At 39.5% G+C, this 115343-nt stretch carries 101 protein-coding genes, 1 tRNA gene and 1 riboswitch (1 of these 103 running past the window's edge); of the genes, 58 read left to right on the top strand and 44 right to left on the bottom strand.

The genetic code is table 11. The annotated features are described in order from the left end of the window. The 7 genes from SK086_RS00510 to SK086_RS00480 form a co-directional block, all read right to left on the bottom strand. Nucleotides 1-407, bottom strand: the 5' end (the start) of a protein-coding gene (locus SK086_RS00510; protein WP_324688911.1) for a peptidylprolyl isomerase. 1690 nt of this gene lie to the left of the window's left edge; 407 of the gene's 2097 nt are visible here — the first part of the coding sequence; it begins with the start codon at nt 405-407; its stop codon lies beyond the left edge, outside the window. A 108-nt stretch (nt 408-515) separates the two neighbouring features. Beyond that, complete coding sequence (locus SK086_RS00505) at nt 516-1775, bottom strand: hemolysin family protein (RefSeq protein WP_324688909.1); 1260 nt, start codon at nt 1773-1775, stop codon at nt 516-518. Nucleotides 1776-1778: 3 nt separating this feature from the next. Further along, nucleotides 1779-1976: a hypothetical protein gene (locus tag SK086_RS00500; RefSeq protein WP_290872661.1), complete on the bottom strand. Its 198-nt coding sequence runs from the start codon at nt 1974-1976 to the stop codon at nt 1779-1781. Between the two features lie 2 nt (nt 1977-1978). Then, on the bottom strand, nt 1979-2527 hold the full coding sequence (lptC, locus tag SK086_RS00495) for an LPS export ABC transporter periplasmic protein LptC (RefSeq protein WP_324688908.1): 549 nt from the start codon (nt 2525-2527) through the stop codon (nt 1979-1981). Next, complete coding sequence (locus SK086_RS00490; protein ID WP_324688907.1) at nt 2527-3801, bottom strand: tetratricopeptide repeat protein; 1275 nt, start codon at nt 3799-3801, stop codon at nt 2527-2529. Before SK086_RS00490 ends, lptC begins: the two co-directional genes overlap by 1 nt. Nucleotides 3802-3812: 11 nt before the next feature. Beyond that, a complete protein-coding gene (locus SK086_RS00485; RefSeq protein ID WP_324688906.1) occupies nt 3813-5063 on the bottom strand; it encodes a hypothetical protein in 1251 nt (416 codons plus the stop codon). After that, nucleotides 5056-5787, bottom strand: a complete 732-nt coding sequence (locus SK086_RS00480; RefSeq protein WP_324688904.1) for a type III pantothenate kinase — start codon at nt 5785-5787, stop codon at nt 5056-5058. Before SK086_RS00480 ends, SK086_RS00485 begins: the two co-directional genes overlap by 8 nt. 127 nt (nt 5788-5914) lie before the next feature. On the opposite strand from SK086_RS00480, the gene SK086_RS00475 reads away from it, so the two are divergent. The 6 genes from SK086_RS00475 to SK086_RS00450 all read left to right on the top strand — a co-directional run bounded on the left by SK086_RS00475 (nt 5915) and on the right by SK086_RS00450 (nt 13611). Beyond that, nucleotides 5915-5990: transfer RNA gene (locus SK086_RS00475), tRNA-Phe, on the top strand. Between the two features lie 146 nt (nt 5991-6136). Then, nucleotides 6137-8305: a S9 family peptidase gene (locus SK086_RS00470; RefSeq protein ID WP_324688901.1), complete on the top strand. Its 2169-nt coding sequence runs from the start codon at nt 6137-6139 to the stop codon at nt 8303-8305. A 27-nt stretch (nt 8306-8332) separates the two neighbouring features. Then, nucleotides 8333-9841: a peptide MFS transporter gene (locus SK086_RS00465; RefSeq protein WP_324688899.1), complete on the top strand. Its 1509-nt coding sequence runs from the start codon at nt 8333-8335 to the stop codon at nt 9839-9841. Between the two features lie 86 nt (nt 9842-9927). Continuing rightward, nucleotides 9928-11586 carry a peptide MFS transporter gene (locus SK086_RS00460; protein ID WP_324688897.1) on the top strand — a complete coding sequence of 553 codons (1659 nt, stop codon included), beginning with the start codon at nt 9928-9930 and terminating at the stop codon, nt 11584-11586. A gap of 1 nt (nt 11587) precedes the next feature. Then, nucleotides 11588-13090, top strand: a complete 1503-nt coding sequence (locus SK086_RS00455) for a peptide MFS transporter (RefSeq protein WP_324688895.1) — start codon at nt 11588-11590, stop codon at nt 13088-13090. Between the two features lie 53 nt (nt 13091-13143). After that, a complete protein-coding gene (locus tag SK086_RS00450) occupies nt 13144-13611 on the top strand; it encodes a thioredoxin family protein (RefSeq protein ID WP_290872690.1) in 468 nt (155 codons plus the stop codon). Nucleotides 13612-13622: 11 nt separating this feature from the next. Here the strand turns inward: SK086_RS00450 and SK086_RS00445 are convergent, their stop codons facing one another. The 4 genes from SK086_RS00445 to surE all read right to left on the bottom strand — a co-directional run bounded on the left by SK086_RS00445 (nt 13623) and on the right by surE (nt 18316). After that, nucleotides 13623-15650, bottom strand: a complete 2028-nt coding sequence (locus tag SK086_RS00445) for a ComEC/Rec2 family competence protein (protein ID WP_324688892.1) — start codon at nt 15648-15650, stop codon at nt 13623-13625. 43 nt (nt 15651-15693) lie between these two features. Further along, nucleotides 15694-16323, bottom strand: coding sequence for a C40 family peptidase (locus tag SK086_RS00440; RefSeq protein ID WP_324688890.1), 630 nt, complete (start codon nt 16321-16323; stop codon nt 15694-15696). Between the two features lie 80 nt (nt 16324-16403). After that, nucleotides 16404-17516 carry a lipid-A-disaccharide synthase gene (gene lpxB, locus SK086_RS00435; RefSeq protein WP_324688888.1) on the bottom strand — a complete coding sequence of 371 codons (1113 nt, stop codon included), beginning with the start codon at nt 17514-17516 and terminating at the stop codon, nt 16404-16406. A 29-nt stretch (nt 17517-17545) separates the two neighbouring features. Then, entirely contained in the window at nt 17546-18316 is a 771-nt protein-coding gene (gene surE, locus SK086_RS00430) for a 5'/3'-nucleotidase SurE (protein WP_324688886.1), read from the bottom strand. A 208-nt stretch (nt 18317-18524) separates the two neighbouring features. Here surE and SK086_RS00425 point away from each other — a divergent pair, with 208 nt between their 5' ends. After that, on the top strand, nt 18525-20711 hold the full coding sequence (locus tag SK086_RS00425; RefSeq protein ID WP_324688884.1) for a carboxy terminal-processing peptidase: 2187 nt from the start codon (nt 18525-18527) through the stop codon (nt 20709-20711). Nucleotides 20712-20760: 49 nt separating this feature from the next. Here SK086_RS00425 and SK086_RS00420 read toward each other — a convergent pair whose 3' ends face one another. The 7 genes from SK086_RS00420 to purH are packed head-to-tail and all read right to left on the bottom strand — an operon-like array spanning nt 20761 to nt 28563. Next, on the bottom strand, nt 20761-21300 hold the full coding sequence (locus SK086_RS00420; RefSeq protein WP_324688882.1) for a hypothetical protein: 540 nt from the start codon (nt 21298-21300) through the stop codon (nt 20761-20763). Nucleotides 21301-21348: 48 nt separating this feature from the next. Further along, a complete protein-coding gene (gene rodA / locus SK086_RS00415; RefSeq protein ID WP_324688880.1) occupies nt 21349-22611 on the bottom strand; it encodes a rod shape-determining protein RodA in 1263 nt (420 codons plus the stop codon). A 9-nt stretch (nt 22612-22620) separates the two neighbouring features. Then, a complete protein-coding gene (gene mrdA / locus SK086_RS00410; protein ID WP_290872715.1) occupies nt 22621-24561 on the bottom strand; it encodes a penicillin-binding protein 2 in 1941 nt (646 codons plus the stop codon). After that, on the bottom strand, nt 24558-25064 hold the full coding sequence (locus SK086_RS00405) for a rod shape-determining protein MreD (RefSeq protein ID WP_324688877.1): 507 nt from the start codon (nt 25062-25064) through the stop codon (nt 24558-24560). Before SK086_RS00405 ends, mrdA begins: the two co-directional genes overlap by 4 nt. Next, nucleotides 25057-25884 (bottom strand): rod shape-determining protein MreC, encoded by an 828-nt coding sequence (mreC, locus tag SK086_RS00400; protein WP_324688875.1) that lies wholly within the window; start codon nt 25882-25884, stop codon nt 25057-25059. Before mreC ends, SK086_RS00405 begins: the two co-directional genes overlap by 8 nt. A 60-nt stretch (nt 25885-25944) precedes the next feature. After that, complete coding sequence (locus SK086_RS00395; protein WP_290872724.1) at nt 25945-26973, bottom strand: rod shape-determining protein; 1029 nt, start codon at nt 26971-26973, stop codon at nt 25945-25947. Nucleotides 26974-27030: 57 nt separating this feature from the next. Then, nucleotides 27031-28563: a bifunctional phosphoribosylaminoimidazolecarboxamide formyltransferase/IMP cyclohydrolase gene (purH, locus tag SK086_RS00390; RefSeq protein WP_324688870.1), complete on the bottom strand. Its 1533-nt coding sequence runs from the start codon at nt 28561-28563 to the stop codon at nt 27031-27033. A 184-nt stretch (nt 28564-28747) separates the two neighbouring features. On the opposite strand from purH, the gene SK086_RS00385 reads away from it, so the two are divergent. Further along, the gene (locus SK086_RS00385; protein WP_324688868.1) at nt 28748-30004 is read left to right on the top strand and encodes an ABC transporter permease; all 1257 of its coding nucleotides are present in this window, start codon (nt 28748-28750) and stop codon (nt 30002-30004) included. Between the two features lie 80 nt (nt 30005-30084). Here SK086_RS00385 and accD read toward each other — a convergent pair whose 3' ends face one another. From accD to tamL, 3 genes are all read right to left on the bottom strand, one after another. After that, nucleotides 30085-30939, bottom strand: coding sequence for an acetyl-CoA carboxylase, carboxyltransferase subunit beta (gene accD, locus SK086_RS00380; protein ID WP_290875199.1), 855 nt, complete (start codon nt 30937-30939; stop codon nt 30085-30087). A 115-nt stretch (nt 30940-31054) separates the two neighbouring features. Next, complete coding sequence (fbaA, locus tag SK086_RS00375) at nt 31055-32122, bottom strand: class II fructose-bisphosphate aldolase (RefSeq protein ID WP_290875197.1); 1068 nt, start codon at nt 32120-32122, stop codon at nt 31055-31057. Between the two features lie 50 nt (nt 32123-32172). Next, nucleotides 32173-34722: a translocation and assembly module lipoprotein TamL gene (tamL, locus tag SK086_RS00370; protein WP_324688863.1), complete on the bottom strand. Its 2550-nt coding sequence runs from the start codon at nt 34720-34722 to the stop codon at nt 32173-32175. A 36-nt stretch (nt 34723-34758) separates the two neighbouring features. Here tamL and SK086_RS00365 point away from each other — a divergent pair, with 36 nt between their 5' ends. After that, the gene (locus SK086_RS00365) at nt 34759-35487 is read left to right on the top strand and encodes a TrmH family RNA methyltransferase (RefSeq protein WP_324688861.1); all 729 of its coding nucleotides are present in this window, start codon (nt 34759-34761) and stop codon (nt 35485-35487) included. Here the strand turns inward: SK086_RS00365 and porT are convergent. From porT to SK086_RS00345, 4 genes are all read right to left on the bottom strand, one after another. Next, complete coding sequence (porT, locus tag SK086_RS00360) at nt 35484-36185, bottom strand: type IX secretion/gliding motility protein PorT/SprT (protein ID WP_290875192.1); 702 nt, start codon at nt 36183-36185, stop codon at nt 35484-35486. The genes SK086_RS00365 and porT overlap by 4 nt on opposite strands. Nucleotides 36186-36206: 21 nt before the next feature. Then, nucleotides 36207-36941: a bifunctional demethylmenaquinone methyltransferase/2-methoxy-6-polyprenyl-1,4-benzoquinol methylase UbiE gene (gene ubiE / locus SK086_RS00355; protein ID WP_324688858.1), complete on the bottom strand. Its 735-nt coding sequence runs from the start codon at nt 36939-36941 to the stop codon at nt 36207-36209. A gap of 103 nt (nt 36942-37044) precedes the next feature. Continuing rightward, nucleotides 37045-37527, bottom strand: a complete 483-nt coding sequence (locus SK086_RS00350) for a dihydrofolate reductase (protein WP_324688856.1) — start codon at nt 37525-37527, stop codon at nt 37045-37047. Then, complete coding sequence (locus SK086_RS00345; RefSeq protein WP_324688854.1) at nt 37527-37862, bottom strand: 2TM domain-containing protein; 336 nt, start codon at nt 37860-37862, stop codon at nt 37527-37529. Before SK086_RS00345 ends, SK086_RS00350 begins: the two co-directional genes overlap by 1 nt. Before the next feature lie 238 nt (nt 37863-38100). Here SK086_RS00345 and SK086_RS00340 point away from each other — a divergent pair, with 238 nt between their 5' ends. Beyond that, a complete protein-coding gene (locus SK086_RS00340) occupies nt 38101-38397 on the top strand; it encodes an isoamylase early set domain-containing protein (RefSeq protein ID WP_290875184.1) in 297 nt (98 codons plus the stop codon). A 55-nt stretch (nt 38398-38452) separates the two neighbouring features. Here SK086_RS00340 and SK086_RS00335 read toward each other — a convergent pair whose 3' ends face one another. From SK086_RS00335 to SK086_RS00320, 4 genes are all read right to left on the bottom strand, one after another. After that, on the bottom strand, nt 38453-39277 hold the full coding sequence (locus tag SK086_RS00335) for a thymidylate synthase (protein ID WP_324688851.1): 825 nt from the start codon (nt 39275-39277) through the stop codon (nt 38453-38455). A gap of 72 nt (nt 39278-39349) precedes the next feature. Further along, nucleotides 39350-39976, bottom strand: coding sequence for a bifunctional nuclease family protein (locus SK086_RS00330; RefSeq protein ID WP_290875179.1), 627 nt, complete (start codon nt 39974-39976; stop codon nt 39350-39352). Nucleotides 39977-40273: 297 nt separating this feature from the next. Beyond that, nucleotides 40274-41242, bottom strand: a complete 969-nt coding sequence (locus SK086_RS00325) for an electron transfer flavoprotein subunit alpha/FixB family protein (protein WP_290875177.1) — start codon at nt 41240-41242, stop codon at nt 40274-40276. A 72-nt stretch (nt 41243-41314) separates the two neighbouring features. Further along, nucleotides 41315-42061: an electron transfer flavoprotein subunit beta/FixA family protein gene (locus SK086_RS00320; RefSeq protein ID WP_290875175.1), complete on the bottom strand. Its 747-nt coding sequence runs from the start codon at nt 42059-42061 to the stop codon at nt 41315-41317. Between the two features lie 237 nt (nt 42062-42298). Between SK086_RS00320 and SK086_RS00315 the strand changes: the two genes are divergently transcribed. The 3 genes from SK086_RS00315 (at nt 42299) to SK086_RS00305 (ending at nt 46493) form a co-directional block, all read left to right on the top strand. Further along, the gene (locus SK086_RS00315) at nt 42299-43276 is read left to right on the top strand and encodes a pyruvate dehydrogenase complex E1 component subunit beta (RefSeq protein WP_324688845.1); all 978 of its coding nucleotides are present in this window, start codon (nt 42299-42301) and stop codon (nt 43274-43276) included. A gap of 128 nt (nt 43277-43404) precedes the next feature. Next, nucleotides 43405-45888 (top strand): DUF5686 and carboxypeptidase-like regulatory domain-containing protein, encoded by a 2484-nt coding sequence (locus SK086_RS00310; protein WP_324688843.1) that lies wholly within the window; start codon nt 43405-43407, stop codon nt 45886-45888. Nucleotides 45889-45890: 2 nt separating this feature from the next. Next, a complete protein-coding gene (locus SK086_RS00305; RefSeq protein ID WP_324688841.1) occupies nt 45891-46493 on the top strand; it encodes a DNA-3-methyladenine glycosylase family protein in 603 nt (200 codons plus the stop codon). Here the strand turns inward: SK086_RS00305 and SK086_RS00300 are convergent. Further along, complete coding sequence (locus SK086_RS00300) at nt 46483-47772, bottom strand: glycosyltransferase family protein (protein ID WP_324688839.1); 1290 nt, start codon at nt 47770-47772, stop codon at nt 46483-46485. The genes SK086_RS00305 and SK086_RS00300 overlap by 11 nt on opposite strands. A gap of 387 nt (nt 47773-48159) precedes the next feature. On the opposite strand from SK086_RS00300, the gene SK086_RS00295 reads away from it, so the two are divergent. From SK086_RS00295 to SK086_RS00275, 5 genes are all read left to right on the top strand, one after another. Next, nucleotides 48160-50727: a sodium-translocating pyrophosphatase gene (locus tag SK086_RS00295; RefSeq protein WP_324688837.1), complete on the top strand. Its 2568-nt coding sequence runs from the start codon at nt 48160-48162 to the stop codon at nt 50725-50727. A gap of 92 nt (nt 50728-50819) precedes the next feature. Further along, nucleotides 50820-53090, top strand: a complete 2271-nt coding sequence (locus SK086_RS00290; protein WP_324688835.1) for a glycoside hydrolase family 20 protein — start codon at nt 50820-50822, stop codon at nt 53088-53090. A 2-nt stretch (nt 53091-53092) separates the two neighbouring features. Beyond that, nucleotides 53093-54085 (top strand): isoaspartyl peptidase/L-asparaginase family protein, encoded by a 993-nt coding sequence (locus SK086_RS00285; protein WP_324688833.1) that lies wholly within the window; start codon nt 53093-53095, stop codon nt 54083-54085. A 53-nt stretch (nt 54086-54138) separates the two neighbouring features. Beyond that, a complete protein-coding gene (locus tag SK086_RS00280) occupies nt 54139-54804 on the top strand; it encodes a copper homeostasis protein CutC (protein ID WP_324688831.1) in 666 nt (221 codons plus the stop codon). Next, the gene (locus SK086_RS00275; RefSeq protein ID WP_324688829.1) at nt 54801-57308 is read left to right on the top strand and encodes a beta-mannosidase; all 2508 of its coding nucleotides are present in this window, start codon (nt 54801-54803) and stop codon (nt 57306-57308) included. Before SK086_RS00280 ends, SK086_RS00275 begins: the two co-directional genes overlap by 4 nt. A gap of 137 nt (nt 57309-57445) precedes the next feature. Here the strand turns inward: SK086_RS00275 and SK086_RS00270 are convergent, their stop codons facing one another. Together SK086_RS00270 and SK086_RS00265 are read right to left on the bottom strand one after the other, a co-directional pair. Beyond that, a complete protein-coding gene (locus tag SK086_RS00270; protein ID WP_187659548.1) occupies nt 57446-58060 on the bottom strand; it encodes a deoxynucleoside kinase in 615 nt (204 codons plus the stop codon). Beyond that, nucleotides 58060-58854: a hypothetical protein gene (locus SK086_RS00265; protein ID WP_324688825.1), complete on the bottom strand. Its 795-nt coding sequence runs from the start codon at nt 58852-58854 to the stop codon at nt 58060-58062. Before SK086_RS00265 ends, SK086_RS00270 begins: the two co-directional genes overlap by 1 nt. Before the next feature lie 116 nt (nt 58855-58970). Here SK086_RS00265 and SK086_RS00260 point away from each other — a divergent pair, with 116 nt between their 5' ends. The 3 genes from SK086_RS00260 to SK086_RS00250 are packed head-to-tail and all read left to right on the top strand — an operon-like array spanning nt 58971 to nt 63469. Further along, on the top strand, nt 58971-59861 hold the full coding sequence (locus tag SK086_RS00260; protein WP_324688822.1) for a GLPGLI family protein: 891 nt from the start codon (nt 58971-58973) through the stop codon (nt 59859-59861). A gap of 17 nt (nt 59862-59878) precedes the next feature. Beyond that, nucleotides 59879-60718, top strand: coding sequence for a GLPGLI family protein (locus SK086_RS00255; RefSeq protein ID WP_324688820.1), 840 nt, complete (start codon nt 59879-59881; stop codon nt 60716-60718). A 21-nt stretch (nt 60719-60739) separates the two neighbouring features. Then, nucleotides 60740-63469, top strand: a complete 2730-nt coding sequence (locus SK086_RS00250; RefSeq protein WP_324688818.1) for a carboxypeptidase-like regulatory domain-containing protein — start codon at nt 60740-60742, stop codon at nt 63467-63469. Nucleotides 63470-63791: 322 nt separating this feature from the next. On the opposite strand, the gene metK is transcribed toward SK086_RS00250, so the two are convergent. Then, nucleotides 63792-65042, bottom strand: coding sequence for a methionine adenosyltransferase (gene metK, locus SK086_RS00245; RefSeq protein ID WP_324688816.1), 1251 nt, complete (start codon nt 65040-65042; stop codon nt 63792-63794). Between the two features lie 757 nt (nt 65043-65799). Here metK and SK086_RS00240 point away from each other — a divergent pair. The 9 genes from SK086_RS00240 (at nt 65800) to SK086_RS00200 (ending at nt 77839) form a co-directional block, all read left to right on the top strand. Continuing rightward, the gene (locus SK086_RS00240) at nt 65800-67095 is read left to right on the top strand and encodes an O-acetylhomoserine aminocarboxypropyltransferase/cysteine synthase family protein (protein ID WP_324688814.1); all 1296 of its coding nucleotides are present in this window, start codon (nt 65800-65802) and stop codon (nt 67093-67095) included. A 94-nt stretch (nt 67096-67189) separates the two neighbouring features. After that, a complete protein-coding gene (locus tag SK086_RS00235) occupies nt 67190-68191 on the top strand; it encodes an alpha/beta fold hydrolase (protein WP_324688812.1) in 1002 nt (333 codons plus the stop codon). After that, nucleotides 68178-69281, top strand: a complete 1104-nt coding sequence (locus tag SK086_RS00230) for a homoserine dehydrogenase family protein (protein WP_324688810.1) — start codon at nt 68178-68180, stop codon at nt 69279-69281. Before SK086_RS00235 ends, SK086_RS00230 begins: the two co-directional genes overlap by 14 nt. Nucleotides 69282-69322: 41 nt before the next feature. After that, a complete protein-coding gene (locus tag SK086_RS00225; RefSeq protein ID WP_324688808.1) occupies nt 69323-70531 on the top strand; it encodes a sterol desaturase family protein in 1209 nt (402 codons plus the stop codon). Nucleotides 70532-70664: 133 nt separating this feature from the next. Beyond that, nucleotides 70665-70766, top strand: a riboswitch (SAM riboswitch). A gap of 263 nt (nt 70767-71029) precedes the next feature. Further along, nucleotides 71030-72019, top strand: a complete 990-nt coding sequence (locus tag SK086_RS00220) for a homocysteine S-methyltransferase family protein (protein ID WP_324688806.1) — start codon at nt 71030-71032, stop codon at nt 72017-72019. Beyond that, on the top strand, nt 72019-74691 hold the full coding sequence (metH, locus tag SK086_RS00215) for a methionine synthase (RefSeq protein WP_324688803.1): 2673 nt from the start codon (nt 72019-72021) through the stop codon (nt 74689-74691). Before SK086_RS00220 ends, metH begins: the two co-directional genes overlap by 1 nt. Before the next feature lie 82 nt (nt 74692-74773). Next, entirely contained in the window at nt 74774-75730 is a 957-nt protein-coding gene (metF, locus tag SK086_RS00210) for a methylenetetrahydrofolate reductase [NAD(P)H] (RefSeq protein ID WP_324688801.1), read from the top strand. 261 nt (nt 75731-75991) lie between these two features. Then, a complete protein-coding gene (locus SK086_RS00205) occupies nt 75992-77080 on the top strand; it encodes an acyloxyacyl hydrolase (RefSeq protein ID WP_324688799.1) in 1089 nt (362 codons plus the stop codon). Between the two features lie 9 nt (nt 77081-77089). Next, nucleotides 77090-77839, top strand: coding sequence for a head GIN domain-containing protein (locus SK086_RS00200; RefSeq protein ID WP_324688797.1), 750 nt, complete (start codon nt 77090-77092; stop codon nt 77837-77839). A 12-nt stretch (nt 77840-77851) separates the two neighbouring features. Here SK086_RS00200 and gldA read toward each other — a convergent pair whose 3' ends face one another. Further along, nucleotides 77852-78754, bottom strand: a complete 903-nt coding sequence (gldA, locus tag SK086_RS00195; protein WP_324688795.1) for a gliding motility-associated ABC transporter ATP-binding subunit GldA — start codon at nt 78752-78754, stop codon at nt 77852-77854. Nucleotides 78755-79056: 302 nt separating this feature from the next. On the opposite strand from gldA, the gene SK086_RS00190 reads away from it, so the two are divergent. The 13 genes from SK086_RS00190 to SK086_RS00130 all read left to right on the top strand — a co-directional run bounded on the left by SK086_RS00190 (nt 79057) and on the right by SK086_RS00130 (nt 93776). Further along, nucleotides 79057-79884, top strand: coding sequence for a prephenate dehydratase (locus SK086_RS00190; protein WP_324688793.1), 828 nt, complete (start codon nt 79057-79059; stop codon nt 79882-79884). A 68-nt stretch (nt 79885-79952) separates the two neighbouring features. Continuing rightward, complete coding sequence (locus SK086_RS00185; protein WP_324688791.1) at nt 79953-81095, top strand: pyridoxal phosphate-dependent aminotransferase; 1143 nt, start codon at nt 79953-79955, stop codon at nt 81093-81095. A 36-nt stretch (nt 81096-81131) separates the two neighbouring features. Then, nucleotides 81132-82214: a bifunctional 3-deoxy-7-phosphoheptulonate synthase/chorismate mutase type II gene (locus SK086_RS00180; protein ID WP_324688789.1), complete on the top strand. Its 1083-nt coding sequence runs from the start codon at nt 81132-81134 to the stop codon at nt 82212-82214. 103 nt (nt 82215-82317) lie between these two features. Further along, nucleotides 82318-83973, top strand: a complete 1656-nt coding sequence (locus SK086_RS00175; protein WP_324688787.1) for a hypothetical protein — start codon at nt 82318-82320, stop codon at nt 83971-83973. An 89-nt stretch (nt 83974-84062) separates the two neighbouring features. Continuing rightward, nucleotides 84063-85043, top strand: coding sequence for a ribosome small subunit-dependent GTPase A (gene rsgA / locus SK086_RS00170; RefSeq protein ID WP_324688785.1), 981 nt, complete (start codon nt 84063-84065; stop codon nt 85041-85043). 3 nt (nt 85044-85046) lie between these two features. Further along, entirely contained in the window at nt 85047-85499 is a 453-nt protein-coding gene (dtd, locus tag SK086_RS00165) for a D-aminoacyl-tRNA deacylase (protein ID WP_324688783.1), read from the top strand. A 1-nt stretch (nt 85500) separates the two neighbouring features. Next, nucleotides 85501-85827 carry a nucleotide pyrophosphohydrolase gene (locus SK086_RS00160; protein WP_324688781.1) on the top strand — a complete coding sequence of 109 codons (327 nt, stop codon included), beginning with the start codon at nt 85501-85503 and terminating at the stop codon, nt 85825-85827. A 1-nt stretch (nt 85828) separates the two neighbouring features. Continuing rightward, a complete protein-coding gene (locus SK086_RS00155) occupies nt 85829-86155 on the top strand; it encodes a DMT family transporter (protein WP_324688779.1) in 327 nt (108 codons plus the stop codon). Then, nucleotides 86155-87405: a 3-phosphoshikimate 1-carboxyvinyltransferase gene (gene aroA, locus SK086_RS00150; RefSeq protein ID WP_324688777.1), complete on the top strand. Its 1251-nt coding sequence runs from the start codon at nt 86155-86157 to the stop codon at nt 87403-87405. The genes SK086_RS00155 and aroA overlap by 1 nt, the downstream gene beginning before the upstream one ends. 158 nt (nt 87406-87563) lie before the next feature. Next, nucleotides 87564-88613 (top strand): tRNA preQ1(34) S-adenosylmethionine ribosyltransferase-isomerase QueA, encoded by a 1050-nt coding sequence (gene queA / locus SK086_RS00145; protein ID WP_324688775.1) that lies wholly within the window; start codon nt 87564-87566, stop codon nt 88611-88613. A gap of 240 nt (nt 88614-88853) precedes the next feature. Continuing rightward, nucleotides 88854-90137: a kynureninase gene (gene kynU / locus SK086_RS00140; protein WP_324688773.1), complete on the top strand. Its 1284-nt coding sequence runs from the start codon at nt 88854-88856 to the stop codon at nt 90135-90137. Between the two features lie 37 nt (nt 90138-90174). Further along, nucleotides 90175-91263, top strand: coding sequence for an agmatinase family protein (locus tag SK086_RS00135; protein ID WP_324688771.1), 1089 nt, complete (start codon nt 90175-90177; stop codon nt 91261-91263). Between the two features lie 125 nt (nt 91264-91388). Next, nucleotides 91389-93776 carry a penicillin acylase family protein gene (locus tag SK086_RS00130; protein ID WP_324688769.1) on the top strand — a complete coding sequence of 796 codons (2388 nt, stop codon included), beginning with the start codon at nt 91389-91391 and terminating at the stop codon, nt 93774-93776. Here SK086_RS00130 and SK086_RS00125 read toward each other — a convergent pair. The 4 genes from SK086_RS00125 to SK086_RS00110 are packed head-to-tail and all read right to left on the bottom strand — an operon-like array spanning nt 93773 to nt 97366. After that, on the bottom strand, nt 93773-95305 hold the full coding sequence (locus tag SK086_RS00125) for a cryptochrome/photolyase family protein (protein WP_324688767.1): 1533 nt from the start codon (nt 95303-95305) through the stop codon (nt 93773-93775). The two genes, SK086_RS00130 and SK086_RS00125, sit on opposite strands and share 4 nt — an antisense overlap. Further along, nucleotides 95306-96613 (bottom strand): DASH family cryptochrome, encoded by a 1308-nt coding sequence (locus tag SK086_RS00120; RefSeq protein ID WP_324688765.1) that lies wholly within the window; start codon nt 96611-96613, stop codon nt 95306-95308. Next, entirely contained in the window at nt 96586-96729 is a 144-nt protein-coding gene (locus SK086_RS00115; RefSeq protein ID WP_290874942.1) for a DUF2256 domain-containing protein, read from the bottom strand. Before SK086_RS00115 ends, SK086_RS00120 begins: the two co-directional genes overlap by 28 nt. Then, nucleotides 96719-97366, bottom strand: a complete 648-nt coding sequence (locus SK086_RS00110) for a flavin reductase family protein (RefSeq protein WP_324688762.1) — start codon at nt 97364-97366, stop codon at nt 96719-96721. Before SK086_RS00110 ends, SK086_RS00115 begins: the two co-directional genes overlap by 11 nt. Nucleotides 97367-97511: 145 nt before the next feature. Here SK086_RS00110 and SK086_RS00105 point away from each other — a divergent pair, with 145 nt between their 5' ends. Further along, on the top strand, nt 97512-98852 hold the full coding sequence (locus SK086_RS00105) for an FAD-dependent oxidoreductase (protein ID WP_290874947.1): 1341 nt from the start codon (nt 97512-97514) through the stop codon (nt 98850-98852). 142 nt (nt 98853-98994) lie between these two features. On the opposite strand, the gene SK086_RS00100 is transcribed toward SK086_RS00105, so the two are convergent. From SK086_RS00100 to SK086_RS00085, 4 genes are read right to left on the bottom strand one after another with little or no spacing between them, the layout of a single operon-like run. Further along, nucleotides 98995-99360: a cupin domain-containing protein gene (locus SK086_RS00100; RefSeq protein WP_324688759.1), complete on the bottom strand. Its 366-nt coding sequence runs from the start codon at nt 99358-99360 to the stop codon at nt 98995-98997. Nucleotides 99361-99374: 14 nt separating this feature from the next. Beyond that, nucleotides 99375-99824, bottom strand: coding sequence for a YybH family protein (locus SK086_RS00095; RefSeq protein WP_324688757.1), 450 nt, complete (start codon nt 99822-99824; stop codon nt 99375-99377). Nucleotides 99825-99831: 7 nt separating this feature from the next. Next, on the bottom strand, nt 99832-100200 hold the full coding sequence (locus tag SK086_RS00090; RefSeq protein ID WP_290874954.1) for a DMT family protein: 369 nt from the start codon (nt 100198-100200) through the stop codon (nt 99832-99834). Beyond that, nucleotides 100200-101723: a helicase HerA-like domain-containing protein gene (locus tag SK086_RS00085; RefSeq protein WP_324688754.1), complete on the bottom strand. Its 1524-nt coding sequence runs from the start codon at nt 101721-101723 to the stop codon at nt 100200-100202. Before SK086_RS00085 ends, SK086_RS00090 begins: the two co-directional genes overlap by 1 nt. A gap of 381 nt (nt 101724-102104) precedes the next feature. On the opposite strand from SK086_RS00085, the gene SK086_RS00080 reads away from it, so the two are divergent. The 10 genes from SK086_RS00080 to SK086_RS00035 all read left to right on the top strand — a co-directional run bounded on the left by SK086_RS00080 (nt 102105) and on the right by SK086_RS00035 (nt 110613). Next, nucleotides 102105-102926 (top strand): MotA/TolQ/ExbB proton channel family protein, encoded by an 822-nt coding sequence (locus tag SK086_RS00080; protein WP_324688752.1) that lies wholly within the window; start codon nt 102105-102107, stop codon nt 102924-102926. Between the two features lie 42 nt (nt 102927-102968). After that, nucleotides 102969-103598, top strand: coding sequence for an ExbD/TolR family protein (locus tag SK086_RS00075; RefSeq protein ID WP_290875988.1), 630 nt, complete (start codon nt 102969-102971; stop codon nt 103596-103598). An 18-nt stretch (nt 103599-103616) separates the two neighbouring features. Next, a complete protein-coding gene (locus tag SK086_RS00070; protein WP_324688749.1) occupies nt 103617-104183 on the top strand; it encodes an ExbD/TolR family protein in 567 nt (188 codons plus the stop codon). Between the two features lie 31 nt (nt 104184-104214). Further along, nucleotides 104215-105006 (top strand): energy transducer TonB, encoded by a 792-nt coding sequence (locus SK086_RS00065; RefSeq protein ID WP_324688746.1) that lies wholly within the window; start codon nt 104215-104217, stop codon nt 105004-105006. A gap of 235 nt (nt 105007-105241) precedes the next feature. Further along, the gene (locus SK086_RS00060; RefSeq protein WP_324688744.1) at nt 105242-106162 is read left to right on the top strand and encodes a PstS family phosphate ABC transporter substrate-binding protein; all 921 of its coding nucleotides are present in this window, start codon (nt 105242-105244) and stop codon (nt 106160-106162) included. Nucleotides 106163-106172: 10 nt separating this feature from the next. Continuing rightward, the gene (locus SK086_RS00055) at nt 106173-107834 is read left to right on the top strand and encodes a tetratricopeptide repeat protein (protein WP_324688742.1); all 1662 of its coding nucleotides are present in this window, start codon (nt 106173-106175) and stop codon (nt 107832-107834) included. A gap of 121 nt (nt 107835-107955) precedes the next feature. Continuing rightward, on the top strand, nt 107956-108588 hold the full coding sequence (locus tag SK086_RS00050; RefSeq protein ID WP_290875993.1) for a 7-carboxy-7-deazaguanine synthase QueE: 633 nt from the start codon (nt 107956-107958) through the stop codon (nt 108586-108588). A gap of 2 nt (nt 108589-108590) precedes the next feature. Next, on the top strand, nt 108591-108977 hold the full coding sequence (locus SK086_RS00045; RefSeq protein ID WP_324688737.1) for an energy transducer TonB: 387 nt from the start codon (nt 108591-108593) through the stop codon (nt 108975-108977). Between the two features lie 10 nt (nt 108978-108987). Beyond that, nucleotides 108988-109389 carry an energy transducer TonB gene (locus SK086_RS00040; protein WP_324688735.1) on the top strand — a complete coding sequence of 134 codons (402 nt, stop codon included), beginning with the start codon at nt 108988-108990 and terminating at the stop codon, nt 109387-109389. 63 nt (nt 109390-109452) lie between these two features. Further along, a complete protein-coding gene (locus SK086_RS00035) occupies nt 109453-110613 on the top strand; it encodes an aminotransferase class V-fold PLP-dependent enzyme (RefSeq protein WP_324688733.1) in 1161 nt (386 codons plus the stop codon). Between the two features lie 84 nt (nt 110614-110697). On the opposite strand, the gene SK086_RS00030 is transcribed toward SK086_RS00035, so the two are convergent. Beyond that, a complete protein-coding gene (locus SK086_RS00030) occupies nt 110698-111396 on the bottom strand; it encodes a class I SAM-dependent methyltransferase (protein ID WP_324688731.1) in 699 nt (232 codons plus the stop codon). 143 nt (nt 111397-111539) lie between these two features. Here SK086_RS00030 and SK086_RS00025 point away from each other — a divergent pair, with 143 nt between their 5' ends. From SK086_RS00025 to SK086_RS00015, 3 genes are read left to right on the top strand one after another with little or no spacing between them, the layout of a single operon-like run. Continuing rightward, entirely contained in the window at nt 111540-112040 is a 501-nt protein-coding gene (locus SK086_RS00025) for a YkgJ family cysteine cluster protein (RefSeq protein WP_407652308.1), read from the top strand. Beyond that, on the top strand, nt 112037-112426 hold the full coding sequence (locus tag SK086_RS00020; RefSeq protein ID WP_324688729.1) for a PH domain-containing protein: 390 nt from the start codon (nt 112037-112039) through the stop codon (nt 112424-112426). Before SK086_RS00025 ends, SK086_RS00020 begins: the two co-directional genes overlap by 4 nt. Nucleotides 112427-112468: 42 nt before the next feature. Beyond that, nucleotides 112469-112705: a hypothetical protein gene (locus SK086_RS00015; protein WP_324688727.1), complete on the top strand. Its 237-nt coding sequence runs from the start codon at nt 112469-112471 to the stop codon at nt 112703-112705. Here SK086_RS00015 and SK086_RS00010 read toward each other — a convergent pair. Then, on the bottom strand, nt 112690-113955 hold the full coding sequence (locus tag SK086_RS00010) for an exo-beta-N-acetylmuramidase NamZ family protein (protein ID WP_324688725.1): 1266 nt from the start codon (nt 113953-113955) through the stop codon (nt 112690-112692). The genes SK086_RS00015 and SK086_RS00010 overlap by 16 nt on opposite strands. A 4-nt stretch (nt 113956-113959) precedes the next feature. Between SK086_RS00010 and SK086_RS00005 the strand changes: the two genes are divergently transcribed. Continuing rightward, a complete protein-coding gene (locus SK086_RS00005; protein WP_324690429.1) occupies nt 113960-115192 on the top strand; it encodes an ABC transporter permease in 1233 nt (410 codons plus the stop codon). Nucleotides 115193-115343 lie beyond the last annotated feature (151 nt).

Raw genomic sequence — 115343 nt, 5'->3', positions numbered from 1 at the left:
AATTTTTTCTCGTCAAATTTACCAGCTGCATTCATGAACGCAGGGTTTTGACCGATATTAGGATCTGCTTTGAAAATTTCGACGATGTGTTTTTTACCTACACGTAATCCTAATTTTTCAAATTCTGCAGCAATTAAAGCAATGCTAACTTCTTGGTTCCAAATTTGGTTAGAAGCTTGAATAGCACTCATAGGTTGACCGTTTTGATTGTTTTTTTCAAGTTCGGCTACTTTGAGTCTGAATTCTTCATAAGCAATATCCTTTCCATTAACGCTACCTACTTCTCTTGGTTGTCTGTTAAATCCGCCGCTTTGAATGGCTTCACCTATAATAAATGCGAATAACGCAAATCCAATTGCCAATAAAAGTAAACCTGAGCGATTTCTAATTTTTGATAAAACTGCCATTTTTATTCTTGTTAATTTTTATTTCAGTTTGCGAAAATACAATTATCTGTGAAATAATAATACTTAGCCAGTTATAATTTCAACTATTTTTTATTTTTTTTACAGAAATCAATCCAATACTGCCAATTTCACCAATTCGATTTTCTTGTTTGTCGCAGCTTCAATGGTAAATTGGTAATTTTCAATGGTGATTTGCTCTCCTTTTTGCGGAATTTCTTTGGAGAAATCTACAATAAATCCGCCTAGCGTACTGTATGAATCGCTTTCAGGTATGGAAAGTTTGTAAGTTTCGTTCAGATAGGCAACTTCCAGTCTGGTAGAGAATAAGTAGTTTTTGGCATCGAGTTGTGTTTCGGTTAAGGTTTCATCTAAATCGTGTTCGTCTTCAATTTCGCCAAACAATTCTTCTACGATGTCTTCCATAGTAATGATGCCCGAAGTGCCGCCGTATTCGTCTAAAACCACCGCCACACTTTTTCGTTTTTTGGTGAGCAAATTCATGACATCTTTGATAAAGATGGTCTCCGGCACAAATTCAACCGGTATCATAATTGATTTAACCGTTCTGGGTTTTTTGAACAGCTCGAATGAATGCACATAGCCAACGATATCGTCTAAAGTATTCAGATATACCAAAATTTTAGAATAACCGGTTTCGATAAAAAGCTGACGCAAATCGGCTACTGAGCTGTACAAATCTACAGCCACTAATTCAGTGCGAGGTGTCATAATGTCGCGGGCTTTCACTCCCGAAAATTCTAAAGCATTTTGAAAGATTTGAATTTCCGAATCGACAGTTTCCGGATCTTGTAGGGCATTCATTTGTTCCGAGATGTAATTGCCCAATTCCACTTTGCTGAAGGAGAGTGTAATTTGATCACCGTCGGTTTTAAAAAAGAGTCTTAACAAGTGATCGGAAATCCAAATGATAAACGATGAAATGTAGTAGAATAGCCAATAGAAACAGTAAGCTGGAACGGCAAAAAACTTTAAAAAACTATTGGCGTAGATTTGAAAGAAAACTTTTGGTAGGAATTCCGAGGTCATCAAAACGACAACAGTGGAAAGCAGTGTTTGCAACAGTAAATTGGATAAATCGGTGAGTTCCAATCCCGAGTTTTCAAACCAGCGCATCAACAAATCTCCGGTAAAGAAACCGTAAATTACCAAGGCAATATTGTTGCCTATCAGCATGGAAGCGATAAACTTCGAGGGTTTTTCGGTAAGTTTAGTCAGGATTTTCGAAATAAAGTCGTCTTGCTTCTTTTCGATTTCCAAGTAAATTTTATTGGCGGAAACAAAAGCGATTTCCATACCGGAAAAAAAGGCGGAAAAAATCAAGCATAGAATGATAACTCCAACCTCCATAGGCTAGGGTTTTTTGTTGCGCTCGGCAAATTTCTTGGCGTAACTTCTACGGAAGAAGAACATAAAAATCCCCACAAAAGTAAAGATGCCCATAATGAGCGCTTTGTTGGTTTCTCCGGCTTGGTATTGGGTAAAAGCTTCAAAAGCGAATAAAGCCGCAGCGATTAAGTAAGCGTATTGCGTAAATTTTAAGTAGTTCATAGTTATTCTGATTGGACTTGTCCGGATATTTTTTGTGAGTTTACTTTTTTGAAGTCTTTACTAAAGTCGATACCTTCGCCATAAGAAACTCCTTTTGGTGAAGTAAATTTAAACTTTTTTTCGGTAAAAAACCATTCGTTTTTTTGATCGTAATACAATTGCTCAGTTTCTAAAAGTTCCCCGTTTTGATTGGAGATTTTGACATTGCCTTGCAAATCGATAATGTTGGTAGTTTTGTGAGAAATGGCGTATTTGGCATCGATATAAGTTTGCTTGCCGTTTTTGTCAAATAACGTCAAGTGCATGCCATTGGGAAATTCCGTAAAAGGATAAGCCACGGTGGCATAGTCCAGCATTTTCGGACTGATTAGATTAGCGGTTATTCGACCGGAATCGGTGTATTTTAAATTGATAGAATCCGCATCGCCGCTGGGTGTGAATTCGGATAGTCCCATTTTTTGAACTTCCTTAAAATTGCTTTCGCAAGAAGCAACGGCAAGACCGAAAAGGACCGCGAAAAGCGGAATGGTATTTCTGAATAAACGACTCATTATTTAGCGGGAAAGGTAATGGTTTCGTTAATTAAACAACCAAGAGTAAGGGTTTTGCCTTTCATTTTTTCTTTGGCAATATCTGTTGAAGTTACGCCTTTTGCATCAAATTCTGCCGCCATTTTGTCTACGGTTGCTTTTAATTTGGGTTCAATGGCCACAGCTTTTCTTACGGTTTGAGCCGCGAGTGTGTAAATTGCCTTTTTTTCAAATGCTGTTTTGCCGCATTTGTTGGCATTGTTGGCGTATTGTTGGGCTAAAAACAAATAGACTCTTCCCATATTTGGGTCGGCGAGTAAGGCTTTGTTTAAAGCTTCTTTAGATTTTGTCAGGTCATTGGCCAGTAAACCGGTGCCTAAGCTATAATAGATTTCGGCTTTTTTTACATTGTCGGTTTCCAGTTCGGCTGCTTGGTTGTAAAATTTGATGGATTCTTCAAACTTCTTTTGTTTTAAAGTGGCTATGGCCATAAAATAGGCTGATTGCGATGACACTTGCAAAGAATATACTCTTTCAGCCATTTTGAAAAAAACAGGTTTCGCGCCACATTTGTTAGTCATATTGGTCAAAGCAGAGGTTAGCCAGGCTACCGAATCAATGTTAGCGCTGTAGTTTTTTTCGAAGTAAGCTTCTAAATTATCGCAAGTGGCCAAGTCTTTTGACATAGCGTCGATAGCTCTTTGGGCAGTTTTGTAATCATTGCTGTTTGCCGAAGCGAAGCTTTGCAGGTTTGTGAGCAATGCATTCACTAATGCATATCGGTCTAAAGTGGCATTGGCATTGTATTGCGCATCGCCAGCTTTATACTTTTCATGACACAAACGAAAGTAAGTGAAAATAGCATTGGCATCTTTAACTTCACTTCCTGCTTTAGAGAATCCGCTTTCCAAAAGACTTAGTATTTCCGACTCAGCTTCGATGTGATTGTTGTAAAGCGCCATGGCTTTTTTTACTTCATAATCGGGAACTGATTTGGGGAAATTTTTGTAAAATTGCTCGTAAAGGCTGAGCAAGTTTCTGACCAACTTTTCTTTGTCTTCGGGATTGGCAGCATTGTCAATTTTGTATTGCAAAATGCTTAAACCATCGGTGTAAATGATTTCACTTTCTTTCGGACATTTTTTGCTGACTTCCAGCCAAGTTTGGTAGGAACCGTTAAAATCTTGCGTTTTTAAAAATTCTTGGTATTCTCTTGTTTTTGAAGCACAATCATATTTTTGGGAGTGACTTAAAGAAAAAGCCATCAAGGTTAAGGTGAAGAATAGTGCTTTCATAACGTTTTAATTTAGTCAAATTTACGTTTTATAAACCATTTATCGCTTAATGAAAGTCCTATACTAATGTTAAAATAGTTTTCTTCAACCAAGTTATAGTATGTAGTCCCTCTTTTTCCATATTCAAAATTGATGTTGATGTTAGAAAAAGTACCACTCAAAGGTAATCCGAAACCAACATTCATGGCGGCATCTGTAATCGATTTATTTTGTAAAACCAAACCGGTGTTTTCGTATCTCAAACCGGCGCGATACACGATTCTTTTGAAATAGCCGGAGTAAGAGTTGTAGTTAGGAATGAAATAACCACCCAATACATAACGGGTAGAGTTTTCAAAAACAGCATCGTCTATATCATTAAAACGATTGCTCATTACGCTATTGTTGATGAGCGTAACTTCACCGCCGAACATCCATTTTTTCATTTCTCCGATTCCGGTACCAAACGACCATTTGGAAGGAATTTTGATTTCGGTATTGGCTACATCAATATCTTCTCTTTGGATAACACTTGTTGTTCCGGTGCTTAAAAACTGAATCAAATCGATAGTTCTGGAATTGTCTAATTTGAGTTTCGACTCAGGACTGTAAGTTACGCTGCTGAAAAGGGATAGTTTTTCGGTTAACTTTCTTTGGTAACTCAAACCGAAATCTAAGTTAAATCCTTGTAAGTCGGAGAAGTTATTTTCGCGTGTTCCGTATTGAACACTTTCCAGATATCGAAGGTTATTTGTTTCAATAGTTCCGAAATTATACTGAATACTGGCTCCTATATTTAAGTGATTGGTGATTTTGTATCCCGCTCCGGCAAAAACTTTGTTAACGCCGCCAACGCCGCTGTATCTTGAAAAAGTTGGATTGTCCTCTTCTGTTAAAGTTTGGATTTTGTAGCCGATTGATGAGTATGGGATAAGGCCGAATCCTATTCCTAATTTGCCCACAGGAATACCAACCGCTAAATAATCTAAGGTAGTTCTTCTGGCTTTCCCATCGGCAGTTTCCGATTGGAATTTGGTATTGGCATAAGTGCCGCCAACAGCAAAGGAAGTCAATTTTAAACTGGCTAAGTGGGCCGGATTTTGTAGATTTAAGTGGATGCTGTCAGGAAAAACAGTTAAGCCACCCATAGAGCGACTGTCAACTGAACCTTTGAATTTTATATCGCCTATACCATAAAATGAATAGGGTGAAGAAGTTCCTTCTTGAGCAAGAGATGTCAATGAAAAAAGCAAGCTCAGGCTTACTACAATTTTTTTAATCATTTTGATTGTATTGAAATGTTTGGTTCAAACTTTCCAACAGAAAATTTGAATTGGCAAATATGGTATTTTTTAATTGTTTAGCCAAAAAATCTGCATCGCCTCCCGTTAAAATTATGATAAATTTAGCGTATTGCGATTGATACGCTTCGATAAAGCCATCAATTTCGTGAGCAATCCCGTTTATTACACCGGAATGTATGGATTCGTTGGTGGAATTTCCAATCGTGTTTTCCGGTTGCTTTTTGGTGAGTAACGGTAATTTGGCTGTAAAGTGATGTAGTGATTCATATCGTAGCCTGATTCCCGGTGAAATGGCACCACCTAAATATTGGTCTTGTTCATTGATAAAGTCGTAAGTAATGCAAGTCCCAACGTCGATTACCAACCTATTTTGTTGAGGAAATTGTAATACCGCACCTGCAGCGAGCACCATCCGATCTAATCCCAAAGTCTCGGGAGTGCTGTATAAGTTTTGAAAAGGGAAGCGGTGTTGTCGTGAAATTTCATAAATCTTCACTTTATCTTTAAAAGACTTAAAGGCATTTTTGTCTAGGCTTCCTACTGATGAGAGAGCCAAAACATCAATTTTGGGGTATGATGCTAAAATAAAATTTATTTTTTCAACGATGTCTTTAGGTTCTGTATGGAACAGCTCCAAAATAGTATTGTGTTCAAAGACAGCGCTTTTAATTAAGGTATTTCCAACATCAACGGCTAAAAGCATGGCGGTGTATTTTAGTAGGCTAAGGTAAGAATAGTTTTTTTTTATTATTTGTTTTGGATAAATTAAAAATCGTTCTATATTTGCACCCGCAACACAGAAGGCATGGCCCTCGATGTAAAGCAAAAATGGTATCTTAGCTCAGTTGGTAGAGCAATGGACTGAAAATCCATGTGTCCCTGGTTCGATTCCTGGAGATACCACCACAAAACCTCGATAAGCAATTATCGGGGTTTTTTGTTTTACTAATTTTACAAGTAAAAAATGCCTGTAAAACGCATTTAACACAAAAATAAGAGGTCAATTGTAAAATTTTCACTAAAATTGACGTCTTTAACCAGTCATCTTTACAATGAAATCGAATTCAATTTTAGTCCTTTTGCTCTTATCCGCTTGGGTTACAGTGGCACAACAAAAAATAAGTGTAGAAGAAATTTACGGGGGTGCCTTCAGAGCTGAAAACATGGAGGAACTCTTCGCCATGAAAAACACCAATCAATATGCGGTTTTGAACTTTGACAGAAGTACCCGCAGCATGCAAATTGATTTACATGATTTTGCCACACTTCAAAAAGTAGCCACGATTATCGATACCAAAAAATTCCCAGAATTGGCCAACGGTATCGATAGTTTTGTTTTTAGTGCCGACGAAAAGCAGTTGCTTTTGGCCAATAATACCAATCCGATTTTTCGTCATTCCTTTACAGCCGATTATTTCTTGTATAACTTAAACACTCAAAAGTTAACCAAGGTATTAGAGCAAGTTCAAGAGCCAACATTTTCGCCTGACGGATCTAAAATCGGTTTTGCCAAAGCCAACAATTTGTACATTTTCGATATTGCTTCAGGAAAAACAACGCAAGTCACTTCGGACGGTAAGAAAAACAGCATCATTAACGGGATTACCGACTGGGTTTACGAGGAAGAGTTTGCCTTTGTAAGAGCTTACGATTGGAGTGCCGACAGCAAAAAGTTAGCTTACATCCGTTTCGACGAAACAGCAGTACCTGAGTTTTCGATGAATATTTTCAAAAAAGACTTGTATCCTACGGTAGAGACTTTCAAATACCCGAAAGCCGGAGAGAAAAACGCTTTGGTTTCTTTGCACATTTATGAAGTGGCTTCGAATGCTGCCAAAACGGTTAATTTGAGTAATTACAATGATTTCTACATTGCCCGTTTAAAATGGACTAACGACGCTAATATCCTTTCAGCACAAGTGTTAAATCGTCATCAAGACAATTTGGATTTGTTGTTTGTTGACGGCAATACCGCTGCTGCTAAAGTGGTTTTGAACGAAAAAGACAAAGCTTATGTAGATGTTACCGATAATTTGACATTCCTGAAAGACAACAGTTTTATTTGGACTTCTGAAAAAGACGGTTACAACCATATTTATTTATATGACAAAACCGGAAAACTAAAAACCCAAATTACCAAAGGACCTTGGGAAGTTACCGCTTACTATGGTTTTGACGAAAAAACAAAAACGGTTTTCTATCAATCGGTGGAAAAAGGTTCTATTGTTCGTGATGTGTACCGTATCGGATTAGACGGCAAAAACAAAGTGAAGCTGTCCAATCAAATAGGAACTAATAATGCGACTTTCAGTCCGAATTTCCAATATTTTATCAACTCGTATTCCAGCGTGAGTCAACCAACTATTCACACTTTGAACAACGCTAAAGACGGAAAAGTAATTCAAACTATTATCGACAACAAAGCCTTGGCTGAAAAAGTTAAGAAATACGATTTGCCTACGAAGGAGTTCTTTGAGTTAACCACAGAAAAAGGGCACAAACTAAATGCTTGGATGATCAAACCGAAAGACTTTGATGCGTCTAAGAAGTATCCTGTTTTTATGTTCCAATATTCAGGGCCCGGTTCACAGCAAGTGGCCAATCAATGGTTGAATGCGAACGATTACTGGTTCATGATGTTGTCACAACAAGGCTATATCGTGGCTTGTGTGGACGGAAGAGGAACTGGTTTCAAAGGTGCCGAATTTAAAAAATGCACTCAAAAAGAGTTAGGAAAATTCGAAGTCGAAGACCAAATTGATGCGGCTAAAGTCATTGGGAATTATGCTTATGTTGATAAAACCAGAATAGGTATCTTTGGCTGGTCTTATGGCGGATTCATGAGTAGCAATTGTTTGCTTAAAGGTGCTGATGTTTTCAAAATGGCTATTGCAGTAGCTCCGGTTACGAACTGGCGTTTTTACGATAGCATTTACACCGAACGATACATGCAAACGCCGCAAGAAAATGCCAGTGGCTACGATGATAATTCGCCGATCAATCACGTGAATAAATTGAAAGGCAAATTCCTTTTAATCCACGGTACAGCTGATGACAACGTTCATGTGCAAAACACTATGCAAATGGTAGAAGCCTTGGTACAAGCCAACAAACAATTCGATTGGGCGATTTATCCCGACAAAAACCACGGAATTTACGGTGGCAAAACCCGAATTCAGTTGTATAACAAAATGACTAATTTTATCAAAGAAAATTTATAATCAACCTAATAAACTAAAACCAATTTTATGAGTGAAACAAAAGTAAAAACAGGACATCCAAAAGGACTCTATTTCCTATTCTTTACAGAGATGTGGGAAAGGTTCAGTTACTATGGAATGAGAGCAATCTTCATTCTATTTATGACAAAGGTTTTATTAATGAAAGATGCTGATGCTTCTGAAATCTATGGTAGTTATACCGGTTTAGTTTATTTGACACCGCTTTTAGGAGGCTATCTTTGTGATAAATTTTTAGGCAACAGAAGAAGTATTGTCATCGGAGGATTATTAATGGCTATAGGACAGTTCTTCATGTTTTTCAGTGCTTCGGCTGGAACCAATGGCGGAGTAACATTAATGTGGTTAGGATTGACAGCTATCATTATCGGAAACGGGTTCTTTAAACCGAATATTTCTACGATGGTTGGTCAGTTATATCCCGCCAACGACAGACGTATTGATAGTGCCTTTACTATTTTTTATATGGGAATCAACTTAGGAGCTTTCTTTTCTCCGTTAGTATGTGGCTCAATGGATTTTAAATGGGGCTTTTTAGCGGCAGGTGTCGGAATGTTAATCGGTCTTGTAGCTTTTGTTTTAGGTCAAAAAAAATACCTTATTTCTGAAGAAGGGAAACATATAGGTTTACCGGTAAAGAAATTAGACGCCAAAAGTATCGGAATGATTATCGGTTCAATTGCCATCATATTCTTCATGCTGAATTTCAAGCAAATGTTCAAAAGTGATTTAGATATCATCAGTTATTTTATCTACGGAGCAATGGTCGCCATGCCGGTATTGATTTTTAGCGATAAGAGTTTGAGTAAAATTGAAACACAAAGAATTACAGTAATTTTTATCCTTGCCTTTTTTGTGATTTTCTTCTGGGGTGCTTTCGAACAAGCCGGTGCTTCATTAACGCTTTTTGCCGACAGACAAACTGAAAGAACTTTGTTTGGTTGGGAAATGCCTGCATCTTATTTCCAGTCGGTCAACCCGTTGGCGGTTATCTCTCTTGCTCCAATAATGACAATTGTTTGGGGTTTTCTGTACGCAAGAAAACTGGAACCGTCTTCGCCGAAAAAGATGGCCATCGGATTAGGATTGGTAGCTTTAGGTTATGTAGTAATTGCCATTGCCGTTAAAGGTTTAGGATTAGGAGAAAAAGTATCGATGTGGTGGTTAATTGGATTATATGTAATTCACACTATCGGTGAATTGTGTTTGTCACCAATTGGTTTATCCATGGTTTCTAAACTTGCACCTTTACGTTTGTCTTCTTTAATGATGGGAACTTGGTTTTTAGCCAACGCGGCAGCCAATAAATTTGCAGGAACGTTAAGTGCTTTGATTCCGGGTGGAGAAGACGGTACTGGTGGAGCGACTAGTTTCTTAGGCTTCCAAATTACAAACTTATATGAGTTTTTTGTATTATTTATAATCATGTCAGGTGCTGCTGCAGCCATTTTATTTGTATTGAGCTCTTGGTTAGAAAAACGAATGCACAATGACCATGTAGAAGGAGTCACTGAGTAATATAGATAATACATATTAAAATATTTTTATATCTTTCAAACCTACAAGAGTTACTTGTAGGTTTGTTTTTTTAAATCAAAAAAATTATGTGGAAAAGTCATCCTAAAGCACTGCCTTATTTGTTTTTATCCGAAATGTGGGAGCGATTCGGTTACTATTTAATGATTGGTATTTTTACGCTATACCTCAAAGATGTCGAGGCCGGATTTGCCATGACCGAGAAAGAAGCCTCCGATTTGTACGGGACTTTTATCGCCTTGGTTTTCTTAACACCGTTTATTGGCGGTTTGATAGCCGACCGTTATTTTGGATATAAAAAATCCATAGTCATAGGTGGATTAATGATGGGTGCGGGCTATATGTTGATGGGTATACACGATAAAACCATGTTGTATTTAGCCATGACCTTGGTGATTTTGGGGAACGGATTTTTCAAGCCTAACATTTCCACATTATTGGGGAACTTTTACAACGACGACCAATACAAAGACAAAAAAGACGAAGGCTATAACATCTTCTATATGGGGATTAATGTCGGCGCCTTTATTTGTAACTTCTTCGGCGCAGCACTGCAAATCCTGTTGGGATGGCAATATGCTTTTATGGCAGCCGGAATCGGGATGTTTATCGGAGTAGTAGTTTTCTTGATGGGAACCAAACACTATGGTGATAAAACAGAGAAAAAAGGAGTTCAGGAAGGGGATATGCCTTTCTATAAAATTGTATTATTTATCCTTTTGCCTTCAGTAATCTTTGGCGTTATCGGTTGGTTAATCAAAGGAATTCAGTCTGATACTAATTTAGACAGCTACATCTTCGGTTCCGACAGTACCGATGCTTTTATCTTTGCTTGTATCCCGGTCATTTTCTTCTACGGCAGTTTGTACTTTAAAGCCAAAAGCGAAGACAAACGACCAATAGGAGCATTGTTAGCCATTTTTGCAGTAGTAATCTTGTTCTGGGCTGTATTCAAGTTGAACGGTTCTGCTTTAAATACTTGGGCAGATCGGTATACGGACAGAGAAATTACCGGAACAACACAAACGGTTTTCAATAGTTTAAAATTGGCTAAAGAAATCGAATACAAAAAGGATTCAACCGAATTGTACGATGCCGGTTTCCGTTTGCAAAAAGAAAATGGAGCGGTTAAGAAAGTAGTCGATTATCCGATTTATTTCAGAAATGTAAAAGAAGATAAAAAGCCTGAGGAAGGCAGTAAAATAAGTATTTGGGCAACCAATTTGAGTCAGTCCATCAATCCGGGTTGGGTTATCATTTTGACTCCTTTAGTAGTGGCCTTTTTTACTTTTTTGCGCAGCAGAAAAAAAGAACCTTCTACGCCAACCAAAATAGCGTTTGGACTATTAATATCAGCGTTATCCGTATTGGTTATGGTAGCGGCGGTGCAAATTGGTAATAACGGCACTGAAAAAGTTTCGGTTTGGTGGTTGGTGGCTAACTACGGCGTGATTACTATCGGAGAATTATTTTTGAGTCCGATGGGATTGTCTGTGGTGTCCAAACTTTCTCCAAAAAATATCACGTCTTTAATGATGGGCGGTTGGTTTTTGTCAACCTCCATTGGGAATAAAATGTCGGGAGTATTGGCCAGTTTATGGGATACCTACGACAACAAAGCCAACTTCTTTTGGGTTAATTTCGCCTTGTTGATGTTCGCCACCTTATTGATGTTTGCTTTACTGAAACAACTGAATAAAGTCATGAAAGAAAAAGGAATCAATTAAGATGACAACAATAGCAGAAATTCAAAATTTTAAAGGGAAATACCCAAAACAACTTTGGTATTTGTTTTTTAGTGAAATGTGGGAACGATTTAGTTTCTATGGTATGCGCGGAATGTTAGCCGTTTTTATGGTAAGCCATCTCGGTATGAACGAAAAAGTAGCCAACTTGCAATATGGAGCAACCCAAGCTTGGGTGTATGCCTTTACATTTATAGGAGGCTTATTCGCCGATAAAATACTGGGTTTAAGAAAATCGCTTTTTTGGGGCGGTATTTTAATGATAGTCGGGAGTGTGATTTTAGCAGTCGATCCTAAAAATTTCTTCTTTACCGGAATAGGCTTTACCATAGTGGGGACAGGATTTTTTAAACCAAACATTTCCTCAATGGTGGGTCAATTGTACAAAGATGGTGATGCCCGTCGAGATGCAGGATTTTCACTTTTTTATGCCGGTGTAAATTTGGGCGCTTTGTTGGGCGGTTATGTTTGTATAGCCGTGGCTAACGGCACACTTTGGACGAATTTTGTTCCTGAAAACCTACGCTGGAACTATGCTTTTGGTTTTGCAGCCATAGTGATGATTATAAGTTTGTTGACTTTCACACAAACCCAAAAAAGTTTAGGTGAAATCGGGTTATCACCCATAGCGCATCTCCAAGAATCTAAAAGAAAACTTTATGAAGTTATAACTTATATAGGTTCTTTGATTTTGATTCCGATTATTATTTTAATGGTAGCGAATACGGTTTACACCGATTACTTTATGATGATAATAGGTCCGGCTTCCATTATTTACTTGTTTTACGAAATGCGTAATTTGTCTTCAATAGAGAATAAGAAACTTTTGGCAGCCTTGGTGTTTATTATTTTTTCTATTTTCTTTTGGGCTTTTTATGAGCAAAGCGGAGGATCATTGAGTTTGTTTGCTGCCAATAATCTAAACAACAAATTGCTTGGAATGGAGCTAGACCCGAATGGTGTCAATAATGCTTCGGGAGCGTTATTTGTTATATTTTTTGCAGCTTTACTTGGGGTTTTATGGATCTGGATGGCTAAAAGAAAAATTGAGCCCAATACAGTTGTAAAGTTCGGATTAGGATTTTTGTTTCTTGCCGGAGGTTTCTGGGTATTTTATTATACAAAATTCCTGGCCGGTCCCGACGGAAAAACTTCTTTGAATCTTTTTACTTTCGGTTGGTTTATCATCACTTTTGGGGAACTCTGTTTGTCGCCAATTGGGATGAGTGCCATGACTAAATTGTCTCCTCAAAAACTGCAAGCCGTAATTATGGGGATGTGGTTTTTAGCCAGTGCTTACGGCCAATATTTTGCCGGATTGCTTGGGGCAAACATCGCTGAAGCTTCTGAAAATGCTTCCAATTTGGAGAAATTAAATACCTATGCTGATGGCTATCAACAATTGGCCATTTATGCCTTAGTTGCCGGAATTGTGCTTATAGTGATTTCTCCTTTGGTTAAAAAATTAATGCAAGACGTAAAATAGCCCGTCGTAGTTGGTATTGTTTTTGTATATATTTGTAAATAAAATTAGTTAATATGAAAAAAGTAATCCTTACGTTATTCCTGGTTTTAGGATCATTAACGATAAACGCTCAAGAACTGACATGGCAAACTGATATGAATAAAGCCGTGGAAATCTCCAAAAAAACAAAAAAACCTTTACTGTTATTCTTCACCGGAAGTGATTGGTGCGGTTGGTGTATCCGTTTGCAAAAAGAAGTTTTAAAAACACCTGAGTTTGCCAAATGGGCCAAAGACAATGTCATTTTGGTGGAATTAGACTTCCCGAGAAGAGCACAACAAAGTCCTGAATTGGTTAAGCAAAATATGGAATTACAACAAGCTTTAGGTGTGCGTGGTTATCCTACCGTTTGGTTTGTAAATGCCTCTAAGAAAGATGGTAAAACCAACTTAGAGCAAATTGGCAGTACAGGCTATGTAGCCGGCGGACCGGCAGTTTGGTTGGATGGTGCCAATAAAATTTTAGCCAACAAAAAATCATAATTCAAGACGAATTAAATCTTATAAAATCCCTTTTCATTAGTAATATGAAAAGGGATTTTGGCTTTATGGCAGGTAGCTTTCCAAAGCCGAATGTAACTTTTGTAGTTAGAACCATCGGCTACAATTTGTTTTGGCGTGTATGCTGAAAGATATCTTTCCAAGTTGATTTTAGGGGAGTTTACTAAGATGACAATATCGGGTTTTATATTTAGCGGAACTGTCGCACTACTGTCTATTAAAAGTATCTTTTTGGTGTTGAAATAGTACAAATTCTGTAGGTTTTCTCGTTGAGTGAGTTTTGCAAAATTGGCTGTTAAATACGATTGTAAAATCTGATTTTTAGCTATTGTATTTTGAATGCTATCGTTCCCAAACAAAATTACTTTATTGTTTTTTCGCTCAGTAATCATTGTACTTTTCTTTTGATGGTACACAATCATTTCCTGTGTATTTGTTGATTGCCATTTGTTGTGCAAACAAACAATTTGCAACAGTAGTACACTAACCATAGCCAGCACTACTTTTTTGTAAATCGGTTTCTGAAGCCAAAGTCCCAAAGCAATAATCACCAAGTAGGAAGTCCAAAGCATAGCAGCAGTAAATCCAATGTTTTTAAAAACTAAAGCATCCCAAGAAGCTACCCAGCCAATGCACTTATTCTGAATTGCAATCATCATTGTTAGCGGAACAATAACAAACTTCGGAACTGTTCCAAAACAACCGATAATAACCGCAACCAAGCCAACTACCATAATGATTCCGAGTAACGGCAAAACCAGCACATTGGTTACAAAAAACAAACCCGGAAATTGGTGGAAATAGTAAATACTTAAAGGCAATGTGCCCAATTGTGCTGCCAAAGAAACGGTAAGGATGTCCCAAATGTATCGTGTAATTTTGTTTTTGGGTTGCCAAAAATCGGCTATTAAAGGTTGTAACCAAAGGATAAAAAACAGCGCCAAATAACTCAATTGAAAACCTACATCGAATAGAAAGGACGGTTTCCACAACAAAATGAGCAATACCGAAACCAAAAGCGAATGGTAAACATTGACACTCCGACGCAAATGTTGGCCTACCGCAACAAAGGAAAACATCGTAACCGATCGAACCACCGATGGTGCCAAACCGGCTAAAATACCATAACTCCATAGTGCTAAAACAATAATCAACAATTTTATGTAGGTATTTCTGCTTGTATTCGGGATCGGTTTTAAAAGAAAGTTAATGAATAGCATGATAAAACCCACATGCAAACCGGAAACTGACAAAATATGAACGGCACCGGCCAATTGGTATTCTTGTAAAGTTTCAGGATCAATATCTTGCTGTTGCCCCAATAACAGCGCAATCATCACAGCCAATTCCGTTTCGTTGAAATTAGACTTTTTTAAATTATCGATAATCTTTGTCCTGAAATTGGAGAACTTCGACCAAATAGTATTTTCGGTTGTAATGATTTTTAGCTTAGGCCATAAAGTGTAAATTTGGGCGTAAATCTGTTGGTTTTCCAAATAACCGCTATAGTCAAACTGATTCGGATTAAAAGGCGCTTTGTTATGGTAGAGTAGGCCGTCCACTGCTAGATGACTTCCGATAGGAATGTTTGTGTTTTGTGACGAATGCCGAATGTTCAACAGTATTTTGCCTAGGCTTTTACGATGGTTTATACTTTTGATAATGGCGACATATCTCTGGTTTTTCTTGGTGCTTTTTAATTTCTCGTGTAGGGTTAGTTGGAAATGATAAGGAACTTGGTCTTCGGTAAGATGACTGTAATGAAGCCGACTTCTGGTGTCTTGATCAAAAGCGGCCGTTGATAAGCCAAGGACGACAGAAAGTAAGGCAACAAGCCAACCAAAGCTTTTAAAAGCATTCCTTTTATTTGCATACCGATGCATAGTAACCAAGCCAACCAAACCAACGAAAAGGAAAATGAAAACAACAAATCCATTTGGTTGAAAGCCTTTTTGGTACAAAAGCAAACCCAAAATAAAAAACAAACCGATACGGGCTAATGGAAATTGTAAGATTATCATGCAACTAAATTACATAATAAATCTTTTTCTTACAATAAAAATACTACAAAATTCTGTTTAATTGTACGAATGTTCGATTGTAATAAGGTTCTTTGGTGGAAGAAATAATAACGCCGCTTTGGGTAGAGGAATGGATAAATTTCACTTCTTCATCGGTAACTTCAACCACCATACCCACATGATTGATGCGTCTTTGCCCGCGATTGATAAAGAAAATCAAATCGCCTTTTTGAGCACTTTTCAAATCAATTTTTGTTCCAACGGTTGCCATTTCATGAGAAGAACGCGGTAAAGTAATGTCAAATTTCTTGAAGGTAGAATAAATTAAACCCGAACAATCAAAGCCGTCTTTAGTAGTTCCGCCGCCACGATAGCCAACACCTAAATTCTCGGAAGCACTGTTAATCAGTTGACGAATCAAATAGCTGGTATTTTCATCATCAATAATAATATCCGATTCATTTTGGTTATCGACTATAGCTCTTTTGGCTGATTTGGTTTCGGCTGTAACCGATTTTGAGGTTACCACCGTGTTGGTGTTTTTTTTCTTCTTTTCTAAGCTTTTAGTTTCTGTAACTGTAAGCGGTTTGGGTTCCGAATACAAGCCTTTTTTTACAGCAACTTCTTTGGAAGTAACTATAGTAGCCGCCGGTTTACATGCGAAAAACAGCACGGAAAGAAGAAATATGTAGCCTGTTTTTTTGATAACTGTAACTTTTTGGCAAAGTTAAAAATTCGATTTTGGAATCAAAACTACTTTAGATCATTTATAATAAATTTAGCAGTTTTGGTGCTCGCACCAATGCCTCCTAATTTGGTTTCCAATAGGTCGTATTTTGCTAAAAGTGCCTTTTTATGGTTTTCGTCTAAGAGTTTTTCCAATTCTTTTTTGAGATTAGCGGTGTTGAATTCGTCCTGAATTAATTCGGTTACCACCGCTTCATCCATAATCAAATTCACCAACGAAATGTACTTTAATGTAATGATTCGCTTGGCAATTTGGTACGAAATCCAACTGCCTTTGTAGCAAACAACCTCAGGCACTTTGAACAATGCGGTTTCCAAAGTGGCCGTACCCGAAGTAACCAAGGCAGCTTTGGCAATACTCAACAAATCATAGGTTTTATTGGAGATGAATTTCACATTCTGATGCGATAAAAATTGCTCATAGAAACTATATTCCTGACTCGGCGCACCGGCAATCACAAATTGATAAGCCGGGAAATCAGCCACTACACTCAGCATCACACTTAGCATTTTGGCAATTTCTTGTTTGCGGCTGCCCGGAAGCAAAGCAATAATCGGCCTGTCGTCCAGTTGGTTTTCTTTCCTGAAAACACTTTCGTCGGTTGGTTTTCGGTTGTGTATCGCATCAATTAACGGATGACCCACAAAGTCTACGGGAAAATGATGTTTCTTTTCAAAAAAGTCTTTTTCAAACGGCAGTATCACAAAAAGTTTGTCGAAATCTCTTTTAACGGCTTTGATGCGGTTTTCTTTCCATGCCCAAATTTGCGGGGCAATATAATAATGTGTTTTGATCCCTTTTTGTTTCGCCCATTTGGCAATGCGCATATTGAATCCAGGATAGTCAATAAAGATAATCACATCGGGTTGGAACTTTTCGATATCGCTTTTGCAAAACTTGATGTTATTCAGAATGGTTTTCAAGTTCATCACCACTTCGGCAAATCCCATAAAAGCCAAATCGCGGTAGTGCTTGACCAAGGTTCCGCCTACACTTTGCATTAAATCGCCACCCCAAAAACGAATCTCAGCCTCAGCATCTTCTTGATACAGTGCTTTCATTAAATTGGAACCGTGTAAGTCGCCCGAAGCTTCGCCGGCTATGATGTAATATTTCATAAGCTTTTGTTATGGAGTTTCATTAAATGCTATAAATTCCAACTGTTCAATTGTTGGATGGCGTGGTGTGCCGTTAAATCAAATTGTACGGGCACAATTGAAACATAACCGTGAGCCAAAGCCCATTCGTCGGTGTCTTCGCCTTTATCCTGATTGACAAATTCTCCCGTTAACCAATAATAATCTTTGCCGTACGGTGTTTGTCGTTTGTCAAATTTCTCCATCCAAATCGCTTTCGCTTGACGGCAAACCTTAATACCTTTGATGTCATCGTATTTAAGTTTGGGAAAATTAACATTCAAAACGGTGCCTTCCGGTAGTTTTTGAGACAAAACTTCTAAAGCAATTTTTTTGATAAACGGTTTGATGGTTTCAAAATCGGCATTCCAACTGTAATCCAATAACGAAAAGCCTATCGCGGGAATGCCTTCAATTCCGGCTTCTACCGCAGCACTCATCGTTCCGGAATAAATCACATTGATCGACGAGTTCGATCCGTGATTCACGCCTGACACACATAAATCGGGTTTTTTCTTCAAGATTTCATTCACCGCCAATTTGACACAATCTACCGGAGTACCTGAACAAGCATATTCTGTAACAAGGGCATTTTCGGCGGAAACTTTATTCAAATACAAGGTATTGTTGATGGTGATGGCATGTCCCATAGCGCTTTGCGGACTGTCGGGCGCCACTACAATTACATTGCCGATTTCGGCCATAACCGCTATTAAAGCCCTGATTCCGGGCGCGTTAATACCGTCGTCATTGGTTACTAAAATGGTAGGTTTCTGAATCATGTTTTGGTGTTAATTGTAACAAATTTGTGAGGTTGATCGACAAACAACCTAAGGCAAAATTAACCATTTTAAGGCTTTACAACGCTACATTTTTTTATAACTTTGATCCAATCGACGAAGTGTCAACAAGGAAAAGTGTTTTTTAACAAAAAATTAGTCCGCCCTGAAACTCTTGGCATGGTTTTTTGTTTAATTTAGAAGAAAATTAATGAATGTTATAATGCAGTTTATGAAAAAGAATTATAAAATACTATTGGTAGTGTTAACCTTATCAATAGCGTTGTTGGGATTTAGTTTGTTCCCAAGCAAAAAAGAATCCGATCCGGAGAAAGATAAGTTGTTGATAGAGTTGCTAACGTTTGTTATCGAAAAAGGACACTACAATCCGGCGGCTATTGATGATAATTTCTCTAAAGGCGTTTACAAAGATTACTTAAATGCTTTAGATCCGTCGAAACGTTTCTTTTTACAATCGGATATCGACGAGTTTGCCAAATACGAAACACAAATCGACGATCAAATTCTGAATAAAGAATTGTCGTTTTTCGAATTGACCTACACGCGTTTGATGCAACGCATGGAAGAAAGCAAAAGCTACTACAAAGATGTTTTAGCCAATCCTTTCGATTATAAAGTAGACGAAACTTTCAATGCTGATTACGAAAAGTTGCCATATTGCAAATCGACCAAAGAGTTAAAAGAAAGATGGCGTTTGCAAGTCAAGCTTTCCGCCTTGTCCACCTTAGTGGAAAAACAAAAGGTAGAAGAAGACAAAAAGAAAAATCCCGAAGCCGGAAAGAATGAAACGCCTAAGTCTTTCGAGCAAATGGAAAAAGAATCGAGAGAATCTACTTTGAATTCATTGAATGATAACTTTAGTTTTATAAAAGATTTAGATCGTGAAGATTGGTTCTCTATTTATATCAATGCTATTTCCTCCCGATTTGATCCACATACTTCATACTTCGCGCCGAACGAAAAAGAGCGTTTCGACCTAAGTATGAGCGGTAAATTTGATGGTATCGGAGCGCGTTTGCAAAAGAAAAATGATTTTACTGAAGTGTCTGAGTTAATTTCCGGCGGTCCTGCTTGGAGAGGCAAACAATTAGAATCAGGGGATATTATTTTGAAAGTAGCGCAAGGTGATGGTGAACCTGTTGATGTAGTAGGCATGCGTTTGGACGACGTGGTTAAAAAAATCAAAGGGCCTAGAGGAACCGAAGTTCGATTGACCGTGAGAAAACAAGACGGAACCATCAAAGTGATTACCATTATCAGAGATCAGGTTGAAGTTGAAGAAACATACGTAAAATCGAGTGTAGTTGAAAAAGACGGTTACAAATACGGTATCATTTATTTGCCGAAATTTTACATCGATTTTGAAGACCAAAACAGCCGTGATGCCGGAAAAGATGTGGCTATCGAAGTGGAACGCCTGAAAAAAGAAGGTGTTCAGGGAATTGTAATGGATGTTAGAGATAATGGTGGTGGTTCTTTGAAAACCGTAGTGGATATCGCAGGCTTATTTATCGAACAAGGTCCGATTGTTCAAATCAAATCGGCTGCCGGTAAGAAAGAAGTCTTGTACGATCGTGATGCAAAAGTACAATGGGATGGTCCATTGGTAGTAATGATTAACGAGTTTTCGGCTTCTGCTTCTGAGATTTTAGCCGCTGCAATTCAGGATTACAAAAGAGGCGTTGTTATCGGAAGTAAACAATCGTACGGAAAAGGAACGGTTCAAAATGTAATCGATTTGAATCAGTTTGTACGCGGTAGTACTTATGGTGATTTGGGTGCTTTAAAAACAACAACTCAAAAATTCTACCGCATCAACGGTGGTTCTACCCAGTTAGAAGGCGTGAAGAGTGATATTGCCATTCCGGACAAATACGCTTACTTAAAAATGGGAGAACGTGATATTGACAATGCTATGCCTTGGGATAAAATTGATCCTGCCAACTACAAAATTTGGGACAAACAAAACAATTTTGATTTGGCCATTAAAAAGAGTAGAGCGCGTATGCAAGCCAATCCGCAATTGCAATTAATAGACGACAATGCTAAATGGTTGGATGAACGTAACAAGGAAAATGTGTACAGCTTAAACATTGATAAGTTTAAAGCGGAACAAAAAGCCTTAGAAGAGAAAAACAAAAAATACAAACCCATTGCAGATTATAAAAATGAGTTTGTTTTCAATTCGTTGCCATACGAGTTAGAAGCCATGGATAAGGATAACGTACTGAAAGAAAAACGCGAAAGATGGCACGAAAGCTTGTCTAAAGATATTTATATCGAAGAAGCCATCCACATCTTGAACGATTTGCAAATGGAAAACAATAAAGGACTTTCTAATAAAGTAAAGAAAGAAAAGGTTGCGGTTAAGTCTTAATTAGCCAAACAATTTTAAAGCAAAAAGCCACCCAATCGGGTGGCTTTTTTTAGTTTCTGAGTTTGTTGACTTTCTTTTCGGTTTTGTCAATGTCTTCCTGAATTTCTTTTATTTTAATTTGTTGTTTGCTGATTTTGATGTTTTCTTTCTCTATGTCAATTTCAGAAATCTTGCCTTTTCGTTTGTTCTTTTCGAGTTTGCTTTGCATTTTCTCGAGACGTTTTCGTTCCTTAACCAGCTTTTCTTTCGATTTGATTAGCGATTTTTCGGCTGAAGCTATTCTTTTTTGCTCTTTTTCAAAACGCTTTTGTTCTTTTTCCAGTTTGCGTTGTTCCTTTTCGAGTTTTTTAGCTTCCTTCTCCGCAGCGGCTTTCATTTTCTCGGCTTCTTTTTGTTTTTGATCAGCCGCTTTTTTAATAGCCGCCGCTTCTACAGGCGTAAGCGTTTTTTCTTTGGCAACTTTTTGTAGTTCAATTTCTTTTAAATCAACAGAGTCTACAGGTTTTGAAACCGTGTCTTTGACTACTTGAGCCGATAAAAGACAGCCGCTCAAAAGCAGTACAAGAGTTAAGGGCAATTTAGTGTTCATAGTGAGATTTTTTAGTGTAATCCCAAATTTACAAAAACTGTTCCGCTTTTACCACTCGTTAACTTTATTGGCGTCCATTTTTAAGAAAATAAAAAGCAAAATGGTAAAACCCCATAAACCTGAACCTCCATAAGAGAAGAAAGGTAATGGTACACCAATAGTTGGAAAAACCCCAACAACCATGGCAATATTCACAAAGAAATGAATGAATAAAATTCCGGCAACACAATACCCGTAAACCCTACTGAATTTGGTTTTCTGTCGCTCAGCCAAGTAAATAATCCGAATAATCAGGACAACAAATAGGGCAATGACAAATAGTGAACCCAAAAATCCCCATTCTTCGCCTACGGTAGTAAAGATGTAATCGGTATGTTGTTCGGGTACAAAACCACCTTTGGTTTGCGTACCTTCTAAATAGCCTTTTCCAAACCAGCCGCCCGAGCCAATGGCAATTTCCGATTGGTTGGTGTTGTATCCAACGCCTTTCATATCGACTTCTTTTCCTAAAAGAATGTTGAAACGATCGCGGTGGTGTTGTTTAAAAACATTTTCAAAAACATAATCTACTGAAAACACAAAACCTGATATGCCGGCAAAAATAATCGCACTTAAAATCCAGTTCCGGTTAATAATTCGGCTTCGGTAATAAATAAATATAATGATTGCCAACGCAATACCGATAATTACTAACGGTTTCAGCATTAAAGCCATCACAAACAAAACGATAGCGATAAATCCCGTCCACAAATACCATGACGGTAAACCTTCGCGGTACAAAACTAAAATGAAAGCACTGTAAATTAAAGCACTACCGGGATCGGGTTGCGGTAGAATAAGCAATACCGGTAAGGCCAGTATGAGTAAGGCTTGTACTTGTCGATTAAAGTCTTTTAAATTGACCTGTACATCGCTTAAATATTTGGCCAAAGCTAAGGATGTGGCCGCTTTAGCAAACTCGGACGGTTGTAGCGTAAAACTGCCTATGCCGTACCAACAACGCTGACCGGCTATGGTTTTTCCAAAGGCAAAAAGGCCGACCAAGGATAAAAGTGAAACCGCAAATATAATACTCGAATATTTTTCGTAGAACTTAGCATCTACCGATAAAACAATAAAGATGATAGGAATGGAAAACAGGATGAACAAGAATTGTTTTCCGTAAATCTGACTGAAATCAAAAATAGACGTTTCCCCTTCAATCGATGATAAGGAAGAAGAATAAATATTCAGCCAGCCCAATATGACCAATATCAGGTAAATCACCACACTAATCCAATCTAAATTATTGGTAACACTTTGGTTTCTCATAAACTGAATTTATCCTTGTGAGGCTGCGCTTTTGTTGGCTGCACTACTGTCTTTTGCTGCCGGTTTTAAAAGCGTATTGGTTTTAGTAACATTAATTAACGTGTCATTAACCGGATTTTTGATAAAACGGTTGTACTCCGGTCGTAAATCTCGGGCTAAAATACGGGTTTCTAAATCTTTGCGAGTGATTTTACCACGAATGTATTTTTCAAGCATCAAACTGGCAATCGGTCCGGCGATAGTCGCCCCATAACCTCCGTTTTCTACCAAAATAGCAATCGCAATTTTCGGATTGTCTTTAGGTGCGAATGCCACAAAAATGGAGTGGTCTTTCAGCTGTACCCTCTTTCCGTCTATGATGGTAAAGTTTTCCGCAGTACCGGTTTTACCGCAAATGTCGATACCTTCCACTCTTAAACCGCTGGCAGTACCAAAGTTGTAAACATCGAACAAACCGCTGACCATAGTTTCAAAATGCTCTTTGTTTATGGTCGTTACGTGTTTGGTTCTGAATTTTTTATCGATGACTTCGCCTTTGATTTTTTTGATGATATGCGGTGTGTAATAGTAACCGCGATTGGCTACAGTAGCCATCATATTGGCCAATTGAATAGGCGTCATCAATACTTCTCCTTGTCCAATGGCATTCGATACTATGGTTTTACTGCTCCAACGCCAACCCGGATAAATCTTTTTATAAGTCTTTGAATTCGGTATGTTTCCTCTTCTTCCGGTTGGTAAATCGTAACCCATAAACTCGCCCAAACCAAAAGTTTTCAAGTGTTTACTCCAAACGTCAACGCCAACAGAAGCATTGCCGAACTTGTCGAGTGTTCGCATATAAGACGTGGAAAAGAAAGTATTACAAGATTCGTAAATACCACGATGCAATTGAACCACGCCGCCGTGACAGTGACATCGCATGAATCTTCCCGGTGCAAAGCTAAAACCGTGGTTACACACTACAGAAGTATTCAAATCGATAGCGCCTTCTTGTAAAGCCACTAAACCGGTTAAGATTTTAAAAGGTGAGCCCGGTGGGTATTGTGCCAATAATCCACGATCGTATAAAGGTTTAGCAATAGAGTCGTGGTACAACATCGTGTAATTTTTAGAACGTTGTCTGCCCACTAAAATAGAAGGATCGTATGACGGTGCTGTGACTAAAGCCAGTATTTCTCCGGTTTTAGGTTCGATGGCCACTATACCACCGCGTTTGTTGACCATCAATTCTTCTCCGTATTGTTGTAAAACTGCATCAATGGTTAAATTAATGTCTTTTCCTTGTTCGGCAATTGTATCAAAGCGGCCTTCTTTGTAAGAGCCGATTTCGCGGTTGTATTTGTCGCGTTGGATGTATTTCACCCCTTTGATGCCTCGAAGGATTTCTTCATAACTTTCTTCTACACCTTGTTTGCCAATCAAATCACCGGATTTATAGTATTTATTTTTTTCGATGATGCTTTCATTCACTTGAGTGATGAAACCGAAAATGTTGGCTCCAACAGAAACTTGGTAATCACGAAGGGAACGTTTCTGAATGTAAAAACCACTGAAATTGCGCTGTACTTCTTGGAAAGCGGCGTATTCTTTTTTGTTCAATTGGGCTAAAAACAACGAAGGCAATCTCGGACTGTACACTTTGGCTTTGGCAATTTTTTTCAGAAAATCTTCTTTGGTGATGTTCAGTAGCTGACAAAACTCCATAGTGTCAATATCCTTTACATCTTTTGGGATTACCATAATGTCGTAAGACGGTTGGTTAGCCACTAAAAGTTTACCGTTTCGGTCGTAAATATAACCTCTTTCAGGATATTCGTATTTAATCTTGATGGCGTTATTATCTGACTTTAGTTTTAAAGTGTCATCGATAACCTGCAAATAAAACAACCGCAGCACCAATAAAGCAGTAGCCACAAAAATGATGGTTGGCAATAAAACTTTTCTCATCGTTTACTTGGCTTTATAATGTAAATTATAATAATACAAGTGATAAGGGTAAAGATAGTACTTAAAAAAGTACGCCATAAAATTTCCCACAGGAAGCTCAATTTAAATACTTCCAGTAAAAACATAATAGAGTGATGTAACACTACGGCAATCAATAGAAATGAAAAGCGTTCCGGTGTAATAACATCGTTGAGTTTTACCGTTTGGTATTCATAGCTCAATCCAAAAGAGAATTTAAAAATCGCCGGTCTGAAATAGGCCAAAGTTATACATGCTGTAGCATGAACGCCACCCGAATTGCAAAACATATCCATCAATAAACCCAAGAAGAAACTGGCTGCTAAGAGTCCGGTTTTGTTTCCGTTTACCGGGAAAAGGATAACGAAAAGGATATACGGAAACGGATTGATAAAGCCAAACAAATCAATGCGGTTAAAAATCAAAACCTGTGCAAACAGCAACAAGATGAAGCGGGCGATATTTCCCAGTAAAGCGCTATTCATCTTTTTTATTTTGATTTTCTAACTTAGTAATTTCGTCGGCATCTTTATTTTTAATGATGTAAACATGGCCGAGATTCGTCATGTCGTTGAACAACTTGATGTTAAGGGTATAATAATTGGTTTCCTCGTCTATGTAAACATTTTCAATAGTTCCGATGCCAATATTTTCAGGGAAAATGATAGATTGTCCACCGGTAACTATAGTATCGCCTTTTCGCACGCCGGCCAACCTTGGTACGTCAATCAATTGCACAAAACCTGTGCTTTTTCCGTTCCAAACCAAAGAACCAAAGTGATTGGACTTCTTTATCTTGGCGTTAATTTGTGACTTTACATTCAAAATACTAATGATGGTAGCATAATTGGGAGAGGTGTTGTCCACTATACCCACAATACCCGCGCTATTGATAACACCCATATTACGTTTGATGCCAGACGAAGAACCGTTATTGATGGTAAGGTAGTTCTCGAAAACACTATAAGAGTTGTGAATGACTTTCGATACTATGATGTCCGTTTTTTTAACGCCTTTGATGGAATCAATCTCCGGTAATTTGGTCGTGTCTTTTTGATTGAAGAGCAACGATTTTAAACGGGCATTTTCCAAAGCCAATTCTTCGTTTTGCGATTTCAAGTTGAAATACTCGTTGATGTTGTTCACCCTTTCATAAATCCCGCCGGTAAAGAAATTAGCCGAGCTGATGACTTTGCTTTTGTGATAAGAATGCGACTGAATAGTAAGCGAAAGCGATATGACCAAAAGCAGCAAAAACAGTAAGCGATTACTGTTTTTTAAAATAAAATTAACTATTTGCTGCATCTTTTTCTAGTCTTCAGTGTTCAGTATTGAGTCGAAAGTATTCGGTGTGGTGACCCAATACTATTTAATAAGTATGCTTCTGAATTTCGGGATGTTTTTAAGCGCCATTCCGGTACCGCGAACTACCGCTCTCAAAGGATCTTCGGCAATATAAACCGGTAAATCTGTTTTTTGAGAAATACGCTTGTCCAAACCTCTTAACATCGAACCTCCACCGGCTAAGTAAATACCGGTATTGTAAATATCGGCTGCTAATTCAGGCGGTGTTTGCGATAGGGTTTCCATGATCGCATCTTCAATACGTTGAATGGATTTGTCTAAAGCTTTGGCAATTTCTCTGAACGATACTTCTACTTGTTTTGGTTTTCCGGTTAACAAGTCACGACCTTGTACGGACATATCATCCGGCGGCGTTTCTAAATCGTCAGTGGCAGCACCGATAGTGATTTTGATTTTCTCGGCAGTGCTTTCTCCCACAAATAAATTGTGCTGCGTTCTCATATAGTACACGATATCGTTGGTGAAAACGTCACCGGCAATTTTAACCGATTTGTCACAAACAATTCCACCTAAAGCAATTACTGCAATTTCTGTAGTTCCGCCTCCAATATCTACAATCATGTTTCCTTTTGGCTGCATAATGTCGATACCGATACCGATAGCTGCTGCCATAGGTTCGTGAATCAAGTATACTTCTTTACCGTTAACGCGTTCACACGATTCTTTTACCGCGCGCATTTCTACTTCTGTAATACCGGAAGGAATACAAACTACCATGCGCAAAGCCGGTGTAAACATTTTTTTCTTCAAGGCCGGTATGCTTTTGATAAACATACTGATCATTTTTTCCGAAGCGTCGAAATCAGCGATAACACCATCTTTCAACGGACGTATGGTTTTGATGTTTTCATGGGTTTTACCTTGCATCATATTGGCTTCTTTTCCAACCGCAATGATTTTACCTGATATTCGATCACGGGCTACAATTGACGGACTATCAATTACAACTTTGTCGTTGTGAATTATCAGCGTATTGGCTGTACCAAGGTCAATAGCGATATCCTCGGTCATGAAATCAAAAAATCCCATAAGTCTTTTAAGGGTTTAAATGTTTATATAAAATTTTAACGCACAAAGTTAAACAAATTAATGTTTAAAATGACGTGTTCCTGTAAATACCATTGCAACTTTATTTTCGTTGCAAAAATGAATGCTCAATTCATCTTTTATTGAACCACCGGGCTGAATAACAGCCGTGATTCCTGCGTTGTGAGCAATTTCTACACAATCCGGAAACGGGAAAAAAGCATCACTGGCCATTACCGCTCCGTTCAAATCAAATCCGAAAGTATTGGCTTTTTCAATGGCTTGTTTTAAAGCATCAACTCTGGAAGTTTGTCCTGTGCCCGATGCTACTAATGTACTGTTTTTTGCTAACACTATTGTATTCGACTTGGTATTTTTGCAAATTTTTGAAGCAAAAAGCAAATCTTCAATTTCTTGTTCGGTTGGCTTACTGTTAGTAACGTAAGTCAAGTGCGATTTATTGTCTGTGATGTTATTTCTTTCTTGCACCAAAACACCGTTCAAACAAGTTCTAACGTTGGTTTGAGGCAGCGCGGTTTCTTTTAAAATTAAAATAATTCTGTTTTTCTTTTCAGATAAGATAGCGATGGCTTTCTCGTCAAAACTTGGTGCAATCACAACTTCACAGAATAAACTGTTGATTTCACCGGCTGTAGCTTCGTCTATGTTACCATTGGCAATCAATACACCACCAAATGCCGAAGTCGGATCTCCTGCCAAAGCGGCTAAATACGCTTCTTTCATCGTGTTTCGAGAGGCTAAACCGCAAGCATTGTTGTGTTTTAATATGGCAAAAGTCGGTTCGTTTTCCTTGAATTCTAAAATCAGATTCACCGCAGCATCCACATCCAACAAATTGTTATATGATAATTCTTTGCCGTGTAATTTGGTAAACATCGCGTCGAAATCACCGAAGAAAAATCCTTTTTGATGTGGATTTTCTCCGTAACGTAACACTTGACCTTTTTGCTCACTGATTTTTAAAACGGTTTCTTCTTGATTTTGGTTGAAATAATTAAAGATAGCCGAATCGTAGTGCGAAGACACATTGAATGCTTTAGTCGCTAACGTTCGTCTTTGCTCCAAAGTTGTGGCGCCGTTTTGTGTGGTCAATAAATCGAACAAAAATCCATACTCATTTACCGAAGCAATGATAACGGTGTCTTTAAAGTTTTTGGCTGCTGCGCGAATTAGTGAAATTCCACCGATATCAATTTTCTCAATAATATCGGCTTCACTCGCTCCGGAAGCAACTGTTTTTTCAAACGGATATAAGTCGACAATCACCAAATCAATTTGCGGAATTTGGTATTCAACCATTTGTTGGGCATCACTTTCGTTGTCCTGACGGTTCAAAATACCACCAAATACTTTAGGATGCAAGGTTTTAACGCGGCCGCCTAAGATAGATGGATAGGAGGTGACGTCTTCCACCGGAACTACGGGAATGCCGAGTTGCTTGATAAATTCTTCGGTTCCGCCGGTAGAGTAAATTGTTACGTTTTGTTCGTGTAGTTTGCGAACAATCGGTTCTAAACCATCTTTGTAAAAGACCGAAATTAGGGCCGATTGGATTGTTTTTGTTGTGTTCATAGTTGTTGTGTTGTGAGTGTAAAAAAGTTGTTTCTAATAAGACCGCAAAAGTAGTTTTTTTAAAAGCAATATTCAAGTTTGATATGTAACAATCTGTTGTTTTTTGACACAAATAAAACGAAACAAAAAATAATAGGGATTTCCATTAATTTTATGGAAATTTACCCATAGATAAATTAGCCATATGTTACTCTATTTAAGACTGCTCAAAGAAAGTTTTGCTTTTGCTATGAATGCGTTGCGAAACAATAAACTCCGAACCATGCTTTCTTTGTTGGGAGTAACCATTGGTATATTTTCCATCATTGCCGTTTTGGCTGCTGTAGACTCCTTAGATCAAAAAATCCAAAGCGATTTGAGTACTTTGGACAAAAACACCATTTATTTAACCAGTCAGTCTTTCGGACCAACGGATGTACCAAGATGGAAAAGGGAACAGTTTCCTAACGTGACTTTCGAGGAATACCAATACATGAAAACGGCTATGAAAGATGTCGAAAACTCTTGTTTTCAGTATTTCACGGTTAGTCAAAACATTACTTATGAATCCAGAACTTCCGAGGCTGTAAATATGGTGGCGGTTACCGCAGAATTTGTAGACATTCAGCGATTGGAGTTTTCCGAAGGGCGATTTTTCAACGAATCCGAATCGTATTCCGGTAAACAAGTGGTTGTGTTAGGATATGATATTGCTCAAAATTTATTTGATGGTTTTAATCCGATTGGTAAAACGGTTAGAATGTACGGACAGAAGTTTACCGTTATCGGCGTTACTAAAAAGAAAGGAAGTTCCGGGATTGACATAGGTGGTGGCGATGATACTTCTGCATTTTTTCCGGCTACTTTTTTGAGAAGAATTTACGGCGATAACAATCCGCAGGTTTTGCCGGTTATTGTAGTTAAACCCGAAAAAGGAACCGATATTGAGGCTTTAAAAAGTGACATCGCTCAAAAATTGCGCAATTTCCGTGGTGTGAAACAAGGTGATATAGATAACTTTTTCATCAATATTTTATCAGGACTAACCGATATGATTGACGGCCTTTTAGGAAGTCTAAGAGTTGGTGGTATCATCATCAGTTTCTTTTCGTTTTTAGTTGGTGGTTTTGGCATTGCCAATATTATGTTTGTTTCGGTAAAAGAAAGAACCAATCTCATCGGTATTCAAAAATCATTGGGAGCTAAAAATAAATTTATCTTGTTTCAGTTTTTGTTTGAAGCGATTATCCTTTGTTTGATTGGAGGCGTCATTGGCTTGTTGATTGTTTGGTTGCTGGCGATGTTGCTCACCAATATACTCGACTTCGAGTTTGTGTTGAGCTTCTCTAATGTGTTAATCGGAACAAGTTTGTCGGTCATAGTCGGACTCATCTCCGGAATTTTACCGGCCATTTCCGCTTCTAAATTAGATCCTGTAGAAGCGATTCGAAGCGGAATGTAAATCGGAATACATTTTTATTTACAACATAAAAAAAGGCACAAACTAGAATTTGTGCCTTTTTTACTTTTAACGAAAATGACTTATCGAATATCTTGATTTAAAATCAAATCGATGTACAAATTGATTTTGTTTTTCAATTCTTTTCGGTGAGCGATGAAATCCAGGAAGCCGTGGTCTAAAACGAATTCGGCAGTTTGGAATCCTTCCGGTAAATCTTTTCCGGTAGTATCACGCACTACACGCGGACCGGCAAAACCAATCAAAGCGCCCGGTTCTGAAATATTGATATCGCCCAACATGGCATAAGAAGCTGTTGTTCCTCCGGTAGTCGGATCTGTACATAAAGAGATGTACGGAATTTTAGCTTCGGCCAATTGCGCTAATTTAGCCGACGTTTTGGCCAACTGCATCAACGAGTAAGCAGCTTCCATCATACGAGCACCACCTGATTTGGAAATCATGACAAAAGGTGTGTTGTGTTTGATGGCATAGTCAATACCACGTGCAATTTTTTCACCTACTACAGCACCCATTGAACCACCAATAAAGGCAAAGTCCATACAACAAACCACTAAATCTTTTCCTTTGGATTTACCAACACCAGTGCGTACCGCATCTTTCAATCCGGTTTTGTCAATAGCGTCTTTTAAACGGTCTGAATACTTTTTGGTGTCAACAAAGTTCAAAGGATCTTTGGAAGTCATTTTGGCATCCAACTCTTTGAATTCGTTGTTGTCAAACAAAATCTCAAAGTATTCTTTACTGCCGATTCTCACGTGAAAATCATCTTCCGGACTTACCCATAAGTTACGGGCCAATTCGTCTTGATCGATAATTTTTCCGGTAGGCGATTTATACCAAAGTCCTTTCGGCACGTCTTTTTTATTTTCCGTAGGTGTTTGAATTCCTTTTTCTGTTCTTTTAAACCAAGCCATAATTAAGTTAGAAGTTAGAAGTTGGAAGTTGGAAGTATTCAACCTTCCGTTCCAACACTATATTATTAATATTAAACTTTATCCACTTCGTACTTCGTACTTTGTACTTTGTACTTTATAAGGTGTTTACGTTATTCAAGTCGGCAAAAGCTTGCTCTAATCGGTTGTTGAAAGTTACTTCTCCTTCGCGAATCCATTTTCTTGGGTCGTAGTGTTTTTTGTTTGGAGAATCAGCGCCTTCAGGACTTCCGATTTGGGTTCTTAAATAATCAATTTTTGAGGTCATATAATCTCTGATACCTTCGGTGAAAGCGAATTGTAAGTCGGTATCGATATTCATTTTAATTACTCCGTAAGAAATCGCTTCTCTGATTTCCTCCAAAGTAGAACCTGAACCGCCGTGGAATACAAAATCAACAGGGTTGTTTCCGGTGTTGAATTTATTTTGAACGTAATCCTGAGAGTTTTTCAAGATTTTTGGTGTCAGTTTTACGTTACCCGGTTTGTACACGCCGTGAACGTTTCCGAAAGCCGCTGCAATCGTAAATTTAGGCGATACTTTCATCAGTTCCTCGTAGGCGTAAGCTACTTCTTCCGGTTGGGTGTATAATTTTGAGCTGTCTACATCGGAATTGTCAACACCATCTTCTTCTCCGCCGGTGATACCTAATTCGATTTCTAAAGTCATGCCCATTTTGCTCATACGAGCCAAGTATTCCTTACAAATTTCGATGTTTTCGTGTAAAGGTTCTTCCGACAAGTCAATCATGTGAGAAGAGTATAACGGTTTTCCGGTTTCGGCAAAGTGTTTTTCAGAAGCGTCTAACAAACCGTCAATCCAAGGCAAAAGTTTTTTAGCACAGTGGTCTGTGTGTAAAATGACAGTAGCGCCATAAGCTTCGGCTAAAGTATGAATGTGTTTGGCTCCGGCAACTGCTCCGGCAATGGCAGCCTTTTCTCCTGCATTTGAAAGTCCTTTTCCGGCATTGAATTGCGCTCCACCGTTGGAAAACTGAATGATAACGGGTGCGTTTAACTTAGCAGCTGTTTCCAAAACACCATTAATAGTACTGGAACCGATTACGTTAACAGCCGGTAAAGCAAATCCTTTTTCTTTAGCGTAGTTGAAAATTGCTTGAACTTCGTCTCCGGTAGCTACTCCGGGTTTGATATTGTGAGCCATTGTTTTGTGTCGTTTTTAAGTTAAGGTTACAAAAATAATAATTTCTGATTTTAGAAAGGGTAATTTATTCCAATATTTAAAACCGATTTATCGAAGCGCATCTCTTTCATCCATTTGTCGTTAACAAACTCCGAAGGGTTGTAGGTTTTGAACCCTAAATCCAAACGGACGATAAAGAAATTAAAGTCGTAACGGAACCCGAAACCGCTACCAACGGCTATGTTTTCTAACGACTTAAAGCCTTCAAAAATTGCCGCTTCATTTTTAGAGTTGTCCAATACGTTCCAAATGTTTCCGATATCGGTGAAAAGGGCTCCATTAAGTTGCTGGAAAATGTTGAAACGGAATTCGGCACTAAAAGCCAATTTCATGTTCGCTTCGTTAAAATCTAAAAAGCTTCCGCTGGCGCCCGGCCCTAAACTATAAGATTGCCAAGCGCGGTTGTCGTTGGTTCCTCCGGCAAAGTAACTTCGGGAAAAAGGTACGTCATCGGAGTTGCCGTAAGGTACAGCAATACCGGCAAAAACTTTGGTAGCAAAGACCTTTTTGCGACTTAAATCCCAATGCTTGATGTATTCAAATTCGCCTTTTAAGTATTGCGAAAATTCCACATCTAAAAAGGTGTTGGCGCCGTTTTGGTTTTGTAATTGTTTGGAGGCACGCGCTAAAATAGACAATAAGTTTCCGGCCGATTCTACTTTGGCTTTAACCGCAAAAAATTCGTTGTCCAATAAGTCTTTTTTGGAGGTTTTGGTAAAGGAAATGTTGGTCGCAAAAATCAAGTTGTTTTCAATCAAACGTTGTCTTCTTTCCACTATGCTCAATACCGATTTGGCATCAGATACGGAAAGCGGTATGTTGCCTGCAGCTACGTCATTGATAAAGCCGTTCGTTCCGTCTTCTATGAGCAATCTACCGGTATCCTGATTGAAGTAAGGCGAAGTGGCCGGCAGATAATCTTGGGCAATTTCGTTTAGAGTATTGTAGGATGATTGGTAAATGTTGAAATAGTTGGACGGATTTAGGTTTTTAACAAACTGTATGTTGATCAAATCCAACTTAAAATTGGTGTTTCGTTTCGGTGTCCAATTGTACGTTAATGAACTGGTAAAGTTTTGTTTATCGAGACCGATGTTGGTTTGTTTGGCATAACCCACGCTCAAGGTAGTGAACGGAATCATGGTTTTCGGGATGATTTTATCGGTTTTGAACGGCAAGAAAATTCGAGGAAAATTCAATTTCGCATCTACCCCGATTTCTGAAATATTAAAGAAAGTATTGTTTGGATTCGCCAAATCTTTGGAGGAACCGATGTTGCCTCTGAAACCAATTTCAAAAGTTTCGGCACCGTTAAATACATTTCGAATGCCTAAAAAAGTGTTTCCCGTAATCCCGAAATCCTGTATGTTGGAATGGGTAAAATCGGTCGAAAAACCGAAAGTATATTTCTTTCTCGGTGTCAGATAAACATTCGCAATCAAACTGTTTTTTTGCGTCTTATCTTCTACATATTGAATCAGCGGATAGTTGAATACTTTTAGATTACTTAAATAACGAGAAGTAATAGATGATCTGAAATCGGAAAAATAATTGCCTTTGGTCACAAAAATCCCGTCGGTAATGGCTTTCGGGCGGTATTTTAATTTGGTAGTGCTGTAAAGGGTAAAATCGTTATAGACCACACTGTCTTTAATGGGCGCTGAAGCGTTCGTCGGATTATGGTCGGTAAAAATGTTCACCTTGCTGATTTTGTACAACTCGAAAGGCTTGGTTTTCACACTGTCTTCCAGGCGAATAGACTCGTTTTCAATAACCAAATCAACATTAGCAATATGCGTCTTTTTCAAGGTGTCGATATCAAAAGTAACATAATTTTGTTGGAATCGGAACGCACCGTTGTTACGGAAATCTTCGGTAATTCTTTTTCGTTCTTCATCAAAAGTCACCGTCTCAAATTTTTGTTTCGATTTGAGTACAGCGTTGCGTTTTCTGGATTGGTAGATAGAATCTAAGGCCGGACTCGCAATAAAAGTTTTGATACTGTCGATAATGTACGGTTTGCCGGTTTTTATGTCGTAACGCAGCTTGACTTTTTTCTTGTCAACGGTGTCAATTTTGTATTGTGTTGTTACGTCGAAATAGCCTCTGTTGTAGAAATAGGAACGCAATCGCTTCAACGATCTTCGCGTACTGCTGGTGTCCAATACAACCGGTGCTTCACCTGTTTTTCTCAAAAAATTATCCACACCCGAATACAAGAAAGATTCTCCCAATCGCTTCACTTGCTTTTTCGATAACCATCTGGCTTTGCGGTAATAGCGTTTCGGGTTTTGAATCATTTTGGCTTTAAAAAGCGAGTCCGATTTGGGCTTAGCCAAATTGTAAATGTTCAAACGAAGCGGAAATCCGAAAATAGCACTGTTCTGTTTTTGGTACAACTGATTGAAGACTTCCTCGGCATTGTCTTTCTTGTCGTCAATGTAGATGTTGTTTTTGGTGAGTAAACTTTTACCGTCGGGAACTCTTTTGGTCGAGTTACAACCAAAGATAATTAGTCCAATTAGAATAAATAGTGATATTTTTGTGAGACTCTTTTTCAAGCGGTGTAAATATTTAATTCAAAAATACAGTATTTTATGGTTAGTAAAAACCAAATAAAATTAATTACCGGTTTGCAACAAAAAAAATACCGAAACGAGCATCAGCTGTTTTTGGCTGAAGGCGTAAAAGTAATACAGGAATTGTTGCAATCAAATATCGTGCTCGACCATTTATTTGAGACCGAAAGTGTTTTTGAAACAGTGCCTACAGCGCAAAAAACTTTGATTAAAGAAGCTGATATGAAACGCATGTCTGCGCTTAGCACACCAAGTTCTTGTTTGGCAGTTTTTCATATTCCTGCTCCTAAGCCTATAGTTTCAGAGGGTTTGATTGTAGCTTTGGATGATATCAGGGATCCGGGCAATTTGGGAACCATCATTCGTTTGTGCGATTGGTTTGGCGTTACCCAATTGTTGTGCTCGAAGGAAACGGTCGACTTATACAATCCGAAAGTGATTCAGGCGACTATGGGTTCTGTGAGTCGCGTTCAGGTAAATTATGTTGACTTAGCCACTTTCATCTCGGAAACAACTTTACCTGTTTTCGGAACTTTTATGGATGGGAAAAACATCTACAAAGAGTCTTTGCCTTCGGAAGGGATTTTGATTTTCGGAAACGAAGCCAACGGTATTTCTCCGGCTTTGGAACAAAAGATAAAAAATCGAATCGCCATCCCAAGATTCGGCAATCTGCAACAAACGGAAAGCTTGAATGTAGCCACTGCTACAGCAATTTTTTTAAGCGAGTTCAGAAGAAATTCTTAGTGGAACGTAAAGTTGATTAATACCGCTCGGGTTTTCAGCGATTCGATATTGCCCGTCCACGGACTGTTCGGGTCGTCATCGCGAATCAATTCATCGCCAAATCCGAATACACCACGAATCGAAGGAGAGAATTTGAAGTATTCAAAATACAAATCGATACCAAATCCAAACGTATAATTATTGGTCCAAGGTTGTACTCTGAATTTTTGTTCGGAGTTGTCGTCTTTCGATTTAGAATTGCTGGATAAGTTTAAAGTCGCGCCTACACCGCCTAATAAATAAGGTCTAACATTACCGGTGCGCAACGAGGAAAATTTCAGCATCAACGGAAAATCAATATACGTGGCTTTTACTTCACGAATGGCATCTCGGTCATTGGTAAATCCGGGATAGGTTAGGGTACGACTGGCGTAATACAATCCGGGTTCAAAGCGCAATTCAACGTATTCATGAAGGCGTAAGGCACCAACCAAACCTACGTTAAATCCGCTGTTGCCTTTTACATTAATGTCTTGTCCAGGAACTTTATAATCGGTTTTAAAATCGAAAGTACTAAAGCCTAAAAAGTAACCCCAATACACGCGCTGCTTGTCAAAGTTCTCCAAATTGATGATAGGATCTTTTGAAAAAGTACTTTTCCCAAATTGCGCTTGGGAAACGGAGGAGATAAGTAAAAATAGGACAATTAACTTCTTCATGCTTTGGCTAAAGTACATATTTTATTTTTTGGTCGCGGTATAAATGGTGGCCACGCCAAAAGTTTGCGGCATGGCTTTACAGTCTATAAACGAAACTTTTCTTAAAATATTGTTTAGTGCTTCGCCAAACGGGAAATGGCTTGCCGATTCCGACAAATAACCATAAGCGTTATTGTCTTTAGAAAACAACTTGCCCACTAAAGGCAAAATTACTTTAGTGTGGAAAGCATAGCCTTGTTTGAAAGGGAATTTTGTCGGTACCGAAGTTTCTAAAATCACAAAAAGACCACCCGGTTTTAACACGCGGTAAATTTCTGCCAAACCTTTCTCTAAAGTTTCAAAATTACGAATACCGAAAGAAACGGTAATGGCATCGAAATGATTGTCGGGATACGGAATGTTTTCGCTGTCGCCCACGACCATTTCTATTTTATCGGCTAAATTTTTGTCGAGTATTTTTTTCTTGCCAATATTTAACATACCCACCGATAAATCCAACCCTATAATTTTTTCAGCAGCTGTAGCCTCAGCCATCATAATGGCTAAATCTCCGGTTCCGGTGGCAATGTCAAGGGCAATTTTTGGATTATGAGCTTTGACTAAGGCAATGACTTTTTTACGCCATTTCATATCAATTCCTAAAGAAATTACACGGTTCAAACCATCGTATTCTCCTGAAATGTTGTCAAACATTTGGGTTACCTGTTCTTTTTTCCCTAAAGTAGATTCTTTGTAAGGAGTGATTTGCTTTGACATGGTTGCAATTTTCTGCAAATATACGCTATTAAAGTGCAGAGTTGCAAAGTTCCTTAGGGTCAAAGTTTTGAAAAAAGTTTTCGCCGGCTACGGTTGTTAGAGGTTACTTTCTCAAGTAGGTTTGAAAAGTAAAGGCGAAGTCGTGTCGTTCGTCTTTAGGATGGTATTCTTCGAAAACCAATTGCCATTCAGAAAGGTCAACCTCCGGGAAATATGTGTCCGCTTCGAAAGTGGCGTGGACTTTAGTCAAGTCGAGTTTGTCCGCCACCGCAATGGATTGACGGTAAATTTCTCCACCACCAATAATGAAAACTTCTTCTGTTTTCGGACAAGCTTCTATGGCTTGCTCGAGTGAGTTTACCACTATACAACCTTCCGGGTGGTAGTTGGCTTGGCGCGAAATGATAACGTGGGTACGGTTGGGTAAGGGTTTCGGAAAACTTTCAAATGTTTTTCGTCCCATAATAATGTAATGTCCCGAAGTTAGGGTTTTGAATCTCTTAAAATCATCGGGTAAATGCCAAAGCAGTTGGTTTTCTTTTCCCAGTGCATTGTTTTCCGCCACCGCGGCTATTACTGTAATCATTATAGGTTGGATTTGGCGTTTTCTAAGTCGTTTTTAAGTTGTTCTATTTTTTTGGTTTGTTTGAGCATGAGTTTGTCTATTTGGGCGCGTTCCCAATTTTTATTCATAAAACTGTCGGTAATCAACACTTTGATAACGTGAAAAACAAACAAACAACACCACAAACTAGCTACCCAAATCCACCAATTGGTTTCATCGTGATAGGAAAGGATATGGTTTGCCGCAAACAAAAACACACAGCCAATTACAAAAACTATAAAATGCTGGAACAATCGCTTTTTTTGTTGGATACGATTGCGTGCATATTCGTATAATTCGTGTTGGTTGGGCTCCATAAGACGAAATTTATGGTTTAAAGGTAAAATTTATTTTCAAAACAGTGAAATCTGTTTTTAAGATAATGTATTACGAAACCGATTTCTTAACAGCAGATGTAAAATTAAAGGCTATGGAAATTGTAAATCTTCTTTTAAACAGGCGCTCTTTTTGGTAATGTCGTAAAAATAAAAAGGCTTGTAAAAGCTACTCTAAAATCGCTTTACTTTGCTACAGTAATCTATAAATGAAATAGTTATGGCTATTAAAAAGCAAGTTATTAAGACGAAACCGGTTGTAAAAGTTACATTTTCAATCGAAGCTAAAGAAGCCAATGCGGCTGCAGTGGTTGGTGATTTCAATAATTGGAATCCGGCTGAAGGAGAGTTGTCTAAATTGAAAAACGGCACTTTCAAAGCAACTTTTGATTTACCCAAAGACAACACTTTTGAGTTTAAATATTTAGTGGATGGTTCCTATGTGAATGATCCTGAGGCTGACCGTTATGCATACAACGAGTTTGCCGGTTCAGAAAATAGTGTTTTGGCACTATAGGTTTTAGTTTTGGTTAGAAAAAAATCCGTCTCGAAACCGAGACGGATTTTTTGTTTTATACCGCTACTTGTCCTTTGATATGCGGATGCGGATCATAGTCGACTAAGGTGAAATCCTCAAAAGTAAAATCGAAGATATTTTTTATTTCCGGATTTAAAATCATTTTCGGTAAAGGTCTTGGTTCACGTGACAATTGCAATTCGACTTGTTCGAAATGGTTGTTGTAAATGTGTGCGTCGCCAAACGTATGAATGAAGTCGCCCACCTGTAAATCACAAACTTGAGCAATCATCATGGTAAACAAGGCATAGGAAGCAATATTGAACGGAACGCCTAAGAAAATATCAGCGCTTCTTTGGTAGAGTTGACAAGACAATTTGCCGTTGGCTACATAAAACTGAAAAAAGGCGTGGCATGGCGGTAAAGCCGCCTTTCCGTTGGCTACGTTTTCGGCAAACGATTTGGATGTATCCGGTAACACCGATGGATTCCAAGCCGAAACCAACATGCGTCGGCTGTTTGGATTGGTTTTTAAAGTTTCGATTAATTCTGTGATTTGGTCGATTTCTTCACTGTTCCAATTGCGCCATTGGTGGCCGTAAACCGGACCTAAATCGCCGTTTTCATCAGCCCATTCATCCCAAATTTTAACGCCGTTTTCTTTTAAATAACCTATGTTAGTATCGCCTTTTAAAAACCAAAGCAATTCGTAAATAATCGATTTTAAATGCAGTTTTTTGGTAGTTACCATAGGGAAGCCTTCGCTCAAATCAAATCGCATTTGATAGCCGAATACACTTTTGGTTCCGGTTCCGGTTCGGTCTCCTTTTTGACAACCGTTTTCTAAAACGTGTCGCATTAAATCGTGGTACTGCTTCATTGGGTTGTAAGTTTTATGTTGTAAGTTCTAGGGTTTAAATTGTGTAGCATACAAATTATAACCTACAACTTTTTACGATTCTCTTTTTGAAATTTCGTCTCTTATTTTGGCCGCTTTTTCGTAATCTTCGTCTTGAACGGCTTTCTCTAAAGCTTCGTGCAATTCGGTCAGACTCATGCTGACATAAGCGTCACCTGCATTGCCATCGCTGTCTAGTCCGAAAGTTTCCGGAGTAGACAATACACCATCATCATCTGCATTTTGATTGTCGATGTCGGCCGGATTGGTGTTGAGGTAAATGCCGGCTTTGTCCAAAATGTTTTTGTAGGTAAAAATCGGAGCGTTGAATCGCAGTGCCAAGGCAATGGCATCTGATGTTCTGGCGTCGATAATTTCCTCTATTTTATCGCGTTCGCAAATGATACTCGAGTAGAAAACACCATCAACCAATTTGTGGATGATGACTTGTTTCACGACAATGTCAAAGCGGTCAGCAAAACTTTTGAACAAGTCGTGCGTTAACGGACGTGGTGGTTTGATTTCTTTTTCTAAGGCGATGGCAATAGATTGTGCTTCGAAAGCACCTATGACAATAGGGAGTTTTCTTTCGCCGTCTACTTCATTAAGAATTAGGGCGTAAGCACCGTTTTGTGTTTGGCTGTATGATATTCCTTTGATAGTTAGTTTTACTAAACTCATTTAGATTTTAGATTGCTGATTTTAGATTTTAGATTTCAGATTGAATATTTAGGAAATCAAGTTTCCCGACATTCAATACAAATCCTTCATAGCCCTGACAGGAGTGAAAATCCTTTTTTTGTGTACTCGGTACTTGACGAAAAATCAAAACGTGAACGAACAAAAAAAGATTGAAACGTATGGCAGGAATACGGACTGCAAAGTAACAAAAACTTTTCGCTTCTTAAAATCAGAAGCATAAAAAAAGAGCCGCTGAAATTTGTTTTCAACGACTCTTTGTTAAGTATCTGTAAAAGCTTATGCGTTTTGTGCTTTGAAGGCTGCCAGCTTTTCTGTTAAGCGAGGTAAAATATCGAAAGCATCACCTACAATTCCGTAGTCCGCTACTTTAAAGAACGGCGCTTCGGCATCGCTGTTGATGACTACTTTTACTTTGGAAGAGTTGATTCCGGCGATGTGCTGGATCGCTCCTGAGATACCCACGGCGATATACAAATTGGTAGCTACCGGTTTTCCGGTTTGGCCTACGTGCTCACTGTGAGGTCTCCAACCCAAATCGGATACCGGTTTAGAACAAGCGGTGGCAGCGCCTAAAACTGAGGCTAAATCTTCCAATATACCCCAATTTTCAGGACCTTTTAATCCACGACCTCCCGAAACTACTACATCAGCATCGGCGATGGTTACTTTTCCGGTTGCTTTTTCTACTGAAGCTACTTTTACGTTGAAATCGGCTTCGTTTAAGCTTGGTGCGAAATCTTCTTCCGTAGTTGAAGCAGCACTTTCAAAAACCCCGTAAGAGTTTTTGGCCAAGCTCAATACTTTGACATCGGTAGCAATTTCTGTGATGTTGAAGGCTTTGTTAGAAAAAGCTGTTCTCTTTACTTGGAAAGGTGAAGTACTTATTGGTAATCCAACAACGTTAGAAGCAAATCCGGCTTCTAAGCCAACGGCTACCAATGGTGCCATGTACAAACTGTCGGTAGTAGATGATAATAAAATTACTTTGGCGCCTTCTTTTTGAGCGGCTTGTTTCACAACATCTGCGTAGGCTTTGGCGTTAAAGTTGCCCAATTTATCATTGGTTACTTTTAATACTTTGTCAACACCGTATTTGGATAAATCCGATACGTTTCCGGCGTTTACCGTTACAGCTGTAACAGTGGTGCCTAATGATTCGGCTACTTTTTTGGCATACGACGCTAATTCAAAAGCTACTTTTTTGAATTTTCCGTCGGCCGATTCTGCATATATTAATAATGACATGATTTTTTTGTTTTAAGTTGTACGTTCTAAGTTGTAGGTTAAAAACTGCCTACTGAGACTGAACACTGAATACTAAATTACCTTTGCTTCGTTGTGTAAGGCGTTGATTAAGCCGTCTAAATCGTCCGCAGCAAATAATTTTACAGCCGATTTCGGAGCCGGTTTTTCAAATTTTACCGCTTTGGTATTGTTGTTAGCGCTTACCGGTTCTAATACAGTTAACACTTTGGTTCTGGCGGTCATGATTCCGCGCATGTTTGGAATGCGTAAGTCTTTCTCTTCAACCAATCCTTTTTGACCTCCGATTACTAATGGCAATGAAGCTGAAATAGTTTCTTTTCCGCCGTCGATTTCACGAGCCGCTTTGGCTGCACTGCCGTCGATAGTTAATTCGGTACAAGAGTTCACAAAGTTGTAGTCCAACAAACCGGCTAACATCCCCGGAACCATTCCGCCATTGTAATCCAACGATTCTTTACCGCAGATTACCAAGTCGTATTGGCCTTGTTTTACCACTTCGGCTAATTGCTTGGCTACAAAAAATCCGTCGGTAGGGTTAGCGTTTACGCGAATTGCTTCGTTGGCGCCGATGGCTAAAGCTTTTCTCAGAGTTGGCTCTGTATCCGGTCCGCCTACATTAACCACTGTTACATTGGCACCTTGTTGCTCTTGGAACCAAATGGCTCTGGTTAATCCGAACTCGTCGTTAGGGTTGATTACGAATTGTACGCCATTGGTGTCAAATTCCGCATCACCGTTCACAAAGTTAATTTTTGAAGTAGTATCAGGCACGTGACTGATGCAAACTAATATTTTCATTGTTACGTTTATTAAGTGAATTTTTTTTTTGACCGTAAAAGTATAAAATATATTTCTAATTTTTATATGCGCGCATAATATTTTTTCAAATTTCAATCGATTTCGTAGCAGGTTCAAATTGGCTGAGCGAACGATGTATCATTTTAAGCCGTTATTTAACCTACAGAAATGTTTTTTAATCGTATTTAATTTTTATTTTTGCCTTTCAAAATTATAGACAGTAACACAATCCGAAATATGAGAACGATACAATTTAGAGAAGCAGTTGCCGAGGCGATGAGCGAAGAAATGCGTCGCGACGAGTCAGTTTATTTAATGGGTGAGGAAGTAGCCGAATACAACGGTGCTTACAAAGCTTCAAAAGGAATGTTGGATGAGTTCGGTCCGAAAAGAGTGATTGATACCCCGATTGCAGAACTTGGTTTTGCAGGAATTGCCGTGGGTTCAGCGATGAACGGTTGCCGACCGATAGTGGAATTCATGACATTCAATTTCTCTTTGGTTGGGATTGATCAAATTATTAATAACGCGGCCAAAATGCGCCAAATGTCGGCCGGACAGTTTCCAATGCCGATGGTTTTCCGTGGTCCAACAGCTTCTGCGGGACAATTGGGTGCTACACACTCGCAAGCCTTTGAAAATTGGTATGCCAATACGCCTGGATTGAAAGTGGTAGTGCCATCAACACCTTACGATGCTAAAGGTTTATTGAAGTCAGCTATCCGTGATAACGACCCGGTAATCTTTATGGAATCAGAGCAAATGTATGGCGACAAAGGTGAAGTGCCTGAAGAAGAATACACTATTCCGTTAGGCGTTGCCGATGTGAAAAGAGAAGGTACCGATGTCACAATCGTATCGTTTGGTAAAATCATTAAAGAGGCTTTTATTGCTGCTGATGAATTAGCTAAAGATGGTATTTCTTGTGAAATTATCGATTTGAGAACAGTTCGTCCAATGGATTATGATACCATCATCAACTCAGTTAAGAAAACCAATCGTTTGGTAGTTTTGGAAGAAGCTTGGCCTTTTGCCAGCGTTGCTTCTGAAGTGACTTACATGGTTCAGGAAAGAGCTTTTGATTATTTAGATGCGCCTATCCAAAGAATTACAACAGCAGATACACCGGCGCCTTATTCTCCAACTTTGTTGAAAGAATGGTTGCCTAATGCTGATGATGTAATTAAAGCGGTAAAAAAAGTAACGTACAAATAATTTTACAGACTACTAGACCGGCGGAATGTTAGAAAAACTCTAAAATTCCATGAAGTCTGAAATCTAGTAACCTAAATAACTATATTTGAAACTTCATCTGATCAAAGAGATGAAGTTTTTTTTTGCCCATGAAAAAAATATTTACACTAGTTGTTTTGTTGATGGTTTGTAGTCTGTCTGCTCAAACCAAGGTAAGTGGAATTGTTCTCGACAATACCAACCAACCAATACCTTATGCTAATATTGTGTTTAAAGGTTCGCAAGTAGGCGTGGTATCGAATGAAGACGGAAGATTTTATATCGAATCACCTAACAATTACACCGCTATTATCGTTTCGTTTGTAGGTTTTCCAGATAAAGAAGTCAAGTTGCCTAAGTTGGTAAATTACGACTTTAAAGTTGTGTTAACAGAAGGTAACGCCTTGAAAGAAGTTAAGATTTACGCCGGAAAAACATCCAAAAAAGACAATCCTGCGTTAGACATCTTGCGCAAGATTTGGGAACGCCGTCGCAAAAACGGCTTGAAAATGTTCAAGCAATATCAATACGAAAAATACGAGAAAGTAGAGTTTGATATGAATACCATTGACAGTGCTTTCATGAAAAACAAGCTATTCAAAGGCATGGAGTTCGTCTTTAAAAATATCGATACATCCAGCGTTACCGGTAAAACCTATTTACCCATCTTTATCAACGAATCGCTTTCAGATTATTATGGCGATAACGAAGCCAAAAAAACCAAAGAAATTCTCAAAGCCAACAAAAATTCAGGTTTAGGCAACGGCGATGGCGTGAATATGTTTATCAAAGATTTGTACAACGATTTTGATATTTATGATAACTATCTGAATTTCTTCGACAAGAGTTTTGTCAGTCCGTTATCGCGCACCGGAATTGATGTGTATAATTATGTGTTGACCGATACGGCTTACATTGACAACAAATGGTGTTACAACATCGTGTTCTATCCGCGTCGTAAAAATGAGCTGACTTTTAAAGGCGATTTTTGGGTAAACGATTCCACTTTCGCTATCAAAACCATTAACATGGCGGTGACCAAAAGCGCCAACATCAACTGGGTAAAAGACATTTACATCGAACAAGAATTTGAAGTGTTGAACGATTCGGTGTTCTTGCCAACGCGTGATTATATGATGTCGGATTTTGCCCTTCGCAAAAAAGAAGAATCGAAAGGAGTTTACGGAAAAAGGACCACTTTATATCGCAATTTTAAGTTCGATGAAAAGAAACCGGAGAAATTCTACAAAGAAGAAGTCAACTACATAGACAATTCCGTGTATGCCAAGTCCGATGCCTATTGGGAAGAAAATCGTTTTGAGCGACTCAACAAAGATGAGGTTGGAATTTACAAAATGATTGACACCTTAAAAACCGTGAAGCGATTCAAACAAATGTACAGTTTGGTGTCGATTTTAGGTAGCGGTTACATCGAAATTCCGAAATGGAAACTTGATTACGGGCCTATTTTTTCTACCGTAGGTTTCAATGATGTGGAAGGTTGGCGCTTGCGAGCCGGTGGAAGAACTTATTTCGGGCCGAACGATTTATGGCGTATTCAAGCTTATACGGCTTATGGTTTCGATGACAATAAATTCAAATACGGCGTTTCCGGAAAATGGATGGTCGACAAAAAGAACCGAGTAATTATCTCCGGTGGAAACCGAAGAGACGTGGAGCAAATAGGCGCCAGTTTAACTACGACTAATGATGTTTTGGGTAGAAGTTATGCTTCGTCCGGATTGTTTACCACGGCGGCCAACGGCAAGCTGACCAACATCAACTTGAGCACTTTGGCAGTAGAAATGGAACCGGTGAAGAATTTAACCTTCCAATTAGGTTTTTCTTATCGTACACTCGAATCCGCTTCGGATACGTTTAGTCTGAATTATTTTACCGATAACACTTTTACCACTACTGCCAGCGAAGTGAAACAATCGGAGCTGAACTTGCAAGTAGAATATACGCCAAAGCGAAAAACCATTGGTTACGGTGTAGAAAGAAGAGAAGTCGACAGTCCGTACAGCCGTTTCTTTATCAACTATAGTCAAGGTTTTAAAGGTTTAATCGACAGCGATTTCGATTATCAAAAAATCCAATTGTATTATAAACAGCCTGTTGTTATCGGGCCTTTAGGGCGTTCCAATTTCACTATGGAATTAGGAAAAACGTTCGGTCAGGTGCCGCTGGGGTTGATGAGTGTGGTGCCGGGGAATCAAACCTATTTCATTATACAAAATACTTTTAGTAACCTTAATTTCTACGAATTTGTGGCCGATGAATATGCTACTTTGCAATGGGAACATAATTTTAACGGAAAAATTTTCGCTCGAATTCCGGGTATCCGAAAATTAAACCTGAGAGAAATCATTGGCGTAAGAGGTGTTTACGGAACCGTGTCTGATGAAAACAGAGCCATCAATGCCTCGGGCTTAGTGTACCAAGCGCCGGAAAAACCATACTGGGAATACAGTGCGGGAATCGGAAATATTTTCAAAGTATTCCGTTTGGATTTCGCTTGGCGCGCCAATTATCGTGACATTCCGGATACCAACAATTTTACCATCAAAGGATCCTTTGGGTTTTATTTCTAATCATGCAGGAAGCCATTGCTTTTTTGGTTGAGAAGGATGCAGTTTTTAAAGCGCTGCATGTCCAATACGGCAATCCGCTTGTGCCCACCAGACCTGAAGGTTTTCAAACGCTGGTTAAACTGATTTTAGAGCAACAAGTTTCCTTGGAATCTGCCAGGGCTTGTTATGTAAAAATCGAAAATGCTTTGGGCGAAGTCACTCCGCAATTGATTTTGTTAGCTTCTGATGAGGTTTTGCGAGCCTGTGGTGTGAGTCGCCAAAAAAGCAGTTACCTCAAAGCTTTAGCGGAAGCCATTCTGAATAAAGAGTTGGTCTTAGAAACACTTTCAGAAAAACATCCCGACGATGTGAGAACCGAGTTAATCCAAGTCAAAGGCATCGGACATTGGACTATCGATGTGTATTTGATGTTTTGCTTGCAATCGCCCGATATATTTCCGATTGGAGATATTGCTTTAGTGAATACACTAAAAGAATTATTTGGGTGTAAAGACAAAACCGAGATGTTGTCGTTGGCCGAAAGCTGGAAACCGTATCGCAGTATGGCCACTTATTTTTTATGGCATCATTACCTTCAAAAAAGAAACAGGAAGTTTATTTATTAGTGAGGCGATTGATTTTGTCTGTCACCCACCGTTGATTGATCAGTAAGAAACAAAATAATAACGTCAATGAATAAACGGAGTTGAATCGGAGACCGGTATAGATGTAAATTGACATTAAAGTCTGACCCAATAGCACAGCCAAAACTACCAAAAAGGCTTTGTCTCGTTGTGAGTTAAAATCAATCTTCTTCCAATTCAACAAGTGAATCAACAGTTGTACAAAAACTAACAAATAAATTATTCTGAACAGAACTGAAAGACTTTCAAAAAAACCTGTCTTGGGTTTTTCCGGAAAAGGATTAAAATTAGATTTTAATTTACGTAATGCGGTTTTTACTTGTTGGGAAAAGCTTAAGCTTTTAATATAGTTCCATGTCCCTTTTTGATACAGTTTACTATATTCTAAAACACCATTATTTGGTTTTTTTAATTCTTTTGCCTCAATGTATTTGAGGTTTAAATTTTCATCGGCCAAATCGCCGTCAACATTAGTGAAGTCGGTCAAAACTTTTTCATTCCAACTCTTTGAAAAAGCGGAGCCTTGCGATGCGGTAAAATAAAACCCTTTGTTAAAAAGAAGAGCGTTGCGCATTGGCCACGACAATACGATTAAACTAAAGAGTAAACCATGTAATAAGGTTCTCTTAATGTGGTTTTTAAGATGAAATAATAGATAAATGCCTAAAAGAGTAACAACAAAAAATACTGAAACCGGATGACACATTACGGTAATTGCTGCGACTATCGGTACTAAAACATTAGGTGCTTTGTTTTTTTGTAGCTGCATAAACAGTATACTAAGCAGTAAAATCAAAACGGCGGTAAAACTCTCAGAAAGAAAAGTGACGGAATATTTTAGATATTGAGGCTCAATCAGCAACAACAATAAAGCGCCAAAAAAAATCAAAGAGTAATTGTTTTTTCTGTAGAAATAAACAATGGCTGTCACCAGCAAGAAAGTTTCAAACAGTACTTTAAGGATTAATAAGGCTAGAGGATGGGTTGATATGTAGAAAAACAAGGATAAGGTAAATGGCCAAACCGGTGGTCGCCAAGTGGCGGATTCATTGGCAATTGAAGTGCCGTTGTCGGCATAACTCTTAAATTCACTCAGGTTTTTGGCGATTTTAAAATAGTGTCCGGCATCACCGCTTTTTAATATTTTGGTTTCGCTAAAATCACCATTATGAAAAGTATTCCAAAGAAAGTAGCTTTTTATCAGTAGGATAAATCCAATAGTAAGTACAAAAACTAATTTATTTCGACGAATTGCTATCATTAAAAAAGAGTTTTAATTTCCAAAGAGGTTCATCAACCATCTTTGCTATTTGTTTTTTTGCCACCTCAAACGTTTGTTTATCCTCGCAATTTTTTAATATTAGTTAGGTAATGAGCTTGTCTTTGATTTCTTTATGACATACAAATCATAGTTCTTTGTTGTCAAGGATACTATAATCCAGAGCACTTTATTTGTGGGTAAGGCATTAATGTTTTTCAAAAATAGTTTTTTTAAATTACCGTGCAATAATTTGAAATGTCAAACAAAGTTTTAGACCACAAAAAACATGTATACCAATTGAACTAATATTCGTTAGCGATATTGTTTTTATTTGTTAAAGTTTTGTTACTTTTGCGACCGATAAAATTTATAACGAAAATTATATTTATGGAATCAATGATGATTTATGTGCCAATAGTTATGGCGATAATTGGTCTGCTTTTTATGGCAGCAAAAAGAGCTTGGGTTTTGAAGCAAGATGCCGGAGATGGTAAAATGAAAGAGATTTCAGATTACATCTACGAAGGAGCTTTGGCTTTCTTGAAAGCAGAATACAGATTGTTAGCTGTATTTGTATTAATCGCAAGTGCTGTATTGGCAGGAATTTCTTTTGTAGTTCCTACAACGCACATTCTAATTGTAGTTGCTTTTATTTTCGGTGCCTTTTTTTCTGCTTTAGCCGGAAATATGGGGATGAAAATCGCTACTAAAACAAATGTAAGAACAACGCAAGCTGCTCGCTCTAGCTTACCACAAGCATTAAAAGTATCTTTTGGTGGTGGAACCGTAATGGGATTAGGAGTTGCCGGTTTGGCCGTACTTGGTTTGACAGGTTTCTTTATCATTTTCTTCCGTTATTTCATGAATGGTGCATGGACATCTACTGATGATATGACAATCGTTTTAGAAACTTTAGCCGGATTCTCTTTAGGAGCGGAATCAATCGCTTTGTTTGCTCGTGTTGGTGGTGGTATTTATACCAAAGCTGCTGACGTTGGTGCCGACTTAGTAGGTAAAGTTGAAGCAGGAATTCCTGAAGATGATCCTCGTAACCCTGCTACTATCGCTGATAACGTTGGAGATAACGTAGGTGACGTTGCCGGTATGGGTGCCGACTTGTTCGGTTCTTATGTGGCTACAGTATTAGCTGCGATGGTTTTAGGTAACTACGTAATCAAAGATATGGGAGGTAAAATCGAAGACGCTTTCGGTGGTATCGGTCCAATTTTATTGCCAATGGCAATCGCCGGTTTCGGAATCTTATTCTCTATCATCGGAACGATGTTAGTAAAAATATCAAGTGATGACGCTAAAGAAAAACAAGTACAAGGTGCTTTGAATGTTGGAAACTGGGTTTCTATCATTTTAACAGCAGTATCTTGTTTCTTCTTGGTAAAATATTTATTGCCTGAAGTAATGACCATGGAATTCTATGGCGAAGGGGCTCAACAAATTTCTTCAATGAGAGTATTCTATGCAACTATCGTTGGATTGGTTGTTGGTGGTGTAATCTCATCGGTAACAGAATATTATACAGGTTTAGGTACAAAACCGGTTTTGGCTATTGTACAAAAATCTTCAACAGGCGCAGGAACTAACGTAATTGCCGGTTTAGCAACCGGGATGATTTCTACTTTCCCAACCGTATTATTATTTGCTGGTGCAATCTGGGCTTCTTATGCTTTCGCCGGTTTCTACGGTGTGGCTTTAGCAGCTTCTGCTATGATGGCTACAACCGCTATGCAGTTGGCTATCGACGCTTTCGGACCAATTTCTGACAACGCAGGAGGTATCGCTGAAATGAGTGAATTGCCAAAAGAAGTTCGTACTCGTACAGACATCTTGGATTCAGTAGGTAACACTACTGCCGCTACAGGTAAAGGTTTCGCTATTGCTTCTGCAGCATTGACTTCATTGGCTTTATTCGCTGCTTACGTAACATTCACCGGAATTGATGGTATCAACATCTTCAAAGCACCGGTATTAGCAATGTTATTCGTTGGAGGTATGATTCCGGTAGTGTTCTCTGCCTTAGCCATGAACTCTGTGGGTAAAGCGGCTATGGACATGGTGTACGAAGTACGTCGTCAGTTCAAAGAAATTCCGGGTATCATGGAAGGGAAAAACAAACCTGAATATGGTAAATGTGTTGAGATTTCTACTAAAGCAGCTTTAAGAGAAATGATGTTACCGGGAGTATTAACTATTGGTTTCCCTATTGCCATTGTTTTGGTGGGTAAATTAGTTTACGGTGATAACAACCAATTAATTGCTGAAATGTTAGGTGGTTACATGGCCGGAGTAACGGTGTCAGGTGTGCTTTGGGCAGTGTTCCAAAACAACGCCGGAGGTGCTTGGGATAACGCTAAAAAATCTTTCGAAGCGGGTGTTGAAATCAACGGAGAAATGACTTATAAAGGTTCTGATGCGCACAAAGCAGCGGTAACCGGAGATACTGTTGGTGATCCATTCAAAGATACTTCAGGTCCGTCAATGAACATCTTAATCAAATTAACTTGTTTGATCGGATTGGTAATTGCTCCAATCTTAGGAGGTCATGAAGCCGGTGCTGAAACCAAGAAAATGGAATGCACTATGGAGATGAAGAAAGAGTGTAAAGACGGGATGATCGGCAAATGTGATATGAGCAAATGCAAAGACATGACTAAAGAAGAGTGTGCTAAAATGTGCGATTCTTTAGGTTGTACACCTGACCAAAAAGAAGCTTGTTTATCACACTACGGTGCAGACGGTAAATTTATTGCTGATAAAAAGGCTGATTGTTGTGCTAAACCTGGAACTTCAACTACTACAAAAGATGTAAGAGTAGAAATCACCAACAATAACGGGAAAGCTACTGCAACGGTTACTACTACAGTAGGCGGAACAGCAACTACTCAAAAATTTGAAGGAACTGAAGCTGAAGTTAAAGCCAAAGTAGACGCTTTGAAATAATCTTAAGCTATAAGAAATAAAAAAGCCCCGCATTTGCGGGGCTTTTTTATTGGCTTTTTTTGTTTATTTTTAGCTCAACAAACTACATTTTCATGACATCCAAACTAACTGCCTTTTTACTTCTTTTTGTGACGATAGTGTTTTCACAAAGTTCTTTGCCTTTAATTCCACAGCCAAGTCAAGTTAAAATAGGCAAAGGAAATTTTTTGTTAACTGATAGAACGGTAATTCAGGCCGATGTCAATATGTTTGAAGCACAGTATCTTCAAACTGCTATCAAACAACAAACAGGATTAAATTTGAAAATCGTTCCTGTGTCGAATGGTCCTAAAATTAGTTTTAGTTTTGATTTGGATGCTCCTGCCGCTAGTGGTATTAAAGAACCCTATAATTTATCGGTTTCCGAGAATGCAATAGCTATCAAAGCCGAATATAATACCGGTTTTTTCTACGGCATCCAAACGCTGTTACAACTGATTCCTTCCGAAAATAAGAGTGAAATCAAAATACCGTGTTTACAAATCAATGATTATCCTAAATTCAAATGGCGCGGCATGCACCTCGATTGCGCTCGACATTTCTTTTCCATAGATTTTGTAAAAAAGTATATCGATTATTTGGCGATGTATAAGTTCAATACTTTTCATTGGCATTTAACCGATGATCAAGGTTGGCGTATCGAAATCAAACAATATCCTAAACTTACTGAAGTCGGCGCATGGCGCAACGGTTCGATGGTAGGCCATTACAACCAGCAAAAATACGATACCATTCGCTACGGCGGATTTTACACCCAAGACCAAATCAAAGAAGTAGTGGCTTACGCCCAACAACGCCACATTACCGTGGTGCCCGAAATCGAAATGCCGGGTCATGCCGTAGCGGCTTTGGCAGCCTATCCTCAATATTCTTGTACCGGCGGTCCGTTTGAAGTAGAGAAACAATGGGGTGTTTTAGACGATGTGTTTTGTCCGAAGGAGGAGACCTTCACGTTTCTTGAAAATATTTTATCCGAAGTTATCTCACTTTTTCCTTCTCAATACATCCATATCGGTGGCGATGAATGCCCGAAAACCCGATGGAAAAGTTGCGCTCATTGTCAAGGACTGATAAAAACCAAAGGACTCAAAGATGAACACGAACTGCAAAGTTATTTCATCCAAAGAATGGAAAAGTTTGTCAACAGCAAAGGCCGAAAAATCATCGGTTGGGATGAAATTCTCGAAGGTGGTTTGGCGCCAAATGCTGCAGTAATGAGTTGGCGTGGTACCGAAGGCGGCATCGCAGCGGCCAAAGAAAAACACTACGTGGTCATGACACCCGGATCGCATTGTTATTTCGACCATTACCAAGGCAATCCGCAAAACGAACCTTTAGCCATTGGCGGCTATACTCCGGTGGAAAAGGTGTATGCTTTTAATCCGATTCCGAAAGAACTATCTCCGGAAGAATCCAAATACATTTTAGGGGCACAAGCCAATTTGTGGACGGAATACATTACGTCGCCTGAACAAGTCGAATACATGATTTTCCCTCGCATGATGGCGCTATCTGAAGTTGTTTGGGGCACTTCCAAATCGGAACAATACCCCGATTTTGTGAAACGAATGATACAACATTTCAAAAGACTGGATCAAAAAGGCATCAACTACAGTAAGGCACTTTTCGAAATTACGACTGAGGTCATGCCGAGACCGGGCGGAAATGGTGTACTGTATCTGTTAAAAACCAATCAGTCCACTAACGGAATTCGCTATACTATTGATGGAACGCAGCCTACAGCACAATCAAAACCCTATGACCAACCGTTAGAAATTACAAAATCGCAAACCATTAAAGCGACTTATTTCGAAAATGGTGTGGCCAAGAGTAATATCGCCGAACAATCATTTCATATTCATAAAGCGGTGAGCCAATTGGTGTCACTTCAAAACCAACCTAGCGGAAATTATGCCAAAGGCGGTGGATTTACCTTAGTAGACGGCATCAAAGGAGATAAAGCCAAGTTCGGTCAGCATTGGCTGGGTTTCTCAGGAACTGATTTAATAGCTACTATCGATTTGGGCAGTAAACAAAAAATCAATCACTTAAGTATCGGATTGTTGAGCAGTCCTTCGTCGTGGATTTATTTTCCCAAAAAAGTGACGTTCCAAGTTTCGGAAGATATGCTGCAATTTGAAACCGTCGGCACTTTTTCCTTCGAAGAAATTCAGCAATCCAATGGTCAAGTCGAAATTAAATGCAATCATAAAAACATTCAATTTGTAAAAGTCACAGTCGAAAACTTCGGTATTATACCCGACGGCCAACCCGGTGCCGGAAATAAAGCGTGGCTTTTTGCAGATGAAATAACCGTCGAATAAACATGAGCAATCGCAGAAATTTTCTCAAAACAGCTGCCGCAGGTTCCGTAGCCTTGGCCCTGCAATCGTTTACTTCGAAAGAAGATAATTCGGTAAAACCCAACGGTAAAATCAATAAGCCAATCGTGATTTCCACATGGAACTTCGGCGTGCAAGCCAATGGTGCCGCGTGGGAAATTTTAAAGAATAACGGTCGCGCTCTCGATGCCGTAGAAGCTGGGGTTAAAATTCCCGAAGGCGATCCAACGGAGAGAAGTGTCGGTTACGGCGGACGTCCTGACAGAGATGGTAAAGTGACACTGGATGCTTGTATCATGGATGAGTTTTCAAATATCGGTTCGGTAGCCGCTTTGGAACACATCAAACATCCCATTTCTGTGGCGCGCGCTGTTATGGAAAAAACACCGCATGTAATGTTGGTCGGCGATGGCGCACTGCAATTTGCTCTTTCTCAAGGGTTCAAAAAAGAAAATCTCTTAGTAGAAGCTTCCGAAAAAGAGTGGAAGGAATGGCTCAAAACCAGTCAGTACAAACCTATTGCCAATATCGAAAATCATGATACGATTGGGATGATTGCTTTGGATGTTCATGGCAACCTTTCCGGGGCTTGTACTACCAGCGGCATGGCGTTTAAAATGCACGGTCGAGTAGGTGATTCACCCATTATAGGAGCGGGTTTGTATGTTGATAACGAAATCGGAGCCGCAACAGCCACTGGTCACGGAGAAGAAGTCATCCGAATTGCGGGCTGTCATTTGGTAGTCGAGTTGATGAGACAGGGAAAATCCCCGCAACAAGCTTGTGAAGAAGCCATTTCGCGTATTGTAAAACTCACCCAAAATCGTAACAAAAACCTCAAAGATATTCAGGTTGGGTTCATCGCCTTAGACAAAGAAGGTAACTACGGCGCTTATTGTATTCAAGGCGGATTCAACTATGCAGTAAACGATAATTCTGGGAATAAGTTAGTTGACGCAGACTATTTCTTAAAATAAATCGGTGTTAATCTGTGTAATCTGTGGCTAAAAATGCTAATCAAAGTTCCAATATGAAATTAGAAATCGCCTGTTTCAACTTAGATTCAGCTCTAATCGCCCAAGAAAATGGTGCCGATAGAGTAGAGCTTTGTGCCGGAATTGACATAGGAGGTGTCACACCCAATTTTGGAACCGTAAAGCAAGCCCGAAAAAATTTAAGCATCGATTTGTACGTTATGATTCGCCCACGAGGCGGGAATTTCGTTTATACTGATGAAGAATTTCAGCAAATACAAGCCGATATTGTTGCTTTAAAACAGTTGAATGTTGACGGTTTTGTATTCGGAATTTTGAAAGAAGACCAAACCATTAATTATGAGCAAAATAAAGTATTAGTCGAGTTGGCCAAACCTTTTCCTTGTACGTTTCACCGCGCTTTTGATGAGGTAGAAAATGCTTTTGAAGCTTTGGAAGACATTATTACTTGTGGATTCAAAACTATTTTAACGTCCGGTCAAAAAACCAATGTGAGTGAAGGAATGCATCGCCTGGAAGAATTAGTTTCCAAAGCTGATAACCGAATCACCATCATGCCCGGCGGTGGTTTACGTTCGACTAATATCAAAACGATTCAGCAAAATACTAAAGCGATTTTTTATCATTCTTCGGCTATAACCGATGGAAGTGAAACCGCTAACGCCATCGAAATTCAGACTTTAAAATCAAATCTTCAATGAACTTAAATGTCTTATATGGTTCAAATTATAAGCTGCGTTTGTTGCTTTTGTTATTGTGGTTTTCAACAGTAACTTTGGCGCAAAACAGCGCGCGCAATTTAGGTAAGGAACCATGGAATTTCAGAAAAGGAAATGACAATCAATGGTTTCCGGCCAAAGTTCCCGGAACGGTGCACACCGATTTGTTGGCTAACAAACTCATTCCGGATCCGTTTATCGGTGCCAATGAAAAACAATTGCAATGGATTGAAAACGAAGATTGGCAGTACCAAACAACTTTTACTATTTCTAAAGCAGAACTGAAACATCAAAATGCAATTTTACATTTCGATGGCTTAGATACTTTTGCCGAAGTTTATCTGAACGGCACCAAAATCCTCTCTGCCGACAACATGTTCCGCACTTGGAAAGGCGACGTTAAAAGAGTGCTGAAAGTGGGGCAGAATAAACTTCAAATCACTTTTGCTTCTGCAGTTAAAAAAGGAAAGGAAGAAGCCAAAAAGCTACCGTATACTTTACCGGGGGATGAAAAAGTGTTTACCCGAAAAGCGCAATATCATTTCGGTTGGGATTGGGGACCGCGATTTGTTACAGCCGGAATTTATAAGAAAGTTGTGCTTCGTTTTTGGGACAATGCTATTCTATCGCAAGTCAAGACTAATCAGGATTTGACGGATAAAACATTGGCGAAAGTGGTGTTTTCTGTCGATATCAACACCAACAAAGTTGGGCAATACCAATTAAAAATCAACGATAAAACGGAGGAAATCCAACTTCAAAAAGGCCAAAATACTTTGTCATTCTTCTACGAAATCAAAAACCCAAAATTGTGGTGGCCGAATGGTTTGGGCGAAGCCCATTTGTATCCGTTCGATATTCATTTAATCAAAGACATGCAAGTAATCGATTCCCAAAAAGTGACTCTCGGTTTGCGAACGATTGAACTGGTTCAGGAAAAGGATGATATTGGAAAAAGTTTTTATTTTAAAGTGAATGGCCAACCGGTGTATATGAAAGGCGCTAATGTCATACCGCCCGATAGTTTTTTGCCTCGTGTAAGCGATTCGGTGTACCAATCCATCGTCAAAAATGCGGTCGATGCGAATATGAATATGTTGCGGGTTTGGGGCGGCGGAGTCTATGCGGATGACGCTTTTTACGAAGCCTGTGATAAAAACGGCATTTTAGTGTGGCAGGATTTTATGTTTGCTTGCGCCATGTATCCCGGTGATGAAGCCTTTTTAGAGAATGTCAAACAAGAAGTCGTCGACAATGTCACCCGTTTGCAAAACCATCCGAGTATTGCGCTTTGGTGTGGTAATAACGAAAATGACGAAGGCTGGCACAATTGGGGTTGGCAGAAGCAATATAAATATTCCGAAGCCGATTCGACTAAAATCTGGAACGATTATCAAAAGCTGTTTCACGACTTAATCCCAAAAACTTTAGACAGTTTATTGCCCAAGAATGAAAACCGCTATTGGCCGTCTTCTCCATCCATTGGTTGGGGCAGAAAAGAAAGCTTGTTGAGTGGTGATGCGCATTATTGGGGTGTTTGGTGGGGTTTGGAACCGTTTGAAATGTATGAAATGAAAGTCGGACGATTTATGAGCGAATACGGTTTTCAAGGCCTGCCGGAGAAGAAAACGTTTTTGGCTTTTGCCAAAAGTGACGAACTTAACTTTGACTCAGAAGCGGTTAAAAATCACCAAAAGCATCCAACGGGTTACCAAACCATCAACGAGTACATGGCGAGAGATTATCAAGTACCAACCAATTTTGAAGACTTCATTTATGTGTCGCAATTGCTGCAAGCCGAAGGCATGAAAACGGCTATTGAAGCGCATCGCCGGGCAAAGCCCAATTGTATGGGAACGCTTTTTTGGCAACTCAACGATTGTTGGCCGGTGACTTCCTGGAGTTCGGTAGATTATTACGGTAGATGGAAAGCATTTCAATACGAGGCGAAGCGGAGTTTTAATCCTATACTGGTTGATATTACTGCAAATGAAGTGAATTATGAAGTCAGAGTAATCAACGACGAGCCGATACCGCATCACATTACTTTAGTGGAAGAAGTAATGGATTTTAACGGGAATCCTATTGACGGATACGAAGTAGAGTTTGATATTGAAGCCAATTCGAATGAAGTACTTTCAGCTACTCCTAAAGAGAATTATAGGGCTAAAAATCTTCGTCAAATGTTGATTTCCGTGACTTGTACAACAGCTACGGGTAAAACGTCAAAAGGCTTATATTATTTTGTCAAACCCAAAGATTTGCAATTGACCAAGCCGAATATTCAAATCAGTAAAATTGACGACTTCACTTATGAGATTACTTCGGATGTATTAGCCAAAAATGTTTATTTGTCTTCGGAAGAAGATACCTTTTTCAGTGATAATTATTTTGATATTTTGCCAAGACAGAAAGTGACAATTAAGTTGACGAAACCGGTAAAAGCCATTCGTGTAACATCGCTTTTTGAGGTTATGAAACACTAAACTTTGCAAAAGACAAAACCTTTTTAGCCCCGATAGAAATGAAAATCTCGTCTTTTGGGACGAGATTGTAATGTATAGCGGGAAAACGGTCCCGAAACTTCGGGAGCAAAAATGCCCGAAACTTTCGCTCCTAAATATTAAAACAAACCGTTGATCTCAGCGTCAATACGGTTGATAATCATTCCTAAATCTTCCGGATTGTTTACAAAATCTACGTTGTCAACATCAATAATTAATAGTTTTCCTTTGTCGTAGGTGGTAATCCAAGCTTCGTAGCGCTCGTTTAATCGGCTCAAATAGTCAATGGAAATGGTGTTTTCGTAATCGCGACCTCGTTTGTGGATTTGCGAAACCAAATTCGGAATCGAACTTCTCAAATAAATCAACAAATCCGGCGCACCTACCAAACCTTCCATCAATTCGAAAAGCGAAGTATAGTTTTGGAAATCGCGGTTGGTCATTAAACCCATAGCATGCAAGTTGGGTGCGAAAATGTGCGCATCTTCATAAATCGTACGATCTTGAATGATGTTTTTACCGCTTTCGCGAATTTGCAACACCTGACGGAAGCGCGAATTCAAGAAATAGATTTGCAGGTTGAACGACCAACGCTCCATTTGATGATAGAAATCATCCAAATACGGATTGTCTACCACGTCTTCAAAATGAGGTTCCCATTTGAAATGTTTGGCTAAAAATCGGGTTAACGTTGTTTTTCCTGCTCCTATGTTTCCGGCTACCGCTATGTGCATTATGGTAATTTTATTTTATACTTCTTAAGTTGTTGGTCGGTAAAAATAGCTAAAATTTGGTCTTTGAAATAAAAATTAGGTAACGATTTCTCAACAATTTGAATTTCGAAAACCGATTTGGTTTTGGTACTCAAACAGTAAAGCACGTTGTCTTTTACAAACAACAAGGTTTGAGCGTCAATAATTTGGAGGTTTTCAAACGGCGGAATGTTGGCCAATAAGGTTACTTTCCCGAATATATCAATGCTGTACCAGTTGTTTACTTCGTCTATCCAATAAAAATGATTGAAGTCGGATTGCGTGAACTTGATGTTTTCTTGGATGGGATTTCCGATGTTTTTAGACGTGTTTTTTAAATAATCGAACAACATGATTTGTTGGGTCAAGGCGTTGTAAATCCAAAACTGATTTTGAGAAGCCATCCCGATTTTAGACGCAAAAATAGTGTTGTCAATATCGAAGAGATTCAGCTTTTGGATTTCATTCAGTTGGTTGTCGAGTAAAATAACCGTGTTGAAGTCTTCGTAAAACAACACAATTTTCAACGGATTGATAATGTCTACAGCACTAATTTTTCCCAAAGCTACGTTTTTGTATTCCCATGTTTCGGTTTCGCTTTGCTTGATGAACACGTTGTTTTTGACAAAATATTCATTACCCAAACCGTCAAAGCCTTTAAAAACTTTATCGGTCAAGGTTTGTGTTTGTAGCAATTTGGTTTCCAAACGTGAGTTTTGGGCTAAAACGTTGGAAAACAAGAGCACTGTGAGCAATGAAAAAAGTAGCTTATTCATCTAGCTAAGATAAATTATTGAGGCTGATTTTTCCAAGATAAAACTGATTTTTTAACATAACATTGGTAACAGTTTACAAATTGATTCGTCATATTTGTTATCAAAACCTAAAAACAATGAAAAAAATAGTATTCGCTTCGTATTTTCTTTTTTCTTATTTAGCCTCGCACGCCCAAAAAGATTTCCAAGGAATGGCAGTGTATGAATCCAAAACCAGTACGGCAGATTTCAAATCCCGTTTTGAAGGCAACCGCGAAATCACGCCCGAAATGCAAAAAATGATTGAAGAGCGCATGAAGAAAATGTTTGAGAAAACGTTTTTTCTGAATTTCGATAAGTCGGCTTCCATCTATAAAGAAGAAGAAAAACTCGACACTCCGGGTCAAGGCGGCGGCGGATTCCGTATGATGAGCTCCATGATGGGCGGCGGCGGAACTTACTATAAAAACGTAAAGGAAAAAATTTATAAAGTCGACAAAGAATTCATGGGCAAAGAGTTTTTGGTGAAAGATTCTTTAAAGACTTACAATTGGCAAATGACCGGAGAAACCCGTGTAATTGGTGGTTACAATTGTTTCAAAGCGACTGCCGTAATTCCGGCCAGTAAAACCGATTTCCGAAACTTCCGTCCAAAAAAGGAAGAAGAAAAGAAAGACGATAAAGCGAAAGAAGAAGCCAAAGAAGGTGCAAAAACCAGCTTCATGGATCAAATAGAAATGCCGAAAGAGATTACCATTACAGCTTGGTATACCCCTGAAATTCCGGTAAACCAAGGTCCGGAAGGGTATTGGGGATTACCCGGATTAATCTTAGAAGTCAACGATGGTAAAACGACCATTTTGTGTTCTAAAGTGGTTTTGAATCCCAAAGAAAAAGCCGATATCAAAGCACCTGCCGCCGGCAAAGAAGTGTCTCAAAAAGAATACGATGAAATTGTCATCAAGAAAATGGAAGAAATGAGCGAAATGGGTGGCCGAGGCGGATTCCAAATGAGAATGAATCGTTAATCAAAATAAAGTATGTAATGACTAAAGTTATCTATACCGCTCTTTTTTTATTAGTAGTAATATTGTCCGAAGCCCAAGAATTTCAAGGGAAAGCTGAGTATTTTTGGAAAAGAATTCCCAAGAAAAAGACAGAAAAAGTCAAAACCGATCCCAAAGAACCTGTTGATCCTGAGTTTGAAAAAGTGGTAAAGGAAGCTGTAAAGAAAGCTTCAGAAAAGCAATATACTCTCACTTTCAATAAAACCGAATGTTTGTATGAAGAAGAAAAAGCTTTAGAAAAACCGTCTAACAATACTGAAGACTTTTCGGTTTCCATTTCCTACGGTACTACCGGTAACAAATACTTAAACCTCAAAGAACAAACCAGTGTAGTAGAAGACAATGTGTTCGATAAAGAATTTTTAATTGTGGAACCCTTGGTAAAACCGGATTGGAAATTAATCGATGAAACCAAGAAAATAGGGGATTACAATTGTTTTAAAGCCGAATTAGTGATTCCGGTTAGCGAAAAACAAAAGCAAGACTACGAAGACTTTTTAAAAAGAGACGCCCAAAAACCGGCGCTTTTTAAAATGGCCAAACCCGAAGATAAAATAGTAACCGTTTGGTACACTCCTGAAATTCCTGTTAGTTTCGGTCCCGATAATTATTGGGGTTTGCCGGGTTTAATCTTAGAGGTTAATGATGGCTTCGGCATTTTCTTATGCACCAAAGTGACACTGAGCACAAAAGAAAAATTCAAAATCAAAGTGCCTAACAAAGGGGAAAAAGTGTCCCAAAAGAAATTTGACGAAATCCGAAAGAAAAAAGAAGACAGTATGAAAGATGAAGACGGCGTTATTTACTTTCAACACTAATCAATCGATCCAACTCAACCAATGAAAAAATCTATACTATTCGTTTTTCTTTTTACTACTGTATTTTCATTTGCCCAAACCGTTCGCTATGAAGGCATCGTTCAAGACAATGCCAAGGCACCTTTAGAAATGGCCAATGTGATGGCAATGAACCAAGCAACCAAAGCCATGGACGCTTACGCTATTACCAATGACAAAGGCAAGTTTTTGCTCAATCTTAAACCCAATACAACGTACACCATCAAGTTCAGTTATTTGGGCATGCAGAATAAAGAAGTAGTGGTCACTACCCAAGCGGAAAACATCACCCAAAACATCACGATGGACAGCGGCGGAATCGAGTTAGACGGTGTAGAAATAGTACGGGAAATGCCCGTTTCCATCAAAGGCGACACCATAGTGTACAATGCCGATTCCTTTAAAACCGGTACCGAACGAAAACTGGAAGATGTCTTAAAAAAACTACCGGGCGTTGAAGTAGATGCCGATGGTCAGGTAAAAGTAGAAGGAAAATCGGTAACCAAGTTAATGGTAGAAGGCAAAGACTTTTTTGACGGCGATACCAAATTGGGCGTTAAAAACATTCCTGCCGATGCAATTGACAAAGTCCAAGTCTTGCGCAACTACAACGAGAATTCCATCATGAAAGGCGTGGAAAACAACCAAGACAACCTCGCCATGAACATCAAACTGAAAGACGGTAAGAAGAACTTCTGGTTTGGCGACATGACCGCCGGTATAGGCGTTGGACACGATGACAACCGATATGTAGTAGCGCCGAAAGCATTTTATTACAGTCCGAAATACAGCATCAACATTATGGGGAACAGCAATAATGTCGGGCAGCAAGCCTTTACTATACAGGATTATTTCCGCTTCAGTGGCGGTTTCCGAAACATCATGGGCAAAGGCGGCGGCAGTATTAATGTGGGTAGTAATTCCTTAGGCATTAGCTTTTTCCAAGACAATCGCGTTAAAGAAATCGAATCGCATTTCGGCGCTACCAATTTTTCATACAACCCATCGAAAAGCTGGAGTTTAAGTGGATTTGTCATCGCTACTTCTACTTTAGTTGATACCGAAACGGCTTCTACTGTTAATATTTTACAACCTAATTCGACCGATGTTTCTTCGGCTGAAGTCAGAGACGATGCCGGCAGTCAGAAAAACAATTTGGGATTGTTCAAGTTCAGCGCGACTTACAAACCCAATGCTAATTTTCAATTGGATTACGATATTTTAAACCGAATTTCCGCCCAAAGAGAAAACAACGAACTCAATCGTCAAGTGTCGAATTTCTTAACCGGAACCAATACCAACGAAAGTATTTTTACTTCCAAAAAACAAGATCCGGTCAACATCAATCAGAATTTGAGTTTTTATTACACGCCAACAGAAAAGCATATTTTTGCTTTTGAAACCCAACATTTGTACCAAAACGAAGATCCGTTGTACAATGCCAATTTGCAGTTCCAGCCGTTTGATTTTACAGGCTACAACACGACACAAAACCGCAACGATATAACCCAAAGTCGCTTCATCAAAACCAACAAACTCGACAGTCGTTTGGACTATTATTATGTACTAACGCCTAAAACCAATCTGAATTTTACCTTAGCGAACTCCTATGTTTACCAAAGTTTAACGTCTTCCATCGACCAACGTTTAGACAACGGAACCGTTAACGAATTAAACGCACCCGAAAACAACAACGAGGTCAGCTACCGTTACAACGATACCTATTTAGGGTTTCATTTCAAATGGTTGACCGGTAAATTTACCTTTACGCCAGGCTTGACTTTACACCGATTTAATCTAACCAATACCCAATTAGGCACCGATGTCAATCAGGAACTGTTTCGTTTGTTGCCCGATTTTCAAATGATTTACCAAATCAAAAAATCGGAAACGCTAACGTATAACTTCGGCATCACCAACAACTTTACCAATATTAATAACTATGCGGTAGGTACTATTTTCAATAGCTACAGCAGTTTGTTTTCCGGAAACCGCGATTTGGAAAACTCGGTAGTCCAAAGCCATACGTTGTCTTACCAAAAATTCAATATGTTTAATTTTGAAAACTTTGGGGGCTATATCAATTACACCAGAACTACCGAAGCCATCAAAACGCGAGCCTTGTTCGAAGGTGTAAACCAAATCGGTTCGCCGTTCAATTCGCCTTTCGGAGAGGAAGTTTTGTCCGCGAATGCACGCTATGGGCGCTCGTTTTTAAAATATTATAAAGCCAATGTAAGTGCTACAGTCAATTGGAGTAAATTTTACAACATCCAAGTAAACCCTATTAATGCGGTCGAAAATGTAGTTGATACCGAGAGTTTTACCCAAAACTACTTTTTAAGTGCGTCAACCAATTTCAAAAAATTGCCTAATATTGAATTGGGCTATTCGTATACGCTGAACGAGTATCCCAACGATACCTTTTACACCGATAGTCCGTCTGTAAAACTGGATTACTTTTTCCTGAAAAGTTTCTCTTTTGTGAGTGAGTATGAGTTTTTTCATTACTATAACAAAGCCAAAACAGTAGACCAGGAATACGACTTTCTTTCAGCCAGTTTGACGTATCAAAAAACCAAAGACAGCCACTGGGAATACAAAGTAGCGGCAACCAATATTTTGAATACCACTTCGATCAACGACGACAATTTCTCGCAGTTTTCTACCCGTAATTCGCAATACCGCGTACAGCCGAGATACATTATCTTTAGTATGAAGTATAATTTGTAGGAGCTGATTCCCGCTGTCCGCTGTATCTTTTGTTTTGTCCTTCGACTCCCGAAGCCTCGGGACAGGATGACAAAACAAAAGGATGCCGCTTCCATCGGGGCTAGTTCTTCTTTTGTCTTGAAACAAAAGAAGCAAAAATTCAAGGCGTTGCATCTTCGGCGGTCAATCCTCATTTTAAATCCGAAAATAAAAGAACTCGCTTCGCTCAAACACCTTTTATTTTTACGGATTTTTCAATGGATTGACACTCGCCTGCCAGATGCTAAAGCCAAAAGAAAAGCCCGCAATTGCGGGCTTTGTTATATCATTTCCGAAATAATAATTAAATTCCGAAAGCCGCTTTTACTTTGTCTACGAAATCTAATTTCTCCCAAGTAAATAATTCTACAGTTACCGTTTTGTCTTCACCATTTGGTGATTTAAACGTTTTAGTTACCGTTTCAGGAGTTCTTCCCATATGACCGTAAGCCGCAGTTTCACTGTAAATAGGGTTTCTCAATTTCAAACGTTGCTCAATAAAGTACGGACGCATATCGAAGATGGTTTCTACTACTTTGCTGATTTCACCGTCAGTCATGTTTACTTTGGCAGTGCCGTAAGTATTCACGTTGATTGATGTTGGTTTAGCCACACCAATCGCGTACGATACTTGTACCAAAATCTCATCACACAAACCGGCAGCCACCAAGTTTTTAGCAATATGACGGGTAGCATAAGCTGCTGAACGGTCTACTTTAGATGGGTCTTTTCCTGAGAATGCACCACCACCGTGAGCACCTTTTCCACCGTAAGTATCCACAATAATTTTTCTTCCGGTTAAACCGGTATCACCGTGTGGTCCGCCAATAACGAATTTTCCGGTTGGGTTGATGTGATACGTAATATCGTCGTTAAACAAATGAGCGTATTGTGGGTATTTGGCTTTTACTCTCGGAATCAAAATCGAAATCAAATCGCTTTTAATTTTGGCCAACATCGTAGCTTCATCCGCAAAATCATCGTGTTGCGTAGAAATTACGATTGCGTCAATACGAACCGGTTTGTTGTCGTCAGAATACTCTAAAGTAACTTGCGATTTAGCGTCCGGACGCAAATAAGTGATTTCGTTGTTTTCTCTGCGAATAGCTGCCAATTCAAGCAACAAAGCGTGAGATAAATCCAAAGCCAAAGGCATGTAATTGTCGGTTTCGTTAGTCGCATAACCAAACATCATTCCTTGGTCACCTGCTCCTTGCTCTTCTTTGCTGGCGCGGTCAACACCTTGGTTAATATCGGCTGATTGCTCGTGAATCGCAGATAAAACACCACAAGAATTGGCCTCAAACATGTACTCACTTTTGGTGTAACCAATTTTGCGAATTACTTCTCTGGCAATCGATTGTACATCCAAGTACGTATTCGATTTTACTTCTCCTGCCAAGATTACCTGACCGGTAGTTACCAAAGTTTCACAAGCTACTTTCGACTCGGCATCAAAAGCTAAAAAGTTGTCAATTAACGCATCACTGATTTGGTCAGCTACCTTATCCGGATGTCCTTCACTAACGGATTCCGACGTAAATAAATAAGCCATAACTATGTTTTAGTTTAATATTAAATGTTGCGAAAAAAGAGGGGATTGCCGTAAAAGCTAAAGGAGAGTTTCTGCTTTAGCATTTTTTAACGAGGTTGCAATCAGTTCAAATTTTTCCTCTCAATTTTCGGTTGCAAATGTATAAAGACTAATTCGAAAACAAAAAACTATTTGGCTTTTTTTATTTTTTTTGTGATTTTTCAAAAAATCTAAATACGTAGTATTTAAATATATATCACCCAATTTCAAATGTTAAATTTTTAAATTCCGTTTGGTCAAGTCAAAAAACATTCAGAAGTTTGCTCCATACAAAAACAACAAAAATGAACTTTACAATTTGTCATATGTGTCGCATGATGTGGAAAACTCCGCAGAGGACGCTTATGGCATAATTTTAAATTTTAAAATATAACCATCAAACCTCTGCTCAACCGCAGAGGTTTTTTTATTTAAAAAAAAATTGTCACCCTGAGCGCAGTCGAAGGGGCAACCCAAACCAAAAAAGCAAAATGAAAACAACCATTCAAAATACCATGATTCGCCGTCGTATGATGCACATGACAATGTGTTGTTGCATTCGTGTACCCCATTACCAAAAGCGAAAGACGTAATCGAAGTTTATATTTATACTCCTGAAAAGTCCTTTTGGTAAGCCATCCGAAAGGACTTTTTTTATTTAATCCAAATTTGTCACCCTGAGCGCAGTCGAAGGGCTTTTAAAAATAAAATTTTAAAATAATCTAAATATCTAAAAATCATGAGCACACAAAAATTCGCCACCAACGCCTTACATGCAGGCCACGACGTTACCAAAAATGCAGGAACCAGAGCGGTGCCTATTTACCAAACAACGTCTTATGTATTCAACAACACCGACCACGCCGCCAATCTGTTCGGTTTGGCCGAAGCCGGATTCATTTACACCCGTTTGAACAATCCTACGAACGACATCTTAGAACAACGCTTAGCCGCACTCGAAGGCGGAATCGGAGCTGTAGTTACGGCCTCAGGAACTTCAGCCATCGCTACAACCTTGCTGGTATTACTCAAAGCCGGAGATCACATTGTGGCTTCCAACAGCTTGTATGGCGGAACGTACAATTTGTTGAGCGTAACCTTGCCGAGGCTAGGCATCACAACCACTTTCGTCGATCCGTCAAATCCGGAAAACTTCACTAAAGCGGCCCAAGAAAACACCAGAGCTTTCTTTGCCGAAAGCTTAGGGAATCCCAAACTGGACGTACTCGATTTGAAGGTCATTTCGGCAGCAGCCAAAGCTTTCAAAGTGCCTTTTATCGTTGATAATACCGTTGCAACGCCTTATCTGTTAAACCCGATTCAACACGGTGCTGACATCGTCATTCACTCGCTCACCAAATACATTACCGGCAACGGAACTTCTTTAGGAGGTGTAATCATCGATGCCGGAAACTTCGATTGGAGTAATGGTAAATTTCCCGAATTCACCGAACCATCTGCCGGTTATCATGGATTGAAATACTACGAAGCTTTGGGTGCCGCGTCATTCATCGCCAAAGTAAGAATCGAAGGCTTACGCGATTTCGGAGCGGCCTTATCACCGTTCAATGCTTTTCAAACCATACAAGGTCTTGAAACGTTGGAAGTCCGCATCAAAAAACACAGTGAAAATGCCTTAGCCTTAGCCCAGTGGTTGGAAGCGCAAGAGGAAGTCGAATGGGTGAATTATCCGGGATTAGCTACTTCTAAATACAAAGCATTAGCCGAAGAATATTTACCGGAAGGCCAAAGCGGCATCGTAACCTTCGGATTGAAAGGCGGTTTCGAAGCGGCGAAAAAAGTGGCTGATGAAACCAAATTGTTCTCACTCTTAGCCAATATCGGCGACACCAAATCACTGATCATTCACCCGGCCAGTACGACTCACCAACAATTATCAGACGCTGAACAAGAAGCGACAGGGGTAACCAAAGATTTAATCCGTTTGTCGGTTGGTTTGGAAAATATCGAGGATTTGAAAGCCGACCTAAAAGCCGCATTCGTCCTGGTAAAAACTCCGCAACAGGTCATTTAAAATACTAAAGAAAAGATATAGGTTTTGTTTGTTTGTTTGTTAAGACTGTCTTCAAAGTTTAGGTTGAAGGCAGTCTTTTAAAAAAGCTAAAAAAATGAAAAAGTTAGAAAAAATAGATTTGTTTAATGTGGTATTGGAAAGCGGAAAGCAGCGTCCTTATGTTCCGTTGTTTTACCAAACTTTCGGACAACCCATCGGTTCCGCTCCGATAGTAGTGGTCAATCATGCGCTTACCGGAAATTCTAATGTTACGGGAGAAAACGGCTGGTGGAACGAGTTAATCGGCGAAACCAAAACCATCGATACAGATTATTTTACGGTTATCGCTTTCAACATTCCGGGTAACGGTTACGACAATAATTTCGGGAACCTGATTTCCAATTATAAAGATTTTACCATTCGCGATGTCGCCCGAATTTTTTGGGAAGGCTTACTGTATTTGAATATCACCGATGTTTTTGCCGTAATCGGCGGTAGTTTAGGTGGTGCAGTAGCCTGGGAAATGGCAGCGCTTTTGCCTAACCGAATTCAAAACCTAATCCCCATTGCCACTGATTGGAAAGCAACAGATTGGGTGATAGCCAACGTATTAATCCAAGACCAAATCCTTAACAATTCCGATGATCCGATTGCCGATGCGCGCTTACACGCCATGTTGTTGTACCGAACACCGCAATCCATTAACCAACGTTTTCAAAGAAGCAAGTTTCTTGATTCTTCAGTGTTTCAAATCGAAAATTGGTTGGCCAATCACGGCATCAAACTCAAAAACCGCTTTCGCTTGTCGGCTTACAAATTGATGAACCATTTGCTCAAAACAAACGACATTACTCGCAACCGAGGTGATTTTTCTACTATTGTCAAAACCATTAAAGCCTCTATTCATATTGTGGCCGTAAACACGGATTACTTTTTTATTCCCGAGGAAAACAAGGCCACTTTCGAACTGGCTAAAGCCGTAAAAGAGAATGTGTCTTACCACGAAATTACATCCATCCATGGACACGACGCTTTTTTAATCGAATACCAACAATTAGCCCAAATTTTAGAGCCTATTTTTAATCCACAAAAACAACAAAACTATGTCAGCGCTTAGAATCAATATAGTCCTTTTCGGTATCGGCAATGTCGGTAGTACGCTTATCAATCAGGTTATCGAGAGTCAAAAATTCTTCCTCGAAAAAAGAAACATCGATTTGCGCTTTCCCATCATCACTAATTCGACCTTGGCTTTTTTTGAAAAAGAAGGATTGAGAAATCAATGGGAAGCCAACTTCGCCCAGTCGGCTATTCCGTTCCGCATCGAAGATATTATCGAATATGTACAAGAACAACAACTGGAAAACCTGATTGCCGTTGACGCCACAGCCAGTGAGGAAATCATCAAAAATTATATACCGCTGATCCAAAACGGGTTTAACATTGTTGCGGCCAACAAGAAAGCCAACACCTTGCACACCGATTTCTACAAAGAGCTGAGAAGAAACCTCAAAAAATTCGACAAAACCTTTTTGTATGAAACCAATGTAGGTGCCGGATTACCGGTTGTTCAAACTATCAACGATTTACACTTTTCCGGAGAAGAAATCACCAAAATCAGAGGCGTTTTCTCAGGCTCATTGAGTTACATCTTTAACCGATTTTCTGCCGAAGAATTGCCATTTTCTAAAATTTTATCCCAAGCCGAAAAAATCGGATTGACCGAATCCGATTCCCGTGAAGATTTATCCGGCAACGATGTGGCCCGAAAATTACTCATCCTCGCACGCGAAATTGAACAGGAATTGGAATTCGCCGACATCAACATCGAATCCCTTTTGCTCCCGAATCTCAATCAAAAAAACACCAAAGCCGAATACGCTGTCAACAAGCAGTTGTTTGACAAACCGTTTCAAATTGCCAAAATTACCCAAGCTGATAACCACGTGCTTCGGTATGTAGGCGAATTGGAGGTAAAGACCAAACAACTCCAAGTCAAACTCGTTTCGGTACCTAAAAGTTCTCCGCTCGGTCAACTCCAAGGCGCTGATAACCTCATTGAAATTTACACTAAATCGTATGGAGACATCCCAATCGTCATTCAAGGCGCCGGCGCCGGGAAACAAGTTACGGCGCGTGGTGTTTTGACCGATATTCTTAAAGTAGCTGAGAAAATCAAAATTCAGGAAGCTATTTGGCTTTCCTGAAAAAGTAATGTTCCGAATTTAAAACAAATTATAAATACATTATGAAGCTGGAATATATCGCTTTAGCCATTCCTTTTTTTGTCTTTTTTATGTTGTTGGAATACTATATCAGTCAAAAAAGAAACAAAAAAATCCACCAGTTTAACGAAAGTATAGCCAATATCAACGTTGGAATTGTTGAACGAATTACCGATTTGCTGACTACCGGTTCGTTCTTTTTTGCATTCACTTGGTTACACCAAAATTGGGCTATTTTTACTATTGAGAGCAACTGGTTGACTTGGATTTTGTTATTTCTGGCAACCGATTTGGTTTGGTATTGGTACCATCGCTTCGGTCACGAAATCAACTTGTTTTGGGCGGCTCATATCGTGCACCACCAAAGTGACGACTTCAACTATACAGCCGCGGCTCGAATCACAGTAATTCAGGCATTTGCTCGAGGCTTGTTTTGGAGTATTTTACCCATAATAGGGTTTCCGGCGGAGATGATTACGGTGTTGTTACTTATTCACGGAACGTATCCTTTTTTTACGCACACTCAACTCGTTGGGAAATTGGGTTGGCTGGAATACATCATTGTGACGCCCTCACATCATCGGGTGCATCATAGTAGCAATCCGGAATATTTAGATAAAAACTATGGTGACATGCTCATCATTTGGGATAAAATTTTCGGAACATTCGCCGAAGAAAAAGCCGAACCGAAATACGGTTTAACCAAATCACTGGGGAGTCACAGTTTTTTATGGCAAAATTTTCACTATTTCCTGGAATTAATGGTGGCTGTTCGTCTGGCGCCAACATTTAAACAAAAAATCAAAGTCATTTTAGGAAGTCCAAATAACCATGACCCGAGAATCAGAACTTTGCTCGAACGCAAACTTTCCCAAAAAGTAACACACATTCAGTATTCAAAACAACTAATCCGAGCCATAAAAGTAAAAACACTGACTACTATAGGCGTACTTTTTATCACTATTCTATTCTCACATTACATTTCAAAACCCAACCTTTGGCTCTTAACGGCATTCATCATTTTTAGTGTAATTATTACCGGTGCAATGCTCGAGCAAAAACGTTGGATATTTCACCTTGAGTTTGTACGATTCAGCATTCTCTGTTTTATTTTTAACGAAACAATTACAACACTCTACACCACAACTTTGATAGTTATAGTATACACTATGGTGTTATTGTTCTACAACAGTATAAATTCAAAATACCAAAAAGTCATATTCGCTAACTAACCACCAACCGCTCTGCCGCAAGACAGAACCCCGAAAACCTACAGCACTACAACGTTGTAGGTTTTTATTTTTTCAAAACCCTTGCAAATGTGAATTCTGTGTCATTACTTTGCACCGTTCATTAACATTATGTTTGTTATCACGAAAGCCGGAGGGAATAGACCCTGTGAAAGCTTAGCAACCCTTTGCCAAAAGAAGGTGCTACATTCTATCTCAATTTGAGAAAAGATAACCCAGAGACATTTCCTCTCTCTTTCCTGATTCTTTTATATGTTTTGACTAGCGACCCGAGCCGAAGGCGAATTGGCGAAGCAATGGCTTGCGCGTTGTTGCAGTCCCTATTCCCGCTTTCTGTCTCGTCCCAAAAGACGATACTGCCAAATGCGAAGCATTCACCGAACACCTATTGAATTAGTGTAAAGTGAGGTAATCGGGGCTAATTAATAAACTCTGTGTATCTCTGGGATGCTCTGTGCATCTCTGTGAAATTTAAAAAATATGTCAAAAATACAAGACGCTATCAAAGAAAGAATCCTCGTCCTCGACGGTGCGATGGGAACCATGTTACAGCGCAACAACTTCTCAGAAGCTGATTTCCGTGGTGAACGCTTTAAGGATTTTCCACATTCGCTAAAAGGCAACAACGATTTGTTGTCGATTACCCAACCCGAAGCGGTAAAACAAGTCCACCGCCTGTATTTTCAAGCCGGCGCCGATATCGTCGAAACCAATACGTTTTCAGGAACCACCATCGGGATGGCCGATTATCATATGGAAGATTTGGTGTATGAACTCAATTTCCAATCGGCAAAAATTGCTCGTGAAGTCGCCGATGAGTTCACCGACAGACCGCGTTTCGTAGCCGGTTCCATCGGACCAACCAACCGTACGGCTTCCATGTCGCCCGATGTAAACGATCCGGGATTCAGAGCGGTCACTTTCGACGATTTGCACATCGCCTACAAACAACAAGTAGAAGCTTTGATTGACGGCGGTTGTGATGTGCTTTTGGTAGAAACCATTTTTGACACGCTCAATGCCAAAGCGGCTTTGTTCGCCATCGAGGAAGTCAAAGAAGAAAGACAGTTAGACATACCCGTAATGGTTTCAGGCACCATTACCGATGCCTCAGGAAGAACTCTTTCAGGGCAAACTGTAGAAGCGTTTCTGATTTCTATTCAGCATATTCCATTGTTGAGTATCGGATTCAATTGTGCTTTGGGTGCCGACCAATTAAAACCGTATTTGAAAAGATTGGCCCAAAATACCTCTTTAAATATTTCAGCACATCCCAATGCCGGTTTGCCCAATGCTTTTGGGCAATACGACCAAACACCGGTCGAAATGCAAGCGTTGATTCGTGAATATTTACAAGATAACTTAGTCAACATCATAGGCGGCTGTTGCGGTACCACTCCGGAACACATCAAAGCCATTGCTGAGGTAGCCGCTCAATTCAAACCCAGAACAATTTTAGAAACGATATAATGGCGGAAGCAACCAAATACTTAAAATTATCCGGTTTAGAACCGTTAATAGTTACACCGGAAAGTAATTTCATCAACGTAGGAGAGCGCACCAATGTTACCGGTTCGCGCAAATTCCTTCGTTTAATCAAAGAAGAAAAATACGAAGAAGCCCTCGATATTGCCCGTGCCCAAGTAGAAGGCGGTGCGCAAATTATCGATGTCAATATGGACGAAGGGATGTTGGATGGGGTTTATGCCATGACGAAATTCCTCAACTTAATTGCCGCCGAGCCCGATATTGCTCGCGTTCCGGTGATGATTGACAGCTCTAAATGGGAAATCATCGAAGCCGGTTTGAAAGTCATCCAAGGAAAAGGCGTCGTGAATTCCATCTCCTTAAAAGAAGGAAAGGAAGCGTTCATCCATCATGCTAAACTCATCAAAAGATACGGTGCGGCAGTCATTGTCATGGCATTTGACGAAGAAGGCCAAGCCGACACCTACCAAAGGCGCATCGATATTTGTAAAAGAAGTTATGATATTTTGGTAAAAGAAGTTCATTTTCCACCCGAAGACATCATTTTCGACCCGAATATTTTCCCGGTAGCCACGGGTATGGAAGAGCACAAGTTAAACGCTTTAGACTTCTTCAAAGCCACGCAATGGATACGCGAAAACCTACCGTTTGCAGGAGTTTCAGGCGGCGTGAGTAATGTGTCGTTTTCGTTTCGCGGAAACGATAAAGTGCGTGAAGCCATGCATTCGGCTTTCTTGTACCACGCCATCAAACACGGCATGACTATGGGTATTGTAAATCCTGAAATGTTGGAGATTTACGACGAAATTGATCCGGTTTTGTTAGAACATGTAGAAGATGTTTTGCTCAACCGAAGAGAAGACGCCACCGAAAGATTGCTGGACTTAGCCGAAAGTTTCAAAGGCGATTTCAAAACCAATGATAAAGCAGTGCAAGAATGGCGCAATGGTTCGGTTCAAGAAAGATTAACCCATTCTTTAGTAAAAGGAATAGACGAGTTTATAGAAATTGATGTTGAAGAAGCCCGTCAATTGGTAGCAAAACCGATTGAAGTCATCGAAAACCACTTGATGAACGGGATGAATGTAGTAGGCGATTTGTTTGGTAGCGGAAAAATGTTCTTGCCGCAAGTGGTAAAATCAGCCCGTGTGATGAAGAAAGCCGTGGCTTACCTTTTGCCTTATATAGAAGCATCGAAAGACGGTAAATCGTCTTCAGCCGGAAAAGTATTGATGGCCACCGTAAAAGGCGATGTACACGATATTGGTAAGAATATTGTTTCCGTAGTATTGGCCTGCAACAACTTTGAAATCATCGATTTAGGGGTAATGGTACCGCCTGAAAAAATCATCGATGCGGCGGTTAAAGAAAATGTCGACATTATAGGTTTGAGCGGATTGATTACACCTTCACTCGATGAAATGGTGTATTTGGCCAAAGAGATGGACAAGCTGAATATCCAAATTCCGATTATGATTGGCGGCGCTACTACATCGCGTGCGCATACAGCGGTAAAAATCGCACCGGAATACCAATCGACTGTAGTACACGTTAACGATGCGTCGCGAGCGGTGACTGTAGCCAGTAATTTGCTGCAAGCCGAAACCAAAGACAGCTACGTGCAAGCAGTGCGTTCCGAATACGACCAATTGCGCGAAGGCTATTTGAGTCGCAGTCGAGATAAAAATTATTTGTCGATTGAAGACGCCCGTAAAAATAAATTACAATTCGATTGGGATAATTTCACTCCGGTAAAACCCAACTTTATCGGAACCAAAACCGTTGAGGTGGCACTGTCTGATTTGGTTGATTTTATCGACTGGACACCATTCTTCCAATCGTGGGAATTGTTTGGAAAATATCCGGCGATTTTGAAAGACGACGTAGTGGGCGAGCAAGCTTCGGCTTTGTTTGCCGATGCACAAACAATGCTGCACCAAATCGTAACCGAGAAATGGTTTACCGCCAAAGGCATCTTAGGGATTTTCCAGGCCAACACCATAAATGATGACGATATAGCACTGACCACGGACAATGGGCAACAGACAACGTTTTTAACCTTACGCCAACAATCCCAAAAAACCGCTGGCGCGCCTAACATTGCCTTAGCCGATTTTATAGTGCCAAAAGATTCAGGCAAGCAAGATTATATAGGCTGTTTTTGTGTGACCACCGGTTTTGGGGTGGATGAAAAAGCCTCCGAATTTGAACAGCAATTGGACGATTACAATTCGATTTTAGTGAAAGCTTTAGGCGACCGTTTGGCCGAAGCCTTTGCCGAATATTTGCACTTAAAAGTCCGCCGTGAAATTTGGGGTTATGCTTCCGATGAAAATTTATCTAATCAAGATTTGATTAACGAGGAATACAAAGGCATTCGACCGGCTCCTGGATATCCGGCCTGTCCGGACCATTTGGAAAAACCTACGATTTGGAAATTATTGCAAGTCGAAGAAGCAATAGGAGTAAAACTAACGGAAAGTATGGCGATGTGGCCGGCAGCCTCGGTTTCGGGCTATTATTTTGCCCATCCGCAGAGCAAGTATTTCGGCCTCGGAAAAATTAAAGAAGACCAAGTGGTAGATTATGCCAAAAGAAGAGGAATAGCAACAGAAGTAGCCACGAAGTGGCTATCACCGAATATAGCAGATTAATTTGGTTACGTGTTACGAGTTTCGGGTTCAAAGTAAACTCGCAACTCGCAACTCGCAACTCGCAACTCGCAATTTTAAAATTATGAAAGTAACCCAACATATCGAAAACGCCAACGGCAAACCTTTATTCTCTTTCGAGATTTTGCCGCCTTTGAAAGGACAAAATATACAGTCGATTTTTGACAGCATAGATCCGTTAATGGAGTTTAATCCGCCGTTTATTGATGTAACCTATCACCGAGAGGAATATGAGTACAAAGAATTGCCGAATGGATTATTGCAAAAGAAAATTGTGAAAAAACGTCCGGGAACGGTTGGGATTTGCGCCGGGATTCAGAACAAATACAATGTAGATGCGATTCCGCATATCTTGTGTGGTGGTTTTACCAAAGAAGATACCGAAAACTTATTGATTGACTTAGATTTCTTGGGGATTGATAATGTAGTAGCGTTAAGAGGGGATGCCTTGAAAACGGAAACCTATTTCCATCCTGAGAAAGAAGGGAATGCTTATGCGAGTGAATTGGTGACGCAAATCAGCAATTTGAACAAAGGGATTTACTTGGATGAAGATTTGAAGAATTCGGCCAAGACGAACTTTTGTATTGGTGTTGCCGGTTATCCGGAGAAGCACATGGAAGCGCCGAGTTTGGACAGTGATATCCATTTCTTGAAGCAAAAAATCAAGAATGGCGCGGATTACATTATTACCCAAATGTTTTTCGACAATAAAAAATTCTTTGATTTTGTAGACAAATGTCGCGCTGCGGGAATTACAGTTCCGATTATTCCGGGTTTGAAGCCGATTGCGACTAAGAAGCAGTTGAACTTGATTCCGCATCGCTTTAGTTTGGAGTTGCCGGATGATTTGATTATGGCCGTGGTGAAAGCCAAGGACAATGATGAAGTCAAACAAATCGGGATTGAATGGTGTGTGGTGCAAAGTAAAGAGTTGGTTGCGGCCGGCATTCCGGTGTTGCATTATTATTCGATGGGGAAAGCTGAGAATATTAAAGCCATTGCCCAAGCTGTTTTTTAATCGGATTTTACAAAAGGCCATTCCCGTTTAGCCCCGATTAAAGTGGAAATCCTTTTGTTTTTTGGACAAGCCCTTTCCCGAAACTTCGGGACGCTCAGGGTAACAAAACAAAAGATTGAAACGAAAAGCGGGAACAAGGCCAACAAAAGTGCCCGAACCATTCGCTTCCAAATTTAAAAATACCGAATGTCCACCGGGCATTCTCCTCTTACTATCAAACCTAAAGATATTCTGCTATATTTGTGCGTTTTAAATTCCAGGATGAGAAAAATTTACCTGCTGTTTTTCCTGTGTTCCTTTGTAGGCTTTGGGCAAAACACGAACGCTTTATCACTCGAAGCTTCCATTTTACGGGGCAATGCTTTACCGCATACCGAAGACATGTACCATTTGGTTAACGGTCATCCGCAAGGTGTGATGCTGTCTTTAGTAAACAGAACCGATGGTTCAAAAGAATGGCACCAAGCTTATAATTTCCCCGATTACGGCGCTTACTTTTTGTATCAGGACTTTAACAGTCAGCCACTCGGACAAAACTATGCCGTTGGAGCGCTTTACAATTTTTACTTTTGGAACCGCCATTTGCAACTCAAACTTTCCCAAGGGATTGCGTTTACTACGAATCCTTATGATAAAGTGGAGAATAGCAAAAACAAGGCTTTCGGGAGCAAGTTTATGGGCAACACCAATATTGGTTTGGCATACGACAACCAAAATTTATTTAAAAATATTGGCTTTCATGCCGGGATTTTGTTCACTCATTATTCTAACGGAAGAATGAAATCGCCCAACAGCGGGATTAATACCTATGTTTTAAATTTAGGTTTGAATTATAATTTTTCAGAAGACTTTGTCCGCAAACCCGATACAACCACAGTTGCCAAATCTTATAAAGAACCGATTCACTATAATTTTGTTTTGCGCACCGGAATTAATGAAAACCCGATCATCAACAGCGGACAATTTCCGTTTTACCACATCGGTTTTTATGCAGATAAACGTCTTAATCGCAAATCGGCTTTGCAGTTGGGAGCAGAGTTGTTTTTGACGAAATCCATTCAGGAATATATCAAATATTATTCGGTGGCCTATCCGGAGGAAAACATCAGCGCGAATACTGATTACAAGCGAATCGGAATTTTTGTTGGTCATGAGTTGCTCATCAATCGCATTTCCTTAGAAGCACAAGTAGGTTATTATGCCTATCAACCTTTTAAAAAAGACATTCCGATTTACGACAGGGTTGGAGTCAAATACTATTTTACCGATAAGCTATTTGGCGGTTTTACCATTAAAACCCATTTGTTCTTGGCGGAAGCTTTGGAATTTGGACTTGGCTACAGATTATAAAAGAAAGAGATGAAAAAAATCAGTTTGTTAGTAGTGGCTTTTTTGCTGTTAGTGGCTTGTGAAAAACCTAGTGATTGCGTGGAGAGCAGCGGTACAATTGTTACTAAAGAAGTTCCGGTGCAACCTTTCAAAAAGATAAAAGTGTATCGCGGGATTGAGGTGGTTATTACGCAGGGAGCTGTTTATAAAGTGGAAATTGTAGCCGGGGAAAACTTTATCGGCAATGTAGAAGTGACTCAAAACGGTGACCAGTTGATTTTTAAAGATGAAGCCAGTTGTAATTGGGTACGCGCCTATGGCATGACTAAGATTTTAGTCACAACACCAACCTTGGAGGAAGTGTATTCCAAAACCGACAGAAACATTAGTTCTAATGGTGTGCTGACTTTTCCTTCATTAACGTTCACGGCTTTTGACAAAGATGCTGATGGTGAAGCCGGAGCAGGAACCGGCGATTTTATCCTAAACGTTGACAACGAAAGTTTGACGATAAACAATAATAATGTTTCGAGGTTCTACTTATCGGGACAAACCAACAATGGCAGTTTCAATTTTTATTTTGGCGACGGCAGAATTGAGGCAGAACAATTAACAATTCAGAATTTGTATGTGTACCATCGCGGTTCTAACGACATGATTGTAAAGCCCATCCAAAGCTTAACCGGAACTTTAAACAGCACCGGGAATGTAATTTTGAAACACGTGCCGCCACTTATTGATGTGGAAGAGTTGTATCAGGGGAATGTGATTTATCCTTAAGAACACTAAATATTATTGCTTCTTGGTTTTTTCCCTAAAAATTTGCTCTAAGTTTTTACTCTTTAAACTTATTTGCAGCGTTTTCAAACCGTTGGCTTGCGCAAAATCGAAGATATTCGGGCGCATGTCTTCTTCGGTATTAAAGGTTAGTAACCAAAGGTTGTCGCCATTGTTTTGGTACGTTTTCAGGTTGGCTAAAGTGGCCAGGGTTTCGTTAGTAACCGCTTTGTCAAATTCAACTTCAATGATTTGCTCTTTTTCCTCAGCTACCAATTTGTCGAGTTTTTTATCGGTTACAATTTTACCTTGATCAATAATAATGACACGGTCACAAATAGCTTCAACTTCCTGCATGATGTGTGTAGAAAGAAAAACGGTTTTGTCTTTACCAACGTTTTTAATCACATTTCTGATTTCTACCAATTGGTTCGGATCTAATCCGGTAGTGGGTTCGTCTAAAATTAATACTTCGGGATTGTGCAGTAGTGCTGTGGCCAAGCCTACCCTTTGACGATAGCCTTTAGACAACTGTCCGATTTTTTTATGGCTTTCCGGAGTCAAACCGGTTAATTCAATTACTTCCTCAATACGTGATTTGGCTACTTTATATACATCGGCATTAAAAGCCAAGTACTCTCGTATGTACAAATCCAAATAAAGCGGATTGTGTTCGGGTAAATAGCCTACAGATTGTTGTACCTCAATTTGGGCTTCGTTAACATCGTTGCCGTTAACTTTAGCCACACCTTCATCGGCGTTGAGGTAAGTCGTTAAAATTTTCATTAAAGTTGATTTTCCGGCGCCATTCGGACCTAAAAAACCAACAATTTCTCCTTTTTTGACTGAGAATGAAACCTTATCCAGTGCCTTTTGGGCACCGTAACTTTTGGAGATGTTTTGAACTTCTATCGACATAAACGAACTATTTGGAACAAATGTAATAATTAATAAAAGGATAACGAAAAATTGCCGCTTTTATGATGCAGCGAAAACGTTTCCGTAGATTTTTTGCATGGTTTCTGTAAAAGCTAAGTTTTATTTTTTTACATTAGCCAAAGTCAATCAGCACTATGAGACAATTTAACACTTTTTATACCTATTTCTTTTATTTCTTCTTCGGACAGAAAAAGGGATTGGTATTGTGTTATGTAAAAAAATAAATAAACAAGTAACAGTAATAGAAATCCCAACGAAAGTTGGGATTTTTTTTTGGATGTATGGAAACAAAAATAGCGATACAAGGCATCAAAGGCTCCTTTCACCACCAAGTGGCCCAACAGTATTTTGAGCAAGTTGATGGTTTAGACGAATGTATGTCGTTTGACGATTTGGTCAAAAGCTTGATTAATAATCGTTCGCAAAAAGGCGTAATGGCATTGGAGAATTCCATAGCCGGGTCGATTATCCCGAATTATGCCTTGATTGATCGTAACAATTTACACATTATTGGCGAGCATTATTTGGATATTCATATGAACCTGATGGTTTTGAAAGGGCAAAAAATTGAGGACATCAAAGAAGTGCATTCGCATCCTATAGCTTTATTACAGTGCGCTGTTTTCTTTAGTCAATATCCGCATATCAAATTGGTGGAAAGTGGCGATACGGCCGAAACCGCTCGACGTATTCAAGAACAACAACTCAAAGGCATTGGCGCTGTAGCGGCTCCGATTGCGGCAGACTTGTATGATTTGGAAATTCTGGCTGCCGGAATTCACACCGTTCAAAGCAACAAAACCCGTTTTGTGATTGTTAAAACCACCAACAAAGAATGGCCTAAAGAAACCATCAACAAAGCCTCAATGAAATTCGAATTGGACGACACGCCCGGTAGCTTGGCTACGGTTTTAAACGTGATGAATAATTGCAAACTAAACCTAACCAAAATCCAATCCATGCCGATTATTGACCGACCGTTTCAGTATTCATTTTTTGTAGATGTGATTTTTAAAAAATACAAACACTATGAAAAGGCCAAAAACATATTGGCTTTGATGACCACGCATTTCAAAGTGCTGGGAGAATACCAAAAAGGAAAACAATAACAATTACAATATCAAAAATCAATGATTAGTATTGAACATTCCTGTTGCCATTGAAATTTAAAAAAAATATGATACAAACTGCCCACCGATTAAACAGCGTTCAGGAATATTATTTTTCCAAAAAATTGCGCGAAGTACGCCAGCTCGTGGCCGAGGGTAAACCCATCATCAATATGGGAATCGGTAGCCCGGATTTGGCGCCGGATGCCTCCGTTATACAAGCCATGGTACAAGGGATGAACGATGCCAAAGCCCACGAATATCAAAGTTATCAAGGGTTACCGGAGTTGCGACAAGGTATGGCCGATTTCTATACCAAACAGTTTGGCGTGACTTTAAATCCGAATACTGAGATTTTGCCGTTAATGGGTTCCAAAGAAGGTATCATGCATATTTCGTTGGCATTTTTAAATGAAGGTGATGAAGTGCTGATTCCCAATCCGGGTTATCCGACCTATGCTTCGGTAACCGAATTGGTGCAGGCCAAAGCCGTTTATTACGATTTAACAGCTGCCACTAATTGGCAACCCGATTTTGAGGCTTTGGAACAAATGGATTTGTCTAAAGTTAAGTTGATGTGGGTTTCGTATCCGCACATGCCTACCGGAGCGAACGGGACTATGGCGCTGTTTGAAAAGCTAATTGCTTTCGGTAAAAAACACCAAATTTTAATTGTTAATGACAATCCGTACAGCTTTGTTTTAAACCATACTCCCTTGTCGATTTTACAAGTAAAAGGCGCTAAAGAAGTGGCTTTGGAACTCAATTCGCTCTCCAAAACCTACAACATGGCCGGATGGCGCGTGGGTATGATTTTAGGCAAAGCTAATCTGATTGAGGCCGTTTTAAAAGTAAAAAGTAACATGGACAGCGGTATGTTTTACGGCATTCAGAAAGGCGCAGTCGAAGCACTCAAACTGGGAAATGATTGGTTTCGTAAGCAAAACGAAGTTTACCACAAACGCCGGCAGTTGTTGTTTGATTTGGCCGAAAAGCTGGAATGCACTTTCGACAAAAACAGTGTTGGGATGTTCGTTTGGGCCAAATTACCCGAAGGGATTTCAGCAGAAACCTTTATCGATAAGGTGTTGCTCGACAAACACATTTTTATCACGCCGGGCAGTATTTTCGGGAGCAACGGTGAAGGCTATATTCGCTTTTCGCTCTGTGTTTCCGAAGCAAAAATTCAGGAAGCAATTGACCGATTTTAAAAGAAAAGACACTAATTTTACAGTAGAAAAACAGCTATGAATATTACAGCAGAAAACAGAAAATGGTTGGATGATTTTAACTTAACTCATCCATTGGTTATAGCCGGACCTTGTAGTGCGGAAACAGAAGAACAAGTATTGAAAATTGCCCACGAACTTAAAAATTCAGACGTGTCGATATACCGCGCCGGTATTTGGAAACCTCGCACACGTCCGGGTGGGTTTGAAGGAGTAGGCGCCATCGGTTTGAAATGGCTGCAAAAAGCCAAAGCCGAAACCGGTTTGTTGATGGCTACCGAAGTTGCTAACGCCGCTCACGTAAAGTTAGCCTTGGAACATGATATTGATGTGTTGTGGATTGGTGCCAGAACCACCGTAAATCCGTTTGCCGTTCAGGAAATCGCCGATGCTTTGGCCGGTACGGATAAAATTGTACTGCTCAAAAATCCGGTAAATCCTGATTTGGCTTTGTGGATAGGCGGTGTGGAACGCTTGTACAATGCCGGTATTAAAAAGTTAGGAGTGATTCACCGAGGGTTTTCGACGTACGAAAAAACCAAATACCGTAATATCCCTGAATGGCAATTGGCCATCGAGTTGCAGAATCGTTTCCCCGATTTGCCGCTGATTTGCGATCCGTCGCACATTACCGGAAAGCGCAATATGATACAAGAAGTATCGCAACAAGCCCTCGATTTGAATTACGACGGTTTGATTATTGAAACCCATGTCGACCCAGACAACGCTTGGAGTGACGCGGCTCAGCAAGTTACGCCAACGGTTTTGAAACAAATTTTCCTCGATTTAAGAATCAGAAAAGAAACGGATGATGCCGATGATTACAACAGTCGTTTGTCCAGATTCCGTGTGGATATTGATGAATACGACCGAAAACTGTTGGAGATTTTAGGAAAAAGAATGAAAGTAGCCGACAAAATCGGAGCTCTCAAAAGAGAAAAAAATGTAGCCGTTTTGCAAAACAAACGCTGGAACGAAATATTAGGTAAAATGATTTTAGACGGAGAAGAGAAAGGCTTGAGTGAAGAGTTCATCCTAAAAATCTTCAAAGCCATTCACCAAGAAAGTATTTCGCATCAGGAGAAAATTATTAATAGTTAACAATACTATTCGATAAAAATGAAACCTGTCAGTATTTTGGCAGGTTTTTTTTGTATCATTGCGGCGCAATAAGAACAACCTATTTAATTTAAAAACAACCAAAATGAAAAAAACCTTTTTAGGTTTTGTCTTTTTTGTTTGCAGTTGCATAAGCTTGAATGCACAAAACAAAATCGATAAAATCAACGTGACTTATGGCGAAGAATTGCCGGAGGACAAACAAAAAATCGTAAAAATAATCGGAGAAACGGGTGACAAAATCTACGCCCTTGGCTTCAAGGAAAAAGAAGATTATTTCTTGAAGATTTTCGATTCTAAAACCATGAAGTTGCTTTCCTCTAATCCTATTGTAATACCTCAAATTAGTGACAAAGAAGTTGATTTTGAAGATGTTTTTTTACTCAACAATACCTTGTATGCCATTGGAAGTGTGTACAATAAAAAAGAAAAAATTTTCAATTTAATTGGTGCCGCAATTTCTGAAAAAGGCATCATCAGCAAAACCACCACTACCTTATTCAATTCGGAAGTGGCCAAAAAATCAGAGCGCGGCGGATTTTATTTCAAACAATCTACCGATGAAGGCGCTTTGTTAATCATGCACACTTCTCGTTTTCCTAAGGAAGATGCTATCAAATACGAAGTAAAGTTGTTTGATGATAAATTGGCTACTTTATTTTCCAGTGAAGAAAAAGTAAATTTTGATGACAGCAAAAAAGATTATGAGTTTACGATTTCGGATTTTGAATTGAATTTTCAAGACGATGTTTTCTTGGTAATTAATGAAAGCTACCGCGATTCAAAAAAGAAAGAACAAATAGAGAAGTTTCAAATTCACACTTTCAAAAGAGCCAATAACTATAAGAAAGAAGTGATTGACATCAACATCAAAGGCAAAGAAATCATCAATTGTAAAATGATGTCTACCAATAAAAACACCTTGCAATTGGTTGGATTTTATTCCAGTGTTCGCGATAACGGAAAAGCCAATAAAGAGTTGAAAGGAGTTTACAATGCGACCATTAATTTGGCTACCAATACCAATGATAATTTGAAATTCAACGAATTCGATTATGCGACGAAAGTAAAATTGTTGGGCGAAAGAAGAGCCAAAAAAGGCAAAGACTTAAAGCCATTATACAGCATCACTACTTTAATCGAGAAAAACGACGGAGGTATTATTGTACTGTCTGAATTGCAGTTTGTGTATGTAGGTCAGAGTTCCGGAATTGGTCCGTTGGCCTTTACACCAGTGACTTACACTAAAAACGAAATCATTGTGACTTGCTTAAAACCCGACGGTTCGTTGGATTGGAGTAATGTGTTACCGAAAGAACAATCGGCTACAGTAACGACCATGTCGTTTGCTTTTAGTGCTGTAGGCAGCAACGGAAGCTTTAGCGTTGGTGTTTCTATGGCTATTCCGTTGGCGCAAATGGGTAAAGGACCGGAATATTTGGGTGCGATTCCAATATACAAAGACGGTGTTTTAAACTTGCTTTTCAACGATAACGTAAAGAATAAAGGCGTTACTGATATTGAAGAAATCAAAGCCTTAGGCAATTATAATAATGCAGTACCATCGGTTTTTGTTTTCGACAGCAAAGGACAAATCACCCGAAAAGATCCGGAAGAAGTTGTTAAAAACGAATTGGTTATTCGTCCGGGCGTTTATTATCGTAAGAGTCAAAACGAATTTATCATTTATTCTTCCCGCAAGAAATTGGATAAGTTAGGCAGAATGATCTTAGAAGATTAACCCAAAAGGCTGTGAAATTTTCACAGCCTTTTGTTTTTAAATAAAATAGGCTTCATTTTTTCTACCTTTGTACTTTGTAATTCCAAACCATGACAGGACTAGTTTATAAATCAACCGGAAGTTCCTATACGGTAAGAACCGAAGACCAACAGGTTTTTGAATGTCGTATTAAGGGAAAATTCCGCATCAAAGGCATCAAAAGTACCAATCCTATTGCTGTGGGCGATGTAGTTGATTTTGAATTAGACAATTCTACTGATGAAACCATTGGTTTGATTCATCACATTCACGATAGGAAGAATTACATCGTTCGAAAATCGGTTAATCTTTCCAAGCAAACGCACATCATTGCCGCTAATATTGATGTGGTTTTTTTACTAATAACGATTAATAATCCGCCAACAACTACCAGTTTTATCGATCGCTTTTTAGTCACCGCCGAAGCTTATGGCATAGAAGCCGTATTGGTTTTTAATAAGATTGATACTTTCGATGAGGCGATGTTGGATGAACAATTGTATTTGCAACACATTTATTCCGAAATAGGCTATCAATGTATACGCGTTTCTGCTGTTAACGGCAAAGGCATTGAAACGTTGAAAGACCTGATGAAAGAAAAAGTGTGCATGTTTTCCGGGCATTCGGGCGTAGGAAAATCAACCTTAGTCAATGCCTTAGAACCGGAGCTCAATTTGAGAACCAAACACATTTCGGAACAAAGCATGCAAGGCCAACACACTACTACGTTTGCCGAGATGTATGATTTGTCTTTCGGTGCCAAAATTATCGATACGCCCGGAATCAAAGGGTTCGGTATTGTGGATATGGAGCCGACAGAAATCAGCGATTATTTTCCCGAGTTTTTCCGATTGAAAGACCAATGCAAGTTCAATAACTGTTTGCACAAAGAAGAGCCGCATTGTGCCGTCAAGAAAGCGTTGGAAGAAGACAAAATTGCCTGGTCGCGCTACAACAGTTACTTGAAAATCTTAGAAGGCGATGACGAGCATTACCGTTCAGACACTTACAACGATGACAGAATCGCCAGTGATGAAACACGAAAATCATAAGGCATGAAAACAGTCATTCAAAGAGTTTCACAAGCTTCCGTAACCATAGAAGGCGAAAAAGTAGCCGATATCCAGCACGGTTTGTTGGTCTTAATTGGTTTTGAAGATTCCGACAATCAAGAAGATATTACTTGGCTATGTTCCAAAATTGCCAATCTTAGAATTTTTGGGGATGAAAACGGTGTCATGAATTTATCCCTGAAAGATACAAATGGCGACATGATAATTGTAAGTCAGTTTACGCTTCACGCCTTGACCAAAAAAGGCAATCGACCTTCCTATATAAAAGCTTCCAAACCTGAAATTGCCATTCCGTTATACGAACAATTCATAGCGCAAATGGAAACCGAATTGGGGAAGAAAGTCCAAACCGGTCAATTTGGCGCTGATATGAAAGTTAGCTTACTAAACGATGGTCCGGTTACGATTGTTATTGATACTAAAAATAAAGAATAAAATGGATCTCAAAAACGCCCAAATCGAAGTCGATAATTGGATTAAAAACCACGGTGTTCGCTATTTTAACGAATTAACCAATATGGCACAACTCACCGAAGAAGTCGGTGAAGTAGCCCGAATCATCGCCCGTCGTTACGGAGAACAATCGGAAAAAGAAAGCGACAAGAACAAAGATTTAGGCGAAGAACTAGCCGATGTTGTTTTTGTGGTTTTGTGCTTGGCCAACCAAACCGGAGTCGACCTGCAAGCGGCTTTTGAAAAAAAAATGGACTTGAAAACCCAACGCGACCATGATCGCCACCACAACAACGAAAAACTGAAATAAATTGAATTGGTTACTGTTAATTATCGCCGGACTATTTGAAGTTGCTTTTGCTTACTGTCTTGGTAAAGCCAAAGAAACTTCAGGAACAACTATGTGGTCTTGGTACGGTGGTTTTTTACTATGCTTAACACTCAGTATGGTGCTGTTGGTCAAGGTGACTAAAGAGTTGCCCATCGGTACGGCTTATGCGGTGTGGACAGGCATCGGAGCCGTTGGTAGCGTTTTAGTCGGGATTTTAGTCTTCAAGGAACCCGCTACTTTTTGGCGCGTTTTCTTTATCAGCACGTTGATTATTTCTATAGTCGGATTAAAAGTGGTTTCGGAATAATGAACCTAAAGCTAACTTATAACCCACAACCCGCAACCCGCCAATTGCAATTCGCCATCACCGGTTCCAAGTCGGAAACCAATCGCTTATTGTTGTTACAAGCCTTGTATCCGAATCTTAGTTTGGAAAATACCTCCAACTCCGACGATTCAGAAGTGATGTCGAAAGCATTACAAAACGAACAACCCTCAACTCACAACCCTCAACTTGTAGACGTTCATCACGCCGGTACCGCCATGCGATTCCTAACCGCATTCTTTGCCATACAAGAAGGAAAAGAAGTCATCCTAACCGGTTCAACCCGCATGAAAGAACGCCCGATTAAAATTTTAGTCGAAGCCCTACAACAACTCGGCGCCGAAATCAGTTATGAAGAACAAGCAGGTTTTCCGCCGCTAAGCATCAAAGGGAAAAAGTTGACGCGCTCCAAAGTTTCCTTACCGGCTAATGTCAGCAGTCAGTATATTTCGGCCTTGTTACTGATTGCTCCAAAACTGGAAAACGGTCTGGAACTAACTTTAGAAGGCGAAATCACTTCTGTACCTTACATCAAAATGACTTTGGCGTTGCTCAACGAAATCGGAGTAGAAACCTCTTTTGTTGACAATATAATTTCAGTACACTCACAATTCACAATTCACAATTCACAATTCACCATTGAAAGCGACTGGTCTTCCGCGTCCTATTGGTATTCCATCATGGCGCTGTCTGAAATCGGAACCGAAATCACTTTATCAAGCTACAAACCAAACAGCTTGCAAGGCGATAGCGCTTTAGTAGAAATTTATAGTGCATTTGGAGTAGAAACGATTTTCGAAAACAATAGTATACTGTTAAGAAAAACCCATAACCCAAAACTTACAACCCATAACCTACAACTCAATAACTGTCCCGACATCGCCCAAACCATAGCGGTTACTTGTTTCGGACTTGGATTACCTTGCCACTTAACGGGTTTGCATACGCTTAAAATAAAGGAGACCGATAGATTAGAAGCGTTGAAAGCCGAACTGACAAAATTGGGGGCTCATGTTACGGTTACCGATGAAAGCTTAACTTTGTCACAATCCGAAAACATCAATCCAAACATCAGCATCAAAACCTACCAAGACCATCGCATGGCCATGGCCTTTGCACCTTTAGCGCTAAAAGTGCCGATAGTAATCGAAGAAGCCGAAGTGGTGTCGAAATCTTACCCAACTTTTTGGACCGATTTAAAATCAGCAGGATTTTTAGTAGCCGAACAATAGAACACTAAAAGCCTCAGGACCTTAGTGTCTCAGCTCCTTAGCACCTCATTTTCAAAAATAAACCCCAAAACACTTGACAACGCCTATCTCACGATAGTATATTTGCAGGCGTTTCAAATTAACTTTTGGAATCACTTAAAACTTTTAAACTTTTTTAGATGAAATTATCTCATTTTAACTTTAATCTTCCGGCCGAATTACTTGCGGAATTTCCAACAGAAAACAGAGACGAATCCAGATTAATGGTCGTAAATCGAAAAACCAAAACCATCGAACACAAATTGTTCAAAGATGTAATCGATTATTTCGACGACGGCGATGTGATGATTTTAAACAACACTAAAGTATTCCCGGCGCGCATGTACGGAAACAAAGAAAAAACCGGCGCCCGTATCGAAGTGTTTTTGTTGCGTGAATTAAACGCCGAACAACGCCTTTGGGACGTACTGGTAGATCCGGCGCGTAAAATCCGTATCGGAAACAAATTGTATTTTGGCGACGACGATTCGTTAGTGGCAGAAGTAATCGACAATACCACGTCTCGCGGTAGAACTTTGCGTTTTCTATACGACGGTTCATACACCGAATTCAGAAGAAAATTAACCGAATTGGGAGAAACCCCAATCCCAAAATACATCAACCGCGAAGTAACAGAAGAGGATGCCGAGCGTTACCAAACCATCTACGCCAAAGAAGAAGGAGCTGTAGCTGCTCCAACTGCCGGTTTACACTTCTCCAAACACTTGTTGAAACGTTTGGAAATTAAAGGGGTAAACTTCGCCGAAATCACTCTTCACGTAGGTTTAGGGACTTTTAACCCGGTAGAAGTGGAAGATTTGTCTAAACACAAAATGGATTCCGAAGAGCTTATCATCAACCAAGAAGCTTGTGATACCGTTAACAGAGCTAAAGAAAACAAACGCAGAATTTGTTGCGTGGGAACTACTTCCATGCGCGCCATCGAAAGTTCCGTTTCATCCAACAGAACGCTAAATCCTTACACGGGTTGGACCAACAAATTCATCTTCCCGCCTTACGATTTCAGCATCGCCGATTGTATGATTACCAATTTCCATACACCAAAATCGACTTTACTTATGATGATTTCCGCCTTCTGTGGTCACGACCTAATGAAAAAAGCCTACGAAGAAGCCATCAAAGAAAAATACCGTTTTTATTCTTACGGCGACGCGATGTTAATCATCTAATTTGAACTCATTTGTGAGTCTAATGATACAATCCCGATCTCGTTATTAAACGAGATTGGGATTTTTTTTGAAGCTCTTTCCCGCTTTCCGTTACAATCTTTTCAGCTTTCAGAAAAAGGAAAGCTAAAAAGGATTTCCACTGCAATCGGGGCTAGGGCAATCTGCACATTAAAACTTATCCCTTATCCCTTTTTTCTTATCCCTTTTTTTTACTTTTACACCGCAAAAAAAAACACAACCATGACGTTTCAAAATACCCGCGAGTTCGCCCAACAACTGGACGCACAAGACGAACTTAAACACTACCGCGACGAATTTATTTTTCCGCAACACAACGGTAAAAACGTGGTATACTTTACCGGAAATTCCCTGGGCTTACAACCCAAACGCACCAAGCAATATGTAGATGAGGTGATGAGCGACTGGGCCAACTTAGCCGTAGAAGGCCATTTTTACGCCAACAAACCCTGGTGGGATTACCACGAAAGATTTGCCCAACCGTTAAGTCAAATTGTTGGCGCCAAACCTTCGGAAATTACCGTAATGAACACGCTTACCATCAACTTGCATTTGTTAATGGTGTCGTTTTACCAACCTTCAGCCACTCGTTATAAAATCATTTGCGAAGAAAAGGCCTTTCCGTCTGACCAATACATGTTCCAGAGTCAGGTTGCCTTTCACGGATACAAACCCGAAGAGGCTATCGTAGAAATCAAACGTCGCGAAGGCGAACACAATATTCGTTTAGAAGATATCATTGCCAAAATCAATGAAGTAGGCGAGGAGCTGGCTCTGGTCTTAATCGGGGGTGTCAATTATTACACCGGACAAGTTTTCGATATGAAAGCTATTACCGAAGCCGGACATAAAGTAGGGGCCAAGGTCGGATTCGATTTAGCACACGCCGCCGGAAATATCGAGTTACACTTACACGATTGGAATGTCGATTTTGCCGCTTGGTGCAGTTACAAATACATGAACTCAGGACCCGGAAATGCTTCCGGTTGTTTCGTACACGAAAAACACCACACGACCAACTTACCGCGTTTTGCCGGTTGGTGGGGACACAACAAAGAACGCCGCTTTAAAATGGAACCGCAATTTGATCCGGTAAACGGTGCCGACGGTTGGCAAGTGAGTAATTTACCCATTTTGTCGTTAGCACCGTATTTGGCTTCAGCCGAAATGTTTGCCGAAGTCGGTATGGAAAAACTTATTAAAAAGCGCAATCAGCTAACCGCGTATTTAGAGTTCATTTTACACGAAATCGACGCCGAGTTAGAAGGAGCCGAATTTGAAATCATCACACCGTCCAATCAGGAAGAGCGCGCCTGCCAACTTTCGGTTTTCCTCCACGGGCAAGGCCGAAGCCTGTTCGATTATTTAATGCAAAACGGCGTCATCACCGATTGGCGTGAACCTAATGTGATTCGCTTAGCGCCGGCGCCATTCTATTGCTCGTATGAAGATATGTACGAGTTCGGACAAATTTTAAAACAAGGAATACTCACACTACAAAAATAAACTTAGGCACTCAGCGCCTCAGCAACTCAGTAACTTTATGACAAAACAACAAATCATAGCCAATTTCGATCCCTCGCAACCCGGTTTAGCCGATGCTACCGTTTTTGGTTTGCCGTTTTCGGCCGAACAAAGTGAAATCATAGTCATTCCTGTGCCTTGGGAAGTAACCGTAAGCTACGGTGCCGGTGCTTCGGAAGGTCCGGATGCGGTATTAGACGCTTCTTTTCAAGTGGATTTAAACCACCAAGATTTTCCGGAATTGTGGAAACTCGGTATTTACCTTGACGAAGCGCCTGTACATTGGAAAAAGAATTCCGAGAAATACAAAGATTTAGCACAACCGATTATCGAGTTGTTGGAAAGCGGTGAAGCTGTAGAAAATTATCCGGCACTCCAAGCCGATTTGGATAAAATCAATAAAGTATGCCGCGAGTTGCACACCGAAGTCAAAGACCGCGTGTTACACTGGATGCAACAAGGCAAAAAAGTAGTGCTTTTGGGTGGCGATCATTCCACACCGCTAGGCTATTACGAAGCTTTGGCATCGGTTCATGACAATTTCGGAATCCTGCATTTGGATGCACACATGGACTTGCGAATTGCTTACGAAGGATTTACTTATTCTCATGCTTCTATCATGTACAACGCGTTGCAAATTCCGCAGATTTCTAAATTAGTGCAAGTGGGGATTCGCGATTTCTGTGAACAAGAAGTTGAGGTAGTACAAAAAGCAAAAGGTCGTGTATTGGTGAATACGGACGCCGATTTAAAAAAGGAAACCTTCGAAGGCAAAACTTGGGCAGAACAATGTGATGCTATTATTGCTTCCTTGCCGCAAAAAGTATGCATCAGTTTTGATATTGATGGCATGTATCCGTGGTATTGCCCCAATACTGGAACGCCGGTTCCTGGTGGATTTTCGTTTGAACAGGCCACTTATTTGTTCAATAAATTAGCCGATAGCGGTAAAGAAATTATCGGCTTCGATTTGGTAGAAGTCGCACCCGGCGAAACCGACGATTGGGACGGTAATGTGGGTGCCCGAATGTTATTTCACATGTGCGGTGTCTTAGCCAAAAATAACGGATTACAAGTCGGACAGAAAATCAACTTCCAAAGACAATAAATTCAACAATAACCCTTTCGCTAACGAGAGGGTTTCTTTTTCGTATAAATTTCCAAACTTCGTACTGCTCACTTCGTACTTCGTGCCTTCCAATTCCTTATATTTGAGTATTCAATCCCTTTCCTATGAAACGCATTAAGAAAATCCTACTGGCGCTATTTGTTGTCGTTGTTTTAATTGTCATTATCGGAGCCGCCTATTTGCAATACACCAAGCCGAGTTATGAAGGCGAGTACCAACTCCAAAATTTAGCCAAGGAAACTACGGTTTACTATGACGACTATGGTGTGCCGCATATTTATGCCGACAACCAAAAAGATGCGATGACCACTTTGGGTTATGTGCATGCGCAAGATCGTTTGTGGCAAATGGAACTCATGCGCCGAATTGCTCCTGGACGATTGGCTGAAATTTTCGGAACTCCGGTTTTGAAAACCGATCAGTTTTTTGCCGGCATCGGAATTGATGAGAATTCTGCTAAAGCGGTAGCTCAATTGGATAAAAAATCGCAGACCTATATTTTAGCACAAGCTTATTTGGATGGTATCAATCAGTATATCGATAACGGAACGACTCCGGTAGAGATTCAACTGTTGGGAATCAAACAAGAAAAATTTACGTTGAAAGACGTCTATAATATTTTCGGTTTCATGTCGTTCAGTTTTGCGATGGCGCAAAAAACCGATCCTTTGATGACCGATATCCGTGACCGTTTTGGTATGGATTATTTAAAAGATTTTGGGATTAATGGCGATCTCGGAACCCAACAATTACAATCATTTCAAGGGAAATATAAGGAATACAGCGAAATCTCCAAATCCGTGGCCAATTTGCTTGAAGCTTCTCCGGTACCGGCTTTTATCGGCAGTAACAGTTGGGTAATTGGTGCCGAAAAAACCAAAAACGGCAAAGTGATTTTAGCCAATGATCCGCACATCATGTATGCCCAACCCGGAACTTGGTACGAAGCGCACATCGTTTGTCCCGATTATGAAATGTATGGCTACTATATCGCCGGAACGCCGTTTCCATTATTGGGTCACAATCACGATTATGCCTATGGCTTAACCATGTTTGAAAACGATGATGTGGATTTCTTTGCCGAAGAAGAGAATCCGAACAATCCGAAACAATACAAAACACCGGATGGTTATAAAAATTATACCTACCAACAAAAAATCATTAAAGTCAAAGACAGTACAGAGGTCAAGTTGAATGTAAAAACCAGCCAACACGGACCAATTATTAACGGTTTGTTGGACGGTTTGCAAAGCGATAAATCGGTGTCTATGTCATGGATTTTCACCCAGCAAAAAAACCGAATTTTAGAAGCGGTTTACGCCTTGTCCCATTCGGAGAATTTGGAGCATTTCCATAACAGCATCGAATTGATTCATGCACCCGGACTCAACGTAATGTACGGCGACGCCAAAGGCAATATCGCCTGGATTACTTCGGGAAAACTCTATAAATTACCCAAAACCGTTAATGGTAATTTCATCTTAAATGGCGCAAACGGTACTGACGACCAAAAAGAATGGTTGCCGTTTACTCAAAATCCGCAAGCAATCAATCCGCCTTGGCATTATGTGTACAGTTCGAACAACCAACCTTCGCCTGTCAACGGTTATTTGTATCCGGGTTACTATTTGCCCAAAGATCGCGCCGTGCGAATCGACGGTTTGCTAAAAGTCAAAAATAATTGGACCAAAGAAGACGTTTCCAAAATGATCGTCGATAACACTTCGGCAACCGCTCAAACCATAGTGGGTAATATGACTCGACCGTTGCAAATCCAAGATTTCACAGCCAACGAAAAACAGGCATTATCGGTATTGCAATCCTGGAAAGCCACACACGAATTGGAAGACATCGCGCCAACGATTTACAACAAATGGTTTTATCATTATTTGAAAGCCACTTTGGAAGATGAATTTGGAGAAGAGAACTTTAAGTTGTTACTCAGCACGCATATTGTCAAACAAATGATAGAAAACCAAACAGCAAATGCCACCTCGCCTTGGTGGGATAATGTGGCTACCAAAGACAAAAAAGAAACCCAATCAGAAATCCTAACCCAATCGTTTAAACAAGCTGTAGCTTCTTTGGAAACCCAATTAGGCAATGATGTTTCGCAATGGCAGTGGAGCAAAGTACACCAAGTGACCTTCCAACATCCGATAGGGAAAGTAAAATTGTTCAGTAGTTTTTTCAATGTGGGACCGTTTCCGATATCCGGTACGAATGAAGTCATCAACAACCAATTGTTTATCTATACCGATGATGCGATTCTTCCAATCAAAGGCGGACCGTCAACCAGACGCATTGTTGATTTTTCAGATGTCGAAAACAGTTGGAGTGTGTTGCCCACCGGCCAAAGCGGTAATCCGATGAGTAAACATTACAGTGACCAATCGGAACTGTTTGTCAACGGTAAATTCAGAAAAATGAAGTTGAATAAAAAGGAGATTGAATCATCTTCTACTAAAGTTGTTTTCCGACCTAAGAGCTAAAACGCATCCGGATTTTCGATGATTTGAGCCGCGCGCTGTTTGTGTTGGAATAACTCTTCGGGCTTCATTTTTTGCAACAAACTTAGCATCATCGCCATGCGTTGGTTGTTTTGAAAATGCGCTTTTTTGTCGTCTAAAAAATTCCAATACAAACTGTTGAACGGACAGGCGTTGTCGCCGAATTTGTCTTTTACCTTATAATGACAGGAATCACAATAGTTACTCATTTTTTGGATGTAACTTCCGGATGACACATAAGGTTTGGTAGCCAAAATGCCACCATCGGCATATTGACTCATCCCTCGAGTATTGGGCAATTCTACCCATTCAATGGCATCGATATATACGCCCAAATACCAAGCGTCAACGGCATCGGGATGGCGTTGGGTAAGTAGGGAAAAATTACCAATCACCATTAATCGCTGAATGTGATGCGCGTAAGCGTCGTTCAAACTCTGACGCAGCGCTTGGTGCATGCAATTCATTTTGGTTTTTCCCGTCCAATACATATCAGGCAAAGGTTCGTGGTTTTCTAAAGCGTTCATTTGAGCATAATGCGGCATTTCTTTCCAATAAATTCCTCGCACATATTCGCGCCAACCCAAAATTTGACGCACAAACCCTTCGACTTGCGCTAAGGTAATGCGGTCTTGATTTTGGTAGAAATGCTGTACTACTGAATCGATGACTTCTTTGGGAGAAAGCATTTTAGCATTCATGGCAAACGACAAACGTGAGTGAAACAGATGTGGCTCGGTAGTGTGCATGGCATCTTCATAGGTACCGAAATGCGGCAATAATTCATGACAGAAATACTGCAATTGTTCTAAACATTCGGCTCTGGAAGTCGGCCAAACAAAGTTATTAGGGTCAATTGTGCCAAAAGTAATCACACCGGCCTTTTGGATTTCAGCTACAACATCAGTAACTGTTTTTGAAAATGCTTTGGCTTTCGGTACCGGTACTTCACCTTTGTACTTTTTTCGGTTATCGTGGTCAAAGTTCCATTGGTTGCCCAAAGGTTGTTCGCCTGCCATTAATACATGGTGCTTTTTGCGCATCATACGATAAAAACTTTCCATTAACAGTTGTTTCTTACCTTGGAAAAACCGACCCAACTCGGTTCTTTCGGTGTAAAAATGTTCCGTGTCACATGCTATTGAAGAGATTCCTATAGTTTGACAAATTCTTTTTAATTGTTCGTCCAAACGGTATTCATCCGGGAGCTGGTACTCAAAATGCGTGATGTTCAGCCTTGCAATTTCATTCTGAATTAACTTTTCAAAATCGTGCAGGTTGTCCAAGTCCGAGATTTTATAATAGCGAACCTGATGTTCGTTTTGCTGCAGCTTTTCCGCAAAATTCCGCATCGCCAAAAAGAAAGCGGTTACCTTTTGGATGTGGTGTTTTACATAGTCGGTTTCTTGACGGACTTCGGCCATCAAATAATAAACGGTATCGTCTTTTTGTTGGAACCAAGAATGTTCAAGGTTCAGCTGGTCGCCTAAAATCAGTCGCAGTGTTTTCATCTAAAATAAGCTCGTTTGTAACCAAAGTTTTTGAAAGGCACCATTGGCATCGTACATTTCTGCTTGGCGTTTGATATTGAATTTTCGATCACGCGGATCATTGCCTACACCCGAGTTATAGGCCCAATTGCCGTAGTTGGAATGCACATCATAATCGATTAGCATACTTTCAAAATAAGCAGCGGCTATGCGCCAATCTTGTTCCCATTCTTTGGCCCAAAAACTGGCCACGTTTTGCCGTCCGCGATTACTCATCCAACCGGTTTGTTGGAGTTCAATCATGTTGGCGTTTACAAAAGGTTCTTTGGTTTGTCCGTTGGTCCATTGTTGGAAGGCTTTCGGGTGAAATTTCCAGTCGTAATTTTTCCCTAAAATGCCTTGTAATTGGAAAATTTTGTTGCCGTGTTTGAGCGAAATGTATTTGAAATAATCGCGCCAAATGAGTTCGAAAATCAACCAGTAGGTATCTTCATTGGCACCGATTTCTTTTTCGTAACGTTTCACTTCCCAATAAATGGTTCGTGCCGAAATACTGCCGTTGGCCAACCAAGCTGAAAGTTTGGAGCTGTAATCTTTACCCACCAAACCATTGCGTGTTTTTTTGTATACCGATAGTTTTTTGGTCTCCCAAAAGTAAGCCTCAATACGAGCAAGTGCTTGGTTTTCGCCGCCCTGAAAAGGGAAAGCAGTTTTAGGGTGTGTTTCAAACACTTCGTATCCTAAATCGGTTAGTGAAGGAATTACAGTGGTGTTTTCTACTAAATTCGAATCGGGAAGTTTTGGCGTTTCCAAACGACTTTTTACGCGTACCATTTTTTCACATTGTTTGCGGAATTCGGTAAAGACTTCGGGGATTTTTTTGAATTCGGTGTACGGGATGTCCTCGGGATGGAATAAAAACTGGTCATAGGTTTCCTGCCAAGTGATGTTTTTCAGTGCGCTTTTCAACGCATCAGTCACAGCTGTTTCTTCTGACGTCCATTCTTTTTGAAGATAAATAGCTTCGATATTATAGTCTGTAATCAGTTTCGGAATTATTACTTCCGGTTTTTCCAAATAGACTAATAAACTGATTTGCTGTTGCTGTAAATTGTGCCTCAATTCCTGTATCGTTTCCATCAGAAATTTAGCCCTGAACTTTTCCGTTTTCTTAAAACCATATTCGGTTTCGGCAAAATGCCTCGGGTCAAAGCAAAACAAAGCGATGACTTGTTCACTTTCTTTTACGGCTTGGTATAAAGCCGTTTGGTCGTTCACCCGTAAATCATTACGAAACCAAACTAAGCTTGTTTTTTGTTTTTTCTGCATCGGTCACTACAATAAAGTACATCATTCCAATTTTTCTCCCATTTTTTGCGCCAACTGAAAGGCAATCCGCAGCTTTTGCAAATTTTTTCGGGCAAGTTCACTTTTTTATGTGCCATTTTTTAAGATGGATTTGGTTGGAGTGTTCGGACGCGCATAGTCAAATCGGTCCACAATTTTAGGCAAACAGTAGCCGTCTAATCCGTTTACAGCTACTACTTCTCCTTGGTCGAGTTGCAGCCAATAATCGTTATGTAACATTTCGTCTCGAAAATGAATTTCTTCAATGGCCGCTATGATGTGTATGGTGTTGTTTTCCACAATTTCGTATTCGTTTAAGTAGCGACACAACAATTTAACCGGACTGTCTTTTACAAACGGCACATCAATGTCAGACAAGTATTCTTGTTCCAAATTCACCATTTCAAACTCTGAAATTTCAGCATCATAGCTCGCGGATGTTTGGTGGGCTTGGGCAATCATGTTTTGAGCGATATGATTGACTGTAAAGTAACCGGTCGCTTTGAGGTTGTTATAAGTGTTTCTGGGCACTACATTCGGACGCAAGATAAATCCCAACAAAGCCGGACTGCTGCCCAAATGGGTTACACTAGAAAAAACAGCTACATTAGGAATTCCGTTTGGCGATTTGGTTCCGATGAGGTTGGCCGATTTATAACCGGTACAACTGTTAATTAGGTTCAGCCGGTGTATTTTGGAAAGCGAATCCCATTCGGAACACTTAATTTTTTTCATGTGTTTTTATTTCAAAGGTAATTTTTGTTTAACTAAAATAAAAAATAATTAAACAAATTTTATGATTTTGACCAAATAAATAAGGTTTCTGGGTTTTACTTCCGTAATATTTCAGTAATTTTGCCTAACTTTTTTTCAAGATTTCATGCAAACTCCACAAAAAATTGCTGTAGTAGGTTCCGGTTTAGTTGGTACTTTATTGGCAATTTATCTTAAAAGACAAGGACATACCGTACATGTTTTTGATAGAAGTCCGGATATCAGAACGGTCGAGTTTTCAGGACGTTCTATTAATTTGGTGATGTCCAATCGCGGTTGGAAAGCCATGGCGGATGTGGGTTTAGATGATGAGATTCGGAAAATCGGGATTCCGGTGGATAAAAGAGCGATTCACCTCAAAGACGGCAAACTCAATTACCAATATTACGGCAAAGACGGCGAAGCTATTTTTTCATTATCGCGTGGTGTTTTAAACCGAAGAATGATAGATTTGGCAGAAGCGGAAGGTGTGGTGTTTTTCTTCGAGCACAAGATTTGGGACGTAACTTTAGCTACAGCTACGCTTCACATTGGGGAAACCGAAAGAGGCGAGTGGACAGAACTGCAATACGATAAAGTATTTGGCGCCGATGGTGCTTTTTCCAGAATTCGCCATCGCATGCAACGCCAAAGTATGTTTGATTACTCGCAAGAGTTCATGAAAATTGGGTACAAGGAGTTGCACATCCCGGCCAATCCCGATGGGACACATAAAATAGACCAAAACTCTTTACACATTTGGCCTCGCGGGAATTTTATGTTAATGGCTTTGGCCAATTTAGACGGCAGTTTTACCTGTACGTTGTTTATGCCATTTGAAGGCGAAAACTCTTTTGAGCAATTAAAAGATGAAGCTGCTTTGGTGGCTTTCTTCGCCAATTATTTCCCGGATACCGCAGCAGTGATTCCCGATTTGGTTCGAGATTTCTTTAAAAATCCCACCAGTTATTTGGCGATTATGAAGTGTTATCCTTGGACGTTTGAAGATAAAGTAGCCTTGATTGGCGATGCTTCTCACGCCATTGTTCCTTTTTACGGACATGGCATGAACGCCGGTTTTGAGGACATTACGGTTCTGAGTGAAATGATGACAAAATATGGAGACGATTGGGAAACCATTTTCGCCGAATATCAAAAATCGCGCAAACCTAATGCCGATGCTATAGCCGAATTGTCGCTTCGCAATTTCATCGAGATGAGCACCAAAACCGCCGATGAAAAGTTTTTATTGCAAAAGAAAATAGAAAAATGGTTCTCCGACAAGCATCCCGACAAATGGATGCCGCTTTACAGTCGCGTTACCTTTAGTTTGCAACCCTATTCCGAAGCTCTGGCGATAGGCGATTTTCAAAATCAAATCATGGAACAAGTGATGCAAATGCCGAATATTGAAGCTATTTGGAATAGCGAGGAAGTCGAAAACAAAATCATTGATTTATTGAAGTAAGTTTTTAGTAGCTATTTCCGGCTGTGCGCTCTATCTTTTTACTTGTTCTCGATACTTTTGTTTCGCTTCTCGAATGCCTCGAGAAACAAAACAAAAACTCGAACTGACGTAAAAAGGATGCCGCTGCCATCCGGGCTAGGGCTTATTCTGCTTCCCGATGCACTTTGGTAAAATCGAATGCCGGTTGGCAAATCGCAATATATTCGCAAGGATCGTCAAACGGATTGGAATATTGTACTCGGGTGTTTTTCTCAATTTTTATCGATTGACCGGCTTCTAAAATTACGGTTTCTTCTTCAATAATAAACTGCTTTTTTCCGGAGATTATATAGGTATATTCGTCAAACTCCGGTGTTTGAAAAGGTTCGCTCCAATGTGGAGGTGCAACCATGTGAGCGATGGAAATGTCATTGTTAGCAGTTGCGGCTTTTCCGTGGTGCTCTTCTATTAGTTTTCCGTCGGTGGTTGGTACCACAAAAGGATTTTTTTGGATAAAATATTTACTCATAATCTTTGTTGAAATTAATCCCAAGTATATTTCCAGCTGCCGTCACTTTGCTTTTTCCAGACGGTATGAAAAACACCTTTGAATTCGCGTTCTTTGCCTTGAAAATCTTTGATAGACCAGACGTAGTTGCCATAAGTATACCCCATAGTGCCGTCGTTGGAAACGTCTACATGATTAGGTGTCCAAGTTACTTTAGCCGATTGGTATTTTTGATCGCTGTAGTACAATTTGATGTTTTCTTTGCCGATAATGAGTGTGTCGTTTTCGCGTTTGATGACCGCATTACTGTCGGCAAATGTATAAAACGCTTCCGGGATACCTTTGGTTTGCGCCATGGTTTTGAAATCTTCTTCCGCTTTTAAAACTTCTTTCTTGAAAGGTTCTAAATCAACTTGGGTTATAACTTCTTTTTTGTTACAACTAAAAAAGGCAACCGTTAAGAGCGTTAAGGCTATTTTTTTCATAGTTTAATTATTTTTTAAAGATAAAATACACGGCCAATATCAGAAATACAAACCCAACGGCATGATTCCATCTGAAGGTTTCGTTTTTGAAAAACAACAGTGAAAAAATCACAAAAATGACAAGGGTAATCACTTCTTGTATGACTTTTAATTGCATCAGTGAAAACGGTCCGCCGTTGCCTTGAAAACCTATTTTGTTGGCCGGAACCTGAAAGCAATATTCAAACAAAGCCAATCCCCAACTGATTAAAATGATGGTAATCAATCCGGCGTTTTCAAACCATTTCAACTCTTTAAATTTGAGATGTCCGTACCAAGCCAAGGTCATAAAAACATTCGACAATACTAATAGTCCTATAGTTAAAAACGACTTCATTATTTGCGGAATAATTTGTTTAAAATTCCGAATACGCCACGAATAAAGGTGGCACTCGTTACCACTTTAGTAACCGATTTTCCTATGACTTCCGTAGTACTCGGCTCGTTGCTTTTTCTTTCTTCTTGTTTTGTCTCAGCTTCAGCCTCAGCTTCGGCCTGTTGGTTGGCGGCTTCAATTTTTTGCGTCAACATTTCGTAGGCGCTTTCGCGGTCGATGGCTTCAGCGTATTTTTTAACTAATTTCGATTTGGCGTTGATTTCTGCTATTTCCACATCGGTTAAAACATCCATGCGACTCATAGGGGCGCGCATCATAGTCGCCGCTAACGGAGTTGGAATTCCTTTTTCGTTTAGAGCCGTTACAAAAGCTTCACCGATTCCGAGAGACGTCAAAACTTCGTCTGTTTTGTAATAATCGGAAACCGGGTAGTTTTCGGCAGTTTGCTTGATGGCTTGGCGGTCTTTAGCCGTAAAGGCTCTCAAGGCATGTTGGATTTTCAGTCCCAATTGCGCCAAAACACTGGCCGGAACATCCATAGGGTTTTGGGTGATGAAATACACACCGATACCTTTGGAGCGAATCAGTTTGATAATGGTTTCGATTTGGTCGAGTAGGGCATCGCTGGCTTCGTTAAAAATCAGGTGTGCTTCATCTATAAAAATCACCAATTCCGGTTGGTCGGCATCGCCTTTTTCCGGCATTTGTTGGTAAATTTCGGCTAACAAACTCAGCATGAAGGTCGAAAACAACTTTGGTTTATCCTGAATGTCAGTCAATCGGAGAATGTTTACGTAGCCTTTGCCGTTTTCATCAATGCGCATTAAATCGTCTATTTCAAACGACTTTTCACCAAAGAAAATATCGCCGCCTTGTTGTTCTAATTCGATTATTTTTCTCAGAATTATGCCGGTGGTTGACGTGGAAATTTTGCCGTAGTGTTCTTGAATTTCTTCTTTGCCTTCTTCGGTGATGTAGTTGATGACTTTTTTGATGTCTTTCAAATCCAGCAAAGGCATTTTTTTGTCATCGCAATATTTAAAAATAACAGCCACAACACCGGCTTGGGTGTCGTTCAAATCGAGTATTCTGGAAAATAATACGGGGCCGAATTCAGAGACAGTAGCCCTTAGTCTAACGCCGTTTTGTTGGGAAAGCGACAACAGTTCAACCGGGAAACTATCAGGTTGGTAAGGAAGGTTGATTTTAGCGTGACGTTCAGTGATAAAAGGCTTTTCTTCGCCGGCTTTAGCAATGCCCGAAAAATCCCCTTTAATGTCCATCATCAAGACAGGTATCCCGAAAGAAGACAATTGTTCTGATAGGACTTGGATGGTTTTGGTTTTACCCGTTCCGGTGGCTCCGGCTATGAGTCCGTGACGGTTTAATGTCTTCAATGGTACTTTGACAAAAGTATCCGGTAGTGCTTCTCCGTTAAACATAGCGCCACCCAGCGTAATGCTTTCGCCTTTGAATTGATAGCCCTCGTTGGTGTATTTTGAAAATTCAGCTGTTGCAGTCATGGTTGCATTTGTAGTTTTATAAAGGTAAAACAAAATAAGGTTTTTTTTTGAAACCTGAAAAATGTTGTTAACTCTTTTGCATAAAGGAAAGCAATAATTTTAAATTCCCGAAAATGTTTTCGTTAAAAAATACAATTTCAGGATTTTTTGCGTTGTACTTATATAAAGCTGATTAAAACCTTGAAAATTAGGCTTATTTTTATTGATTATTTAAGGATTGTTTTAAAACACATTCATACCCTTTAAAACCGATGATTTGGGATATGTTATTAAAACCAAAAAAAGTTTTTTTATTTCAAGTAAAAAATTAAATTTGTCCCTAATCAAGTTTATTAACAACTAAAACTTATAATTTATTTAAAACTTTTAAAATTTAAAAAAATGGCAAACGTTAAAAAAGAATCTGGTTCAAACGGTTTAGGGATGATGTCTGGAATCATCATTGTAGCATGTATTTTTGTTGGTTGGATTATTTGGAACTTCATCATGGGTGCAGGTTCTAACTTTGAAGGTGGTGTAAATACAGGTCACCCACTACCTGGTAACTATTTGGCAATGGTATACAAAGGAGGTCCGATTGTACCTGTTTTGATGGGATTGTTTTTGATGGTAATCGTGTTCTCAATTGAGCGTTTCTTTGTAATCACTAAAGCAGGTGGAAAAGGAAACTTAGATACTTTCATGAGAAATGTACAAGCTAGTGTAAAAGCTGGTAACATTGATGACGCTATCACAGCTTGTGACAAACAACAAGGTTCTGTAGCTAACTCAATTAAAGCGGCATTGGTAAAATACCAAGAAGTTAAAAAAGAAGGATTTACAAGCGAAGAAGCTGCTGAAACTATCCACAAAGAAATCGAAGAAGCTACCTCATTAGAAATGCCGATGTTAGAGAAAAACATGACTATCTTGTCAACATTAGTAGCTTTAGGAACTTTAGCAGGATTGTTAGGAACTGTAACCGGTATGATTAAAGCGTTTGGTGCGTTAGCTTCTGCAGGTACTCCTGACCAAGCAGCGTTAGCAAACGGTATTTCTGAGGCCTTGATCAACACTGCTACAGGTATCTCTACTTCAGCTTTAGCGATCATCACTTACAACTTCTTTACTTCTAAAATTGATACGTTAACTTACTCTATCGATGAGGCAGGTTCTACTATTGTGAACACATACAGAAAATTCAGAGGAAGTTTAAAATCATAATACAATAGTTGAAAAACTTATTGTACTTAATAAAACAAATAAATGGCTAAAGTAAAATCTCATAAGGCGGCAGGAGCCATCGACATGACGGCGATGTGTGACGTAGCTTTCCTTTTACTTACCTTCTTTATCTTAACTGCAACGGCAAAAATGCCCGAGCCGTTACCGGTGGACACACCATCTTCAACAGTTCAAACTAAATTGCCGGAAACCGGATTAGTAATGATTACTGTAGGGAAAAGTGAGGGTAAAGAACAAGTATTTTATGGAATGAAAGACAGAGCTATCCGTTCGGGTGCTTTGGATTATATGGCTCAGAAATATAATGTAACTTTCACAGAGGAAGAAAAAGCGCAATTCGCATTAGTGGATGAGTTTGGAGTTCCTATAGAAGGTTTAAAAGCATTACTGGCTATGAAAGCTTCGGATAGAGTGAAAAAAGGAGTACAATCAGGGATTCCATGTGATTCTATCAACAATCAATTACAAGATTGGATACAAGGCGCAAGAAAAGCAAATATAGATGAAGGTGCTGATAAAGAACTTCAATTTGCTATCAAAGGCGATGCTAAAGAGTTATATCCTCAAATCAAAAGAGTGATGGATATACTACAGGACCAAAAAATCAATAGCTTTAATTTAGTTACTGGTTTAAGAGGAAAAGATTATTAATTTTAATAACAGTATAAAATGGCTGAATTAAATACCGGCGACAGTGGCGGCGGCAAAAAAGGCAGTAAAAAGGTAAGAAGTAAAAAATCCAATGCCAAGGTAGACCTTACCGCAATGGTGGACTTAGCGTTCTTATTGATTACTTTCTTTATGTTAACCACGTCACTATCCAAACCACAATCTATGGATTTAGGTTTGCCGGATAAAGAAGATAAAGATGAACCGCAAACGGATATTAAAGTTGATCAAAGAAGAACCGTGACTATCATCATGGGGAAAGACAACAAAATCAAATGGTTTCACGGTTTGTTAGAAAGTCCTGAACCGGGTGGAGCACCAACCGATGCAGTGTATGGTAAAAACGGAATCAGAAAAGAAATTTTAAAAAGAGTAGCTTCGATTCCACAAGTAACTGGCGATAAAAAGAAAGGGATGATTGTTATTATCAAACCTACTAAAAAAGCCACGTACAGAAATTTAGTTGATATTTTAGATGAGATGGCAATTTGTGACGTTCCAACGTATGCTATTGTAAACGATATCACTCCTGAAGAGCAAAAACTAGTAGATGCAATGAACAAGTAATGTCTTGTACTAATCTTTAAAAAGTAAAACAATGAAATTAGACTTATTAAAAAGACAGTGGATAGACATCGTTTTTGAGGGACGTAACAAAGCCTATGGTGCTTATGAGTTGCGTAAAGAAAACCCAAAAACTACTTTGCGTTCACTACTGATAGGGGCTTTCATTTTTGGTGTTGCCGTGGCTTCTCCGTTAATTGCGGATTTGATTCCGGACAGCTCAGATGAAGACGCCAACTTAGATAAAAAAATTGTAACGATTAAGTTGCCGCCTAAAGAAGAGCAACCTAAAGACTTACCACCACCGCCACCGCCACCGCCAAAAGTAGATCAAGTAAAATTTGTGAAACCGGTAGTTGCGAAAACAGAAGAGATTGTGGAAGAACCGCCTAAAATGGAAGAAATCAAGGATAAAAAACTTGGTGATGAAACCATCAAAGGAGATCCGGATGCGCCACTAACTTTAGAAGACGCTGGAACAGGACCGAGCCAAGTGGTAGAAGAAGATAACAACATCTATAACACAGCCGGTATCGAGGTTAAGCCAGATTTCCCTGGAGGTTTAGAGAAGTTTTACAAGTTTATCGGTAAAAACTTCCAAGTTCCTGAAGAAGAAGGATTGAAAGGAAAGATTTTTGTAACTTTCGTAGTTGAGAAAGATGGTTCGTTAACAGATATCAAAGTATTAAGAGATATTGGATACGGAACCGGAAAAGAAGCCATCAGAGTTTTAAAATCTTGTCCTAAATGGAATCCGGGTGAACAGAATGGTAAAAAGGTAAGGGTATTGTACTCGTTGCCGATTTCAATCCAGTCAGCCGAATAAATGATTTCAAATTTCATACAAAATTTCAAGAAGAAATCGCTTAAAGAGCGATTTCTTCTCGTTATTAGCTTATTGAACTTTTTAGCCTTTTGTTTTTTAGGATCACTCCTTTTATTTTGGGACAAGTTAAAGTTAAATTTGCCTAATAATTTACAGCTTATAGTAGGTTGTTTGATAATAATTTTCGGATTTATACGTTTTACAACTCAGGTCAAACGTTTAAACAATAATGATGATGAATAAAGTAGCTAAAACCGTAGTTGGTTTTTTTCTTTTAACCCTGCTTTTTGTTTTTTCTTGTCAAAAGAAATCAGAAGAGTCAGTGGATACTATTATTGAAGGTAAGGCTACAATTTATGTAGACGAATCGATTTTGCCCATAATCGAAGATGAGCAAGCCGTTTTTGAAACCCAATACAATGCCAAGTTGCAGTTGGTGCCCAAATCTGAGAATGAAGTTTTAAATGCTATGTTTAACGACACAGCAGCCATTGCGGTATTGACCAGAAATTTAACCAAAGAAGAGCTTAACGCTTTTCAGGCTAAAAAAATCAATCCTAAAATTACACCATTTGCAACCGATGCTGTTGCTTTAATCAGAAGTAAAACTTCTAAAGATACCCTTATTGAGCTACAGGATGTTATCGATTTCATCAATGGCAAATCTATCAACTCAATCAAAGGATTGGTATTTGATAATGCTAACTCCAGTACGGTTCGTTACCTGTCGGATTTAGTCGGTATTCCGGTAAACAATCAAAAAAATGTATTTTCTCTTAAAACCAATCAGGAAGTCATTAAGTATGTGGCCGAGCACGATGGAATGATTGGTGTTGTTGGGATTAATTGGATTTTTCAACCGCCGTTGGATTTACAAGAATCAGTTGATAAAGTCAATGTTCTTGGGGTGAAAGGTACTAAAGCTGCTACTTTCGCGTTTCCAACACAAGACAATCTTGCCCAAGGTAAATATCCTTTGGCACGCCATTTGTACTTCGTGAATTGTCAAGGATATTCCGGATTAGGAATGGGCTTTGCTTCCTTCTTAGGTGGCGAAAGAGGTCAACGCATTATTTTAAAATCAGGTTTGGTTCCTGAGCGTGTTCCTTCCCGAAAAATTATGATTAGAGACAAAATAACTAAAGATAAAAATTAAAAATTGCAAGATGAACAAGTTTAAAATATTCAGCTTAGCCTTAGTAGCAACAACCGTTGCTAAGGCACAGGATTTGGAAACAGCGAAGAAGGCTATTGATGCTGAACAATTTGAAAAAGCTAAATCGTTATTAAAATCTGTTATACAAGCTAAACCGGCTAACGGTAAGGCTGCTTTTCTATTAGGTAATGTTTATTTAAAACAAAACATTGCTGATTCTGCTACTATCTTTTTTCAAAGAGGTTTAGCCGCTGCAGAAGGCGCTAAGTTCAACAATATCGGTTTGGCACAAATCGACTTGGATGCGAATAATGTAACGGCAGCCAAAGCTAAATTTGATTTAGTGACTAAAGATTTGAAAAAGAAAGATGTAGAAGAGTATGTTTACATCGCTCGCGCCTATATGAATGCAGATAAACCTGATTTTAAAAGCGCTATCGAAATCTTAAACAAAGCCAAATTGGCCAATCCGAATGATGCTCAAGTGCAGTTAGCCTTAGGTGATGCTTATTATGGTGATAAAAATCAAAACGATGCCTACGTGGCTTACCGTAATGCTTACCAAGCCGACAATACATTGTTGAGAGCCAAAATGCAGTTGGGTGTTTTGTTGAAAGGTGCTAAAGCCTATACCGAAGCGGTTAAAGCTTACAACGAAGTAATTGCTATTGACGCTAATTACGGACCGGTTTACCGCGAGTTGGCTGAGACTTACTATTTATGGGGCAATAACGTGCCGTCAACTTATACTGAAAACATCCAGAAGGCTTTAGGTTTTTACGAAAAGTACATGACTTTAACAGATTACTCTATCACGTCTCGTATGCGTCATGCCGACTTCTTAATCTTGGCTAAAGATTACAAAGCCTTAGAGTTGGAAGCCAACAAGATGAAAGAACTCGATGGTGTAAACCCAAGAATTTTAAGATATTTAGGATATTCTGCTTACGAAAACGGAAATTTTGAAGCGGCTTTGAAAGCTTTACAAGATTATACCGCCAATACTGCTAACAAAGTTATCCCAAGAGATTACATTTACTTAGGTCAAGCTAAAATCAAAAAAGGAGCAAGTGCCGACGGTAAGACTATTGATCCTACATTGTTAGCTTCAGCTATTGAAGATATTAAAAAAGCAGTAACCATGGAGCCTTTAGTAGCGGCCGATTTGAACGAATTAGGAAAAAAATTATACGATCAAAAAGCTTTTGGTGCTGCCGCAGCCGTATTTGAAGTAGCGGTTTCTGTGCCAACTTCTAAAAATTATTTGATTGATAATTTCTATTTAGGTAATGCCATTTATTACGATAATACTCGTAAAGACTTGGCTAAACCGGATCCGATAGCTTTGCAAAAAGCAGATGTTGCTTTCGGAAATGTAATTACAGCTTCACCTAACACGGCAGATGCGTACATCTTCAGAGCCAGAACCAATAATTTATTAGAAAAAGATGATGTTATGGCAGCCAACTATCAATTGTATATTGATATTGTAACCGCAAAAGGCGAAGCAGAAGTGACTAAAAGTAAAGCCAAGTTTATCGAAGCTTACAACAATATGGCTGCTTTTTATGCCAATACGGATAAAGCCAAAGCCAAAGAATTGTTCAACAAAACATTGGCTTTAGACCCAACTAACAGTTACGCAACAGAATCGTTGAAGTTATTGAAATAAGACTTTTTGAGTCATTACCCTAAAACCGCCTTTTTTTCAAGGCGGTTTTTTTATTGGGTCAATTTGCTTTTTCAAATCAACTGTCTTTAAAATAAGTATCTTTGCAGGCAAGAATTGAATTATGTTAACAAAAGAAATACAATTAGCCGTCGACAAAGGAGCAATGCTTCCGTTGATGGAAGAATTTTACACCATACAAGGAGAAGGGTTTCACACCGGAACCGCAGCTTATTTTATCCGAATCGGAGGTTGCGATGTAGGTTGTCATTGGTGCGATGTGAAAGAAAGTTGGAATGCCGAATTGCATCCGCCAACAAACACGGATGCTATAGTCGAAAATGCTTCTCAATATGCCGATACAGTAGTAGTAACCGGTGGAGAACCGCTTACGTGGGACATGACATTGCTTACCCAAAAGTTAAAAGAAAAAAAACGAAAAGTCCACATTGAAACCTCCGGGGCTTATCCGGTTTCCGGAACTTGGGATTGGTTTTGTTTGTCGCCTAAAAAGAATAAACTCCCGGTGGCCGAAGCTTACGCAATAGCTAACGAACTCAAAGTAATCATTTACAACAAACACGATTTTATTTTTGCCGAAGAACAAGCCGCTAAAGTCAATCCAAACGCCATTCTTTTCCTGCAACCCGAATGGAGCAAGAAAGAAGAAATGACGCCGTTGATTGTAGATTATGTAATGAACAACCCTAAATGGCGTGTATCATTGCAAACGCATAAATATTTGAATATACCTTAATAATGACAAAAAAAATTTTGCTTTTTATCGGTTTACTCTTCTTGCCTTTTTTAGGAACTGCCCAAATTGATGGTGAAGATGAAGTGTATTTGTCCGGAGATCGTATTGAAGCCAAATTCCGAGGCGGTGGTTTAGACAAGTTTGATGAATTTGTAAACAATGTTTTTGATTATCGTAAAGTCACCAAAGAAGGAACTATGATCGCGGCTTTTACCATAGATGTGGAAGGCAATGTAACCGGTATTAAAATTGTGCAAATGCTGGACGTCGAATCGGCTAAAGAAATGATACGCGTTCTTAAGTTGTGTCCGAAATGGGAACCAGCCAAAAGAGGCGGCAAACCCATTAGTATCGAAATCAAATATCCGATGAACTTCAGGAGAAAATAAAATACATTCTATGAAAATTATTTACACTGTTCTGTTTTGTTGTGTCACACTTTTTGTAAAGGCACAAGAAACCAACCAAACGACAGAAATAATTGAGTCAACCTACAGTCTAGCTTCATTAGAGGTGAAACCAGAATTCCCCGGTGGAATTTCCGAATTTTACAAGTACATAGGTCAAAACTTCAAAGCGCCAAAGGATAAAAAGTTCCCTGGCGGTAGAGTAATTGTGTCATTTGTAATTGAAAAAGACGGTTCAGTAACCGAAGTGAAAATTTTAAAAGATTGTGGTTTCGGTACGGCGGAAGAGGCTAAAAGGGTGTTGCTTAATTGCCCGAAATGGAAACCGGCCACTCAAAAAAATGTTCCGGTTCGTTGTCAATTCGGATTACCGATTGCTCTTGCCGCAAATTAAAATACTATCCCAAACTTGTTTTGGGATTTTTTATTTTTACACCTTAAATCATCAATTCAAAACATGAATACTTCCCAATTTTTATTAGATTCTAATATTACCTTTTTAAATCATGGATCCTTTGGTGCTTGTCCGCAACCCATTTTTGACGAGTTCCAACGATTCCAACGCGAACTCGAATTGGACCCGGTTCATTTTATTCAGAAGAAATTACCGGTATACTTAAAGCAAGCCAAAGCACCGTTGGGCGAATTTATTGGGTGTAATCCAAAAGATTTTTTCTTTGTTCCCAATCCGACTGTTGCGATCAATACTGTCATGCGCAGTTTGCAATTGCAACCCGGAGATGAAATTTTAGCAACCAATCATGAGTACGGTGCCATGGACAGAACGTGGCATTTTTACTGTAAAAAATCAGGAGCTAAATATGTGCGCCAACCGATAACTTTGCCTGTGGTTTCCAAAGAACAAATAATAGCCGAATTTTGGAAAGGCTACACCAGTAAAACCAAAGTCATTTTTTTAAATCACATTTCGAGTTCAACGGCTTTGATTTTTCCGGTTAAGGAAATTTGCGATAAAGCACAAGAGTTAGGATTGATTACTATAGTAGATGGCGCGCACGTTCCCGGTCATATTGATTTGGATCTAGCCGATTTGAATCCGGATTTTTACACCGGCACTTTGCACAAATGGATGTTGGCGCCCAAAGGCAGTTCGTTTTTGTATGTGAAAAAGGAATTCCAAGACGATATTGATCCGCTGGTGGTAAGTTGGGGTTACGAAAGTTTGGCGCCGAGTGAAAGTCGGTTTTTAGATTACCACGAATACCAAGGTACCAACGACCATTCCGCTTTTTTGTGTACGCCTACGGTTATCAACTTCTTAAAAGAAAATGACTGGAAAGCGAAATCGGAAGCGTGTAAACAAATTGTTTTCGATAATTACCAACGCTTTTGCGATTTACTCCAAACACAACCCATTGCACCGATTACTTCCGAATTTTTAGGGCAAATGGCCAGCATTCCGGTAAAAACAAGTAAGCCTGCCGAGTTGAAAGATTTGCTCTATAATCAATACAAAATTCAAATTCCGGTGATGCCGTTGAACGACAAAGTGTATTTAAGATATTCGATTAATGCCTACAATACTCAAGAAGATTTAGAGGTGTTGTATCGCGCTTTGGAAGATATCTTGAAAACTACGGATTTGATTGAACGCTAAATTCCTAGCCCGGATTGGAGTGGAAATCCTTTTTGTTTTTACTTTAAAAACAAAAAGATTGGAACGCAAAGCCGGATTAAGCTCCTAAAGCAGTCTCGCCAAATAATCAAAATGATTGCCTTCGAGCAGCAATTCGCATTGCAAACCATTGGCGTGCGCGGCATTTTGCAGGGTGTTATAATCGAGATACAACCAAGGGAAAGTGTCTTCAGTTTGCCCTTTGTAACTCACGTTGAAAGTTAATTCGCCGTAATAACCCGTGGCCGGAACCATGTAAGCGCCGTCTTCGTCTTGGTCGAACATATAAATAATATCGGAACTATCAATTAGAATCTGGCCGTTAGGCGTTAAAAGCGATTTGAGTTTTTGCAAGTATTTAGAGGTTTCAGCTAAGGTTCCGAAGATTCCCGTGCCGTTCATGAGCAAAAGTATGGTGTCGAATTGTTCGTTTTCCAACTCCAACAAATGTTGCATGCGCGCGTCTTTTACACCCCGCAACTGACAAGTTTGAATGGCTTTTGGCGAAATATCGATAGCCGTTACTTCAAACCCTTTTTGTTGTAAGTACAAACTGTGGCTGCCGGCACCGCAACCTACATCGAGGATTTTGCCTTTGGCCAGTTGCAATGCCTTTTTTTCTATTTTAGGCATTTCCTGATACGTGCGAAACAAATAGGCTATGCTCATCTCATCGGCTTCGGAAATGCTGGTTTCCGTAATCAAATCTTCCGGAGCATTTTGGGTTTGGTAATCAAGTATGGCTTGGCCGAATAAATCTTTCATTTGTTGTTAATCTTATTTTAAAGGTCAAATGCAGTCGCCTCGCTCGTGTTTGTTTTGATTTTGCTAATCGGCTGAGTAACTAAGTGGCTGAGATTTTGAATGTTTTTACAGAGGGTTTATTCAAAGTTGTTTAATTTTGTACTATGAGTTTGAAGCCTTCCTTAAACGAAATCCAAAAGTTAGCCAAAGATAAGCATATCGAAAACAAAAAGTATTTTGATAAGCTGAAAAAGAAAACACCGAAAAATTTAGACTACGTGATGCAGGATTTGCATGAAGCCGAGTTTAAACGAACGGATTGTTTGACTTGTGCCAACTGCTGCAAAACTACCGGGCCATTGTTTACTTTGGCTGATATCGAGCGAATAGCCAAACATTTCAAACAGAAACCACAGCAGTTTATTGACCAATACTTGCGCATAGACGAAGACAACGATTATGTTTTGCAACGCGTGCCTTGTACGTTTTTAGATGCCCAAAATTACTGTATGATTTATGACGTTCGCCCGAAAGCTTGTCGCGAATTCCCGCACACCGACCGAAAGAAATTCCAGCAAATTTCAGATTTGACGTTGAAGAATGTAGCCATTTGTCCGGCTGCCTACAACATAGTAGAAGAAATGAAGAAAAAATTACCGTTATGATGAAAGTGTACAAATCTAAAATCGATTGGTGGTTGATTATCCTTATCGGAGCTCTTTTCGGTTATCCTATAATAGAAGGTATTATCAGTAAAGACTACCTGATGTCGCTGGTATTTTTTGGCTTGGTGGTTTTAATTTTTTTGATGTTTTGGTCTATTCAATATAAAATAGTAGGCGAACAACTCAAAGTTTGGACCACCAAAATTGACATCCATTCGATTAAAAAAGTATACCGTACCAACAATCCGTTAAGTTCGCCTGCTTTATCGCTGGATCGAATTGCCATTGTTTATAATAAATATGATGAAATCCTGATTTCCCCCAAAGACCAATCGGCTTTTATAGCGCACTTGCTAAGCATCAATCCTAATATCGTGGTGGGCTGATAATAATTCGACATTTTTTTCGTTTCGATAAAAAGAAGCGTTATGAAAAAAGTAGCTCGTTACCTCATACTGATTTATATCTTTTCCCTTTTTCTGTCGTTTGTGGGCTATTGGTTAGACTCGGATGTACCTCAAAATACTTTGGTATACCAAATGTACGAGGTGTTTATGCTCTCAATATTCTTGTTCGGATTGCTGTCCGGATTGTTTTGCATACTTTACTTGATGTTCTCTTTTTTCAAATCGCTGATGCAAAAGGAAAATCAATACAGCAAATAAGGTTTTCGCATCGCTTTAAAGGCTTCGAGGTCTTTTTGCCAAGAGGCTCTGATGTCTGCTTCCGAAGTCCCGGCCATGATTTGTTGCTGTAGTTTTTTGGTGCCGGCCAATTTTGTGAAAAAATCATTAAAAAATTTTGATTGATCTGCTGTAGTTTGATACGCTTTAATCAGCCATTTTAACTCTAATCGGGTTACTTTTTCAATTTTTGTTAAATCTTCGCCATAACAAAGTTGGTCTTTATGCATCGGTTCTTTGGCCCCGAAATTCGGTACCGGTGTGAAACTAAAGTCGCTTTTCGGTAAAAACGGCGAGCCGTAAATTTGAAATTGCTTCTCTGTTCCTCGACCTACACTCACATTCGTACCTTCAAACAAACACAAACTCGCGTATAAATTGATGGCTTGGTCGTTGGGTAAATTCGGCGATGGTTTCACCGGCAAAGAATACGGCATTTCTCGGTTGTAATTTAAACACGGAATTACAGTCAGTTGACATTGTATGCCATTTTTCAACCATTTTTCACCGTTTATCATTTGCGCATATTCGCCTATCGTCATCCCGTGTAGCAACGGAATGGGATGCATGCCCACAAAACTGGTGTATTCTTTTTCCAATAGCGGCCCGTCAACAATGCCTCCGTTCGGGTTTGGTCTGTCCAAAACGAGTAACGGAATATTGTTTTCCGCACAAGCTTCCATAATATAATGTAAAGAAGAAATGTAAGTGTAGAATCTTGCACCTACATCTTGCAAATCAAAAACCATCATATCTATTCCGACCAATTGCTCCGGTTTTGGTTTTTTGTTGTTGCCGTAAAGTGAAATAATCGGTAAGCCGGTTTGGGTGTCTTTGCCGTCTTTAATCAATTCGCCTGCATCGGCTGTGCCGCGAAAACCGTGTTCGGGTGCGTAGATTTTTTGGACGTTGATTTTTTGTTCCAAAAGGTAATCGACTAGATGAACAGTTTCTCTTGAAATGGTTGTGTTTTTTGGGTCTGAAGTATGGTTGACTTTAGCGTTACTTAATACTCCTGTTTGATTGGTCACAATGCCAACTTTTTTATCTTTTAATAAAGGTAAATAAGTATTTGTGTTTTGTGCTCCTGTTTGAATTTCGAATTTTACATTTTTAGGAAGAATATCTTCTACCTTATCCCTTATCGCTTTTTTCTCCTGCGAAGCTCCACACGAAACCATTAGCAAAACCGAGAATAAAACTGTATTTTTGAACACCAAATTTGAAATCATACCGTTGAAATTAGACTATTTTATAGCGAAAAGGCTCATTACTACTAAAGACCATAAAAGTAGTATATCCGCGCCAATAATAAAAATTGCCATTACTGCCATAGCGCTAGGAATGATCATGATGATGGTTTCCATAGCTACCGGCATTGGCTTGCAACAAAAGATACGCCAAAAAGTTTCGGCCTTTAACGGACATATTATTATTTCCGGGTATAACGATAACAATTCGGACGTCAGTACTACGCCCGTTTCTAAAAAACAAAACTTTTATCCTAAGTTCACCTCAGTCGATGGTATTGCACATATTCAAGCCGTTGCCAGCAAAGCCGGAATCATCCGAACTGAAACTGCATTTGAAGGTATCATCTTTAAAGGTGTCGGCGCCGACTACGATACAGCTAACCTAAAAGAATATTTGGTTGCCGGAAGATTGCCCAATTTCAAAAACACTCTCAACGAAGAGGTTTTGATCTCGCAATACCTGGCCAATCGCTTAGGCTTAAAAAACAACGATAAATTCGTAACCTATTTCATGAAAGAAAATGGAGAAGGCTATAACCTGCGCAATTTTAAAATTGTAGGCGTATACAATTCCGGCTTTCAAGAATTCGACGCTACTTATGTAATAGGAGACATTCGCCACGTACAAAGAATCAACAAATGGAAGCCTGATCAAGTCGGTGCCTTCGAAGTCTTTGTCAACGACTTTACCCAAATCGAACAAAAAGGCCAAGAAGTTTATCAAGAAACCTCGTCCACACTCGATTCCCAAACCATAGTCGAAAAATACTATTACATCTTCGAATGGCTAAAACTCTTCGACGTTAATATATTGGTCATCTTAATTGTCATGATAGCCGTTTCTACTATTAATATGGTAGTCGCGCTTTTGGTGCTCATTTTAGAAAGAACCCAAATGATTGGTATTCTAAAATCACTCGGCGCCAACAACTGGTCCGTCCGAAAAATATTCCTCTACAATGCAGCTTACTTAATCGGTAGAGGTTTGTTATGGGGAAATGGCATCGGGTTGACTTTGCTGTTGCTCCAAAAATACTTCGGCATCATCAAACTCAATCCGGAGAGTTACTACGTTAACGAAGCGCCGGTCGACATCAACCTATTCTATCTTGTGCTCCTCAATATCGGTACCATTGTGGTTTGTTTGGTAGTTTTGCTCATTCCTTCTTATATCATTACCAAAATCACACCGTCAAAATCCATCCGTTTCGAATAATTTTTCTTTTGTAGCGAAAGGCTCGGGCTTTATTTGCGGTCTGCATTCCCGCTTTTCGGGCTACGCGGTAGCCTCTTCAATCGGGGCTAAACAGTTAACTTTTGTTTTGTGTTTGTAAAGATTTGTAAAAAGATTAGCTCCAAGAATCATA

This window comes from Flavobacterium cheonhonense, from assembly GCF_035671315.1.
In the GTDB taxonomy this organism is placed as follows: Bacteria; Bacteroidota; Bacteroidia; order Flavobacteriales; family Flavobacteriaceae; genus Flavobacterium; species Flavobacterium cheonhonense.
This window is presented reverse-complemented; position numbering and strand designations above follow the sequence as displayed.

Bases quoted from the DNA above. Each gene is read 5' to 3' on its own strand.
- SK086_RS00425 (WP_324688884.1), top strand. From the start codon at position 18,525: ATGAATGTTATAATGCAGTTTATGAAAAAGAATTATAAAATACTATTG.
- SK086_RS00030 (WP_324688731.1), bottom strand. From the start codon at position 111,396: ATGAAAGATTTATTCGGCCAAGCCATACTTGATTACCAAACCCAAAAT.
- SK086_RS00460 (WP_324688897.1), top strand. From the start codon at position 9,928: ATGTGGAAAAGTCATCCTAAAGCACTGCCTTATTTGTTTTTATCCGAA.
- SK086_RS00185 (WP_324688791.1), top strand. From the start codon at position 79,953: ATGATACAAACTGCCCACCGATTAAACAGCGTTCAGGAATATTATTTT.
- rsgA (WP_324688785.1), top strand. From the start codon at position 84,063: ATGACAGGACTAGTTTATAAATCAACCGGAAGTTCCTATACGGTAAGA.
- SK086_RS00500 (WP_290872661.1), bottom strand. From the start codon at position 1,976: ATGAACTACTTAAAATTTACGCAATACGCTTACTTAATCGCTGCGGCT.
- SK086_RS00075 (WP_290875988.1), top strand. From the start codon at position 102,969: ATGGCTAAAGTAAAATCTCATAAGGCGGCAGGAGCCATCGACATGACG.
- SK086_RS00055 (WP_324688742.1), top strand. From the start codon at position 106,173: ATGAACAAGTTTAAAATATTCAGCTTAGCCTTAGTAGCAACAACCGTT.
- fbaA (WP_290875197.1), bottom strand. From the start codon at position 32,122: ATGGCTCACAATATCAAACCCGGAGTAGCTACCGGAGACGAAGTTCAA.
- SK086_RS00045 (WP_324688737.1), top strand. From the start codon at position 108,591: ATGACAAAAAAAATTTTGCTTTTTATCGGTTTACTCTTCTTGCCTTTT.
- SK086_RS00225 (WP_324688808.1), top strand. From the start codon at position 69,323: ATGAAGCTGGAATATATCGCTTTAGCCATTCCTTTTTTTGTCTTTTTT.
- SK086_RS00180 (WP_324688789.1), top strand. From the start codon at position 81,132: ATGAATATTACAGCAGAAAACAGAAAATGGTTGGATGATTTTAACTTA.
- ubiE (WP_324688858.1), bottom strand. From the start codon at position 36,941: ATGTCAAAGCAAATCACTCCTTACAAAGAATCTACTTTAGGGAAAAAA.
- SK086_RS00110 (WP_324688762.1), bottom strand. From the start codon at position 97,366: ATGAAAAAAATTAAGTGTTCCGAATGGGATTCGCTTTCCAAAATACAC.
- gldA (WP_324688795.1), bottom strand. From the start codon at position 78,754: ATGTCGATAGAAGTTCAAAACATCTCCAAAAGTTACGGTGCCCAAAAG.
- SK086_RS00325 (WP_290875177.1), bottom strand. From the start codon at position 41,242: ATGTCATTATTAATATATGCAGAATCGGCCGACGGAAAATTCAAAAAA.
- SK086_RS00275 (WP_324688829.1), top strand. From the start codon at position 54,801: ATGAACTTAAATGTCTTATATGGTTCAAATTATAAGCTGCGTTTGTTG.
- dtd (WP_324688783.1), top strand. From the start codon at position 85,047: ATGAAAACAGTCATTCAAAGAGTTTCACAAGCTTCCGTAACCATAGAA.
- SK086_RS00445 (WP_324688892.1), bottom strand. From the start codon at position 15,650: ATGATAATCTTACAATTTCCATTAGCCCGTATCGGTTTGTTTTTTATT.
- SK086_RS00010 (WP_324688725.1), bottom strand. From the start codon at position 113,955: ATGATTTCAAATTTGGTGTTCAAAAATACAGTTTTATTCTCGGTTTTG.
- queA (WP_324688775.1), top strand. From the start codon at position 87,564: ATGAAATTATCTCATTTTAACTTTAATCTTCCGGCCGAATTACTTGCG.
- SK086_RS00310 (WP_324688843.1), top strand. From the start codon at position 43,405: ATGAAAAAAATATTTACACTAGTTGTTTTGTTGATGGTTTGTAGTCTG.
- SK086_RS00340 (WP_290875184.1), top strand. From the start codon at position 38,101: ATGGCTATTAAAAAGCAAGTTATTAAGACGAAACCGGTTGTAAAAGTT.
- mreC (WP_324688875.1), bottom strand. From the start codon at position 25,884: ATGCAGCAAATAGTTAATTTTATTTTAAAAAACAGTAATCGCTTACTG.
- SK086_RS00280 (WP_324688831.1), top strand. From the start codon at position 54,139: ATGAAATTAGAAATCGCCTGTTTCAACTTAGATTCAGCTCTAATCGCC.
- SK086_RS00100 (WP_324688759.1), bottom strand. From the start codon at position 99,360: ATGAGTAAATATTTTATCCAAAAAAATCCTTTTGTGGTACCAACCACC.
- SK086_RS00505 (WP_324688909.1), bottom strand. From the start codon at position 1,775: ATGGAGGTTGGAGTTATCATTCTATGCTTGATTTTTTCCGCCTTTTTT.
- SK086_RS00175 (WP_324688787.1), top strand. From the start codon at position 82,318: ATGAAAAAAACCTTTTTAGGTTTTGTCTTTTTTGTTTGCAGTTGCATA.
- SK086_RS00025 (WP_407652308.1), top strand. From the start codon at position 111,540: ATGAGTTTGAAGCCTTCCTTAAACGAAATCCAAAAGTTAGCCAAAGAT.
- accD (WP_290875199.1), bottom strand. From the start codon at position 30,939: ATGGCTTGGTTTAAAAGAACAGAAAAAGGAATTCAAACACCTACGGAA.
- lptC (WP_324688908.1), bottom strand. From the start codon at position 2,527: ATGAGTCGTTTATTCAGAAATACCATTCCGCTTTTCGCGGTCCTTTTC.
- SK086_RS00350 (WP_324688856.1), bottom strand. From the start codon at position 37,527: ATGATTACAGTAATAGCCGCGGTGGCGGAAAACAATGCACTGGGAAAA.
- SK086_RS00160 (WP_324688781.1), top strand. From the start codon at position 85,501: ATGGATCTCAAAAACGCCCAAATCGAAGTCGATAATTGGATTAAAAAC.
- SK086_RS00255 (WP_324688820.1), top strand. From the start codon at position 59,879: ATGACTAAAGTTATCTATACCGCTCTTTTTTTATTAGTAGTAATATTG.
- SK086_RS00315 (WP_324688845.1), top strand. From the start codon at position 42,299: ATGAGAACGATACAATTTAGAGAAGCAGTTGCCGAGGCGATGAGCGAA.
- SK086_RS00395 (WP_290872724.1), bottom strand. From the start codon at position 26,973: ATGGGATTTTTTGATTTCATGACCGAGGATATCGCTATTGACCTTGGT.
- SK086_RS00420 (WP_324688882.1), bottom strand. From the start codon at position 21,300: ATGAACACTAAATTGCCCTTAACTCTTGTACTGCTTTTGAGCGGCTGT.
- SK086_RS00305 (WP_324688841.1), top strand. From the start codon at position 45,891: ATGCAGGAAGCCATTGCTTTTTTGGTTGAGAAGGATGCAGTTTTTAAA.
- surE (WP_324688886.1), bottom strand. From the start codon at position 18,316: ATGATTCAGAAACCTACCATTTTAGTAACCAATGACGACGGTATTAAC.
- SK086_RS00260 (WP_324688822.1), top strand. From the start codon at position 58,971: ATGAAAAAAATAGTATTCGCTTCGTATTTTCTTTTTTCTTATTTAGCC.
- SK086_RS00095 (WP_324688757.1), bottom strand. From the start codon at position 99,824: ATGAAAAAAATAGCCTTAACGCTCTTAACGGTTGCCTTTTTTAGTTGT.
- SK086_RS00220 (WP_324688806.1), top strand. From the start codon at position 71,030: ATGTCAAAAATACAAGACGCTATCAAAGAAAGAATCCTCGTCCTCGAC.
- porT (WP_290875192.1), bottom strand. From the start codon at position 36,185: ATGAAGAAGTTAATTGTCCTATTTTTACTTATCTCCTCCGTTTCCCAA.
- SK086_RS00190 (WP_324688793.1), top strand. From the start codon at position 79,057: ATGGAAACAAAAATAGCGATACAAGGCATCAAAGGCTCCTTTCACCAC.
- aroA (WP_324688777.1), top strand. From the start codon at position 86,155: ATGAACCTAAAGCTAACTTATAACCCACAACCCGCAACCCGCCAATTG.
- SK086_RS00200 (WP_324688797.1), top strand. From the start codon at position 77,090: ATGAAAAAAATCAGTTTGTTAGTAGTGGCTTTTTTGCTGTTAGTGGCT.
- SK086_RS00450 (WP_290872690.1), top strand. From the start codon at position 13,144: ATGAAAAAAGTAATCCTTACGTTATTCCTGGTTTTAGGATCATTAACG.
- lpxB (WP_324688888.1), bottom strand. From the start codon at position 17,516: ATGAAATATTACATCATAGCCGGCGAAGCTTCGGGCGACTTACACGGT.
- SK086_RS00480 (WP_324688904.1), bottom strand. From the start codon at position 5,787: ATGCTTTTAGCCGTTGATGTTGGAAATACCTTAATTAAAAGCGCTGTC.
- SK086_RS00080 (WP_324688752.1), top strand. From the start codon at position 102,105: ATGGCAAACGTTAAAAAAGAATCTGGTTCAAACGGTTTAGGGATGATG.
- SK086_RS00490 (WP_324688907.1), bottom strand. From the start codon at position 3,801: ATGAAAGCACTATTCTTCACCTTAACCTTGATGGCTTTTTCTTTAAGT.
- SK086_RS00035 (WP_324688733.1), top strand. From the start codon at position 109,453: ATGAATACTTCCCAATTTTTATTAGATTCTAATATTACCTTTTTAAAT.
- SK086_RS00120 (WP_324688765.1), bottom strand. From the start codon at position 96,613: ATGCAGAAAAAACAAAAAACAAGCTTAGTTTGGTTTCGTAATGATTTA.
- SK086_RS00470 (WP_324688901.1), top strand. From the start codon at position 6,137: ATGAAATCGAATTCAATTTTAGTCCTTTTGCTCTTATCCGCTTGGGTT.
- SK086_RS00265 (WP_324688825.1), bottom strand. From the start codon at position 58,854: ATGAATAAGCTACTTTTTTCATTGCTCACAGTGCTCTTGTTTTCCAAC.
- kynU (WP_324688773.1), top strand. From the start codon at position 88,854: ATGACGTTTCAAAATACCCGCGAGTTCGCCCAACAACTGGACGCACAA.
- SK086_RS00405 (WP_324688877.1), bottom strand. From the start codon at position 25,064: ATGAATAGCGCTTTACTGGGAAATATCGCCCGCTTCATCTTGTTGCTG.
- SK086_RS00295 (WP_324688837.1), top strand. From the start codon at position 48,160: ATGGAATCAATGATGATTTATGTGCCAATAGTTATGGCGATAATTGGT.
- metH (WP_324688803.1), top strand. From the start codon at position 72,019: ATGGCGGAAGCAACCAAATACTTAAAATTATCCGGTTTAGAACCGTTA.
- metF (WP_324688801.1), top strand. From the start codon at position 74,774: ATGAAAGTAACCCAACATATCGAAAACGCCAACGGCAAACCTTTATTC.
- SK086_RS00335 (WP_324688851.1), bottom strand. From the start codon at position 39,277: ATGAAGCAGTACCACGATTTAATGCGACACGTTTTAGAAAACGGTTGT.
- SK086_RS00270 (WP_187659548.1), bottom strand. From the start codon at position 58,060: ATGCACATAGCGGTAGCCGGAAACATAGGAGCAGGAAAAACAACGTTA.
- SK086_RS00125 (WP_324688767.1), bottom strand. From the start codon at position 95,305: ATGAAAACACTGCGACTGATTTTAGGCGACCAGCTGAACCTTGAACAT.
- SK086_RS00385 (WP_324688868.1), top strand. From the start codon at position 28,748: ATGTTACTCTATTTAAGACTGCTCAAAGAAAGTTTTGCTTTTGCTATG.
- SK086_RS00050 (WP_290875993.1), top strand. From the start codon at position 107,956: ATGTTAACAAAAGAAATACAATTAGCCGTCGACAAAGGAGCAATGCTT.
- SK086_RS00300 (WP_324688839.1), bottom strand. From the start codon at position 47,772: ATGATAGCAATTCGTCGAAATAAATTAGTTTTTGTACTTACTATTGGA.
- mrdA (WP_290872715.1), bottom strand. From the start codon at position 24,561: ATGAGAAAAGTTTTATTGCCAACCATCATTTTTGTGGCTACTGCTTTA.
- SK086_RS00250 (WP_324688818.1), top strand. From the start codon at position 60,740: ATGAAAAAATCTATACTATTCGTTTTTCTTTTTACTACTGTATTTTCA.
- metK (WP_324688816.1), bottom strand. From the start codon at position 65,042: ATGGCTTATTTATTTACGTCGGAATCCGTTAGTGAAGGACATCCGGAT.
- SK086_RS00240 (WP_324688814.1), top strand. From the start codon at position 65,800: ATGAGCACACAAAAATTCGCCACCAACGCCTTACATGCAGGCCACGAC.
- SK086_RS00060 (WP_324688744.1), top strand. From the start codon at position 105,242: ATGAATAAAGTAGCTAAAACCGTAGTTGGTTTTTTTCTTTTAACCCTG.
- SK086_RS00065 (WP_324688746.1), top strand. From the start codon at position 104,215: ATGAAATTAGACTTATTAAAAAGACAGTGGATAGACATCGTTTTTGAG.
- SK086_RS00230 (WP_324688810.1), top strand. From the start codon at position 68,178: ATGTCAGCGCTTAGAATCAATATAGTCCTTTTCGGTATCGGCAATGTC.
- purH (WP_324688870.1), bottom strand. From the start codon at position 28,563: ATGAACACAACAAAAACAATCCAATCGGCCCTAATTTCGGTCTTTTAC.
- SK086_RS00040 (WP_324688735.1), top strand. From the start codon at position 108,988: ATGAAAATTATTTACACTGTTCTGTTTTGTTGTGTCACACTTTTTGTA.
- SK086_RS00485 (WP_324688906.1), bottom strand. From the start codon at position 5,063: ATGATTAAAAAAATTGTAGTAAGCCTGAGCTTGCTTTTTTCATTGACA.
- SK086_RS00105 (WP_290874947.1), top strand. From the start codon at position 97,512: ATGCAAACTCCACAAAAAATTGCTGTAGTAGGTTCCGGTTTAGTTGGT.
- SK086_RS00015 (WP_324688727.1), top strand. From the start codon at position 112,469: ATGAAAAAAGTAGCTCGTTACCTCATACTGATTTATATCTTTTCCCTT.
- SK086_RS00205 (WP_324688799.1), top strand. From the start codon at position 75,992: ATGAGAAAAATTTACCTGCTGTTTTTCCTGTGTTCCTTTGTAGGCTTT.
- SK086_RS00235 (WP_324688812.1), top strand. From the start codon at position 67,190: ATGAAAAAGTTAGAAAAAATAGATTTGTTTAATGTGGTATTGGAAAGC.
- SK086_RS00345 (WP_324688854.1), bottom strand. From the start codon at position 37,862: ATGGAGCCCAACCAACACGAATTATACGAATATGCACGCAATCGTATC.
- SK086_RS00085 (WP_324688754.1), bottom strand. From the start codon at position 101,723: ATGACTGCAACAGCTGAATTTTCAAAATACACCAACGAGGGCTATCAA.
- SK086_RS00320 (WP_290875175.1), bottom strand. From the start codon at position 42,061: ATGAAAATATTAGTTTGCATCAGTCACGTGCCTGATACTACTTCAAAA.
- SK086_RS00135 (WP_324688771.1), top strand. From the start codon at position 90,175: ATGACAAAACAACAAATCATAGCCAATTTCGATCCCTCGCAACCCGGT.
- SK086_RS00455 (WP_324688895.1), top strand. From the start codon at position 11,588: ATGACAACAATAGCAGAAATTCAAAATTTTAAAGGGAAATACCCAAAA.
- SK086_RS00130 (WP_324688769.1), top strand. From the start codon at position 91,389: ATGAAACGCATTAAGAAAATCCTACTGGCGCTATTTGTTGTCGTTGTT.
- SK086_RS00285 (WP_324688833.1), top strand. From the start codon at position 53,093: ATGAGCAATCGCAGAAATTTTCTCAAAACAGCTGCCGCAGGTTCCGTA.
- SK086_RS00020 (WP_324688729.1), top strand. From the start codon at position 112,037: ATGATGAAAGTGTACAAATCTAAAATCGATTGGTGGTTGATTATCCTT.
- SK086_RS00365 (WP_324688861.1), top strand. From the start codon at position 34,759: ATGGTTAGTAAAAACCAAATAAAATTAATTACCGGTTTGCAACAAAAA.
- SK086_RS00115 (WP_290874942.1), bottom strand. From the start codon at position 96,729: ATGGCACATAAAAAAGTGAACTTGCCCGAAAAAATTTGCAAAAGCTGC.
- SK086_RS00070 (WP_324688749.1), top strand. From the start codon at position 103,617: ATGGCTGAATTAAATACCGGCGACAGTGGCGGCGGCAAAAAAGGCAGT.
- SK086_RS00465 (WP_324688899.1), top strand. From the start codon at position 8,333: ATGAGTGAAACAAAAGTAAAAACAGGACATCCAAAAGGACTCTATTTC.
- rodA (WP_324688880.1), bottom strand. From the start codon at position 22,611: ATGAGAAACCAAAGTGTTACCAATAATTTAGATTGGATTAGTGTGGTG.
- SK086_RS00090 (WP_290874954.1), bottom strand. From the start codon at position 100,200: ATGAAGTCGTTTTTAACTATAGGACTATTAGTATTGTCGAATGTTTTT.
- SK086_RS00330 (WP_290875179.1), bottom strand. From the start codon at position 39,976: ATGAGTTTAGTAAAACTAACTATCAAAGGAATATCATACAGCCAAACA.
- SK086_RS00290 (WP_324688835.1), top strand. From the start codon at position 50,820: ATGACATCCAAACTAACTGCCTTTTTACTTCTTTTTGTGACGATAGTG.